General features: G+C 63.0%; 80 protein-coding genes and 1 tRNA gene. 41 read left to right on the top strand and 40 right to left on the bottom strand.

The genetic code is table 11. The features are described from left to right. Positions 1-187 precede the first annotated feature (187 nt). The 4 genes from WM94_RS03000 to ttgA form a co-directional block, all read right to left on the bottom strand. A complete protein-coding gene (locus tag WM94_RS03000) occupies positions 188-1,444 on the bottom strand; it encodes an OprD family porin (protein WP_061550400.1) in 1,257 nt (418 codons plus the stop codon). Positions 1,445-1,806: 362 nt separating this feature from the next. Then, the gene (locus WM94_RS02995) at positions 1,807-3,264 is read right to left on the bottom strand and encodes an AdeC/AdeK/OprM family multidrug efflux complex outer membrane factor (RefSeq protein WP_039613768.1); all 1,458 of its coding nucleotides are present in this window, start codon (positions 3,262-3,264) and stop codon (positions 1,807-1,809) included. Continuing rightward, positions 3,261-6,413, bottom strand: a complete 3,153-nt coding sequence (ttgB, locus tag WM94_RS02990) for a multidrug efflux RND transporter permease subunit TtgB (protein ID WP_061550399.1) — start codon at positions 6,411-6,413, stop codon at positions 3,261-3,263. The genes WM94_RS02995 and ttgB overlap by 4 nt, the downstream gene beginning before the upstream one ends. Before the next feature lie 3 nt (positions 6,414-6,416). Then, positions 6,417-7,571 (bottom strand): toluene efflux RND transporter periplasmic adaptor subunit TtgA, encoded by a 1,155-nt coding sequence (gene ttgA, locus WM94_RS02985; protein WP_013974035.1) that lies wholly within the window; start codon positions 7,569-7,571, stop codon positions 6,417-6,419. A 259-nt stretch (positions 7,572-7,830) separates the two neighbouring features. Between ttgA and ttgR the strand changes: the two genes are divergently transcribed. After that, positions 7,831-8,463 carry an efflux transport transcriptional regulator TtgR gene (gene ttgR, locus WM94_RS02980; protein WP_013974034.1) on the top strand — a complete coding sequence of 211 codons (633 nt, stop codon included), beginning with the start codon at positions 7,831-7,833 and terminating at the stop codon, positions 8,461-8,463. Positions 8,464-8,714: 251 nt separating this feature from the next. Here the strand turns inward: ttgR and WM94_RS02975 are convergent, their stop codons facing one another. Further along, positions 8,715-10,166, bottom strand: coding sequence for an MDR family MFS transporter (locus WM94_RS02975; protein WP_061550398.1), 1,452 nt, complete (start codon positions 10,164-10,166; stop codon positions 8,715-8,717). A gap of 452 nt (positions 10,167-10,618) precedes the next feature. Here WM94_RS02975 and WM94_RS02970 point away from each other — a divergent pair, with 452 nt between their 5' ends. Beyond that, positions 10,619-11,488: an oxaloacetate decarboxylase gene (locus tag WM94_RS02970; protein ID WP_003259571.1), complete on the top strand. Its 870-nt coding sequence runs from the start codon at positions 10,619-10,621 to the stop codon at positions 11,486-11,488. Between the two features lie 25 nt (positions 11,489-11,513). On the opposite strand, the gene WM94_RS02965 is transcribed toward WM94_RS02970, so the two are convergent. Next, entirely contained in the window at positions 11,514-12,419 is a 906-nt protein-coding gene (locus WM94_RS02965; RefSeq protein ID WP_061550397.1) for a LysR family transcriptional regulator, read from the bottom strand. A gap of 103 nt (positions 12,420-12,522) precedes the next feature. On the opposite strand from WM94_RS02965, the gene WM94_RS02960 reads away from it, so the two are divergent. Beyond that, positions 12,523-13,398 carry an MBL fold metallo-hydrolase gene (locus WM94_RS02960; RefSeq protein ID WP_061550396.1) on the top strand — a complete coding sequence of 292 codons (876 nt, stop codon included), beginning with the start codon at positions 12,523-12,525 and terminating at the stop codon, positions 13,396-13,398. Positions 13,399-13,425: 27 nt separating this feature from the next. Then, the gene (locus WM94_RS02955) at positions 13,426-14,040 is read left to right on the top strand and encodes an NAD(P)-dependent oxidoreductase (protein ID WP_061550395.1); all 615 of its coding nucleotides are present in this window, start codon (positions 13,426-13,428) and stop codon (positions 14,038-14,040) included. 98 nt (positions 14,041-14,138) lie between these two features. Here the strand turns inward: WM94_RS02955 and WM94_RS02950 are convergent, their stop codons facing one another. Beyond that, a complete protein-coding gene (locus WM94_RS02950; protein WP_061550394.1) occupies positions 14,139-15,014 on the bottom strand; it encodes a LysR substrate-binding domain-containing protein in 876 nt (291 codons plus the stop codon). Between the two features lie 114 nt (positions 15,015-15,128). On the opposite strand from WM94_RS02950, the gene WM94_RS02945 reads away from it, so the two are divergent. Beyond that, a complete protein-coding gene (locus WM94_RS02945) occupies positions 15,129-16,766 on the top strand; it encodes a 5-guanidino-2-oxopentanoate decarboxylase (protein WP_061550393.1) in 1,638 nt (545 codons plus the stop codon). 134 nt (positions 16,767-16,900) lie between these two features. On the opposite strand, the gene WM94_RS02940 is transcribed toward WM94_RS02945, so the two are convergent. Then, entirely contained in the window at positions 16,901-17,821 is a 921-nt protein-coding gene (locus tag WM94_RS02940; RefSeq protein WP_003258430.1) for an AraC family transcriptional regulator, read from the bottom strand. A 202-nt stretch (positions 17,822-18,023) separates the two neighbouring features. Here WM94_RS02940 and WM94_RS02935 point away from each other — a divergent pair, with 202 nt between their 5' ends. After that, positions 18,024-18,317 (top strand): putative quinol monooxygenase, encoded by a 294-nt coding sequence (locus WM94_RS02935; protein WP_003258431.1) that lies wholly within the window; start codon positions 18,024-18,026, stop codon positions 18,315-18,317. A 130-nt stretch (positions 18,318-18,447) separates the two neighbouring features. Then, positions 18,448-18,714, top strand: coding sequence for a hypothetical protein (locus WM94_RS02930; protein WP_003258432.1), 267 nt, complete (start codon positions 18,448-18,450; stop codon positions 18,712-18,714). Here WM94_RS02930 and WM94_RS02925 read toward each other — a convergent pair whose 3' ends face one another. Further along, a complete protein-coding gene (locus tag WM94_RS02925) occupies positions 18,715-19,320 on the bottom strand; it encodes a flavin reductase family protein (protein ID WP_013974025.1) in 606 nt (201 codons plus the stop codon). It abuts the gene before it with no gap. Between the two features lie 118 nt (positions 19,321-19,438). After that, entirely contained in the window at positions 19,439-19,804 is a 366-nt protein-coding gene (locus WM94_RS02920) for a hypothetical protein (protein WP_015271636.1), read from the bottom strand. A 344-nt stretch (positions 19,805-20,148) separates the two neighbouring features. Here WM94_RS02920 and WM94_RS02915 point away from each other — a divergent pair, with 344 nt between their 5' ends. After that, entirely contained in the window at positions 20,149-20,901 is a 753-nt protein-coding gene (locus WM94_RS02915; protein WP_025340470.1) for a membrane protein, read from the top strand. A 267-nt stretch (positions 20,902-21,168) separates the two neighbouring features. Here the strand turns inward: WM94_RS02915 and WM94_RS02910 are convergent, their stop codons facing one another. The 4 genes from WM94_RS02910 to bglX all read right to left on the bottom strand — a co-directional run bounded on the left by WM94_RS02910 (position 21,169) and on the right by bglX (position 28,230). Next, positions 21,169-22,488 (bottom strand): MFS transporter, encoded by a 1,320-nt coding sequence (locus tag WM94_RS02910; RefSeq protein ID WP_003258436.1) that lies wholly within the window; start codon positions 22,486-22,488, stop codon positions 21,169-21,171. 278 nt (positions 22,489-22,766) lie between these two features. After that, positions 22,767-24,101: a sigma-54 dependent transcriptional regulator gene (locus WM94_RS02905; RefSeq protein ID WP_061550392.1), complete on the bottom strand. Its 1,335-nt coding sequence runs from the start codon at positions 24,099-24,101 to the stop codon at positions 22,767-22,769. Continuing rightward, complete coding sequence (locus WM94_RS02900; RefSeq protein WP_024087686.1) at positions 24,095-25,852, bottom strand: ATP-binding protein; 1,758 nt, start codon at positions 25,850-25,852, stop codon at positions 24,095-24,097. The genes WM94_RS02905 and WM94_RS02900 overlap by 7 nt, the downstream gene beginning before the upstream one ends. 86 nt (positions 25,853-25,938) lie before the next feature. Continuing rightward, the gene (gene bglX / locus WM94_RS02895) at positions 25,939-28,230 is read right to left on the bottom strand and encodes a beta-glucosidase BglX (RefSeq protein WP_061550391.1); all 2,292 of its coding nucleotides are present in this window, start codon (positions 28,228-28,230) and stop codon (positions 25,939-25,941) included. Between the two features lie 186 nt (positions 28,231-28,416). On the opposite strand from bglX, the gene WM94_RS02890 reads away from it, so the two are divergent. Together WM94_RS02890 and WM94_RS02885 are read left to right on the top strand one after the other, a co-directional pair. Then, positions 28,417-29,034, top strand: coding sequence for a TPM domain-containing protein (locus WM94_RS02890; RefSeq protein ID WP_013974020.1), 618 nt, complete (start codon positions 28,417-28,419; stop codon positions 29,032-29,034). A 259-nt stretch (positions 29,035-29,293) separates the two neighbouring features. Beyond that, positions 29,294-30,517 carry an SAM-dependent methyltransferase gene (locus WM94_RS02885; protein ID WP_061550390.1) on the top strand — a complete coding sequence of 408 codons (1,224 nt, stop codon included), beginning with the start codon at positions 29,294-29,296 and terminating at the stop codon, positions 30,515-30,517. Between the two features lie 4 nt (positions 30,518-30,521). On the opposite strand, the gene WM94_RS02880 is transcribed toward WM94_RS02885, so the two are convergent. Next, on the bottom strand, positions 30,522-31,400 hold the full coding sequence (locus WM94_RS02880; protein ID WP_061550389.1) for a DNA-binding response regulator: 879 nt from the start codon (positions 31,398-31,400) through the stop codon (positions 30,522-30,524). Between the two features lie 448 nt (positions 31,401-31,848). Here WM94_RS02880 and WM94_RS28685 point away from each other — a divergent pair, with 448 nt between their 5' ends. The 14 genes from WM94_RS28685 to WM94_RS02815 all read left to right on the top strand — a co-directional run bounded on the left by WM94_RS28685 (position 31,849) and on the right by WM94_RS02815 (position 44,693). Then, the gene (locus WM94_RS28685; protein WP_082810463.1) at positions 31,849-32,043 is read left to right on the top strand and encodes a Flp family type IVb pilin; all 195 of its coding nucleotides are present in this window, start codon (positions 31,849-31,851) and stop codon (positions 32,041-32,043) included. Between the two features lie 63 nt (positions 32,044-32,106). Next, positions 32,107-32,625: a prepilin peptidase gene (locus tag WM94_RS02875; protein WP_061550388.1), complete on the top strand. Its 519-nt coding sequence runs from the start codon at positions 32,107-32,109 to the stop codon at positions 32,623-32,625. Between the two features lie 15 nt (positions 32,626-32,640). Then, positions 32,641-33,975, top strand: coding sequence for a hypothetical protein (locus tag WM94_RS02870; RefSeq protein WP_061550387.1), 1,335 nt, complete (start codon positions 32,641-32,643; stop codon positions 33,973-33,975). Positions 33,976-33,987: 12 nt separating this feature from the next. Then, positions 33,988-34,800 (top strand): Flp pilus assembly protein CpaB, encoded by an 813-nt coding sequence (cpaB, locus tag WM94_RS02865; RefSeq protein WP_061550386.1) that lies wholly within the window; start codon positions 33,988-33,990, stop codon positions 34,798-34,800. Positions 34,801-34,887: 87 nt separating this feature from the next. Further along, the gene (locus tag WM94_RS02860) at positions 34,888-36,375 is read left to right on the top strand and encodes a type II and III secretion system protein family protein (protein WP_061550385.1); all 1,488 of its coding nucleotides are present in this window, start codon (positions 34,888-34,890) and stop codon (positions 36,373-36,375) included. Between the two features lie 15 nt (positions 36,376-36,390). Further along, positions 36,391-36,672, top strand: a complete 282-nt coding sequence (locus WM94_RS02855) for a hypothetical protein (RefSeq protein ID WP_061550384.1) — start codon at positions 36,391-36,393, stop codon at positions 36,670-36,672. Between the two features lie 35 nt (positions 36,673-36,707). Then, positions 36,708-38,030: a TadE/TadG family type IV pilus assembly protein gene (locus WM94_RS02850; protein WP_082810461.1), complete on the top strand. Its 1,323-nt coding sequence runs from the start codon at positions 36,708-36,710 to the stop codon at positions 38,028-38,030. Between the two features lie 9 nt (positions 38,031-38,039). After that, positions 38,040-38,510: a TadE/TadG family type IV pilus assembly protein gene (locus WM94_RS02845; protein WP_039613750.1), complete on the top strand. Its 471-nt coding sequence runs from the start codon at positions 38,040-38,042 to the stop codon at positions 38,508-38,510. After that, entirely contained in the window at positions 38,510-39,013 is a 504-nt protein-coding gene (locus WM94_RS02840) for a TadE/TadG family type IV pilus assembly protein (protein ID WP_061550382.1), read from the top strand. The genes WM94_RS02845 and WM94_RS02840 overlap by 1 nt, the downstream gene beginning before the upstream one ends. Further along, complete coding sequence (locus WM94_RS02835) at positions 39,007-40,224, top strand: AAA family ATPase (RefSeq protein ID WP_061550381.1); 1,218 nt, start codon at positions 39,007-39,009, stop codon at positions 40,222-40,224. Before WM94_RS02840 ends, WM94_RS02835 begins: the two co-directional genes overlap by 7 nt. Before the next feature lie 3 nt (positions 40,225-40,227). Next, entirely contained in the window at positions 40,228-41,670 is a 1,443-nt protein-coding gene (locus tag WM94_RS02830) for a CpaF family protein (RefSeq protein ID WP_039613748.1), read from the top strand. Next, entirely contained in the window at positions 41,667-42,653 is a 987-nt protein-coding gene (locus WM94_RS02825) for a type II secretion system F family protein (RefSeq protein WP_039613747.1), read from the top strand. The genes WM94_RS02830 and WM94_RS02825 overlap by 4 nt, the downstream gene beginning before the upstream one ends. 26 nt (positions 42,654-42,679) lie before the next feature. Further along, positions 42,680-43,648: a type II secretion system F family protein gene (locus tag WM94_RS02820; protein WP_061550380.1), complete on the top strand. Its 969-nt coding sequence runs from the start codon at positions 42,680-42,682 to the stop codon at positions 43,646-43,648. Position 43,649: 1 nt separating this feature from the next. Beyond that, positions 43,650-44,693, top strand: a complete 1,044-nt coding sequence (locus tag WM94_RS02815) for a lipopolysaccharide assembly protein LapB (RefSeq protein ID WP_039613745.1) — start codon at positions 43,650-43,652, stop codon at positions 44,691-44,693. Positions 44,694-45,045: 352 nt separating this feature from the next. Here the strand turns inward: WM94_RS02815 and WM94_RS02810 are convergent, their stop codons facing one another. The 6 genes from WM94_RS02810 to WM94_RS02785 form a co-directional block, all read right to left on the bottom strand. Continuing rightward, a complete protein-coding gene (locus WM94_RS02810) occupies positions 45,046-46,056 on the bottom strand; it encodes a DUF4917 family protein (protein ID WP_015271614.1) in 1,011 nt (336 codons plus the stop codon). A 215-nt stretch (positions 46,057-46,271) separates the two neighbouring features. Beyond that, positions 46,272-47,978, bottom strand: a complete 1,707-nt coding sequence (locus WM94_RS02805) for a SulP family inorganic anion transporter (protein ID WP_061550379.1) — start codon at positions 47,976-47,978, stop codon at positions 46,272-46,274. Between the two features lie 166 nt (positions 47,979-48,144). Next, positions 48,145-48,218 (bottom strand) — tRNA-Gly (locus WM94_RS02800). 111 nt (positions 48,219-48,329) lie between these two features. Beyond that, positions 48,330-49,217 (bottom strand): (R)-3-hydroxydecanoyl-ACP:CoA transacylase, encoded by an 888-nt coding sequence (phaG, locus tag WM94_RS02795; RefSeq protein ID WP_061550378.1) that lies wholly within the window; start codon positions 49,215-49,217, stop codon positions 48,330-48,332. A 448-nt stretch (positions 49,218-49,665) separates the two neighbouring features. Further along, complete coding sequence (locus tag WM94_RS02790; protein ID WP_061550377.1) at positions 49,666-50,358, bottom strand: pseudouridine synthase; 693 nt, start codon at positions 50,356-50,358, stop codon at positions 49,666-49,668. 9 nt (positions 50,359-50,367) lie between these two features. Beyond that, positions 50,368-50,580 carry a cysteine-rich CWC family protein gene (locus WM94_RS02785; RefSeq protein WP_061550376.1) on the bottom strand — a complete coding sequence of 71 codons (213 nt, stop codon included), beginning with the start codon at positions 50,578-50,580 and terminating at the stop codon, positions 50,368-50,370. A gap of 143 nt (positions 50,581-50,723) precedes the next feature. Here WM94_RS02785 and WM94_RS02780 point away from each other — a divergent pair, with 143 nt between their 5' ends. Beyond that, positions 50,724-51,176, top strand: coding sequence for a hypothetical protein (locus tag WM94_RS02780; RefSeq protein ID WP_061550375.1), 453 nt, complete (start codon positions 50,724-50,726; stop codon positions 51,174-51,176). Positions 51,177-51,323: 147 nt separating this feature from the next. Here the strand turns inward: WM94_RS02780 and WM94_RS02775 are convergent, their stop codons facing one another. Then, positions 51,324-52,430 carry an enoyl-CoA hydratase/isomerase family protein gene (locus WM94_RS02775; protein WP_061550374.1) on the bottom strand — a complete coding sequence of 369 codons (1,107 nt, stop codon included), beginning with the start codon at positions 52,428-52,430 and terminating at the stop codon, positions 51,324-51,326. 126 nt (positions 52,431-52,556) lie between these two features. Between WM94_RS02775 and ung the strand changes: the two genes are divergently transcribed. Continuing rightward, positions 52,557-53,249, top strand: coding sequence for a uracil-DNA glycosylase (gene ung / locus WM94_RS02770; protein WP_024087682.1), 693 nt, complete (start codon positions 52,557-52,559; stop codon positions 53,247-53,249). Positions 53,250-53,369: 120 nt separating this feature from the next. On the opposite strand, the gene WM94_RS02765 is transcribed toward ung, so the two are convergent. From WM94_RS02765 to WM94_RS02745, 5 genes are all read right to left on the bottom strand, one after another. Then, positions 53,370-54,401: an AbrB family transcriptional regulator gene (locus tag WM94_RS02765; protein WP_023661344.1), complete on the bottom strand. Its 1,032-nt coding sequence runs from the start codon at positions 54,399-54,401 to the stop codon at positions 53,370-53,372. Beyond that, positions 54,394-55,908 carry a tripartite tricarboxylate transporter permease gene (locus WM94_RS02760; RefSeq protein WP_013974009.1) on the bottom strand — a complete coding sequence of 505 codons (1,515 nt, stop codon included), beginning with the start codon at positions 55,906-55,908 and terminating at the stop codon, positions 54,394-54,396. Before WM94_RS02760 ends, WM94_RS02765 begins: the two co-directional genes overlap by 8 nt. Before the next feature lie 3 nt (positions 55,909-55,911). Then, positions 55,912-56,370, bottom strand: coding sequence for a tripartite tricarboxylate transporter TctB family protein (locus tag WM94_RS02755; protein WP_015271606.1), 459 nt, complete (start codon positions 56,368-56,370; stop codon positions 55,912-55,914). Between the two features lie 137 nt (positions 56,371-56,507). Then, a complete protein-coding gene (locus WM94_RS02750) occupies positions 56,508-57,488 on the bottom strand; it encodes a tripartite tricarboxylate transporter substrate binding protein (protein ID WP_013974007.1) in 981 nt (326 codons plus the stop codon). A 46-nt stretch (positions 57,489-57,534) separates the two neighbouring features. Next, complete coding sequence (locus tag WM94_RS02745) at positions 57,535-58,824, bottom strand: OprD family porin (RefSeq protein WP_061550373.1); 1,290 nt, start codon at positions 58,822-58,824, stop codon at positions 57,535-57,537. Between the two features lie 200 nt (positions 58,825-59,024). Between WM94_RS02745 and WM94_RS02740 the strand changes: the two genes are divergently transcribed. Next, complete coding sequence (locus tag WM94_RS02740; protein ID WP_025340433.1) at positions 59,025-59,696, top strand: response regulator; 672 nt, start codon at positions 59,025-59,027, stop codon at positions 59,694-59,696. Beyond that, on the top strand, positions 59,689-61,068 hold the full coding sequence (locus WM94_RS02735; protein WP_025340432.1) for a sensor histidine kinase: 1,380 nt from the start codon (positions 59,689-59,691) through the stop codon (positions 61,066-61,068). The genes WM94_RS02740 and WM94_RS02735 overlap by 8 nt, the downstream gene beginning before the upstream one ends. Positions 61,069-61,195: 127 nt before the next feature. On the opposite strand, the gene WM94_RS02730 is transcribed toward WM94_RS02735, so the two are convergent. Then, a complete protein-coding gene (locus WM94_RS02730; RefSeq protein ID WP_015271603.1) occupies positions 61,196-62,002 on the bottom strand; it encodes an HDOD domain-containing protein in 807 nt (268 codons plus the stop codon). Between the two features lie 55 nt (positions 62,003-62,057). After that, a complete protein-coding gene (locus WM94_RS02725) occupies positions 62,058-62,999 on the bottom strand; it encodes a folate-binding protein YgfZ (RefSeq protein ID WP_061550372.1) in 942 nt (313 codons plus the stop codon). Positions 63,000-63,132: 133 nt separating this feature from the next. Between WM94_RS02725 and WM94_RS02720 the strand changes: the two genes are divergently transcribed. Then, positions 63,133-63,387 carry a succinate dehydrogenase assembly factor 2 gene (locus WM94_RS02720; protein ID WP_003252043.1) on the top strand — a complete coding sequence of 85 codons (255 nt, stop codon included), beginning with the start codon at positions 63,133-63,135 and terminating at the stop codon, positions 63,385-63,387. Continuing rightward, positions 63,371-63,835 carry a protein YgfX gene (locus WM94_RS02715; RefSeq protein ID WP_061550371.1) on the top strand — a complete coding sequence of 155 codons (465 nt, stop codon included), beginning with the start codon at positions 63,371-63,373 and terminating at the stop codon, positions 63,833-63,835. Before WM94_RS02720 ends, WM94_RS02715 begins: the two co-directional genes overlap by 17 nt. A gap of 291 nt (positions 63,836-64,126) precedes the next feature. Here the strand turns inward: WM94_RS02715 and nadB are convergent, their stop codons facing one another. Next, positions 64,127-65,731: an L-aspartate oxidase gene (gene nadB, locus WM94_RS02710; RefSeq protein WP_013974000.1), complete on the bottom strand. Its 1,605-nt coding sequence runs from the start codon at positions 65,729-65,731 to the stop codon at positions 64,127-64,129. 434 nt (positions 65,732-66,165) lie between these two features. Here nadB and rpoE point away from each other — a divergent pair, with 434 nt between their 5' ends. The 4 genes from rpoE to WM94_RS02690 all read left to right on the top strand — a co-directional run bounded on the left by rpoE (position 66,166) and on the right by WM94_RS02690 (position 69,967). Further along, positions 66,166-66,747, top strand: coding sequence for an RNA polymerase sigma factor RpoE (gene rpoE, locus WM94_RS02705; protein WP_003252049.1), 582 nt, complete (start codon positions 66,166-66,168; stop codon positions 66,745-66,747). Positions 66,748-66,778: 31 nt separating this feature from the next. Further along, positions 66,779-67,369, top strand: a complete 591-nt coding sequence (locus tag WM94_RS02700) for a sigma-E factor negative regulatory protein (RefSeq protein ID WP_015271600.1) — start codon at positions 66,779-66,781, stop codon at positions 67,367-67,369. Positions 67,370-67,381: 12 nt separating this feature from the next. Continuing rightward, the gene (locus WM94_RS02695; protein WP_024087678.1) at positions 67,382-68,344 is read left to right on the top strand and encodes a MucB/RseB C-terminal domain-containing protein; all 963 of its coding nucleotides are present in this window, start codon (positions 67,382-67,384) and stop codon (positions 68,342-68,344) included. Positions 68,345-68,566: 222 nt separating this feature from the next. Then, positions 68,567-69,967 carry a DegQ family serine endoprotease gene (locus WM94_RS02690; protein ID WP_370290353.1) on the top strand — a complete coding sequence of 467 codons (1,401 nt, stop codon included), beginning with the start codon at positions 68,567-68,569 and terminating at the stop codon, positions 69,965-69,967. A 78-nt stretch (positions 69,968-70,045) separates the two neighbouring features. Here the strand turns inward: WM94_RS02690 and WM94_RS02685 are convergent, their stop codons facing one another. Further along, the gene (locus WM94_RS02685; protein ID WP_156485944.1) at positions 70,046-71,239 is read right to left on the bottom strand and encodes a hypothetical protein; all 1,194 of its coding nucleotides are present in this window, start codon (positions 71,237-71,239) and stop codon (positions 70,046-70,048) included. A 202-nt stretch (positions 71,240-71,441) separates the two neighbouring features. Here WM94_RS02685 and lepA point away from each other — a divergent pair, with 202 nt between their 5' ends. The 6 genes from lepA to pdxJ all read left to right on the top strand — a co-directional run bounded on the left by lepA (position 71,442) and on the right by pdxJ (position 77,439). Further along, positions 71,442-73,241 (top strand): translation elongation factor 4, encoded by a 1,800-nt coding sequence (gene lepA, locus WM94_RS02680; protein ID WP_013973995.1) that lies wholly within the window; start codon positions 71,442-71,444, stop codon positions 73,239-73,241. A gap of 5 nt (positions 73,242-73,246) precedes the next feature. Beyond that, positions 73,247-74,101, top strand: coding sequence for a signal peptidase I (gene lepB, locus WM94_RS02675; protein ID WP_003258486.1), 855 nt, complete (start codon positions 73,247-73,249; stop codon positions 74,099-74,101). A 161-nt stretch (positions 74,102-74,262) separates the two neighbouring features. Continuing rightward, complete coding sequence (gene rnc, locus WM94_RS02670; protein WP_003258487.1) at positions 74,263-74,952, top strand: ribonuclease III; 690 nt, start codon at positions 74,263-74,265, stop codon at positions 74,950-74,952. Then, a complete protein-coding gene (gene era, locus WM94_RS02665) occupies positions 74,945-75,847 on the top strand; it encodes a GTPase Era (protein ID WP_015271595.1) in 903 nt (300 codons plus the stop codon). Before rnc ends, era begins: the two co-directional genes overlap by 8 nt. Positions 75,848-75,971: 124 nt before the next feature. Then, entirely contained in the window at positions 75,972-76,655 is a 684-nt protein-coding gene (gene recO / locus WM94_RS02660) for a DNA repair protein RecO (protein ID WP_013973993.1), read from the top strand. 61 nt (positions 76,656-76,716) lie between these two features. Beyond that, positions 76,717-77,439, top strand: coding sequence for a pyridoxine 5'-phosphate synthase (gene pdxJ, locus WM94_RS02655; protein WP_153670549.1), 723 nt, complete (start codon positions 76,717-76,719; stop codon positions 77,437-77,439). A gap of 127 nt (positions 77,440-77,566) precedes the next feature. Here pdxJ and WM94_RS02650 read toward each other — a convergent pair whose 3' ends face one another. Together WM94_RS02650 and WM94_RS02645 are read right to left on the bottom strand one after the other, a co-directional pair. Next, positions 77,567-78,949, bottom strand: a complete 1,383-nt coding sequence (locus tag WM94_RS02650) for a heavy metal sensor histidine kinase (protein WP_061550370.1) — start codon at positions 78,947-78,949, stop codon at positions 77,567-77,569. Next, positions 78,946-79,620: a heavy metal response regulator transcription factor gene (locus WM94_RS02645; RefSeq protein WP_003258489.1), complete on the bottom strand. Its 675-nt coding sequence runs from the start codon at positions 79,618-79,620 to the stop codon at positions 78,946-78,948. The genes WM94_RS02650 and WM94_RS02645 overlap by 4 nt, the downstream gene beginning before the upstream one ends. A gap of 261 nt (positions 79,621-79,881) precedes the next feature. Here WM94_RS02645 and WM94_RS02640 point away from each other — a divergent pair, with 261 nt between their 5' ends. After that, positions 79,882-80,085, top strand: coding sequence for a hypothetical protein (locus WM94_RS02640; protein WP_061550369.1), 204 nt, complete (start codon positions 79,882-79,884; stop codon positions 80,083-80,085). Positions 80,086-80,154: 69 nt separating this feature from the next. Here WM94_RS02640 and cmoB read toward each other — a convergent pair whose 3' ends face one another. From cmoB to WM94_RS02605, 7 genes are all read right to left on the bottom strand, one after another. Then, entirely contained in the window at positions 80,155-81,111 is a 957-nt protein-coding gene (gene cmoB, locus WM94_RS02635) for a tRNA 5-methoxyuridine(34)/uridine 5-oxyacetic acid(34) synthase CmoB (RefSeq protein WP_003258492.1), read from the bottom strand. Continuing rightward, complete coding sequence (cmoA, locus tag WM94_RS02630) at positions 81,108-81,851, bottom strand: carboxy-S-adenosyl-L-methionine synthase CmoA (RefSeq protein ID WP_013973988.1); 744 nt, start codon at positions 81,849-81,851, stop codon at positions 81,108-81,110. Before cmoA ends, cmoB begins: the two co-directional genes overlap by 4 nt. Positions 81,852-81,998: 147 nt before the next feature. Further along, positions 81,999-82,391, bottom strand: a complete 393-nt coding sequence (locus WM94_RS02625; protein WP_013973987.1) for a protease inhibitor I42 family protein — start codon at positions 82,389-82,391, stop codon at positions 81,999-82,001. A gap of 170 nt (positions 82,392-82,561) precedes the next feature. Beyond that, positions 82,562-84,982 (bottom strand): endopeptidase La, encoded by a 2,421-nt coding sequence (gene lon, locus WM94_RS02620; protein ID WP_061550368.1) that lies wholly within the window; start codon positions 84,980-84,982, stop codon positions 82,562-82,564. Positions 84,983-85,199: 217 nt separating this feature from the next. After that, entirely contained in the window at positions 85,200-87,611 is a 2,412-nt protein-coding gene (locus WM94_RS02615) for a glucose/quinate/shikimate family membrane-bound PQQ-dependent dehydrogenase (RefSeq protein WP_061550367.1), read from the bottom strand. A gap of 30 nt (positions 87,612-87,641) precedes the next feature. Beyond that, positions 87,642-88,976: a carbohydrate porin gene (locus WM94_RS02610; RefSeq protein WP_013973984.1), complete on the bottom strand. Its 1,335-nt coding sequence runs from the start codon at positions 88,974-88,976 to the stop codon at positions 87,642-87,644. 304 nt (positions 88,977-89,280) lie between these two features. Beyond that, positions 89,281-91,332, bottom strand: coding sequence for a TonB-dependent receptor (locus WM94_RS02605; RefSeq protein ID WP_061550366.1), 2,052 nt, complete (start codon positions 91,330-91,332; stop codon positions 89,281-89,283). Between the last annotated feature and the right edge of the window lie 48 nt (positions 91,333-91,380).

Here is a 91,380-nt window from a genome sequence, read left to right as displayed (position 1 = left end):
GCTGGCCCTAATAGGCCAGCCGCCTTTTCTTTTTCAAAATGTCAGCGCTGCCACAGATCTGAAGTCATGCGCCTCATGTTTGCTGCGCGACAGCGCAGCCCGGAAGGGCTGGGTGATCTCCCACAGGGACCGCACAGGTTTCAAGGCTGGTGTGGTCCTCGTGGGAGCGGGCGTGCCCGCGAAGAATTCAAAGCAGATTCAGCGGGTAACTCACGATCAACCGGTTCTCATCGAATGAGTTGGTGCTGAAGTCCCGGCGCATGGTGGAGTTGCGCCACTTCACCGACAGGTCCTTGAAGCTGCCCGACTGCACCACATAGGCCAACTCGGTTTCCCGCGCCCATTCCTTGCCATCGTCCACACCGCCTGCGGTCACGTTGTCACCCTTGATGTAGCGGTTCATCAAGGTCAGGCCTGGCACGCCGACGGTGGCGAAGTTGAAGTCATGGCGCACCTGCCAGGAGCGCTCCTTGGCGTTGTCGAAGCTGGAGTTGTAGCTGTCGTTTGCCAGGGTGCCGCCACTGGTGCCGTTCACCCGCATCCAGGCGTCGTCGCCGCTGACTTTCTGCAGGCCGACGTAGAAGGTGTGGCCCTGATAGCGTGCCGAGAGCATGGCCGAGGCGGTGCGGTTGTCCAGTTCGCCAGCGCGTTCGGCGCCGTCTTCCTTGCCGATGAAGTAGCCCAGGTTGGCGCCCAGGGTCCAGTCGCCCAGGGGTTGGCTGTGCACCAGGTTGAGGTACTGCTGGCGGTAGATATCCTTGAGCTGGGCATTCCACAGGCCGATCATGGTGCGCTTGTCGTTGAAGGTGTATTCGCCGCCGCCAAAGTTGAAACGGTCGGAGGTGAACGCTGCCTTGCCGTTCATCGACATGTCTTCCATGCTGGCGTCGTTGCGCGGGCTGTTGCCGCGGAACTGGCCGGCGTACAGGGTCAGGCCGGCGATTTCCTTCGAGGTCAGCTGGCCGCCGCGGAAGGTCTGCGGCAGCGAGCGGCCATCGTCCGAGCGCAGGATCGGCAGTACCGGCATCCACTCGCCCACTTTCAGCTCGGTTTCGGACAGCTTGGCTTTCAGTGCCACGCCCAGGCGGCCGAAGTCATCGGCGGGGCGGCCATCGTCGTGCACCGGTAGCAGGTGAGTATTGGTGGTGCCTTTGCCGCCATCGAGCTTGACCGAATACAGGCCCAGTACGTCCACGCCGAAACCGATGGTGCCTTGGGTAAAGCCGGAGCGGGCGTCGAGGATAAAGCTCTGCGTCCACTCTTCGGCCTTGGCCTGCGGGTGGGCCGGGTCGACGAAGTTGCGGTTGATGTAGAAGTTTCGCAGGTTGAGGGTGGCCTTGGCGTCCTCCAGGAAACCACCTTGGTCGGCGGCGAACACGGGGAGTGCGCAGGACATGGCCAACAGGCCGGGCAGCAGCTGACGTGCGGGTTGCAAAGTGCTCATCTGTCGTGGATCTCTTGTTTTTATGGGCGAGCCGGTACGCTGCAGGATGCGGCCTGCAGGTGCGGGTCTTTTGGGATGAACCGGGGCAACGTTGCGTGGGAGGATGTTGCGGGGTATGGCGGGGGTGAGGCAATTCGCCACAAGCGGAAGCGGGCGATAATCGAACGGAATGTTCTGGTTGGTTAATTGTTCTCCTGCACTGGCCTCTTCGCGGGTAAACCCGCTCCCACAGGTACTGCACAGCCTTCAGCATTGATGCAAAACATTGTGGGAGCGGGTTCACCCGCGAAGAGGCCTGCACAGACAACCGACAAACAAAAAGCCCACCGCTACAGGTGGGCTCTTTGCTATCACAGGGCTGATCAGCCTTTCGGTGCTTCCACCGCTGCCTGCTGGTTGTTGGCCTGCCCGGTCTGCTCGTACCAGCCACCGCCAAGCGCCTTGTACAGGTTGACCTCGCTGGTCAGCTGCGACAAGCGGTCACCGATCAGTGCCTGCTGGGCGCTGAACAGGTTGCGCTGGGCGTCGAGGAAGGTCAGGTTGCTGTCTATACCGATGCGATAGCGGCGCTCAGCCAGGCGGTAGTAGTCCTGGTTCGCCTGCACCAGGTCACGTTGCGCCTGCAGTTGCTCTTCGAAGGTCTTGCGCGCCGCCAGGCCATCGGAGACTTCCTGGAACGCGGTCTGGATGGTCTTTTCGTACTTGGCGACGTTGATGTCCTTCTGGATCTTCGAGTAGTCCAGGCTGGCCTTCAGGCTGCCGGCGTTGAAGATCGGCAGGTTGATCTGCGGCTGGAACAGCCAGGTGCCCTGGCCGCCCGAGAACAGGTGGCCCATGTCGGGGCTCAGGCTGCCGGCATTGGCGGTCAGGCTGATGCTCGGGAAGAACGCTGCGCGGGCCGCGCCAATGTTGGCATTGGCGGCCTTGAGCAGGTGCTCGGCTTCCTGGATGTCCGGGCGACGCTGGAGGATGTCCGACGGCAGGCCGGCCGGTACTTCGGCCAGTTGGTCGGCATTGAGCTCCAGCGGCTTGGCCAGGTCGGCGGGAATGCCGGTGCCCAGCAGCACGGTCAGGCTGTTGACGTCCTGGGCGACCAGGCGCTGGTACTGCGAGTACTTGACCCGGGCGCCTTCCACGGCGGTACGCGCCTGGCTGACGTCGAGTGCCGAGGCTACGCCGACTTCGTTGCTGCGACGGGTGAGGTTGTAGCTTTCCTCGTAGGTCTTCAGCGTTTCTTCGGTCAGCTTGAACAGCGCCTGGTCGGCCTGCCAGGTGTAGTAGGCGTTGGCCACGCTGGCCACCAGGCTGATCTGCGTGGAGCGACGCGCCTGCTCGCTGGACAGGTAGGTTTCCAGGGCCTGCTCGGTCAGGCTGCGCACGCGGCCGAACAGGTCCAGCTCATAGGCGCTGACGCCCAGGGTGGCCGAGTACTGGCTGGTGATGCCTGCCTCGCCCGTCTGCGACATGTTCGCCGGTACGCGCTGGCGGCTGCCGCTACCGTTGGCCGAAACCGCAGGGAACAGGTCGGCACGCTGGATGCGGTACTGCGCACGGTAGGCGTCGATGTTCAACGCTGCAACGCGCAGGTCGCGGTTGTTCACCAGCGCGGTCTGGATCAGCTGCTGCAGGGCCGGGTCGTGGAAGAACTGACGCCAGCCCTGTTCGGCGGCGGCAACCTCCGCCGACTGCGTCGGCGAGTAAGCCGGGCCTTGCGGCCACTGCGCAGCCACCGGCGATTCCGGGGTCTGGTAGTCAGGGATCAGCGAGCAGCCGCCAAGAATGAAAGCGGTTACTGCCAGGGACAACAAAGACTTGGTCATTGCCCAGCCTCATAACGTGGAGTTTCAGGGGTGGCGTCTTTTTCCGGCTCTTTGCTGCCGAACAGTGACGACACTGCGACGAAGAACAGTGGTACCCAGAAGATAGCCAGCACGGTCGCACTGATCATGCCGCCGATCACGCCAGTACCGATGGCATGCTGGCTGCCGGCGCCGGCGCCGCTGGCGATAGTCAACGGTACCACGCCGAGGATGAACGCCAGCGAGGTCATGATGATCGGGCGCAGACGCATGCGGCACGCCTCGATCGCCGCGTCGTACAGGCTGCGGCCTTGCTCGTGCAGTTCCTTGGCGAATTCGACGATCAGGATGGCGTTTTTCGCCGCCAGGCCGATGGTGGTCAACAGGCCGACCAGGAAGTACACGTCGTTGGACAACCCGCGCAGGCTGGTGGCGATCAGGGCACCGATGATACCCAGCGGTACTACCAGTACCACGGCGATCGGGATCGACCAGCTTTCGTACAGGGCTGCCAGGCACAGGAACACAAACAGTACCGAGAGGGCGAACAGTGCCGGCATCTGCGAACCGGAGAGTTTTTCCTCGTAGGACATGCCGGTCCAGGAGAAGCCGATGCCGCTTGGCAGTTCGCCAGCAATGCGCTCGACCTCGGCCATGGCTTCACCGGTACTGTAGCCCGGGGCCGGCGCACCGAGGATTTCCATTGCCTCGACGCCGTTGTAACGCGACAGCTTCGGCGAACCGTAGGTCCATTCGCCTTTGGCGAAGGAGGAGAACGGCACCATTTCGCCAGCGCCGTTGCGCACGTACCACTTCTGCAGGTCTTCCGGGCTCATCCGCGCGTTCGGCTCGCCCTGGATGTACACCTTCTTGACCCGGCCACGGTCGATGAAGTCGTTGACGTAGCTGGCACCCAGGGCAATCGACAGGGTGTTGTTGATGTCGGCGATGGTCACGCCCAGGGCGCTGGCACGCTCGTCATCGATGGTCAGCTGGTACTGCGGCTCGTCGTTCAGGCCGTTCGGGCGCACGGCGCTGAGGATCTTGCTCTGCGCGGCCTTGGCCAGGAACTGGTTGCGCGCTTCCATCAGCTTGGCATGGCCGACACCGCCGCGGTCCTGCAGGAACACGTCGAAGCCGGTGGCGTTACCCAGTTCGAGCACCGCAGGCGGGGCAAAGGCGAACACCATCGCATCGCGGAAGGTGAAGAAGTGTTGCTGGGCGCGCTGGGCAAGGGCGAACACGCTGTTTTCCTTGGAGCGTTCATCCCACGGCTTGAGCATGATGAATGCCATACCCGAGCTCTGGCCACGGCCGGCGAAGTTGAAGCCGTTGACGGTGAAAACCGAAGCCACGGTGTCGGCCTCTTCGCTGAGCAGGTACTCACGCATCTGGTCGACCACCACCTGGGTGCGCTCGGCACTGGAGCCGGCCGGGGTCTGTACCTGGGCGAACAATACGCCCTGGTCTTCTTCCGGCAGGAACGCGGTAGGGATGCGGGCGAACAGCCAGATCATGCCGACCACGATCAGCGCGTAGGCCAGCAGGAACGGTACCTTGTTGCGCAGGATGGTGCCCACGCTGCGCTCGTAGCCGGTTACGCTGCGGTCGAAGTTGCGGTTGAACCAACCAAAGAAGCCGCGCTTGGCCACATGGTGCTCGCCCTTCTTCAGCGGCTTGAGCATGGTGGCGCACAGGGCCGGGGTGAAGATGAGCGCCACCAGCACCGACAGGCCCATGGCCGAAACGATGGTGATGGAGAACTGCCGGTAGATCACACCCGTTGAGCCGCCGAAGAACGCCATGGGCAGCAGTACCGCCGACAGCACCAGGGCGATACCCACCAGGGCACCCTGGATCTGCTCCATCGAGCGCTTGGTCGCTTCCTTGGGCGGCAAGCCTTCCTCGGACATCACCCGCTCGACGTTCTCCACCACGACGATGGCGTCGTCCACCAGCAAGCCGATGGCCAGGACCATGGCGAACATGGTCAGGGTGTTGATGCTGAAGCCGGCAGCGGCAAGGATGCCGAAGGTACCCAGCAACACAACCGGTACGGTCATGGTGGTGATGATGGTGGCGCGGAAGTTCTGCAGGAACAGGTACATCACCAGGAACACCAGGACCACGGCTTCGATCAGGGTGTGGATAACGCCACTGATCGATTCGGTGACCACCGGGGTGGTGTCATACGGGAATACCGCTTTCACCCCAGGCGGGAAGAACGGTTCCAGGTCAGCGATGGTCTGGCGCAGGGCCTTGGCGGTGTCCAGGGCGTTGGCACCGGTAGCCAGTTTAACTGCCAGGCCGGAGGCCGGCTTGCCGTTGAACTGGGCGCTGACGGCATAGTTTTCACCACCGAGGCCAACCTGGGCGACATCACCCAGACGCACCTGCGAACCGTCGCTGTTGACCTTGAGCAGGATCTTTTCGAACTGCTCGGCAGTCTGCAGGCGGGTCTTGCCGATGATGGTGGCGTTCAGCTGGGTACCCGGCATGGCCGGCAGGCCGCCGAGCTGGCCGGAGGATACCTGCACGTTTTGCGCGGCCACGGCGGTCTTGACGTCGACCGGGGTCAGCTGGAACTTGTTCAGCTTGGCCGGATCGAGCCAGATACGCATGGCGTACTGCGCACCGAACACCTGGAAGTCACCCACACCCGCGGTACGCGAGATCGGGTCCTGCATGTTGGAGACGATGTAGTTGGCCAGGTCGTCCTTGGTCATGCTGCCGTCTTCGGACACCAGGCCGATCACCAGCAGGAAGTTCTTCACTGCCTTGGTGACGCGGATACCTTGCTGCTGCACTTCCTGCGGCAGCAGCGGGGTGGCCAGGTTCAGCTTGTTCTGCACCTGCACCTGCGCGGTGTCTGGGTTGGTGCCCTGCTCGAAGGTGGCAGTAATGGTCATGCTGCCGTCGGAGTTACTTTCCGACGACACATAACGCAGGTTGTCGATACCGTTGAGCTGCTGCTCGATCACCTGTACCACGGTGTCCTGCACGGTTTGCGCCGAGGCGCCCGGGTAGGTCACGGCGATGGCGATGGCCGGCGGCGCGATGCTGGGGTACTGGTTGATCGGCAGCTTCAGGATCGACAAGGCGCCGACCAGCATGATCACCAAGGCGATCACCCAGGCGAAGATCGGGCGATCGATAAAGAACTTCGACATGGTTTACTCCGCTTTGGCGTCTGCTTTCGCCGCGTTGGCCTGAACAGGGCTGGCCGGCTTCTTGACGTTGGTGGCTTCGCTGACCTTGACCTCGACGCCCGGGCGCACGTACTGCAGCCCTTCGGTGATCAGGCGGTCACCCGGGTTCAGGCCTTCCTCGATCAGCCAGTCGCTGCCCAAGGTACGGTTGGCCTTGAGCTGGCGCAGTTCGACCTTGTTCTCCTGGTTGACCACCAGCGCGGTCGGCGCGCCTTTCAGGTCGCGGGTCACGCCCTGTTGCGGGGCCAGGATGGCGTTGGCGTTGACCCCGGCCTTGAGCCGCGCATGCACGAACATGCCTGGCAGCAGGGTGTGATCGGGGTTGGGGAAGAGGGCGCGCAGGGTGACCGAGCCGGTGGTCTCGTCGACCGCGACTTCGGAGAACTCCAGGCGGCCTTCCTGCTTGAACAGGCTGCCGTCTTCCAGCACCAGCTGCACCGAGGCGGCGTTGTCGCCGGCTTTCTGCAGCTGGCCGCTTTCCAGGTCACGGCGCAGCTTGAGGAGTTCGGCGGTGGACTGGGTGACGTCGACGTAGATCGGGTCGAGTTGCTGGATGGTGGCCATGGCGTTGGCCTGGCCATTGCTCACCAGTGCACCTTCGGTGAACGAAGAACGGCCGATACGGCCGCTGATCGGTGCCAGGACCTTGGTGTAGCGCAGGTCGATCTGCGCGCTTTTGAGCGAAGCCTCGGCCTGCAATCGTTTGGCATTGGCGTCGTCGTATTCCTGCTTGGAGACAGCCTGTTCGTCGATCAGCTGCTTGTAGCGCTCGGCCAGCGAGCGGGTGGCCTGCAGGTTGGCCTGGGCATTGGCCAGGTTGGCTTCGTACACGGCAGGGTCGATCTGGTACAGCTGCTGGCCTTCCTTGACCTCACTGCCTTCCTTGAACAGGCGCTTGAGGATGATGCCGTTGACCTGCGGGCGCACTTCGGCGACGCGGTAGGCAGTAGTACGCCCCGGCAATTCCGAGGTCAGGGTGAAGGCTTGGGGCTGGATGGTCACGACGCCGACCTGAGGAGCCTGCGCCGCTGGCGCTGCTTCTTCTTTCTTACAGCCACTGAGCAGGGTTGCCAGGGCGACGGCGGAAACCAGAGCGGTAACGGCTGGCTTGAATTGCATGAGGATCCTCGGGTCGCTGGAGCTGGGAGACGCTCAAGAGTAATGGAAGAGTCTTGATCTGGAAAAATTGCTATCCGGTGGATAAATAGCTTGCTAAGGAATATACTTACATTCATGGTTGTTTGTAAATACCGCTGGGTTGTACTCGGGTACTGCCACAGCTCTTGATTAGCTCCCCCCGCGAGGCACCCTGCAGAGGTGCCCCCGGAGTGTTCCCCGCACGCGCCGCGCGTTCGGGGCAGATGAGGTTTGTACTGCCATGGTCCGTCGAACCAAAGAAGAAGCCCAGGAAACCCGCGCCCAGATCATCGAGGCGGCGGAAAAGGCCTTCTACAAGCGCGGGGTTGCGCGAACCACCCTGGCCGACATCGCCGAACTGGCGGGTGTGACGCGAGGAGCGATCTACTGGCACTTCAACAACAAGGCCGAGTTGGTGCAGGCGTTGCTCGACAGCCTGCATGAAACCCATGACCACCTGGCGCGGGCGAGCGAAAGCGAGGACGAAGTGGACCCGCTTGGCTGCATGCGCAAGCTGTTGCTGCAAGTGTTCAACGAGCTGGTGCTCGATGCCCGAACCAGGCGTATCAACGAAATCCTGCATCACAAGTGCGAGTTCACCGATGACATGTGTGAAATTCGCCAGCAGCGCCAGGCAGCTGTGCTGGATTGCCACAAGGGCATCACCCTGGCGTTGGCCAATGCCGTGCGCCGGGGCCAGTTGCCAGGCGAGCTTGATGTCGAGCGCGCGGCGGTGGCCATGTTCGCCTATGTCGATGGCCTGATCGGGCGCTGGCTGTTGCTGCCTGACAGTGTCGATTTGTTGAAGGATGTCGAAAAATGGGTCGACACCGGGCTGGATATGCTGCGCTTGAGCCCGGCTCTGCGCAAATGACACTTTGTTAAGGATTGTGAGGGAGTGTTACCCCTTTGTGTTAAGGGGGGATTAATGCTTTCGGAATGCTCAGCTGTGCAGGTTCTGCCGGCGCGCCGAGATCTCTGTGGGAGCGGGTTTACCCGCGAACACCGGCGAAGCCGGTGCCATTCACCGCGCTGCCTTCTTCGCGGGTGAACCCGCTCCCACAGGGATCGCACAAGATGCAGGTTTGCAGCAAGGCAGCAGCCCACACAACGGTGCGGCCGACTTCAGCGTCCGCGCAGTTGCCGGTCGGGCAATGCAAGCGCTGCAAACAGTCCCAGCACAGCTACCCCGGCACTCCCCATCAGCAAATGCTGGAACGTTTCCAGCAACCGCCCCTGTGTCACCAGGTCCACTTCTCCGGCCTTCAGGCTCCCCAGCAACGGATTACCCAGCGACTCGAACCCGCCCTGGTGCAGCAGCGCCAGCAGCAGGCTGGACATGCAGGCCACCCCCATGGCCCCACCTAGCGAGCGGAACAGGTTGGTGGTGCTGGTGGCCACGCCGATGTCCTTGCTGTCCACCGCGCTTTGCGTGCCTACCAGCGAGGTCGGGAATTGCAGCCCGCAAGCGATGCCGGTCAGCAGCATGAACAGTGCACTGAGCAAGACCGACTGCGGCGGGGTCAGTGCCATGGCGAAAATGGCCAGTGGCATCAGCAGTGCGCCGGCCAGGATCTGCGGCTTGTAGCGCCCGGTCAGGCTGGTCATGCGCCCGCCGGTGAAGGCACCCATGGGTAGCCCCATCACCAGCGGCAGGAGGTGCAGGGCAGCACTGTCGGCGCCGGCACCGGTGATGCCCTGGTAGCGCAACGGCATGAGCATGGTCAGGGAGATCGACTGGAAGCTTGCGAAGAAGATCACGCCCCAGCACAGCACCGCCACGCGATTGCCGAACAGGCCGAGCGGCAGCAGCGGCTCCGGGCAGCGGCGCTCATGGGCAATGAACAGCATCAAGCCCAGCGCGGCGCAGGCGAACAAGGCCAGCACGGCCGGGTCGACCCAGGCGTGGCCCTGGCCGACCAGGGTAATGCCCAGCAACAGGCTACCCAGGCCGAGAATCAGCAAAACGGCACCCAGGTAATCCACCTGCGCCTCGCGGCGCTGCACCGGCATGCCGCCGAGGGCGCGGCGGATCGCCCGCAGTGCAACCAGCCCCAGCGGCAGGTTGATCCAGAACACCCAGCGCCATGACAGGTATTCGGTCAACCAGCCGCCCAGCACCGGACCGGCGACACTGGCCACCGCGTACATGCTGCTGAAGTATCCCTGGTAGCGGCCGCGCTCTCGCGGGGGTACGAAGTCGCCGATGATCGCCTGGCTCACCGAGACCATGCCACCGGCACCAATGCCCTGCAGTACCCGGGCCAGCACCAGTTGCTGCATGTCCTGGGCCAGGGCGCAGGCGATCGAGGCCAGGGTGAACAGGCTGATGCCGGTGAGGATCATCCTGCGCCGCCCGTACAGGTCGCCCAGCTTGCCGTAGATCGGCACTGCGACGGTCATCGCCACCATGTAGCCGGAGATGACCCAGGCCAGCAGGCCGACATCGTTGAACTGCGCCGAGATCGCCGGCAGCGAGACGGCAACGATGGTCTGGTCCAGGGCGCCGAGGAAGATCGCCAGCATCAGGGCGGTGAGCACGTTGCGCAGGGTGGTGGGGGGCAGGGCGGCGGTCACGGGGATACCTTGTATGACGGTGGCGGCCTTCTTCGCGGGTAAACCCGCTCCCACAGGTCCGGTGTCGCTCCTGAGGACGGCGCGGTCCCTGTGGGAGCGGGTTTACCCGCGAAGAGGCCAGCATGAAGTCCCCGAATTGTAACCTGAGTTAGGTAGCTTCCTATCCACTATCTGCATCCCCTATGCAAGATCGGCATTGGCGCATTCATTCAGTGCTGCATGGCTGCGTGATATCGTTGGTATGCCACAGAGGCCGAAAATCGGGGCTTTGCACCAGCTTGGTGCAACATTATGCCGCAGGTTTTTGCGCCGCTGTCTCCCACACCTTTTATTCCTCTGCCTGCATGTCGAGCATGACCGCCCAGATGGCGACGGTTGGAACAGGCCAGGTAGACCCGATTACAGGGGTCGGTAGTTACCGTTCGAATTTCAACTTATTTTGCGGAGTGATCATGCCCAAGGCTTCCCATCAAGATCTGCGTTTTGCCTTCCGCGAGCTGCTCGCTTCAGGTTCCTGTTATCACACCGCATCGGTGTTCGACCCGATGTCGGCACGCATTGCCGCAGACCTGGGCTTCGAGGTCGGCATCCTCGGCGGCTCCGTCGCTTCGCTTCAGGTACTGGCTGCACCGGACTTCGCCCTGATCACCCTCAGCGAGTTCGTCGAGCAGGCCACCCGTATTGGTCGCGTGGCACAACTACCGGTGCTGGCTGACGCCGACCACGGCTATGGCAACGCGCTGAACGTCATGCGCACAGTCATCGAACTGGAGCGCGCCGGCGTGGCTGCGCTGACCATCGAGGACACCCTGCTACCTGCCCAGTTCGGGCGCAAGTCCACCGACCTGATCCCGGTTGAAGAGGGCGTCGGCAAGATCCGTGCGGCGCTGGAGGCGCGGGTCGATTCGTCGCTGTCGATCATTGCCCGGACCAACGCTGGCGTGCTCACCACCGAAGAAATCATCGTGCGTACCCAGAGCTACCAGAAGGCCGGAGCCGACGGCATCTGCATGGTGGGGGTGAAGGACTTCGAACAACTCGAGCAGATTGCCGAGCACCTGACGGTGCCACTGATGCTGGTGACCTACGGCAACCCGAACCTGCGTGACGACGAGCGCCTGGCACGCCTGGGCGTGCGCATCGTCGTCGATGGTCACGCGGCCTACTTTGCCGCCATCAAGGCCACCTACGATTGCCTGCGGCTGCAGCGCGGCCAGCAGAACAAGTCGGAAAACCTCAGCGCCACCGAACTCTCGCACACCTACACCCAGCCAGAGGACTACATCCGCTGGGCGAAGGAGTACATGAGCGTCGAGGAGTGACAGTGCCATTCCTGTAGGAGCGGCTTTACAAGTCCTGATCCCACTCCGGTTCGTCCTTGAACCGCTGCACCAGAAAATCCAGCATGCTGCGCAAGGTCGCCGGCATGTGCTTGCGTGAGGTGTACACCGCATTCAGGTTCAGCTCGCGTGGCCTGGCTTCGGGCAGCAGGCGCACCAGTTCACCCCGGCGCAGGGCCTGCGCGGCCTGGTAGGTCGGCAGCATGGCGATACCTGCGCCGGCCAGCGCCGCTTTCTGCAGTGTCATCGCCTCGTTGGCACTGATGTTCCCCGCCACTGGCACGGCGACTTGCTGGCCGGCTACCTCGAAATGCCACAGGCTGTGGCCGAAGTAGGCATGTGTCAGGCAGTTGTGCCGGCTCAGTTCCTCGACCCGTTGCGGCGTGCCGTGCTCGCGCAGGTAGGCCGGTGCCGCACACACTGCCGAGCGGCATACGCTCAGGCGCCGGGCGATCAGGTTGGGGTCCAGGTCATTGCTGGTGCGGATGGCCAGGTCGATGCGCTCGTCCACCAGGTTGACCGTGCGATCGAGCATCTGTAGTTCCACCTTCACCCCGGGGTAGCGCCGGACGTAGGCGGCCACTGCATCCACCAGCTGGGCCTGGCCGAACGAGGTGCTGACGCTGATGCGCAGCGCGCCCCTGGGCGCGTCATCCGGCTGCTGCACCGCGGCCTGCAGGTCGCCAGCCAGTTCCAGCAATTGCCGGCAGCGAGGCAGGGTTTCCTGGCCGGCGGCGGTGAGGCTGAGCTTGCGTGTGGTGCGCTGCATCAGCCGTGCGCCAACCCAGTCCTCCAGCTCTGCCAGGTAGCGCGATACCACCGGCCGCGACAGTTGCAGATGATCCGCCGCCGCCGACTGGCTACCCAGGTCGACGACGGTGACGAAAACGCGCATGGCGTTGAGACGGTCCATGATTTGCCCGGTTTCAGAAACAAACTATGTTCGAGCATCGCATTTTTTGTCACGGATTGGGCAACTAAGCTGTTGGGCATTGTTCATCTGACGGGCGTTTGCGATGTCTCTTTTCACTCCCTTGCGTGGCCTGCTGCTGGCCTGTGTGACCCTGGCCGGCCCGGCGCTGGCTGCCGACCCCTTGCGGCTGGAGGTTTACAACCCCGGGCATGAGGCGATCTTCCCGGTCAGTTCGGTGATCGTCAGCGGCGAGCACGACGCCATCCTCGTCGATGCCCAGTTCGGCAAGGCCCAGGCCGAGCAGCTGGTGCAGCGCCTGCGGGCAGGCGGCAAGCAGCTGACCACTATCTACATCAGCCATGGCGACCCGGACTACTACTTCGGCCTGGATACCCTGACCCAGGCCTTCCCGGACGCCAAGGTGCTGGCGTCGGCCGCCACGGTTGCGCATATCCGCCAGACCATGGATGCCAAGCTGGCCTACTGGGGCCCGCAGATGGGCAGGGACAAGCCAGCGCGACTGGTGCTGCCGCAGGTGCTCGAAGGCAACCGCCTGACGCTGGAAGGGCAGGCCCTCGAGGTGGTCGGCCTGGACGGCCCGCAACCTGACCGCAGTTTTGTGTGGATCCCGTCGATCAAGGCGGTGGTCGGTGGCGTGGTGGTGTCGGAGAACATTCATGTATGGATGGCCGACACGCAAACGGCCAAGTCCCACGCCGACTGGCTCGGCACCCTGGCGCACATCGAAGCGCTGGCGCCGCGCACGGTCATACCCGGGCATTACCTGGGGGACAGCAGCCGATCGCTGCAGGCCGTGCGTTTCACGGCGAACTACATTCGTGATTTCGATGCCGAGACCGCCCAGGCGAAAGACGCCGGTGCGTTGATCGCGGCGATGAAGCGACGTTACCCGAGCCTGGCCGATGAAAGCTCGCTGGAGCTGGGGGCCAAGGTCGCCAAGGGCGAGATGAAATGGTAGTTCCGTTCAACTGATGGAGAGTATCCCATGAGCAAGATTGCAATCATCGGTGCCACCGGCCGCGCTGGCAGCCAGTTGCTGGAGGAGGCCCTGCGCCGTGGCCACAGTGTGCTGGCCATCGCCCGCGACCCGTCGCGGTTGCAGGGGCGGGAGGGGGTGACCGTCAAGGCGCTGGATGCCAAGGACAGCGCAGCCCTGCAAGCGGCGGTCGCGGGTGTGGATGCGGTGCTGAGTGCGGCGCATTTCTCGACCATCGAGCCACACGCCATCATCGAGCCAGTCAAACGGGCCGGGGTCAGGCGCCTGCTGGTGGTGGGTGGGGCCGGTAGCCTTTTGCTGCCGTCTGGGCATCGGGTGATCGACAGCCCGGACTTCCCCGAGGCATACAAGGCCGAGGCCACTGCCGGAGTGCGTTTCCTGGAAGCGTTGCAACGGGAGCCGAACCTGGACTGGACCTTCCTGTCGCCGTCGGCGGAGTTCGTTGAAGGTGAGCGCAGCGGGCATTACAAGCTGGGCAAGGATCATCTGTTGATCGGCGCGGATGGCAAGAGCTGGATCACCTTTGCCGATTACGCGATTGCCATGCTCGACGAACTGGAAAAGCCGGCGCATTCGCGGCAGCGTTTTACTGTCGGCTATTGAGTCGCCTGCTTCGCGGGCACGCCCGCTCCCACAGGTAAAGCACAGGTCTTGGAATCTGTGCTGTACCTGTGGGAGCGGGCGTGCCCGCGAAGAGGCCCTCACTGGCTGGCCTGGTGTTCCAGCCAATCCAGCAACTCCCCCAACCCCGCCGGCAAGCTCTTGGCCTGGCTCACCAGGTAATACCCCTTGCCGGTCATCACCTTCAGCGCAAACGGCATGCACAACCGCCCCCCGCGCAAGTCATCGCCGATCAGCGACCAGTCGCCGATGGCCACGCCGGTGCCCTGCGAGGCCATGGCCATCGCCATGTCCAGCGTCTCGAAATGCTGCTTCGGACCTTGAATGGCCAGCGTTGCCCCGGCTGCCTGCAGCCACAGCTGCCAGTCATGCTCATTCCGCGAGGGGTGCAGCAGCATGTGTCGCGCCAGGTCCTCGACCTGCTGCAACGGCATCGGCCCCTCGCGCAGTGACGGCGCGCACACCGGCGTCAGTTGCTCATCGAACAGCTTGCGCACGCGCAGCCCGTGGTTCGGCGCATCGCCATACACCACCGCCGCATCGAAACCCTCGCGGCGAAAGTCCACTCCATGTTGCACCGTGGTGGTCAGCTCCACCGGTACATCCGGGCGTAGCGCCTGCCATTCCATCAGGCGTGGCAGCAGCCAGCGCATCACGCAGGTCGGTGCCTTGAGCTGTAACGTAGCGCTGCGCCCACCCACCTCGCGCACCCCTTGTTCAATCAGCGCAAATACCTGTTGCACCCTTGGCAGCCAGTCCTGGCCTTCACGGGTCAGGCTCAACCCACGGGCCTGGCGCTGGAACAAGGCATAGCCCAGATGCTCTTCGAGGGCCGCGATCTGCCGGCTGACGGCGCCCTGGGTGATATGCAACTGCTGCCCGGCACGGGTGAAATTGCAGTGCTGGGCGGTGACCAGGAAGGTATGCAGGGCGGGAAGGGGCGGGAGGCGTTTCATTGTGCTGAGCCATGATTGCAGAACATGGCTAGTATGTGTTTTTTTGCATTGTGGCGATAGCCGTCGCTGGGTCCAATAGGGGCATAACCCAACCAAGATTCACGGTGAAACCCAATGGCGACCTGCGGCGAAGTACTGGTAAAACTCCTTGAAGGCTATGGCGTTGATCATGTCTTCGGCATTCCTGGTGTACATACCGTGGAGCTCTACCGCGGCCTGGCCGGCTCGTCCATCCGCCATGTCACCCCGCGCCACGAGCAGGGGGCCGGGTTCATGGCCGACGGCTATGCGCGGACCCGCGGCAAACCGGGGGTGTGCTTCATCATCACCGGCCCGGGCATGACCAACATCACCACCGCCATGGGCCAGGCCTATGCCGACTCGATCCCGATGCTGGTGATTTCCAGCGTGCAATCCCGCGACCAGCTGGGCGGTGGCCGTGGCAAGCTGCATGAGTTGCCTAACCAGGCCGCGCTGGTGTCGGGTGTGGCGGCATTTTCCCACACCCTGATGAGTGCCGATGACCTGCCGCAGGTGCTGGCTCGGGCATTCGCCGTGTTCGAAGGCGCCCGACCGCGCCCGGTGCATATCGAGATCCCGCTCGACGTGCTGGTCGAACCGGCCGATCACCTGCTGCCGGGGCGCGTGGTGCGCAGTAGCCGGGCAGGGGCAGCGCCGCAGGCCGTGGCGCAGATGGCCGAGCGCCTGGCCAATGCACGGCGGCCATTGATCCTGGCCGGGGGCGGCGCATTGGCCGCGGGCGCCGCGCTGGCGCGCCTGGCCGAACAGCTGCAGGCGCCGGTGGCGCTTACCATCAATGCCAAGGGGCTGCTGCCGGCCAGCCACCCCCTGCAGATCGGCTCGACCCAGTCACTGCCAGCCACACGGGCGCTGGTGGCCGAGGCCGATGTGGTGCTGGCGATCGGCACCGAACTGGCCGAAACCGACTATGACGTGACCTTCAAAGGTGGTTTCGAGATCCCGGGCAGCCTGTTGCGCATCGACATCGACCCGGACCAGACCGTGCGCAATTACCTGCCGACGCTGTCGCTGGTGGCCGATGCCGAACTGGCCGCCGAGGCGCTGCTCGGTGCCTTGCAGGCGCTGCCGCAACCCGTGCGTGAAAGCACGTGGGGCGCGGCCCGGGTGGCCAAGCTGCGCCAGGCACTGGCGGCGGGTTGGGACCAGCCGACCCTGAGCCAGACGCGTTTGCTGAATGCAATTATCGAGCGCCTGCCCAATGCCATTCTGGTGGGCGATTCGACCCAACCGGTGTACACCGGCAACCTGACCCTGGACATGGACCAGCCACGCCGTTGGTTCAATGCCTCGACCGGCTACGGCACCTTGGGTTACGCATTGCCGGCGGCCATGGGCGCCTGGCTGGGCAGCGCGGAGCAGGTCGGTGAGCGTGCCCCTGCGGTGTGCCTGATTGGTGATGGCGGTTTGCAGTTCACCTTGCCGGAGCTGGCCAGCGCGGTGGAAGCGCAGGTACCGCTGATCGTGCTGCTGTGGAATAACCAGGGGTACGAGGAAATCAAGAAGTACATGGTCAACCGGGCCATCGAGCCAGTCGGGGTGGATATCCATACGCCGGACTTCATCGGTGTGGCGCGGGCCCTGGGCGCGGCGGCGGAGCAGGTGGCAGATGTGGCGCAGCTGCAGGTGGCGTTGGGGCAGGCAGTGGAGCGCAAGGGGCCGACCTTGATCCAGGTTGACCAGAATCAGTGGCAGGGGGCTGTGTTGGGTTGAGGTGAAGCTATTGTCTGTACCGGCCCTTTCGCGGGTGAACCCGCTCCCACAGGTACTGCACAGTTATCAATATCTGTGCAAAACCTGTGGGAGCGGGTTTACCCGCGAAGAGGCCGGCACAGGCAAAGCCAAACTCAGCCAGCAGTCGCCCGCAACCTCGCCACATCACGAATCGGCGGCGCGCCATACAGCCGGCTGTATTCACGGCTGAACTGTGACGGGCTTTCATACCCCACCCGGTAGGCCGCCACCGCTGCCTCGAGGCCGTCATTGAGCATCAATCGCCGCGCCTCCTGCAGGCGCAGTTGCTTCTGGTACTGCAACGGGCTCATCGACGTCACGGCCTTGAACCGGTGGTGCAAGGTCGAGGTGCTGAGGTTGACCTCCCGCGCCAGATCCTCGATGCGCAAAGGCCGCTGGTAGTTCTGGTTGAGCCAGGTGATGGCCTGACAAACCCGGTGGGTCTGGCTGTTGGCCAAGGCGATTTCGTACAACCGATAGCCCTGCGGCCCGCGCAGCAGGCGGTACAGAATCTCCCGGCGGAACAGCGGCGCCAGCATCGCGATGTCGCGAGGGGTGTCCAGCAGGCGTATCAGCCGCAGCAAGGCGTCGAGCAACGCGGCATCGGTTCTTTCCACATACAAGCCACGACCGGAAGGCCGGTTGGGCACCAGCATCGGTCCGCTTTCGGCGATCAGCTGGCTGATTTCGGCCGGGTCAAGGTCCATGCGCAGGCCAAGGCTCGGGTGCTCGGGGCTGGCGTCGAGCTTTACGCCGCTAAGCGGCAAGGTTACCGAGACCACCATGTAGTGCAGCGGGTCATAGGCGTACTGCTCGTCACCCAGGAACAGGCTTTTGCTGCCCTGGGCGAGGATGCACAGCGCAGGTTGCGCCAGCGTCGGTACCGAGCGCACGTTCTCGGTGTACCGCACCAGGTACAGGTCATCGATGGCCGATGCCGGGCCGTGAGGCTCCCCGGCGTGGCGGCGGATCAGCTCGGCCAGCTCCTGGCGTTGCAGTTCCAGGCTTGGGTCGATGGACGTGGCGATGGTCATGATGGCTTTCCTCTGCTGACCGACGCAGCATAGGTTTGGGCAATGGCGGGCGCTAGTCAAAAGCTGCACGCCGATTGCCTGATCCTGCCGCGCTGCAGGATCAGGCAATCGGCGAGCAGTAATGGCCTAACGTGTCGCGCGGGCGAGGCCCTAACCTTGGCAGCCTGGCTTTTTCGTCCGCCTGCTTCAAGGAGATTGTGCAATGACCCCGACACAACCGGTCACCCACCTTGCTTTCATCCGTGCCAGCAGCGGGCGCTCGGCGGAGCTGGGCGCGCGCCTGCGTGACCTGCTCGAGCCCTCGTTGCGAGCACCGGGCTGCCTGAGTTTTTCGGTGCAGCGTTCGCAGGCTGATGCCGATTTATGGTTGCTCAGTGGCAGCTGGCAAGACCAGCAGGCGATGAGTGGCTACTTTGCTTCGCCGACACTGGAAGTGTTTGGTGAGTTGGTGCAGGAACAGGTGGTCAGTAGCCTGGATCTGCATACCTTTGATTGAGGTGTTGCCTGTTCTGGCCTCATCGCCGGCAAGCCAGCTCCCACAGGTTTATCGCAGGTTTCGAGGGCGGTGCAGTACCTGTGGGAGCTGGCTTGCCGGCGATAGGGCCGGTACAGATGAATAGGGTAAGATGCTGCCCTTGATCAACCAGGTAGATAGCAACATGGCACGTAGAGAATTCCCGCATTTCGAAGCGGTTTCGGCGATGGTCCCGGTGGAAGGTGGCGGCTACAACGCGGCCATCGCGGTCAAGGCCCTGGGCATGGGTGGCGCGCCGCGCTTTCACAAGATTCTCGACGGCCAGGTGTTCCAGGGCGCCGTGGCCGCCGACGAAGCGGCCACGGCCGAGCTGCAACGCCTGCAGGGCGTCAGCGAAGAGGGTGAGCTGATCTGGTGATCAGGCCGGTGGGCGGGCCATCTTGAACAGGTTGCCCAGCTCGAAATAATCTGCCGGGCCACCACCACGCAGGATCGGCTCGGCGGCAGCGGTATCGTAGATGCCGTTCTTCAACAGGTGCTCGGCAATGTGCACCGCCACCACTTCACCCAGGATCAACCAGCTGGGCACCAGTTCCTGGTCGGCCCGCTTGAGCTGGACGATCTGGCTGACCTTGCACTCGAAAGCCACTGGGGTTTCGCCGACACGCGGCACATTGACGATGCTCGATGGCGTGGCGGTGAGGCCGCTCAATTCGAATTCGCTTACCTCGGCGGCAACCGGTGCGCAGCTCTGGTTCATCTGCTCGGCCAACGTGCGAGTGGCCAGGTTCCAGACGAACTCGCCGGTCTGCTCGATGTTGTTCAGGCTGTCTTTGCGCCCGACGCTGCAGAAACCGATGATTGGCGGAATGTAGTTGAAGGCGTTGAAGAAGCTGTAGGGCGCCAGGTTCAGGCGGCCTTCGCGGTCCTGTGAGGAGATCCAGCCGATAGGGCGGGGGCCGACGATGGCGTTGAACGGGTCGTGGGGAAGGCCGTGGCCTTTTGCGGGTTCGTAGTAATACATCTGTGCTGGGCTTGCTGGCCCTACCTCTTGGTGGACAAGGCGCCTAGTGTGCCAAGCCTGTGCCCGCCTGCAAATGATCAAGCCCGGCCGAAGCCGGGCTGGGTGCTCGCATCAGGGATCAGCTGATGCGGTGGGCGTTGGTGCGGTTGAAGCCGTCTTCGGCGAAGCGCTGGCCACCAGTGCGGTCGAAGCCGTCTTCGGCGAAGCGTTGACCACCAGTGCGGTCGAAGCCGTCTTCGGCGAAGCGTTGACCACCAGTGCGGTCGAAGCCGTCTTCGGCGAAGCGCTGGCCACCGGTGCGGTCGAAGCCATCTTCAGCGAAGCGCTGGCCGCCAGTACGGTCGAAACCATCTTCAGCGTAGGCAGCGGATTGGCTCTGGGTCGCTGCGAAGGTGTGGGCGTTGGTGCGGTTGAAGCCATCTTCGGCGAAAGCGCCAGCAGCGAAAACCGAGAGGGCCAGGGTAAGGATCAGTTTGTTTTTCATGGTCGTTGCTCCAGGGGTTTTTGAGGTTGTTTTGTTTCTATGGGTTTAATCCTACGCCGATTAATTTGATTAAAAAGCGCAAATAGTAGCGCTTGAAAATCGAATAGTTCGATATGTGTTGGCGTGCATCTTGTGGCTCGGGCAGCGGTTCTGGCTCAGGATGTGCCCGCCCATGCGCCGACGTTCTGCCAGCCATTTCAGCTTGAGGCGGTGGAATTAATGAGGCGTTAAGGATGAAAAATTTGTCATTGAAGGCTGCTGAACGCATTTTTCATACATCACCAACCGATTTTTCAAATGCTGCTCAGCACCATCGCCGCACCTCAAACCGGAGCGGCACAACAATGAACAAACTTCCGCAAATCACCTTGGCCTTCTGGGTCATGAAGATCTGCGCTACCACCCTTGGCGAAACGGCGGGGGATTTGCTGTCGATGACCCTGAACATCGGCTATGCCCTCAGTTCGTTGCTGCTTATCAGCGTGTTCCTGCTGACCTTGCTCGGCCAGCTGTACTCGCGCCGCTACCACCCGATGCTGTACTGGCTGGTGATCCTCTCCACCAGCACCGCCGGCACCACCATGTCCGACTTCATGGACCGCACCCTGGGCCTGGGCTACGCCGCGGGTTCGGCCATCCTCATCGGCATCCTGCTGCTGACCTTCCTGGTATGGCGCCTGAGCGGCAACCCGCTGGATGTCACCCGCATCAAGAACCGCACGGGCGAATTGTTCTACTGGGTGGCGATCCTGTTTTCCAACACCCTCGGCACGGCGCTGGGCGATTACCTGGCCGATGACTCGGGGCTCGGTTTTGCCGGTGGTGCACTGTTGATCGGCAGTGCCATCGCCTTGGTAGTGGTGGCCCGCTACTGGACACGCATCCCTGGCGTGGTGTTGTTCTGGGTCGCATTCGTGCTTACCCGCCCGTTCGGCGCCACCTTGGGCGATTTCCTCACCAAGCCCCACGAGAAGGGCGGTTTGGACTTCGGCACGGTCGGCTCTTCGGCGGTGCTGGGAGGGGTGTTGTTGGTACTGGTGCTGATGGCCACCTGGTACCAGCGCCGTGAGCCGCGTCAGGCGTTGGAGATGTCCTGAGCCTGCTTTCCGATACCAGTGAGCCGATTAATTGGGCTATTCGGCTCACATGTTGAGCCGAACAGGATTTCTAATCGGCTCATCAGAAGGCTTCGGAGGTATGGCTTGATGTTTGCGCTGTTGCTGAAATCGAGCGCCGTCCGCGCGGTGCGTCTCGCATGCGCTGGAGCCCTAAAACCGTACACCTGGATTGCATGACGCATTCGCATGTATGAAAAAAGGCGCCCCGATAACGGGGCGCCCTTCTTGATTACGGCAAGCTCACACTCACTCAGTGGTAATCCGCGAGTGCTGCTTGGTGTCCTTCATGGTTGCGTAAACCAGCAGCGAGCAGGCGATGCAGGCGGTCACGTACCAGTAGAAGCCACTCTCCATGCCGGCGCTCTTGAACCACAGGGCCACGTACTCGGCGGTGCCGCCGAAGATCGACACGGTCAGGGCGTACGGCAGGCCCACGCCCAAGGCGCGGATTTCGGTAGGGAACAGCTCGGCTTTGACCACGGCGTTGATCGAGGTGTAGCCGCTGACGATGATCAGCGCCGCCATGATCAGGAAGAACGCGCCCCACCAGGTCTGGATGGTGTGCAGGGTGCTGAGGATCGGTACGGTGAACAGGGTGCCGAGCACGCCGAAGGCGATCAGGATCGGGCGTCGACCGATTTTGTCGGACAGGCCGCCGATCACCGGCTGCAGGCACATGAACAGGAACAGCGTGGCGGCCGAGATGGTGGTCGAGTCGCTGATGCTCATGCCAACGGTGTTGACCAGGTACTTCTGCATGTAGGTGGTGTAGGTGTAGAAGGCCAGGGTGCCGCCCATGGTCAGCCCGACCACGGTCATCAGCTCCTTGGGGTGGCGCAGCAGGGTGCGCATCAGGCTTTCCTTGGCCTTTTCCTTCTTGGTGAAGGAGGCGGTTTCTTCCATGCCGCGACGCAGGTACAGCGCCACCACGGCGCACAGCGCACCGATCACGAACGGTACGCGCCAGCCCCAGGCATACAGCTGCTCGGTGGTCAGGGTCTGTTGCAGGACGATCAGTACCGCCAGGGCGATGAGCTGGCCGGAGATCAGGGTGACGTACTGGAAGCTGGAGAAGAAACCACGGCGGTCCTTGCTGGCCATCTCGCTGAGGTAGGTGGCCGAGGTGCCGTATTCACCACCCACCGACAGGCCCTGCATCAGGCGTGCAATGACCAGCAGGATGGGTGCGGCGACTCCGATGGTTTCGTAACCCGGGGTCAGGGCGATGACCAGCGAGCCTGCGCACATCAGTAGTACCGAGGCCATCAATGCGGCCTTGCGGCCTTTGCGGTCGGCGTACAGGCCCATCAACCAGCCACCGATCGGGCGCATGAGGAAGCCCACGGCGAAGATCGCGGCGGTATTGAGCAATTGTGCGGTGGAATCGCCGGCCGGGAAGAAGGCCTTGGCGAAGTACAGCGAGAATGCGGCGTAGACGTACCAGTCGTACCATTCGACCATGTTGCCGATGGACCCGCTGAAGATCGACTTCAGGCGGCTGGCGGTGGTTTTTTCTGTGGCAGGCGCGGTGGACGCCCCGGCTGGCAGGGAGGTGGCATTATCCATCAGGGATACCTTCTCGTTGTTTTTGTGGAGCGCGCCGTGGCGCAGCTTGCACAGGTGATTGCAGAAGGTGTGCCAAATGGGTGCATTGGGCTTCAAATGGGGGCGCTGTGCGCCCCTTCGCGGGCACGCCCGCTCCCACAGAAGCCGCGTTATTCCTGACGTGGCGCATTTCCTTGTGGGAGCGGGCGTGCCCGCGAAGGGCTGCAAAGCAGCCCCGGAAAATCAGATTAATGAGCGGTTTTTTGCTTGCTGATTGAGCGAGATAAGCGGATTTCCGCTCATTCCCGCCCGATGAAGTCCTCGCGCACCAACCCATGCCGCTGCATCTTTTCGTTCAGCGTGCGCCGCGGCAGCTGCAAGGCCTCCATCACCGCCTTGATTTCGCCCCCGTGCTGGCGCAGCGTCGCGCGCAGGCATTGCGCCTCGAACGCTTCCATCTGTTCGCTCAACGACTGCCCGGCAGGCGTCACCTCGATGTTCGGCGAGCCCAGCCCCAATGCATGCCGCTCCGCCGCGTTGGCCAGCTCACGCACGTTGCCCGGCCAGTCATGCGACAGCAGCTGCGCCAGTTGCGCGCCCGACAGTGGCGGGGCTGCGCGACCAAGCTTTTCGCCGGCGGCACGGGCAAAGTGCTCGAACAGCAGTGGAATGTCCTCACGCCGTTCACGCAACGGCGCCAGGCGCAACTCGGCCACGTTCAGGCGATAGGCAAGGTCTTCGCGGAAGCGCCCGGCGCGGGCTTCTTCGAGCAGGTCGGGCTTGGTCGCGGCAATGATGCGCAGGTCGACGCTGATGCTCTGGTTGGCCCCCAGGCGTTCCAGCTTCTGTTCCTGGATCACCCGCAGCAGCTTGGCCTGTTGGGCCAGTGGCATGCTTTCGATTTCGTCGAGGAACACCGTGCCACCGTTGGCGTACTCAAGCTTGCCGATGCGCTTGCCCTGGGCGCCGGTAAAGGCGCCGCTTTCATGGCCGAACAGCTCGGCCTCGAACAGCGACTCGGGGATGGCTGCACAATTGAGGGCGACGAACGGCTTGTCGGCGCGCGGGCCAAAATCGTGCAGGCAGCGGGCCACGCGCTCTTTGCCACTGCCGGTTTCGCCGCGGATCAGCACATTGACCGGCAGGCTGGCCAGGTCCAGCACTTGCCGACGCAGCTGTTGCAGGCCCTGGGACATACCCAGCAGTGTGCCTTCCAGGCGTGACTTGAGATCGGCCTGCTCGTGCAGCCGGCGGTTTTCCAAGACCAGCTGGCGCTTTTCCAGGGCCCTGCGCAGGCTGCCCAGCAGGTGCTGCGGGGTAAAGGGTTTTTCCAGGAAGTCGTAGGCCCCGCTGCGCATGGCTTCCACTGCCATGGGCACATCGCCGTGGCCGGTCAGCAGGATCACCGGCAAGTCGGGGTCGTCCGCCAGCAGGCGTTCGAGCAACTGCAGGCCATCCATGCCCGGCATGCGTACATCGCTGATGATCACCCCGGGAAAGTGCCGTGGCAGGTGTGCCAGGCATTCTTCGGCGCGGGCGAACAGTTGCACGCTGAAGCCCGACAGGCTCAGCCATTGCTCGACCGCGGTGCGGATACTGGCTTCATCATCGACGACGATCACTGAATTCAACATGCAGGCTCCAGGTCACGGGGCAGGGTAAGGCTAAGGCGCGCGCCGCCAGGCAGGTTTTCGGCCTGCAGCTTGCCGCCGGCCTCGTGGACGATGCCGTAGGAAATGGCTAGCCCCAGCCCAAGGCCTTCACCCACCGGCTTTGTGGTGAAGAATGGGTCGAAGACCTTGGCCAGGTTGGCCTCGGCAATGCCGCCACCCGAATCCAGCACGCTCAGGCGCCATAGCTCGCCGTCGGGCTCGATGCGGATCTCCAGGCGTTTGTAGCGCTTGTCGGCCATGGCGTCGAGGGCATTGCGCAGCAGGTTGATCAGCACCTGCTCCAGGCGAATGGCATCGCCGCGCACCCAGGCCGGGCGCGCCAGGTACAGGGCTACCTCCACTTCTTCGCTGCGAATACGCGCCTCCAGCAGGTGCAGTGCCTGGTCGACCACGGTGGCCAGGTCGAGGCGTTCGCGCAGGCCGACCGGGCTGTTGCGGGCGAAGGTTTTCAGGTGACTGGTGAGCGCGGCCATGCGCGTGAGCATCTGCTCCAGCGGCTCCAGTGCCTGGCGTGCTTCGTCATATCGGCCATGGTCGAGCAGCAGACGCAGGGTTTCCAGCTGCATGCGCTGGGTGGTCAGCGGCTGGTTGATTTCATGGGCCATGGCCGCCGACATCTGCCCAAGCGCCGCCAGCTTGGCCGATTGCACCAGCCCCTCCTGGGCGGTGCGCAGCTCACGGGTGCGTTCCTCGACCTGGCGCTTGAGCTCCTCCCGGCTACGCTGGCGCAGGCGGGCAAGGCGCAGGCGCTGGCTGACGAACAGCGCAGCGAACACCAGGCTCAGCCATACGGCGGCGGCGCCGAGGGCGGCATTGCGACCGTCGGCGGCCACCTGCGGCTTGCGCAGCAGATGCAAAGTCCAGTTTTCACTTTCCAGCGGCAGGCTTTCCCACAGGTACTCGGCGCTACCCTCCGGGCCTTGCACGCGGCTGAGGGTGCTGTTGGCGGCAAAGCGGGTCAGCACCTGGTGCTGCAGCGGCACCAGCGGTTGCTTGTCGTACTGACGGGTTTCGGCCAGTTCGGCACGGTCGGCACCATTGAGCGGCTGCAGCTCACGGTAGCGCCAACCGTCCTGGTTGGCGATGAAGGTGATGCCACGGGCATCGCTGACCAGCAGGATGTCGCTGCCCTGGCGCCACTCGCGCTCCAGTTCGGGGAACTCCAGCTTCACCACCATGGCGCCGAGGAAGCGGCCATGCTCGTCGTTCACCGCGCTGGCGAGGAAGTATCCCGGCACGCCACTGGTCACACCCACTGCGTAGAAGCGGCCACTGCCTTGGCTGCGGGTTTGCTTGAAGTAGGGGCGGAAACCGTAGTTGGAGCCCACATAGCTGCTAGGCAGCCGCCAGTTGCTGGCGGCGATGGCCAGGCCGGTGCGGTCGAGCAGTTCGAGGGTGGAGGAGTTGGCAGCGCCGTTGATGCGTTCGAGCTTGCGGTTCAGGGCGTCCTGCATCGGTTCGCTGACCGGGCCGCGCAGGGCGGCGATCAGTTCCGGGTCCAGCGCCAGCACGGCGGGCAGGGCGCGGTAGCGGTCGATCAGCGTGTGCAGGGCATTGGCATACAGGCCCAACTGCTGGCTGGCACGCTGGGCGTCGGCTTCCATGGCCTGGCGCTTGGCCTGGTGCATGGCCCAGCCGGCGCTGAGGGCGGTGCCCAGCACGATCAGCAGGGAGATCAGCCCCAGACGCAGGGCGCGAACGGAAAAGGGCATGGGGCGGATCCGGATGAATGGGATATCAGGGCCGGCCTCTTCGCGGGCAAGCCCGCGAAGAGGCCGGTACAGGCAAAACCAGTCAGTTACAGCAGTTCAAAGCTCTGCTGCTGTACCGCCTGGGAATCCAGCCCGACCTGTACATTGAATTCCCCCGGCTCGGCAACCCGCTGGAGTTGGCCATTGTAGAACTTCAGGTCTTCCTCGCTGATGCGGAAGCTCAACGTGCGCGACTCGCCAGGCTTGAGCATCAGCTTCTGGAAGTTCTTCAGTTCCTTCACCGGGCGGCTCATCGATGCCGATACATCCTGCAGGTACAGCTGCACCACGGTCTCGCCTGCCACCTTGCCGGTGTTCTTCACCGTCACCTTGGCTTCCAGCGTGTCGCCACGCTTGAGGTCCTTGTTCGACAGCTTCAGCCCCGACAGCTCGAAGCTGCTGTAGCTCAGGCCATAGCCGAACGGGTACAGCGGGCCATTGGGCTCTTCGAAGTACTGCGAGGTGTAGTTGCCCGGCTTGCCAGGTGTGAAGGGCCGGCCGATACGGGTGTGGTTGTAGTACATCGGGATCTGCCCGACCGAACGCGGGAAGGTGATGGCCAGCTTGCCGGACGGGTTGTAATCGCCGAACAGTACGTCGGCGATCGCGTTGCCGCCTTCGGTACCGGCGAACCAGGTTTCCAGAATGGCGTCGGCCTGCTCGCGTTCCCAGGCAATCGACAGTGGGCGGCCGTTCATCAGCACCAGCACCAGCGGCTTGCCGGTGGCCTTCAGGGCCTTGATCAGCTCCCGCTGGCTGGCCGGGATTTCCAGGGTGGTACGGCTCGACGACTCGTGGGACATGCCGCGGGATTCGCCGACCACTGCCACCACCACATCGGACTGCTTCGCCGCCTTCACCGCCTCGTCGATCAGCACCGCAGGCGGGCGCGGATCGTCGACGATTTCCGGAGCATCGAAGTTGAGGAAGTTCAGGTAATCGAACATCGCCTTGTCGCCGGTGACGTTGGAACCTTTGGCGTAGACCAGCTTGGCCTTGCCCTCCACGGCGCGGCGCAGGCCTTCGCGCACGGTCACCGAGTGCATCGGTTTGCCGTCGGCAGCCCAGCTGCCCATCATGTCGATCGGGGCATCGGCCAGCGGGCCGACCAGGGCGATGGTGCCGGCCTTTTTCAGCGGCAGGGTCTGGTTGTGGTTTTCCAGCAGTACCAGGCTGCGGCGCGCCACGTCACGCGCGGCATCGCGGTGCAGGCGGTCGTTGCCGTAGTAGTCCTTCAGGTCGGTTTCGGCCTTGCCGATGCGTACGTACGGGTCCTTGAACAGGCCCATGTCGTACTTGGCGCCCAGCACTTCGCGCACTGCCTGGTCCAGTTCGGCCTGGGTCACTTCGCCAGACTTCAGCAGGCCTGGCAGCTCTTCGCCGTACAGGGTGTCGTTCATGCTCATGTCGATGCCGGCCTTGATCGCCAGCTTGGCGGCTTCGCGCCCGTCGCGGGCGACGCCATGGCGGATCAGTTCCTGGATGGCACCGTGGTCGCTGATGGTCACGCCCTTGAAGCCCCACTCCTTGCGCAGCAGGTCGTTCATCAGCCAGGTATTGGAGGTGGCCGGCACGCCGTTGATCGAGTTCAGCGCCACCATCACCCCGCCGGCACCAGCGTCGAGCGCGGCGCGGTAGGGTGGCAGGTAGTCGTTGTACATTTTCGGCAGGCTCATATCGACCGTGTTGTAGTCGCGCCCGCCTTCCACCGCGCCATACAGGGCGAAGTGCTTGACGATGGCCATGATGCTATCGGGGTTGGCCGGGCTGCTGCCCTGGAACGAGCGGACCATCACCTGGCCGATCTTCGAGGTCAGGTAGGTGTCCTCGCCGAAGCCTTCACTGGTGCGGCCCCAGCGCGGGTCGCGGGCGATGTCGACCATCGGTGCGAAGGTCATGTCCAGGGCGTCGGCCGCGGCTTCGATGGCGGCGGTGCGGCCGACCTTGGCGACGGCGTCCATGTCCCAGGTCGCGGCCATGCCCAGGCCGATCGGGAAAATGGTGCGTTCGCCGTGGACGGTGTCGTAGGCGAAGAACATCGGAATCTTCAGCCGGCTACGCATCGCCGCGTCCTGCATGGGGCGGTTCTCGGGGGCCGTGCGTGAGTTGAAGGTACCGCCGATGCGCCCGGCGGCAATTTCCTCGCGGATCTTATCCTTGGGCATTTCCGGCCCGATACTGATCAGGCGCAGTTGGCCGATCTTCTCGGCTTCGGTCATCTGGCTGATCAGATGGTCGATGAACGCCTGCTTGTCCTGCAGGGGCGGGGCGGAGGGGGCGGCGAGTGCCGCCTGACTGGCAAGGCCCATGGCCAGGCCCAGCAAAGACAGTTTCATCATCAATTCCGTTGTGAGGCCTGTGCCGTATCCACGGTGATACGCGCGCGGCCGAAGTTTTCAGGCGGCTATTGTTGTACGATTTGCAGGCATTTCTTCCAGCGGCGGATTATGCCTGAATATGTCGCCTGCGGATGAAGCCCCGAATGCCGGGACAACAACTATAAGAACGCTCAAGAGACCGATGGCATGACCCCCCTCGACGAATACCATCAGCGCCAGATCGCCGAAGCCATTGCCCGTGCCGAACGGCGCACCGATGCCGAACTGGTGACGGTGCTGGCCCGCCGGGCCGATGACTACGCCTACTGGCCGTTGTTCTGGGCCGCCGTGCTGGCGCTGGCCGTGCCGGCCCTGTTGCACTGGCTGCTGGGTTGGCCCGGAGTGCGTGGCTTGCTGGTGGCCAATGTGCTGCTGTTCGTAGGCTTGTGCCTGCTGCTGCGCAGCCCGCGCCTGGCCGGCTGGCTGATCCCCCGGGCCCTGCGCCGCTGGCGTGCTTCGCGCCTGGCCCGCCAGCAGTTTCGCGAACAGAACCTGCAGCGCACTGCTGGTGCCACGGGCGTACTGATCTTCGTCAGCGAGGCAGAGCGGCATGTGGAGATCCTGGTCGACCGCGGTATCGAGCGCCATCTGGATGCCACCGCCCGCGCGGCCATCGTCGCCCGCCTTGCCGAACAGGTACGCCAGGGCCGCACCTTGCAGGGGTTTGTGGAGTGCATAGAAGCGTGCGGCGAACTGCTCAGCGAACATGTGCCGCCTACCCATGCACGTAACGAGTTGCCCAACCGGTTGGTGATTCTCGATTGAGCCGAACCCCGATGGCTTGACGCGCCCCCCTGTAGGAGCGGCTTTAGCCGCGAACACCGGCGCAGCCGGGGCCATGCACCGCGTTGGATTCTTCGCGGCTAAAGCCGCTCCCACAGGATACGCGTACCGCTTGCGAATTCGGTTCCCTACGCGACAGCGCAGCCCAAAGGACTGGGCGATCTCCCACAGGAAGTTAGCCACCCTGTAGAATGCGTGCATTGCGCCATGCGCTCCCCGCTACCCGAGGCACCGTTTTTCCATGTCCGCCAGTTCTTCTGCCCCATCCGCGCCGGATGCGCGCACCCAGTTTCTCGACCTGCTGAACGCCGCCCTGCATGGCAATACCCTGGTCAAACTGGTATTGGCGCGCCATGTCGGTGCCGACCAGACCCTGCAACGGATCATTGCCAAGCCGCTGCAGGTCAAGGGCCAGCCGTGCCTGTCGCTGGTCTATCGCCACCAGACCCGCGACATCACCCGCAATCTGGCGCTGGAGCAGGCACAGGCGCTGGTCGCCGAGCTGCTACCGGACAGCTTCCGCAACGCGCACTTGTTCGATGCCGACGGTGAAGTGCAGTTGACCTTCAGCAAGAAGGGCAAGCCTATGCTCCAGCGCCACGGCGCACAGGCGCCACGCGAAGCTGCCAGTAGCAGCGGCCATGACCGCGAGAAGAAGCGCTATCTGGAGCTTTCACGGCCGTTCCTGCGTGACCTCGGCGTGACTGACGCACAAGGCGCGCTGATCCCGTCGATGTCGCGCAAGTGGAAGCAGATCAACAAGTTCATCGAAGTCTTCGACCACGCCCTGGCCAGTGCACCGGTGCCGGCGGAGCAGGCGCTACGGGTGGCCGACTTCGGCTCAGGCAAGGGCTACCTGACCTTTGCCATGCACGACTACCTGCGCAATAGCCTGGGCCGCGAAGCACAGGTAACGGGCGTCGAGCTGCGCCAGGACATGGTCGACCTGTGCAACGCCGCCGCCTTGCGTCTGGAGCACCCGGGCCTGGAGTTCCAGTGTGGTGACGTGCGTAGCGTGGTGCCCGAGGCCATCGAAGTGATGATTGCCCTGCATGCCTGCGACATCGCCACCGACTACGCCATCCACACCGGCATCCGCTGCAACGCCGCGATCATCATGTGCTCGCCGTGCTGCCACAAGCAGATCCGCCCGCAACTGCACAGCCCGGGGTTGTTGCAACCGATGCTGCAGTACGGCCTGCACATGGGCCAGCAGGCCGAAATGCTGACCGACAGCCTGCGCGCGCTGTACCTCGAAGCCTGCGGGTATGAGACCAAGGTGTTCGAGTTCATTTCGCTGGAGCACACCAACAAGAACAAGATGATTCTTGCGGTGAAGCGGCGCCAGGCAGGGGACAACGGCGCGTTGCTGGAGAAGATCGGGCAGCTCAAGGCGTTCTATGGGGTGAAGGAGCATTGCCTGGAGACGCTGTTGCGTGCGGATGGGTTGCTGCCTGGCGTGTGATTCTTCAGCGGCTCTTGTGAAATGCCGCACTCGGTAACACGTTATCCATCAGTGGCGCATCTGGACCTTTCAGAGCCTCGGTTTCGCTGACCGGCGCTCCGAGCTGGCGGGCATGTCGGTATTCGCTGGGTGTGCAGTTGCTGACCTGCTTGAAGGCACGGGCGAAGTCGGATGGGTCCTTGAAGCCGGCCTCATAGCCGATGCTGGTAATCGGCATCTGGCTGTTGACGAGCAGGTCCATGGCCAGGTTCATGCGCTTGCTCAGGATGTAATCCAGAAACCCAACGCCGTTGACTTCCTTGAACAGGCGGCTGAAGCGGGCCGTGGTCATGCCGCAGCGCTGTGCGATGTCCTTTTGGTCGATGCATTCGCGAAAATGCTGGTCGATATATGGCATGACCTTGCTGAGCGCCTGGTGCTTGTGGTGTTCGCCGGTCAGGCGAATGCTGTCCGGCAAAGAGGGAAGGTGGTCGATGCGCTGCGCATTGCCTGAGGTCTTGCTGGCGCGGCGTATGTCGCAAAGCTGCTTGAGGACATCGATGTAGCGACTTTTCTCACCGCTTGTCAGCGGCAATACCAGATACTCCCAGACCCGCGAACGCATGGCCCAGACAGCCAGCTCTTCGGAGTGCTGCACGGTGAACATGGTGATCGGTATGGACGGTGAGTTGCGTTTCACTTCCAGCAGCAGGTTGAGGTTGAGGGTGTCGGGGCGATCGAAATGCATGCAGATCATGTCTGCCTGCTGGCGTTCGGAATGCGCCACGGCCTTCGCCAGTTTGCAATCGCAGACATGACTGAACTGTGCCATCAGCGCTTCGGTGGAATGATCGCGTGTCAGATCGAACCACAACAGCAGCGGCTTTGTGCCCGGGTTAGACATCGTGACTTAACCTTATGCTGGGGAGTTTCCCTACGAGCAGCAGTATTGCCAAAACACTATTAACTCGCCGAGCAATTTGGTTATTACCTTAGATCTTTTTTGATTAAGGCGATCTAAGTACTTCGTAAACCCTGATGTTAGACAGGTTCCGTTTTTCGTCACCTTCTGATGTATGACGACCGTTTGTCGGCTTTGGACTAACGTGCCGGAACTTTTTCCTGAGTCGGCTGCAAATGCGTACGAAAGTGCTTCTCATATTCGGGATTCCTGCCTGTTTTTCTGGTGGCCGCGTCCTCTTTTTGATGCTGGCTAATGGCCGCAAAAAAGTCCTAGCGATTCGCAAAAATCTCCTAACCACTGGTGTCACCCTCTGACTAGGATTCGCAACAGGTAGTGCAAAACACCACTGCCTGGGAAGAAAAATAATGTCCTTAGCGAGGTGAGCGAAATGACACTGCAAACTATCAAGACTTCGGTAATGAAGTTCGTCAAAGACGAAGATGGCCTGACCATTGTGGAATATGCGGTGGCTGGTGGATTGATTGCCCTTGCCGTAGTTACTGCTTTTACTAATTTGGGTACAGCTGTTGGTAACAGAATCACCGCTTTGATAAATGCAATAAACGGCACAACGGCGCCTTGAGCAGGGTCAGCAGGGTCGAGGATTTGGGCTAACTAATAATCCAGCCCGCACGAGGATGCAGCAATGTCCACAGAATATCTGTTCGCCATTGTCGTGCTGCTAGGGCTGCTGGGGATCGCGGTGGTGGGAGACCTTCGTCGCCACCGCATTCCCAACACCTTGATATTACTGGGGGTGGGTTTGGGGTTGGTGGGCCAGGTTTACTCCGCAGGACTCGCCGGGTTGGGGGATGGCGTGCTGAGTATGCTTATTGGTTTCGCGATATTTTTGCCGATGTACGCGCTGGGGGGGATGGCTGCTGGAGACGTCAAGTTGATGGCCATGGTCGGTGCCTTTCTTACACCGTACGACGTACTTTCGGCAGCACTCTTTAGCCTGATAGCCGGTGGTGTGTTTGGGATCCTGATAGTGCTCATACGCGGCCAGTTGCAACAGACGTTACAACGCTACTGGTTGATGTTGAGTGCGCGGGCCTACTTGGCGCCGGCGACGGATGAAGTTGCAGCCAAGCCTTTCCCTTATTCAGTCGCGATCCTGTCTGGAACCCTTGTCAGCCTGTTTGGGCTACCGCTAGGCCAATAGCCTTGGAGGCTAACCATGTACGCACTAAGAGACAATGGTGTCTGCACCTGTGACAAGGACGCAGTGCAGAGCCTGGCACCTCAGCCACGTACAGTACGTGAGACTGGCCTGGCGGAAAGCTTTCTCGGTGATTTGCTGTGCAAGCACCTGCACGATGCCGGTACGCTGGACCTGTCGCGTTTGGTCGAGCGCCTGGCACTGACCGGTGCGGTGGTAGAAGAAGTGCTGGCCTTTCTGCGCAAGGATGGTCGCGTTGAAGTGCTGGGCCAGGTCGGTGTGCAAACGGGGGGGCAGGTGCTGCGATACGGCTTGACCGAGCGCGGCCGCGGTACCGCCCGGGATGCACTGGCGCGCAGCGGCTACATTGGCGCGGCACCCTTCCCGGTAAGTGCCTACCGTGACCTGCTCAAGCTGCAGACCATTCACCATGGCCGCATCAGTACGCAGGACATGCACGCGGCGTTCGCTGGCGTAGTGCTCTCGGAGAGCATGCTCGATCAACTGGGCGTAGCGTTGAACTCCGGGCGCGCCATCATGATTTACGGCCCCGCAGGCACCGGCAAGACCTACGTCAGCAGCCGGTTGATTCGACTGTTCGCCGAGTCCATCTGGGTACCCCATGCCATCGAGATCAACGAGTCGGTCATCGAGGTGTATGACCCCCAGGTGCATCAACGCCTGGAGGAGGAGAGTCAACCCACCAGCCTGTTGCTGAACGAAGGCATCGATCGCCGGCTGGTGCGCTGCAAACGCCCGGTTGTGATCACTGGCGGTGAGTTGGGCATGGAGCAACTGGACGTCCGCTTCGATCCCAGTACCCGTCAATATCAGGCCTCCCTGCAACTCAAGGCCAGCAACGGACTGTTCATCATCGACGACATGGGGCGCCAGCGCATGGCCCCGGCCGAACTGCTCAACCGCTGGATCGTGCCGATGGAAGAGAAGCGCGACTTCCTCAACCTGGGTGGCGGGCGCCATTGCGAACTGCCGTTCGATCTGGTGCTGGTGTTCTCCACCAACCTGAATCCCCTGGAGCTGGCCGACGAAGCCTTCTTGCGGCGCATCGGCTACAAGCTGCAGTTCAGCTACCTGAAGGTCGATGAATACGAACGTATCTGGCGCCAGGAGTGCGAGCGCCTGGGCCTGGCTTACGACCCGTCGCTGTTGCGCCATGCGCTACAGGCGCTGTACGAGGCCGAAGGCGTGCCGCTGGTGCCCTGCCACCCGCGCGACCTGCTGAGCATGGCGCTCGACCGCCAGCGTTACCTGGGGGGCGAGGGGGCGCTGTCGCCGCAGGAGCTGGATTGGGCCTGGCGTAGCTACTTCGTCCAGATCGACTTCCTTGGATAAGGAGATGCAGACATGAGTGCCCGTACGCTGATCCTCATTGCCGTTTCCCTGACCCTGGGGCTCGGTGCCGCCTTGATGGCCAACAACTGGCTTGATGGCCGGCTCAACGCGGCCCCGGATGACAAGATGAAGAACGTAGTGGTGGCCACAGTGGAAATCCCGTTCGGGCAGATGATCGAGGCCCAGCAGGTCGCCATTGTGCGCATGCCCAAGGATGCGGTGCCTGACGATGCCTTCGACAGCAATGAAAAGGTGATTGGCAAGATCGCCACCTTCGCCCTGCTGCGCGGCGACGTGCTGCGCAGCGCACGTGTGGCTGAGCACCTGGGTGGCAGTACCCTGGCCTCGTTGATCGCCCCCGACAAACGAGCCATTTCAGTGCGTGTGGATGACGTGGTCGGGGTGGGTGGGTTCCTGTTGCCGGGCAATCGGGTTGATGTACTGGCGACCAAGCGCAGCGACGGTAGCAGTAATGACTCAGAGTCCAGGACCATTCTCCAGGACTTGCGCGTGCTGGCAGTGGACCAGACGGCGGGGACGGACAAGACACAACCTGTAGTGGTGCGTGCCGTGACCCTGGAAATGTCGGCCAAAGAGGCCGAGGTACTGGTCAAGGCGCAATCGGAAGGGAAATTGCAACTGGCCCTGCGTAACCCGCTGGATGCTCAGAAGCAACCGCAAGCCGTTGCCGCTGCCGCACCGGTCCAGGCTGCGCCGCCAGTAGCCAAACCCCAACCAAAACCGGTGGCAAAGGGTAACGGTGGAGTAGGCGCGGTCACCATTATCCGGGGGACTGAAGTTGAAGTAGCGAAAGCAAGGTTTTAAGGCGGCAGGCGTCCGAATGGCTAACGTTCGGCAGGAACAAGAATACCTCGCAAGGAGTTGTGCATGAATACTTTGCAGAGACTAGGGATGTACCTGTTGTGCGGGCTGGGTACGCAACTGCTGTTCGTCGGTGTGACGCAGGCTGCAGAACCGGGATCGGGATACAGCGCCATGTCGGCGGCCAGCACCAATATGGTCCAGGTGCCCATCTACAAGTCGCGGACGATCAGCGCTCGTACGCCGGTGAGGAAAATCTCGGTCGGCAACCCGGATATCGCCGATATCCTGATCACCAGCCCGACCCAGCTCTACCTGCTCGGCCGTTCCCTCGGCACTACCAACGTATTGCTGTGGGACAGCAACAACCGCTTGATCGAGACCATGGATGTGGAGGTCGTGCATGACCTCACCGGGCTCAAGACCAAACTGCACCAGCTGCTGCCCGAGGAGAACATCGAGGTGTTCAGCGCACAAGGCGCGTTGGTACTGCGTGGTCAGGTGCGCAGCGCCGCGGCCATGGACACAGCGATGAAAGTGGCCAAGACCTATGCCGCGCAGACCTCGAGTGTGGTGCAAGGCAAGGGTGAAGCCGCCGAGGCGGCACCAGCCCAGTCGCTGGAGGTGATCAACCTGCTCAGCGTCGGTGGCAGCCAGCAGGTGATGCTGGAAGTGAAAGTGGCCGAGATGCAGCGCAGCCTGATCAAGAACCTCAACGTGCGCTTCAATGCCCTTGGCTCATCCGGCAACTGGAGTGGTGGCGGGTTCAACAATGGTCAAGGCCTGGGCCTGACTCCAGGCGGAGGTTCGATCCTTTCGCCAGGTTCGCTGATTGGTGGTGGCAAAGGCTTGTTCGCACAGTTCCTGTCCGACGATTTCCTCTTCAACGTGGTGCTGGAGGCGTCCAAGGACAATGGTTCGGCCAAGGTGCTGGCCGAGCCCACCCTCACCACGCTGACCGGCCAGCAGGCGGAGTTCATTTCCGGTGGCGAGTTCCCGGTGCCGATCACCGAGGATGATGGCATCACCATCGAATACAAGGAATTCGGTGTCGGCGTGAAGTTCCTGCCGGTGGTGCTCGACTCCGGGCGTATCAACCTCAACCTGAATGTCTCGGTGAGCGAGCTTTCCAACGCTAACTCGCTGGTACTCGACACGGGTCTCAGCAGCATCCTGGGCGATGGAGTTTCCCAGGTTATTCCGTCGCTGACCAAGCGCAGCGCAGAGTCCACGGTCGAACTGGGCAACGGCCAGACCATTGCCATCGCCGGCTTGATCAGCGAAAACACTCGCGATTTCGTCAGCCGTTTCCCGGGTCTGGGGGACTTGCCGATACTCGGGCACCTGTTCCGCAGCCAATCGTTCATCAACGGTGAAACCGAACTGGTGATCCTGGTGACGCCGCACCTCGCCAAGCCTGTGGATGCCAAGGCGGTGCGCCTGCCCACCGAGAAGTTCGTCGAGCCCAGTGACCTGGACTTCTACCTGCTCGGCAAGACCAAGGGCAGTGAGCCGGGGCGCGCGGTGCCCGTCAGCCTCGGTGTCAGCGGTGGCAACTTTGGCCATGACCTGAATTGATCGGAGAGAACCAGCATGAGAAGCATGATCGTGTGTTGCGCGCTGCTGTCGGGGTTGTCGGGTTGCATGTCGTACGACGAAGGGCGCGTTGGCCCGCTGGGCTACAGCGTCTACCAGACCACCTACCAGCAGATTGCCGACAAGCAGGTAGCCGCGAACCCAGGCACTGAAGTGCCGGCCGCTGGCTCTGACGGGCCTTTGCTGGAGAAGGTGATCAATAGCTACCGGGGGACGACTGGTGATGCGCAGCAGATCGGTCAGCCGATCCAGATTCAAGTCTCCGACTCAACTCGCTGATTGAGGGCGTGACAATGACTCCTCGAGCCCAACGGATGTTCACCGCGCCGCCAGGCCAACAGCGGGGGGCAGTGACTGTCATTATCGTGATCGCCCTGTTGGCAATTCTGATGATGGCCGCGTTGGTGCTCGATGGTGGTCACATGCTGTTGAACAAGACCCGACTGCAGAATGCCGTGGACGCCGCCGCCCTTGGTGGTGCCAAGACCCTGAGCCAGGTAATGGGCACTGCCAGTGCCGCCAGCACCGCGCGTGATGCCGCGCTCTTTACCCTGAACGAAAATGCCAAGGCCGCTGGCAACAACGAACTGTTGACCGCAATCGGCGGCAACCTTGGCGGGTTCGCTGTGGTGGAGCTCGCAGACAACGTCTATGGGCCTTTCTCCTACCCGGGGCCGACCAATGCCACCTATGTACGGGTCTCGGTAGCGAACTATTCACTGGCTGGTTTTTTCTGGAGTTTTGCCCAGTCACTCGGTACCGGCACATTGGGAGCCAAGCAAGTGACGGCAATTGCCACCGCCGGACCGAGTCCGACCAGCCCCTGTGATCTTGCACCACTGCTGGTCTGTGGCAACCCGGCTCAATACAACCCGGATACAGGCATGTTCTGGGGGTATCGCTTTGGTGACCTGGAGGTCTTGAAATCGGCTGCCAAGAACAGCGACCCGATTGGCCCGGGCAACTTCCAGCTGCTCGATTTCGGCGCTGGTGGCAAGACCGTTGGCGACCTGATGGCCGGCGGCGGTTCGGTTTGCCGCAATGTCGGTGACAACGTGGACACCAAGCCTGGCAACACGGTTGGCCCGTCCGTCAAAGGTCTGAATACCCGATTCGGCGAGTACTCCGGGTCGTTGAAGAGTTCGGATTATCCACCCGACCTGGTGACGACCTACAGCAACCCAGTGATGAAGTACAACGACAAGACCACGCCTCACCAGGTGGAGCAGCAGGGGCACGTCGTCACTTCGAGCAATGGCAACCTGTCTGCTGGCGGTACACCGCTGTTCGACTACAACGACTATGCCGCGCAGACCGCCGCATGTGTCGCCGGCGGGGGGGCGGGGTGCCAGTCGAACGGGGTTTTCGAGCGGCGCATGTTGAAGATCGTGGTGGGGGACTGCTCCGGCAAGAACTCGGGAGCCTCGTCGATTCCGGTCATCGGTTTCGGTTGTTTCTTCGTGGTGCAGCCGGCCGACAACTCGGGTGGGGATTCGCAGATATTCGGCCAGTTCGTCAAGCAATGTGAAGGCGACGGTGTGCCCGGGCCTACGCCGCAGGACGATTCCGGCCCGCAGATCATCCAGCTGTACAAAACCTTTATCAGTGGCAGTGGCACACCGAGCACCGACTCCTAGGAGCGCGTCATGGAACTCTATCGGCTCAAGCGTGCGCAGCGTCAGCAAGGGGTGGCAATCGTCGAATTCACCATCACCCTGCCGCTGTTGCTCCTGACCTTGCTGGCCTTCGGCGAATTCGGCCGAATGCTTTACCAGTACAACAGCCTGCTGCAGGGCAGCCGTGATGCCGCGCGCTTCGTCGCCAGCCAGGCCTGGAACTCGACCCTTGGCAAGGTCGAGGTTAGCGCCGACCTCGAGTGCATGACCAAGAAAGTGGCAGTGTACGGTGCACCTTCCGCACCGCCCTGCAGCCTGACCGGGATGCCGGCCAATACCACCGTGCAGGTTGCCAAGGTGGCGGGTACCAACGACCACGTGCAGGTGACCATCAGCGCGGTCTTTTCCCCGCTGATCGCCAACGGCATTCCGGCCTTTATCGGCAACGGCACCGCGTTGAACTTCCCGTTGGTCGCTACCACCGTGATGAGGGCACTGTGATGAAGCGCAGAAGCATGCAGGGCGTTTACGTGGTGGAGTTCGCCATTGTCAGTGCGTTGATGTTCACGCTGCTGTTCGGGGTGCTGGAAATAGGCCGGCTGTACTACACCGTGAACGTCTTGAATGAGTCCGTGCGGCGTGGCGCACGCCTGGCTGCGGTGTGCAATATCAGCGATCCAGTGGTGCTGCGCAGGGCCATATTCAACAGTGCGGGCGACAGTGGTGCCAGCACCCTGCTGGCCGGCCTGGACACCTCGGACCTGACCCTGCGTTACCTGGACAAGAACGGTGCACAGGTCGCCAACCCCGGTGATCTGATAAGTGCCACCGGGTTTGCCGCCGTCCGCTATGTGCAGCTGACGCTGCAGAACTTTCAATTCAGCCTGTTTATTCCAGGTTTTGGGGTGCCCATTACCCTGCCAGTATTCAAGGCGACCTTACCTCGAGAGAGCCTCGGGCGTCATACCGAGGCGGATGTCGTACCGGAGATCACGCCATGCTGAATCTTAGGGAATCTTCCGTATCCGCTACCTCCATCAAACCCGGGATGCGTCTGTTGATCAGCAGCTCCGACGCCTTGGCCTTGCGCCAGCTGCAAGAAATCTGTCAGCGCATCGCCGGTCTGGAGGTGAATGTTCGTCAGGTGAGCAATGGGCATTGCGACCCGCTTTATGGGTTGGATCGGATGCCCGATTTCCTGCTGCTGCGCGTTGGCCAGCTGTGGCGTGAGGAACTGGCGGCCCTGTTGCAACGCCCGGCCCATGAGCGCCCGCCGCTGTTGGTGTGTGGCCTGCTGGATGATCGGGAAGGCATGCGCCTGGCGATGCAGGCCGGTGCGCGCGATTTTCTGCCGGAGCCTATCGTTGCCACGGAGCTCATCGCTGCCTTGAACCGTATGGTCATGGAAACCCAGACCAACAGCACGGCAACAGGCAAACTGGTTGCGGTGATGAATGCCAAGGGTGGCTCCGGCGGCACGGTGCTGGCCTGTAACCTGGCGCATCAGCTCAGCCTCAAGGGCAACGCGCTGCTGCTTGACCTGGACCTGCAGTTTGGCAGCGTGTCGCATCATCTGGATGTGGCGCAGTCGCACAGCCAGCTGGACGTGTTGCAGCAGATAAAAGAAATGGATGGTGTTGCACTGCGCGGTTTCTGCAGCCATTTCAGCCCGTCCTTGCATGTGCTTGGCAGCCGCGCCAATGAGCTGTGCCTGCCGCAGGATGTCCAGGCCGAACAGCTCGATGCGCTGCTGCAGCTGGCGCGGGCCAACTATGACTGGGTTGTGGCGGACTTGCCGCGGCAGATCGATCACATCACCGCCTCGGTGCTGGAGCAGGCCGACCGGGTGTACGTCGTGATGCAGCAGAGCGTCAACCACCTGCGCGACGCCAGTTCCCTGGCGCGCATTCTGCGCGATGACCTGGGCGTACGCGGCAATCAGCTGGAGGTGGTGGTCAACCGCTACGACAAGGCGGCGCCGGTCAGCCTCAAGGATATCGGCGAGGCGCTGCGTTGCACCAATATCGTGAAACTGCCGAATGACTTCAGCGTTATCAATCAGAGCCAGAACACAGGTGTGCCATTAGGCCTGCAAGCACCTCGCTCGGCGATCACCCAAGCGCTGCGTGGGCTGGCCGAGGAATTGGTGGGCAAGCAGGTGGCCACAGACAGCGGACTGTTCAAACGCGCCTTCAAACGTGTTTTTCGGGGGTGAACCATGCTTAGCGATTTCCGTAACCGTTTGCGCAAACAGGCAGTCACCCCCGAGGCATCGACGCCGTCGAAGCAGGGTGGCGGCGCTAAGGACCCGGCAGAGGCGCTGATGGCGTGGGAACATTCGGCACCGGATGTTCTGTTTGAAACGAAAAGCCAGGTCACATCGGTGGAAGCCGAGTGGCGGGAAAAAACCTATGCGCAACTGCTCAAGGTCATGGACCTGTCCTTGCTCGACTCGCTCGAGCAGGCCGAGGCCGTGCGGCAGATCCGCGATATCTGCCAGCGTCTGCTTGACGAGCATTCGGCGCCGGTGAGCTCTGCCAGCCGCCAGTTGATCATCAAGCAGATCACTGACGAAGTGCTTGGCCTTGGCCCGCTGGAGCCGCTGCTGGCCGACCATACGGTGTCCGACATTCTGGTCAACGGCCATGACTCGGTGTACGTCGAACGGTTCGGCAAGTTGCAGCGAACCGATGTGCGTTTTCGCGATGATCAGCACCTGCTGAACATCATCGACCGCATCGTCTCCAGCCTGGGCCGGCGTATCGACGAGTCTTCGCCGTTGGTAGATGCGCGGCTCAAGGATGGTTCACGGGTCAATGCGATCATCCCGCCGCTGGCCATCGACGGGCCAAGTATCTCGATACGCCGCTTTGCGGTGGACCTGCTCAACGTCGACAGCCTGATCCAGGCGGGCGCCCTGACCCCGGCCATCGCGTTGCTGCTCAAGGCGATCGTGCGGGGGCGGCTGAACGTGCTGATCTCCGGCGGCACCGGCTGCGGCAAGACCACCATGCTCAATGTGCTGTCCAGTTTCATTCCCCACAACGAGCGCATCGTCACCATCGAGGACTCGGCCGAGCTGCAACTGCAGCAGCCGCATGTGGTGCGACTGGAAACAAGGCCTGCGAACATAGAGGGGCGTGGCGAGGTGGGCCAGCGTGAGCTGGTGCGCAACAGCCTGCGGATGCGCCCAGACCGTATCGTGATCGGTGAGGTGCGTGGCGCCGAGGCGCTGGACATGCTGACGGCGATGAACACCGGGCACGATGGCTCACTGACTACCATCCACGCCAACACCGCGCGCGATGCGTTGGGCCGGGTCGAGAACATGGTCTTGATGTCTGGCGCTACATTCCCGATCAAGGCCATGCGCCAGCAGATCGCCTCGGCCATCGATGTGGTGATCCAGCTGGAGCGGCAGGAAGACGGCAAGCGGCGGTTGGTCAGTGTGCAGGAGATCAACGGCATGGAGGGTGAAATCATCACCATGACCGAGATCTTCTCTTTTGTTCGCAGTGGTGTGGGCGAGCAGGGCCAGGTGCTTGGTGACTTTCGGCCAAGTGGCATGGTCCCGGCCTTTCGCGATGCCTTGGCCAAGCGCGGGATCGAGTTGCCTTTGTCGATGTTCAGGCCTGAATGGATGGAGGCTCGTCAATCATGAGCCAGATACCTGGTGAATACATCCTGATATTTCTTGGCATGGTGTTCGTTGCCGTGTTTCTTCTCAGCCAAGGCCTGGTGGTCCCGGTGTTCGGCGAGGCGGGCAAGGTACGCAAGCGTATCCGCAGCCGACTTGTGCTCCTGGAGCGGGCAAGCCATCTGCCGAACATGCAGACCGTGCTGCGGCAGAAATACCTGACGCGCTTGTCGCCGCTGGAGGCGCGGCTCGAGCAATTGCCCTTCATGGCGACGCTGACGCAACTGATCGAGCAGGCCGGCCATGAGTACCGGGCCTATCGGGTACTGCTGCTGGGGTTGGCTCTGGCAGCGGCTGCCGGGATGCTGGCCTGGATGTTCTTCCCTTACTGGTGGCTGGCGCTGGCGGCAGCGTTCGTGGCGTTCTGGCTGCCACTGCTGAAAATCTCACATGACCGTGGCAGGCGTTTCGCCAAGTTCGAGGAGGGCTTGCCCGATGCGCTGGAAGCCATGTGCCGGGCGTTGCGCGCCGGGCACCCCTTCAATGAAACCCTGCGTTTGGTGGCAGATGAACACAAGGGACCGGTGGCGCATGAATTCGGTCTGACTTTCGCCGATATCAACTACGGTAATGATGTACGCAGGGCCATGCTTGGCCTTCTGGAGCGGATGCCAAGCATGACGGTGATGATGCTGGTCACCTCGATCCTCATTCACCGTGAGACTGGCGGCAACCTGACGGAAGTACTGGAACGGCTGAGCAATTTGATACGCGGGCGTTTCCGGTTTCAGCGCAAGATCAAGACAATGTCGGCCGAAGGGCGAATGTCGGCTTGGGTGTTGGTGGCCATACCCTTCCTGTTGGCGGCAGCGATCATTATTACCAGCCCGGACTATCTGACGTTGCTGATCAAGGATCCCACTGGGCAAATGTTGGTCATGGGGGCTTTTGGCTCCATGTTGGTGGGGATTTTCTGGATTCGTAAAATCATTCGTATCCAGATCTAGGCAGTTCTCGCACGGGGGCGTCGGTCATGGACTATTTGCTCGGTTTGTTGAGTGGGGTGACGGACAGTGAGGCATTGGCACGCCTGCTGATCGTTGGTGCGATCGGGATGAGCACGGTCATTGCGGTTATTACCGTGACGTTGCTGGTGCTGGGGCTGCAGAGCCCACTGCAACGCCGTCTTGCATTGATCAAGCGTGACCACTCCAGCGCCGCGGCCGGTCGGGAGCCGCCAGGAAGCCTGCAGCTTCTACTGGAGCGTGTAGGTCGGCGCGTTACCCCGTCTACGGAGGGGCAAGTGTCAGCCACCCGAGCCCTGTTGACCCATGCTGGATACGGCTCGGCTTCAGCGGTACAGGTGTACTGGGCGGTGCGTTTGCTGCTGCCGTTGATGCTGATGGGTATCTCGTTGTTGATACTGCCGCTGGTTCCCAATCTTTCCCCGCTCAAGATCATGGGACTGGTAGCCATGGGCGCTGCCGTCGGATGGCTGCTGCCGGCTGTGTACATCGACAAGCGCAAGAATGCTCGGCAGGGCCGGTTGCGCGCGGCCTTTCCCGATGCCCTGGACCTGATGGTGGTTTGCGTAGAGTCGGGTCTGGCGTTACCCCAGGCTATCGAACGAGTGGCCGAAGAAATGGCGGTCAGCCAAGCCGAACTGGCCGAGGAGCTGGCGTTGGTCAATGCGCAGATCCGCGCCGGCATTTCCAGTACCGAAGCGCTCAGGCAACTGGCAGATCGCACTGGCCTGGAAGACATTCAGGGCCTGGTCAGCCTGTTGGCCCAAAGCATCCGCTTCGGCACCAGTGTAGCGGCTACCTTGCGCATCTATGCCGAGGAGTTTCGTGACCGGCGCATGCAGGCCGCAGAAGAAATGGGCGCGAAAATCGGAACGAAGCTGGTTTTTCCGCTAATTTTCTGTTTGTGGCCAAGCTTTTTTCTGGTTGCCATCGGCCCGGTGATCATCGGGATACTTAGAACGTTCGGGAATCCATGACATGAACAGGATCAGTTTGCTGTTGACCATGATAGCCGTGCTTTCGGGGTGCCAGAGCACGGGGCCTGACCTGAATGGGGTGCGTTCTGTCTACTCCGGTGGCAATTCGGTGCTCTATCAGGTGCAGTCGCAGAGCAACTCGCCCGACCAGGCAATGCAGATGGCCGCGATGGCTTACCAGGCCGGTGACCTGGACCAGGCACTGTACCAGTACCTGCGCGTCCTTGAGCTGGAGCCCGAACGTTATGAAGCCCTGGTCTGGGTTGGCCGTATTCACCGCGAGCGCGGCAATAACCAGCTTGCCGAGATGGCCTTCACCGAGGTACTGGGCAAGGCACCTGATAACCCCGATGCCCTGACGGAAATGGGCCTGCTGAACCTGTCCATGCGTAAACATGAGCAGGCCAAGGCAATGCTGTTGAAAGCAGTTGCCGTGGATCAGAAACGCTTCGTCAAGGACCCGGCCAACAGCCAGACAGGGGCGGCTGCGCTCAGGGTCGACGGCAAGTCACCGCTCAAGGCCTATAACGGGCTGGGGGTGTTGGCGGATCTGGCCGACAACTTCGCCGAGGCGCAAACCTACTACCGCCTGGCCGAACTCATCGATCCACGTTCGGCGTTGGTGCAGAACAGCCTGGGGTATTCCTACTACATGGCCGGGCAATGGTCTGAAGCTGAACTCAGGTACAAGCGTGGGGTGAGCTACGACGGCACCTACAAGCCGCTGTGGCGCAACTATGGACTGCTGCTGGCTCGCATGGGGCGCTATGAGGAGGCTGTGTCTGCCTTCGAACAGGTCGAAAAGCGTGCCGAGGCCAGCAATGATGTCGGCTATGTCTGCCTGGTGGAAGGCAAGCTGGATGTGGCCGAGCAGTTTTTCCGCAGCGCGATCGAGTTGTCGCCGGGGCACTACCCCGTCGCCTGGGAAAACCTGAACAGGGTCCAGCAGATTCGGCAAATCCGCCAGCTGGGCGGCGATGTCGCGATGCCCGAGCCGGTTGCAGTTGGCCCGGCCGTGCAGGTGACAACCGCGTCGGCGCCTTGATGGGGTTCCGCGGGCAAGCGCTGATGCCTGTCAGATAGCGTAAACGGGGCTGCTACGCAGCCCATCGCCGGCAAGCCGGCTCCCACGGGTACCGCGCAGAATTCAGGCGTTTCGCGATCCCTGTGGGAGATTGCCCAGCCCTTTTGGGCTGCGCTGTCGCGCAGAGAACATATTTCGCTCGTCTGACGCGTCCTTTGTAGGAGCAGCCTTGTGCTGCGAAGAGGCCGGTACAAGCAACAGACAGGCTTTGTCAGTACCGGCCTCTTCGCAGCACAAGGCTGCTCCTACAGAACCTCGCAGAACCAATGAGTCATGTGTTGTTCTATGGGAGCTGGCTTGCCGGCGGTCCACTTCACCTGTGGGTGAGCGGTGCTTCAATAGCCAACGCTGCTGGCCCCAACGGATGCGTACTGGCATCAAAGAAGTGCAGCACTGTCCCCGGCATATCCCCGAACCTGTCGACAAAATGCTGCTTCTGGTTGATCACCGATGCCTCGCTCAATGGCCGTATGGCAATCGACAGATGCTTCGGCCGGGCCTGTCGGATGGCTTCGAGCAGATGCTGGTCACTGCTGTCCAGGTGCAGCCCGAACAGGCATAGCCCCTGGCTTTCCCGCGCCAGTTGCCCCAGGCACCAGCCCAGGTAGTCAGAGTTGCGGATGGCGCGCAGCTTCTCGTCGCTGCGGTCTTCGTTGACGAACAGCGGCACTTCGCCCGGGATGTTCACGGCAAAACCATCGAGCAGTTCGGCGCTGTCGGCGCTGCGTTGGCGGGTGGTGCCGTCGGGCAGCTTGAGCAGGTGCAGGCCGCCATGCAGGTGCAGTACCCGCGTACCTTCGCCGTTGGTGCGGCGCACGTCGAAGAAGCCTTGCTCGTCGAACAGTTCGGCGAAACCCTGCGGGGCGTGTTGCACGGCCCACGGTAGCAGCAGGTCGTAGTTGCTGGTGTAGACGCTGCGGTAGCCGCGCAGGGCCTGGTTGAGGGTTGCCAGGGTCGTGGCCGGCATGAGTGGCCACGGCAGGTGCACTGTGCGTACGGCGTGGATCAGCGCTTCCTTGATCGAGTAGTAGCGGTTCAGCGGCGCGGTGGAGTTGATGGCCAGCGCGGCGTTGGTGCGCACGGTGGTGTTGAGGGCGCTGAGCACCGGCTCGAACAGTTCCGTACCCAGTGACTTGAACAGTGCCTGGTCGCTGACGGCCAGGCCTTTCTTGCGCCCGGCACGTTGCGCTTCCTCGAACAGCGAGAAGTAGCCGAACGGCTTCCACAGCACGCGGCTGGCGCCGTTGCCCAGCAGCAGGGCGTCGCAAGGGTGGCGGGCGGCGAGTTCCGGCCAGGGGGTGAGGGTGGCGTCTAGTGCGGGCATGCTGGGGTCCGTTGGGTGGAGCGGGAACGGGGGCGACTTTAGCATGTCATGCAAAGTGTGCGAGGGTTGGTGTCCAGGCAACTGCTTTGTGCAGCCTGTACTGGCCCAATCGCCGGCAAGACAGCTCCCACGGTTCGCCACAGGCCTTGAGAGCAGTGCAGTACTTGTCGGAGCCGGCTTGCTGGCGATATGGCCAGTAGCAACGACGCAATGCTTCAACCTTGTTCAGCCCGTTGCTCAACGCGACTCCTGTTACGCCAAACCCGATAGGCGCGAATGCCCGCCCGCACCGAGCCGAACAGCAGTTTGTCTTCCATCTCCCGGGCCATCCCCGAACGCACCAGCATGCGCAGGAATGTGCCGCGGGCGCGGGCGATGGCGAAGAAGATGCCCTGCGCGGCCAGGGTGTCGCGCACTTCGCGCAGGGCGGCGATGCCGCTGACGTCGATGCTGGTTACCGCTTCGGCATCGAACAGCACTGCCTTGGGCTGGTCCTGGCTCTGCACCGCTTCGAGCAGGCGCATCTTGAAGTAGTCGGCGTTGAAGAACAGGATCGCGTCGTCGAAGCGGTACACCACCAAGCCTGGCACGGTGCGGGCATCCTTGTGTTTGCGGATGTCCACCTGGCCTTCGGTGCCCGGCAGCCAGCCCAGCACTGCGTCGGTGGGCTGATAGATGCTGTACAGCAGGCGCAGGATCGCCAGGGTCACGGCAAACACGATGCCGGGCAGCACGCCCAGGCTCAGCACACCGACCGTGGTCAGCAGGCACAGCCAGAACTCGAAGCGGCTCAGGCGGCGGATATGCTTCAGCGACTTGATGTCGATCAGCCCCCAGCCTGCCATCAGCAGCACGGCACCCAGCGCGGCCTGCGGGATCCACGCCATCGGTGCGGTGAAGAACAACAGGATCAGGGCGATGACCAGTGCTGCGATGATGCCCACCAGTTGGCTCTTGCCACCGACCATGTCGTTGACCGCAGTGCGCGAGTCTGCACCACTGATGGCAAAGCCCTGGGAAACCCCGGCAGCCAGGTTGCTTACGCCCAGGGCGACGAATTCGTGGTTGGCGTTGATCGCGTAGCCGTGCCGGGCGGCAAAGCTGCGTGCGGTGAGCATGGCGCTGCAGAAGCTGACGGTGGCGATACCCAGGGCGTCGCGCAGCAGGCTTTTCATTTCTGCCAGGTTACTGTGTGGCCAGGCCAGCTGCGGGATGCCGGCAGGTACCGGGCCGAGAATGGCGACGCCAAAGCGGTCAAGGCCGAGCAGGCCGACCAGCAGCATGAACAGCGCCACTACAGTTAGCGCCGCAGGCAGGTGGGGGTAGCGTCGTGGCAACCAGATCAGCAGGCCCAGTGCGGCGATGCCGATGAGCAGCGTCACCCAGTGGATTTCGCCCAGGCGCTGGAAGAAGTTGATCAGGCTGAGGATGAAACCGTCGCCCTCGATCTTGAACCCTACCACCTTGGACAACTGCCCGGCGATCAGGCTCAGGCCGATACCGTTGAGATAACCGATCAGGATCGGCCGCGAGAAGAAGCTGGCGATGAACCCGGCCCGGGCCACCCCAGCCGCGATCAGCATTACCCCGACCAGCAAGGTGACGATCACCGACAGCTCGGCAATCCGGTGCGGCTCGCCCATGGCCAACGGCGCCACGGCGCCGGCGATCATCGCGCAGGTAGCGGCGTCTGGGCCGACCATCAGCTGGCGCGAGCTTCCGATCAGGGCATAGACCATCATCGGCAGCACACAGGCATACAGGCCGTACTGCGGCGGCAGGCCGACGATCTGCGCGTAGGCGATGGCAATGGGAATCTGGATCGCCGCCACCGAGAGGCCGGCCTGCAGGTCGGCGTGGAACCACTCGCGGCGGTAGTGCAGCAGGTTGGCGAGGCCCGGTAGCCAGCGGGAGAGAAACATGCGTCGTCCTTTCGAAATGCTTCACGAATCCATCCACGCATTGAAGCGGATCGGCAGGCAAATGGCCATGGGGCAGGTCAAAGGGAGGGGGGGAGAAACGAAAAAAGGAGCCTGGGCTCCTTTTGACAGCGATGACGTTGCTGGAACGCCATGCGGGAATGCGATGTGGAGCGGGTAGAGGGAATCGAACCCTCAACTAAAGCTTGGGAAGCTTTCGTTTTACCACTAAACTATACCCGCGTTTGCGCAGCACTTTTTACCAGAACCCTCAACGAATTAGAAGCCCAAGTTATTAAAAAGCTTGTCGGCGCCCCATGGTTTGCGGGTTTGAGCCACAGGACGCCGAGTTGCTCAGATGGCCAATGCATGCTGCCCCTGTTTTACGGGCTGGTAACGTTGACGAGCTTCACGCATGGTTGGCTTCAGGAACCCCAGCATGACGCTGCGGGTGTCCTCGCAAGCGGTCTTGTTTTCCATGTCCAGGAAGTGGCCTGCATCGCGGATCACGCTGAAGTGGCTACGGCCCACGTGCTTGCTGAACTGCCGCGCATCCTCGACCGTGGTGTACTCGTCGCGGTCACCATTGATGAAAAGTACCGGGATGTCGATATTGCGTGCACCATCCAGCGCCCGCCCCAGGTCATGTTGCAGCACCTCGTTGATGTGGAAGTGCATCTGCGCATACTCGTGGCTGTCCAGGCTGCTGACATGGCGGTAGTTGAAGCGCTTGAACAGTGACGGCAGGTGCTTGCCGATGGTGTCGTTGATCAGGTTGCCGACCTGATAACGGTCGCAGGCGGCCAGGTACTGGCAACCACGGTCCAGGTAGTCGCGCATCGGTTCGTTGATCACCGGTGAGAACGAACTCACCACTGCCTTCTTCACGCCCCGCGGCTGGTGCGCCAGCGCCAGCAGCGTACTTGCGCCACCCCACGAGAACGACATCACGTGGTCTGCCTGGAAGTGCTCGATCAGCTCGAGGAGAATATGCGCTTCGGTCTCCTTGCTGATAAAGCGTTCCTGGCGATTGTGCGGCTTGGATTTGCCAGCGTATGGCTGGTCGAACAGTACAACGTTGAACTGCGGGTGCAGGTTACGTACCGTCTGGGCGAACGAGGCCGTGGTGGCAAGCGAGCCATTGATCAGGATGATCGTATTCTCGGCCGCATCCGCGCGATAGAACTCCGTGTAAACCCGATACTGACCTTGGATATCAAGTACAGCGATTTCTGGCCTCATGTCATCGACTCCTGGCGCAAAAAGGGTATTCGCGTCACCTAGGGTGCACGTTCTTTATGACAGGTAGGCATTTGCCTGAAGAGAAACCGGGGGGCCCTGTGTCGATCCTTGGCACGTGCGTCGACGGTATTGTTTTTGGCGGGCAATTCGCCGTGCCCCAAGGCATCGAGGCCTTGGGTGGCCGGCAAAAAGTGTCTTCGACTGCGGTCGTGACTTGGTAGTCACATGCAGACTGACGATTTGGATTCAAGCAGTGGGTCGGGAATCCCGCAAGTGCCGTTCGGGGGAAAATGTGACTTTTGTCGCTGAGCGGTCGTATGACGACCCTGATCTGTCTGGTCCGGCCTCTTCGCGGGCTCGCCCGCTCCCACAGGGATCACACCAACCCGGAGGCCTGTGGTGTACCTGTGGGAGCGGGCGTGCCCGCGAAGAGGCCGGTACAGGCTGATTAGACCGTCGCTATTTCATCCGCCGTCAGCTCACGAAACGCCCCAGGCGCCAACCCCGGGTCCAGCCGGATCGCCCCCATGCTCTCCCGATGCAACCCCACCACCTTGTTGTCGAAATGGCCGAACATGCGCTTCACCTGGTGATAGCGCCCTTCGATGATCGACAGCCGTGCCTGGCGCGGCCCGAGGATGTCCAGCTGGGCGGGCAAGGTGGTGAGGTCTTCGAAGGCGAAGTAGAAGCCCTCGAGGAACTTGGCCACATAGTGCTCGCCAATTTCGTCCTCGGTTTGCACCAGGTAATGCTTGGGCAGCTTGGTCGCGGGCTGGGTAAGCCGGCGTGACCATTGGCCATCGTTGGTCAGGATCATCAAGCCCGTAGTGTTGAAGTCCAGCCGCCCGGCAATGTGCAGGTCCTCACGCAAACCGGCTGGCAGCAGGTCGAGCACGGTGCGGTGTTGCGGGTCCTGGGTGGCGCTGACGCAGCCTGCGGGCTTGTGCAACATCAGGTAGCGTGCCGGGCGGCCAGCCTGCAGCAGCTGGTCGTCCAGCTCCACGCGGCTGAATTCGCGCACTTCGGCCAGTGGGTCGCTGACCACTTGGCCATCCACCCGCACACGGCGTTGCGCCAGCATCAGACGGACTTGCTGGCGGTTGTGGCTGGGCAGGTTGGCGAGGAAACGGTCGAGGCGCATGGCAAACGGTCAGTCGGAAGCGGGGGAGCGAAGCTGTTCTTCGACGGCGGCGCAGCGCGGGCACAGGCAGGCTTTGTCGCGCAGCTCGGCGGGCAGGGCCTTGAGCACGGCAGGTTCGATGGTCACGCTGTAACACCAGCAGGCCTCGGTGGCTCGGCGCGGATCGGCCAAGCTGCACTGGTTGAGGGCGCCACAAGCGGGGCAGTGCTGGTTGTCGGGCATGGCTGCCATTCACCTGTATCAAATTGTTGCAGAAATGGCACTGCACCTTGGCGGCACTGTCTTATTCAGTGTCGATGATCGCATTTCGCATCGACGCTCGCCAGCGCCGCTGTTCGGGCACTCCAGCGGTCCAGGAGGCCGCCATGTCCTATCGAATCCTGTTGATCGCCCTGCTGGGGCTGATGACTTCCGCCTGCGTTCCGTACTACGAGAGCGGGGGCTATTACCGATCGGACCACTACTACTCCGACCGTTATGTGTCACCGGATTATTACCGCTATGACCGCTATTACGTAGCGCCGCAGCCCCGTTATTACTATCAGCCTGCGCCACGCTACTACTACCGCTCGGCGCCCGCGCCTCACTACCGGTCTCATCCGCAGCCGGGGATGAAGCAATGGTATGGCAACCCACGCAACGACTATGGCAACCGCCAGCGGTATGACTATGGGCGCGACCGGGATCGTCATGATTATCGCGATGGCAGCCAGCGCTATCAGCAGAAGAACCGTTGGCACTCCAACGGGCGGGGGGATGGTGACCGGCGCGGGGACGGGCGGCGTGGGCACGGGCAAGGGGGGAACTGGCAGCGGTAGGTGAATTGAAAACCGGGGGCGCGTTGCGCCCCTTTCGCGACGCAAGGCCGCTCCCACAGGTACGGCGCAGCATTGGAAACCATCGCTGTACCTGTGGGAGCGGCCTTGTGTCGCGATGGGCTGCAATGCAGCCCCAACTTCTCGAAGCTACCCGAGATCCGCCAGCGGATGCCGCCCCTCCCACACCTTGGCAAAATGCGCCTCCACCACCGCCGCCGGCACTTGCGCCACATCGGGCCAGTGCCAGTGCGGCTGGTTGTCCTTGTCCAGCAGACGCGCACGCACGCCTTCGCTGAATTCCGGGTGGCGGCAGCAGTTCAGGCTCATGTTGTATTCCATCTGGAATACCTGCGCCAACGACAGGTGCCGTGCCCGACGGATCTGTTCCCACACCAGGTGTGCGGTCAGCGGGCAACCTTCATGCAACCGTTGGCCGGCATCTGCCAGCAGCGGGTCGTCGTGGTGCTTGAGCCCCTCCAGCGCACGCCAGGCGGCAGCTGCGTCGGCCACGTCGAGCAATTGATCGATCACCTGTCGCCTTGGTAGCCACTGGGCCTCGGGCAACTCGGCGCAGACGCGGTGCTGTTCGGCCTTGAGCAGGCTGTTCAGTTGCAGGGCGGTCTGTTCCTGCCAGTTCAGTTGCAGCAGTTCCTCGATCAGTGCCTCTTGCTGGTACTCGCCCAGAAATCGGTCGGCCAGACCCAGGTCCAGGGCGTCGTGGGCATTGATCGGTGCACCCGTCAGGCCGAGGAACAACCCCAGCTTGCCCGGCAGGCGGGCAAGGAACCAGCTGGCGCCCACATCCGGATACAGGCCGATGCTGATTTCCGGCATGGCCAGCCGACTGCTGGGGGTGACAATACGCACATTGGCGCCCTGCAGCAGGCCCATGCCACCACCCAGCACATGCCCGTGCCCCCAGCACAGCAACGGCTTGGGATAGGTGTGCAGGGCAAAGTCCAGGCGGTATTCGGCGGCGAAGAAGGTGGCGGCCAGCGGGGGTACGCTACCAGGGTGGTCGCGGCAGGCTTGTACCAGCGCACGCACATCACCGCCGGCACAGAAGGCCTTGGCACCGTTGCCGCGCAGCAGCACGCAGACGATTCCCGGGTCGCGGGCCCAGGCGTGCAACTGTTCGCCCAATACCTCGATCATCGGCAGGCTCAGCGCATTGAGCGCCTTGGGCGCATCCAGGGTGGCGATGCCGATGCGGGCGCCATCGGCGCCGGTGAGTACCTCGCAATGAATGGCCATGGACTACCTCGCGCAAGTCATCGCCCAAGTATGGCTTGCCTGGCCGAACATGCCGGTCGTCGGTCGGATCGTTTGACAAGCGGGAAGGGCTTACCTAGTGTCGCGCCATTGTTTATGGAAGGCCCCATGACTGACGACGATCGCATCAAACTCGAACCCAGCTGGAAGGCCGCCTTGCGCGCGGAATTCGACCAGCCCTACATGCATCAGTTGCGCGAGTTCCTGCGCAGCGAGTACGCCGCCGGCAAAGAGATCTACCCGCCAGGGCCGTTGATCTTCAACGCGCTCAACTCGACGCCGCTGGACCAGGTGAAGGTGGTCATCCTTGGCCAGGACCCTTACCACGGGCCGGGCCAGGCGCATGGCCTGTGCTTCTCGGTGCAGCCGGGCGTGGCCACGCCACCGTCGCTGGTCAACATCTACAAGGAGCTGCAGCGCGACCTGAACATCCCGATTGCCAGTCATGGCTACCTGCAGAGCTGGGCCGAGCAGGGTGTGCTGTTGCTCAACACGACCATGACCGTGGAGCGCGCCAATGCCGCGTCGCATGCCAAGAAGGGCTGGGAGTTCTTTACCGACCGGGTCATCCAGGTGGTTAGCGAGCAGTGCCCGAACGTGGTGTTCCTGCTGTGGGGCTCGCATGCGCAAAGCAAGCAGAAGCTGATCGACGGGACCAAGCACCTGGTGCTGAAATCGGTGCATCCATCACCGTTGTCGGCTTACCGTGGGTTCCTGGGGTGTGGGCATTTCAGCCGGGCCAACAGTTTCCTCGAGCAACGCGGGCTGGCGCCGATCAACTGGGCATTGCCACCCTTGTAAAGGCCTGAAATGTCGCGTTGCCTTCTTCGCGGGTGAACCCGCTCCCACAGGTTCTGCACTACCCTCAGGGCTTGTGTGGTCCCTGTGGGAGCGGGTTTACCCGCGAAGAGGCCGTCACAGTCATTCCGGGGTTGCGTTCCACACCCGGAACAACGGCTCTGCGAGAAACAGCACAAACAACAAGCGCATCACCTGCAGCGCCGTCACCAGCGGCACCGACAGCTGCAGGGTCTCCGCCGTCAGGCTCATCTCGGCAATTCCGCCCGGCATCATCCCCAATGTCAGCGAACGCAGATCCAGCGCGGTCATCATGCTCAGCACCCATGCGGCACTGCCGGCAATCGCCATGCACAACGCCGTGGCCACCAGGGTGCGGCCCAGGAACGACGGTGCGCGGCGGAAGAACGCGCGGTTGAAGTGGCAGGCCAGGCCGCTGCCGATCAACCACTGGCCGATCTGGCTGGCGCCATTGGGCAGGGTTATCTGCAGGTCGCCCGCCAGGCTCACGGTGGCTGCGACCAACAATGGCCCGAACAACCACGGGTTGGGCTGGCGCAAGCGCTGCCACAGCAGGGCGACGGCAACGCCCAGCGGTGCAATCAGCGCCAGCCAGCCCCAGCTCACACTGCCGGTGTGATTCAGCGGTACCCCGTCACCCAGCAGGAACTTGAACAGCGCCGGCACGCACAGTACCACCGCCAGTACGCGCAGGCTTTGCGCCGCCGCCACCTGGCTGAGCACTGCGCCATTGCGGGCGCCAAGGTTGACCATCTCCCCCGAACCACCCGGCATGCTGGCGAAGAACGCCGTGGCACGGTCTTCACCGGTGCGCCGCAGCAGCCATACGCTGATCACGCTGGACAAGGTGGTGAACAGCGCGCCGAAGAAGATCAGTGCGAAATGGCTGGCCACCTGCTCGATCACCGCCGGGGTGAAGTGCAGGCCAATGCCGATGCCGATGATGCATTGCCCGCATTTGCGGCCATTGGGGATTTCCGGGAGCTGCCAGGGTGTCAGGCAGCGCACCAGGATGATCGCCAGCAACGAGCCGACCATCCATGGCAAAGGCCAGCCGACCTTGCTGGCGGCAAAACCGCCAGCAAGGCCGACCAGCCCGGTCGCGACAAACAACGGCAACGAGCGATCAGGCATCGGCCATCGCCCGGCGCTGCAGGCTGCGTTTGCGCCAGATGCGCAGCAGCGGCAGGGTCAGCATGCAAATGGTCAGTACCCATACCGACATGCTGATCGGGCTCGACCAGAGGATGCCCAGTTCGCCGTTGGAGATAGACAGCGCCCGGCGCAGGTTCTGCTCCATCAGCCCACCGAGGATGAAACCGAGCAGGATCGGCGACAGCGGGAAGTCCAGCTTGCGCAGGATATAGCCCATGATGCCGATACCGACCATCAGGAACAGGTCGAAGGTAGTGGCATGCACGGCGTAAACGCCGATTGCGGTGATGATGGCGATCACCGGTACCAGCGCCCAGTTTGGCACGGCGAGGATGCGGGTGAAGATGCGGATCATCGGGATGTTGAGGATCACCAGCATGATGTTGGCGACGAACAGCGAGGCGATCAGGCCCCAGACGATGTCTGGCTGCTGTTCGAACAACAGCGGGCCCGGGGTGATGTTGTACAAGGTCAGCGCGCCGATCATCACCGCGGTGGTGCCCGAGCCAGGTACGCCCAAGGTCAGCATCGGTACCAGGGCGCCACAGCAGGAGGCGCCGATGGCGGTTTCCGGTGCGGCCAGGCCGCGGGCGTCGCCCTTGCCGAACTTGCCCTTGTCGCCCGCCAGGCGTTTTTCGGTCATGTAGGCCACGGCGCTCGCCAGTGTTGCACCGGCACCAGGCAGCACACCCATGATGAAGCCAAGCAGGCCGCAGCGGATGTTGACCACGAACACCGAGGCCGCTTCCTTGAAGTTGAACAGCATGCGGCCGGTGGCTTTGACTGCCTGGTGGCCATGGTGGGTCTTTTCCAGCAGCAGGAGGATTTCGCTGATGGAGAACAGGCCCAGCACCAGTACCACGAACTGGATGCCGTCGGCCAGGTGCACGCTGTCGCCGGTGAAGCGGTACACGCCACTGTTGGCATCGATGCCGACTGCCGACAGGAACAGGCCGATCAATGCGGCAATGAAGGTTTTCAGCGGCTTGTCGCCGGCCATGCCGCCGAGCGCGACGATGGCAAACACCATCAGCACGAAGTACTCCGCCGGGCCGAAGGCGATTGCCCATTTCGCCAGCAGCGGTGCGAACAGCACCATGCCGCAGGTGGCGATCAGCGCACCGATGAACGAACTCCAGGCCGACAGCGACAGCGCTACGCCAGCCAGACCATTGCGGGCCATCGGGTAGCCATCGAGAGTGGTCATCACGGTCGAGGCTTCGCCGGGGATGTTCAGCAGGATCGAACTGATACGTCCGCCGTACTCGCAGCCCAGGTACACCGCTGCCAGCAGGATCAGCGCCGATTCCGGCGGCAGGCCGAGGGCGAAGGCGATGGGGATCAGCAAGGCCACGCCGTTGATCGGGCCCAGGCCCGGCAGCAGGCCGACCACGGTACCGATCAGCGTGCCGGTGAGGGCGGTGACCAGGTTGTAGGGGGACAGGGCGACGCCGAAGCCCTGGCCCAGGTAGCTCAAGGTATCCATGTGTCAGTTCTCCAGTACGCTCAGCAGGCCAAGGGGCAGGGGCACGTCCATCACGCGGTCGAACAGCCAGTAGAGAAACAGGCTCATGCCCGCCACCACGATGGCGCTGTGCAGCCAGCGGCCGCCGTACAGGCGGGCCATGGGCACGCCGACCAGGATGGCGCTGAGGATGAAGCCCAGGGCTTCGAAGGTGCTGGCGAACACGATCAGCAGGCCGACGCAGGCGGCGATCTTGATCAGGGTCTCGCGGTCCAGTTCCGGTTCGTCGTCCTTGCGCACGATGGGGGTGGGGCGGAACACCAGGTACAGCAGGCCCAGGCCGAGCAGGCCGAGCGTCAACAGCGGATAGGCGCGCGGGCCCACCGGTTCATAGGAAAACGCCGCCTGGTAAGGCCAGGCCATCACGGCCAGGGCGGCGCACACCGCCAGCAGGGCCAGGGCGAAGATGCGTTGCAGGATCATCAGAGAGTCCTCATTGAGCACGGGCCCTGTGGGAGCGGGCATGCCCGCGAACACCGGCAACGCCGGTGCCAGGCACCGCGGTGTCTTCTTCGCGGGCGCGCCCGCTCCCACAGGGTCGGTGAAAGGGCGTTGGCGTGTTACTGGATCAGGCCAAACTCCCTGGCCAGTGTCTTGTAGTCAGCCACTTGCTTCTTCACATAGCCGTCCAGCTCTGCACCGGTCATGGCGAACGGGAACAGTTCGCGCTGGTCACGCAACTTGGCGAAGTCTTCCGAAGCCAGCATCTTGTCGAATGACTGCTTCCACCAGGCGTATTCTTCGTCGCTCACCTTTGGCCCCAGGTAGAAGCCGCGTACCACTGGCCAGACGATGTCGTAACCCTGTTCCTTGGCGGTGGGGATGTCTTTCATCTCGGGCTCGTCCAGGCGCTTTTCCGAGAACACCGCGAGGATGCGCATGTTGCCGCTCTGAATGTGCGGCATGGAGTCGGAGATGTCGGTCGAGCCTACCTGGATATGCCCGCCCAGCAACGCCGTGGCGATCTCGCCGCCACCTTCCAGGGCGACGTAGCGCAGGTCACGCGGGTTGATGCCGGCGGCCTTGGCAATCAGGGCGGTCTGCATCCAGTCCTGGCTGCCGACGGTACCGCCGGAGCCGATCACCACCTTGCTCGGGTCTTTCTTCAACGCTGCGACCAGGTCGTCGAGGGTCTTGTAGGGCGAGTCGCTTTTCACTGCGATGGCGCCGTAGCTGGTGCCGACGGCGGCCAGCCATTTCACCGCGTTCTCGTCGAAGCGGCCGAACTTGCCCTGGGCCAGGTTCAGCAGCGAACCGCTGGACCAGGCCACCAGGGTGCCGGCATCGGCCGGGCGCTGGGCGACCACGGCGTTGTAGGCCACCGCACCAACACCGCCGGGCATGTAGGTGACGCGCATCGGCTTGGTGAGGATTTTTTCCTGCACCAGGGCGCTCTGCACCAGTTTGCAGGTCAGGTCGAAGCCGCCGCCGGGCGAGGCGGGGGCAATGCATTCGGGGCGTTTCGGTTCGGCAGCGAGGGCGTTGCCGGCCAACAGCAGGCAGCCGGTAGCGAGGACGAGGCGGCGCAGTGAGTAGGTCATCGTCTTTCTCCGTGAGCGTTGTTGTTATCAAGTTATCGCTATGGGGTTACCACAGCGCCACGCTGTAGCTCACCAGCAGCCGCACCTCGTCCGCGTCGCGGGCGAAGTTGGAGCGGAAGGTGGCGTTGCGCAGGCGCACGGCGACGTTCTTCAACGGGCCGCTTTGTACCACGTACTTCATTTCGGTATCGCGTTCCCACTCCTTGCCCTCGCCACCGGCGGCGCGGCTGACGTTGTCGCCGCTGATGTAGCGGGTCATGAAGGTCAGGCCGGGCACGCCGACCGCGGCGAAGTTGTAGTCGTAGCGCGCCTGCCAGGAGCGCTCGTCGGCGCCTGCGAAGTCGTTGATCTGGACGAAGTTGACCAGGTACGGGTCGGCGCCATCGACGTACGGGAAGGCGCTGTCGCCTGACAATTGCTGCCAGGCGGCGCTGATCTTGTGCCCGCCCAGGGCGTAGCTGAGCATGCCATTGACGGTGGTGTTGTCGATGTTGCCGGCCTTGGCGGCGCCGGCGTCGTCACTCACGGCCAGGCGCAGGTCGGCGCCGAAGGTGCCCGGGCCCCATGGCTGGGTGGCGACCATGCCGATGAAGTGCTGGCGGTAGATATCGTCGAGCTGGGCAAAGTGGTAGCTGCCGGTGATGCGATCGGTGAACTGGTAGTCGAGGCCGGCCAGGTCCAGGTTGTCGGCGCTGAACGAGCCACCGAAGCGGCCGTTCTTGTTGTTCAGGGCCAGGTCTTCCCAGTTGGTGTCGTTGCGGTCCTTGGCCTTGTCCAGTCGGCCTCCGGTGAAGGTCAGGCCCTTGACCTCCTTCGAGGTGAGCAGGCCGCCTTCGAAGGTTTGCGGCAGGATGCGCCCATCGTTGGGCTGCAGGGTCGGCAGTTCGGGGATCAGCGTGCCGATCTTCAGTTCGGTCTGCGACACCTTCACCTTGCCGGTCAGGCCGAGCTTGGAGTACTCGTCGGCGGCCTTGCCGTCATCGTGGGTCGGCAGCAGGCCGGTGTCGGTGCGGTCGGGGCTGGAGTCGAGCTTGATGCCGAGCATGCCCAGCGCATCCAGGCCGAAACCCACGGTGCCATCGGTGTAGCCAGACTCGAAGTTGAGCATGAAGCCCTGGGCCCACTCGTCGCGCTTGGATTGCTGCGCACTGGTGCCGTCGCGGAAATCGCGGTTGAAGTACATGTTGCGGGTTTCGAAGGTGGCCGTGCTGTCTTCGAAGAAGGCGGCCTGACTCATCGGCGCGACACCGGCAAGCGCAAGGGCGCTGACGATGGCGGAGGGGCGTGCGGCAAAGGAACGGGTAGGCGCGAACGCCTGCGGCTGCGATGACAGCATCACTGATGGCTCCGTTTATTGTTCTTATTCGTTGCACCTTGCTGGTGCTTTTTTTCGGCGCGTAGGGCGACCGTGGTGCGATGCTAGGTAACCAACCTTTCGCTAACCTTTCAGCGTGAAAGGTTTGTCGACAGGGCTTCACAGGCCTGCCGACAGCGGTACACTCCGCGCCACCGTCCCACCCGAGCAGGGAGAATCCGATGCGTGTGCTGCTGGTCGAAGACCACCTGCAACTGGCTGAAAGCGTGGCCCAGGCCTTGAAAAGCCATGGCCTGACCGTGGATGTGTTGCATGACGGCGTGGCCGCCGACCTGGCCCTGGCCAGCGAGGAGTACGCCGTGGCCGTGCTGGATGTCGGCTTGCCGCGCATGGACGGCTTCGAGGTGCTGGCGCGCCTGCGCGGCCGTGGCAAGACCCTGCCGGTGCTGATGCTGACCGCGCGTAGCGACGTCAAGGACCGGGTCCACGGCCTGAACCTGGGCGCCGACGACTACCTGGCCAAGCCGTTCGAGCTGACCGAGCTGGAAGCACGGGTCAAGGCCCTGTTGCGGCGCAGCGTGCTCGGTGGCGAGCGCCAGCAACGCTGCGGGCCGCTGGTGTACGACCTGGACACCCGGCGCTTCGCCCTGGGTGGCGAAAACCTGACCCTGACCTCGCGCGAACAGAGCGTACTGGAAGCGCTGATCGCCCGACCGGGCCGGGTGATGAGCAAGGAGCAACTGGCCGCCCAGGTGTTCGGCCTGGACGAAGAGGCCAGCCCCGACGCCATCGAAATCTACATCCACCGCCTGCGCAAGAAGCTCGACGGCCACCCGGTGGCCATCGTCACCTTCCGTGGCCTGGGCTATCTGCTCGAGCACCGCGATGCGTGACAACGGCAGCCTGCGCGGGCGCTTGCTCGGCAACCTGGCCTTGCTGCTGGTGGTGCTGATGCTGGCCAGCGGCCTGAGCGCCTACTGGAACGGCCGCGAGGCCGCCGATACTGCCTACGACCGGACCCTGCTGGCCTCGGCAAGGACCATTGCCGCAGGCCTGTCCCAGCGTGACGGTTCGCTGAGCGCGGATGTGCCCTACGTGGCCCTGGACACCTTCGCCTACGACAGTGCCGGGCGCATCTACTATCAGGTGCTGGACATCCAGCAGCGGCTGATTTCCGGCTACGAGAACCTGCCAGCGCCGCCGCCGGGCACGCCGCGTACCGACGACTATCCGGCGCTGGCGCGGTTCTACAACGCCACCTACCTGGGCCAGGACGTGCGCGTGGTCAGCCTGCTGAAGCCGGTGAGCGAGCCGAACATGAACGGCATGGCGGAAATCCGTGTGGCCGAGACCGAGGAAGCGCGGGTGCGCATGGCCCGTGGCCTGATGGCCGATACTCTGCTGCGTCTGGGGATGCTGGCGCTGGGCGCGCTGGTGATGGTGTGGTTTGCCGTGAGTGCCGCGTTGCGGCCGCTGGAGCGCCTGCGCACGGCGGTGGAAGAGCGCCAGCCGGACGACCTGAGGGCCTTGCCGGTGGTGCAGGTGCAGCGTGAGCTGGGCCCACTGGTGCGGGCTTTGAACCATTTCACCGAGCGTTTGCGCGGCCAGTTCGAGCGCCAGGCGCAGTTCATCGCGGACGCTGCCCACGAGTTGCGCACGCCACTGGCCGCGCTGAAGGCACGTGTCGAACTGGGCCTGCGTTCGGCCGAGCCGCAGGAGTGGCGGCAGACACTGGAGTCCGCGGCCCAGGGCACTGACCGCCTGACCCATCTGGCCAACCAGCTGCTGTCGCTGGCGCGGGTCGAGAACGGTGCGCGCGCGATTGCAGAAGGCGGCGCGCAGCGCCTGGACCTGAGCCAGTTGGCTCGTGAGCTGGGCATGGCCATGGCACCGCTGGCGCACAAGCGCGGGGTGGCGCTGGCCCTGGAGGCCGAGGCGCCGGTGTGGCTGAAGGGGGAGCCGACGCTGCTCAACGAACTGTTGAGCAACCTGGTGGACAATGCCTTGGCGCATACGCCGGCTGGCGGCAACGTGATCTTGCGAGTGCTGGCGCCGGCGGTACTGGAGGTGGAGGATGACGGACCGGGGATTCCCGAGGCCGAGCGTGAGCGGGTATTCGAGCGCTTCTACCGGCGCAGTGCGCAGGGCAGTGGGCTTGGCTTGGCGATTGTCGGCGAGATCTGCCGGGCGCACCTGGCACAGGTGAGCCTGCATGACGGTGCGAAGGGCGGGTTGCGGGTGCGGGTGAGTTTTATCGCGGATTGATGTGTTGCCTGTACCGGCCCTTTCGCGGGTGAACCCGCTCCCACAGGTACAGCGCAGCCTTCAGCAGCGGCGCGGTCCCTGTAGGAGCGGGTTTACCCGCGAAGAGGGCCGAACAGGCTGACACCGGTCAGCGCAACATGCTCCGCGCCTCGATCAGCTCACCCACTTCAAGCTCGGTGCCGTACGGCAGGCCCAGGTGGCGGTATGCCGGCAGTGCCGCCAGCGGTCGGTGACGGCCTCGCTGGCTGATGCAGCGGGCGATCTGCACGATGTCGATGTAGTCGATCTTGTCAGTCTGCCGGTCCAGGTCCTGCACCTGGCTCGGCAGGTTGACCAGTTGCTCCGGAAACTCCCAGGCCTTGAGGATCTTGTCGCCGAGCACTGGCTGGATCTGTTCGATCACGTAGTGTAGGCACACCGGGTCGGACAGCAGTTCGTTGTGCTCTTCGGCGTAGATCAATACCGGCAGCGCGCCAATCTGGTTGACCAGCCCGCCAAGGGTGGCCTGGTCGGGTTTGAGTTGTGTAAAGCGCCGGCAGATTTCGTAGCTGATGCCCGCCACATCCAGGCTGTTGGCCCAGATATCACGTAACTTCTGCTCCACCGCCGGCGCCCGTGCGTGGAAAATCTGCTCGATCACCAGGCCAATGGCCAGGTTGCAGCTGTAGTTGATGCCCAGCCGCGTGATGGCAGTGTGCAGGTCGGTGACCTCGACCGCCGCGCGCAGCAGTGGGCTGTTGACGACTTTGATCAGGCGCGCTGAAAGGGCCGCATCGCGACCGATCACCTTGCTCAGGGCCGCTACGCTGATCTCGCTGTCTTCCGCCGCCTCGCGGATGCTCAAGGCAACCTCGGGCAGGGTCGGCAGGACCAGGTCATCCTTTTCGATGGCATCGAGCAACTGTGCTTGAACCATCTCGGCCAGCTTGTTCATGGGCGTGTCTACCGCAGTGGTGGTGCGGCCCCGCCATGTAGGCGGGGCAGGCTGGTCAGCGCTGGATTTCCCGGTCGCGGTCCAGTTCGTAGGGCAGGGTCAACACCTGCAGGCGTGGGCCTTCGAGGCTGCCCAGGTGCAGGTTGTCGTCTTCCACCGCTTCGGCGCTGAGCACCGCGAGCAGTTCGCAGCCTGTGCCGTTGCTGGCAGCAATGACCACTTCACCGACCGACGAACCATGGGTAGGCGAGAAGATCTCGACGCCCGGGGCCGGAATGGCCTGCTGGTCCAGTGCCAGGCGGTACTGGCGGCGCTTGAGCTTGCCCAGGTACTGCATGCGGGCAACGATTTCCTGACCGGTGTAGCAGCCTTTCTTGAAGCTGACGCCGTCGACGGCCTGCAGGTTGATCATCTGCGGGATGAACAGCTCGCGGGTCGGCCCCATGACCTGGCCGATACCGGCGCGAATCTGCCCCAGCAGCCAGTCGTCCAGGCTGCCTTCGGGCAGCGCGGCGGCCAGCGTCTGGCGAACGCGGTCGGCGTTGTCTATCGGTACCCACAGTTCCACGCGGTCGGCGGACACGGCGATGGCGATCAACCCGTCGTGGCGCACGGTGCTACCGGCTGCCGCAGGCACATCGAGCCCCAGGGCCTGCAGCGCCGCATCGCCGCCTTGCAGGCCGAAGCGTGCCCAGGCAGCGCTTTCATCGGTCAGCGTGGCCTTGGAGAACACGGCGTACTTCTTGAGGTCGGCCAGCTGGGCGTCGAGCAGCTCGCTGGCCATGGCCAGCAGGTAGCCGTTGCCTTCGGGCAGGATGCGGAAACTCGACTGCATGCGCCCCTTGACCATGCAGCGGGCGCCGAGGCTGGCGTGTTCCGGGCTGAGGTAGTTGATGTTGCAGGTCAGCTGGCCTTGCAGGAACTTGCCTGCATCGGAGCCGCGGACGGCGAGGATGCCCTCGTGGGACAGGGGGCAGAAGAAAGCGGAATCGGCCATGGGTCATCGCGGTGGCTAAAGACTGGCGGCCATCATAGAACGCCGGTAACAAAATAGGTAGTTGACTAGACCAACGCCCGGTGTCGCTTCGCTCGCCTGGCTGTATACTGGCGGGCCATTCGAGGAGGGCCCCATGGTCGAACAAACTGAACTCAACCGGCTTTTCTGGCACAGCCGCCGCGGCATGCTGGAACTGGACGTACTGCTGGTGCCTTTCACCCAGGAAGTCTACCCCACGCTCAACGAAACCGACCGCGAACTCTACGTGCGTCTGTTGAGCTGCGAGGATCAGGACATGTTCGGCTGGTTCATGGAGCGCACCGAGTCCGAAGACCCGGAGCTGCAGCGCATGGTCCGCATCATCCTGGACCGTGTCCAGCCCAAGTGAGTGCTTCGAGTGCTGCTGGCAAGGCTCGCGCCTGCTGCTGGCGGCCTACCTGGGTTGCCAGGTACTGGCGTGGTTCGCCGTATGGGCGAGCCCGCTGCCTGGGTGGTCGGCCCTTGCTGTTGTCGCCGCCTGTATTGCCCACGCTGGCTGGGCCATTCCCCGACGTATTCTGCTGACGCATGAGCATGCCGTTGTCGGCCTGCGCCGTGATGTGCGCGGCTGGCAGGTGTTCAGCCGTGCCCGTGGCTGGCAGCCGGTGCGCTTGTGCCGGGACAGCGTGGCGTTGCCGGCGCTGGTGGTGTTGCGCTTTGTGCGGGCGGGGCGCTGGTTGGGGGAGAGCCAATGCGTGCCACGGGATGCGCTGGGGGCTGATGAGCACAGGCGCTTGCGGGTGCGGTTGAAATTCAGCCGGCGCAGGTGGGCAGGGGTGGGGGCGAGTCAGGGCTGACAGGTGTTCGTCGTGGCAGCTTCAGCGCCTGCGAGATCGAGCGCCGCCCGCGCGGCGCTTCGCAGCACAAGGCTGCTCCTACCGTTTGTTTCGGGCCAGTTATTCCTGTGAGCGCGGCACGCGGCCCCTGGCGTACGCCTCGATATCGTGTCGGGCAAACAAGGCGGTCGCGTGCGCAGGCACAGGCGTTACTGGCCCGAAACAGATGTAGGAGCAGCCTTGTGCTGCGAAGCGCCGCGCGGGCGGCGCTCGATCTCGCAGGCGCTGAAATTGCCGCGCCAGGGGCCGGACTTAGATCGGACTAAGGATGGTGTCCTTGGCCTCGTCCAGCATCCCCGGGTAATCCAGGGTGTAATGCAGTCCGCGGCTTTCCTTGCGCTGCATGGCCGACAGGATCATCAACTCGGCCACCTGCGCCAGGTTGCGCAATTCGATCAGGTCGCGGCTGACTTTGTAGTTGCTGTAGAACTCGTCGATTTCGTCCAGCAGCAGGCGAATGCGGTGCTGCGCTCGCTGAAGGCGCTTGCTGGTTCGCACGATGCCGACGTAGTCCCACATGAAGCGCCGCAGTTCGTCCCAGTTGTGCGCAATGATCACGTCCTCGTCCGAATCGGTTACCTGGCTGGCGTCCCAGCCGGGCAGGGCCTTGGGCATGGTCACCTCATCCAGGTGCGCCTGGATGTCGGCGGCGGCGGCACGGCCATAGACGAAGCATTCCAGCAGCGAGTTGCTGGCCATGCGGTTGGCGCCGTGCAGGCCGGTGAAGCTGGTTTCGCCAATGGCATACAGGCCCGGCACGTCGGTGTGGCCGCGGTCGTCGACCATCACCCCTCCGCAGGTGTAGTGCGCCGCTGGCACCACCGGGATCGGCTGACGGGTGATGTCGATGCCGAAGGCCAGGCAGCGCTCGTACACGGTGGGGAAGTGGCTCTTGATGAAGTCGACCGGCTTGTGGGTGATATCCAGGTATACGCAGTCCACGCCCAGGCGCTTCATCTCGTGGTCGATGGCGCGGGCCACGATGTCGCGCGGCGCCAGTTCTTCGCGCGGGTCGAAGCGTGGCATGAAGCGTTCGCCATTGGGCAGGCGCAGCAGGGCACCTTCGCCACGCAGGGCTTCGGTGATCAGGAAGCTCTTGGCCTGTGGATGGTACAGGCAAGTCGGGTGAAACTGGTTGAACTCCAGGTTCGCCACCCGGCAGCCAGCCCGCCAAGCCATGGCGATGCCGTCGCCGCAGGCACCGTCGGGATTGCTGGTATACAGGTACACCTTGGCCGCACCACCAGTGGCCAGCACGGTGAAGCGCGCACCGAAGGTGTCCACCTCGCCGGTGTTGCGGTCGAGCACGTAGGCACCCAGGCAGCGCTCGCCGGGCAGGCCGAGGCGGCGTTCGGTGATCAGGTCGACCGCCACGCGCTGCTCCAGCAACTGGATATTCGGGCGTTTGCGGGCCTGCTCCAGCAGCGTGGTGAAGATTGCTGCGCCGGTGGCGTCGGCGGCGTGGATGATGCGCCGGTGGCTATGCCCGCCTTCGCGGGTCAGGTGGAACTCGAAGCCGCCGTCGTCGACGCTGTAGTGCTCGTCGCGGGTAAAGGGCACGCCTTGCTCGATCAGCCACTCGATGGCCTCGCGGCTGTGCTCGACGGTAAAGCGCACGGCGTCTTCATGGCAAAGGCCGCCGCCGGCATTGAGGGTGTCCTCGACATGCGACTGCACGGTATCGGTATTGTCCAGCACCGCCGCGACACCGCCCTGGGCCCAGAAGGTCGAGCCGTTGGCCAGGTCGCCCTTGCTGAGTACGGCGACTCGAAGGTGGCTGGGGAGGTTCAGTGCCAGGCTGAGACCGGCGGCACCGCTGCCGATCACCAGGACATCATGTTGGAATTGTTGGCTCATGTCGGGACACTAGTATTCTTTGGAAGGGGCGCGGCACAATAGTCACGCGCCGATGGCATTGTGAAACTATCGTAAAAGCTGGCCGGGTTGCCTTTATAGCAGCCCCGGGTGGCCAATTTCCATGCCACTTGCCTGGTCGCGACAACCTTTGTGGGAACTTTCCGACATGGCCGGAAATCCTATGAAGGCTGCCCACGCGCCACAACTTGCCGCGGCGACGCAGGGCGGCAGGCCTGTCCGGGCTGTCCCTGCGTACTCGAAACCTGATTATCGACGTAGCCGGCCGTGACCGTGCCGCGTCTTTCGTGCAAGCCGACCAAGGGCTGCAGGAAACTTGCTTGGAGGGGAGAACTTTTGCGCAAAGCCCGAGTCTATGGTTGCAAGCCTGAACGATGGCTGATGCAACGCTCCTTCGAGTTCACTGAGGAGTGTTCATGCTAACCCAGGAAGAGGATCAGCAGCTTGTCGAGCGCGTTCAGCGTGGTGACAGGCGAGCGTTCGATCTGTTGGTGCTGAAGTATCAGCACAAGATTCTCGGGTTGATCGTGCGGTTCGTTCACGACACCCACGAGGCCCAGGATGTAGCACAGGAAGCCTTCATCAAGGCCTACCGTGCGCTTGGCAACTTCCGCGGAGACAGTGCGTTCTATACGTGGCTGTACCGCATCGCCATCAACACGGCGAAGAACTACCTGGTGTCCCGTGGAAGACGGCCGCCAGACAGTGATGTGAGCTCCGAGGATGCGGAGTTTTACGACGGCGATCATGGTCTCAAGGATCTCGAGTCCCCAGAGCGCTCGTTGTTGCGGGATGAAATCGAAGGCACTGTCCATCGCACCATCCAGCAACTGCCTGAAGACCTGCGCACGGCGCTGACCCTGCGCGAGTTCGACGGGCTGAGTTACGAAGACATTGCCAGTGTCATGCAATGTCCGGTGGGTACCGTGCGCTCTCGAATCTTCCGCGCTCGGGAGGCAATAGACAAAGCCCTGCAACCTTTGCTGCAGGAAACCTGAGACAGCGGCGACAGCCAAGAGAGGAACCGCCATGAGTCGTGAAGCTTTGCAGGAATCGCTGTCCGCGGTGATGGATAACGAAGCGGACGAGCTTGAACTGCGTCGTGTGTTGAACGCCGTAGACGATGCTGAAACCCGTGCCACCTGGTCGCGTTACCAGGTAGCCCGCGCAGCCATGCACAAGGAGCTGCTGCTGCCTAACCTGGATATCGCCTCGGCGGTGTCTGCAGCGCTGGCTGACGAAGCCGTGCCGGCCAAGGTCAAGAAAGGGCCATGGCGCAGCATTGGCCGCCTTGCGGTAGCTGCCTCGGTCACCGTAGCCGTGCTGGCCGGTGTGCGCATGTACAACCAGGACGAGATCACTGGCGCCGAGCTTGCTGCCCAGCAACCTGCCCAGCAAGGCCTGAGTGTGCCACAAGCACAAGGCCCTGCCGTTTTGGCAGGCTATAGTGAGAGCAGTGAGCAACCGACCGGGCCGATGGCCAACGGCGTGCTGCAGAACCAGGCCGGCTGGGACCAGCGTCTGCCAGGCTACCTGCGCCAGCATGCCCAGGAATCTGCGCTCAAGGGCACTGAAACCGCATTGCCGTATGCCCGCGCCGCCAGCCTGGAAAACCGTTAAGTAAGGAGGATCATGCGCGCGCTACCTCTCCTGTCGCTGCTGATTGGCAGCTGCGTGACGGTGCCAGCATTGGCGGCCAATTCTTCGCCCGAGGCGAGCGAGTGGCTGAGCAAGCTGGCACAGGCCGAGCAAAAGCAGAGCTACCAAGGCTCTTTTGTCTACGAACGGAACGGCAGTTTCTCTTCCCACGAGATCTGGCACAGGGTCGACGACGGCAAGGTCAGCGAGCGGCTGTTGCAGCTCGATGGTGCCGCTCAGGAGATCGTGCGCGTGGATGGCAAGGTGGAGTGCGTCAGCGGGGCCTTGGTCAGTGGAGTGACGACGCCCCCGAACACTACGCAGCGTGTACTTGATCCGCTGAAACTGATGGGCTGGTATGACTTGAGCGTGGCGGGCAAGTCACGGGTCGCCGGGCGCGATGCCGTGATCGTGACGCTCACCCCGCGCGACCAGCACCGCTATGCCTTCGAATTGCACCTGGACCGCACTACTGGCCTGCCGCTGCGCTCGTTGATGATCAACGACAAGGGGCAGTTGCTGGAGCGCTTCCAGATGACCCGTCTCGATACTGACGCACCCAGCGATGATGACCTGCGCGCCAGTGCTGCATGCAAGCCGGTGCAGCATGTGGCTGCTGCCGCCAACGACACGGTCGCCGGCTGGCGTTCGGACTGGCTGCCGCCCGGCTTCGAGCTGGTCAACAGCTCGGTACGCCGCGACCCCAAGAATGACAGCACGGTCAGCAGCCTGATGTATGACGATGGCCTGGCGCGCTTCTCGGTGTTCCTCGAGCCGGTAAAGGATGAGGGCGGGACCGACATGCGCACCCAGCTTGGCCCGACCTCGGCGGTCTCGCGTCGGCTGAACACGCCCAAAGGCAAGGTCATGGTCACTGTGGTCGGCGAGATTCCGCTGGGTACCGCAGAGCGTGTGGCGCTGTCGATGCGCCCCCAGGATGGCCAGGCGCGCCAGTGATGACGTGCATTTGCGGGCATGGCGTGCAGGCCATGCCAAGGCGTGCGGACATGCCGCTGAAATGAAATTAAAGCATTGTCATTTGCAATCCATCGGCAAATTTTCTATAGGTCAGGCTTCTAGGAGCCTGGCCTTTCCTGTTTTGTGCAGGGGCCTTTCTAAACTACCGCTCGTTGTGACGGGAGCCGTATGTCAATACCACGCTTGAAATCCTACCTATCGATGTTCGCCGCCGTGCTGATGCTCGGCCAGGTGCTCAGCGCCCAGGCCGAGGAAGCCCTGCCGGACTTCACGACCCTGGTCGAGCAGGCCTCGCCAGCCGTGGTCAACATCAGTACCAAGCAGAAACTGCCGGACCGCCGCATGGCCGCCGGGCAGATGCCCGATCTGGAAGGCCTGCCGCCGATGTTCCGCGAGTTCTTCGAGCGCAACATGCCGCAGCAGCCGCGCTCACCGCGTGGCGACCGCCAGCGCGAGGCCCAGTCGCTGGGTTCGGGCTTCATCATTTCCAGTGATGGCTACGTACTGACCAACAACCACGTGGTAGCCGATGCCGACGAGATCATCGTCCGCCTGTCGGACCGCAGCGAGCTGCAGGCCAAACTGGTCGGCACCGACCCGCGCACCGACGTGGCCCTGCTCAAGGTCGAGGGCAAGAACCTGCCGACCGTCAAGCTGGGTGATTCCGAGAAGCTCAAGGTGGGCGAGTGGGTGCTGGCCATCGGTTCGCCGTTCGGCTTCGACCATTCGGTGACCAAAGGTATCGTCAGTGCCAAAGGCCGTACCCTGCCCAATGACACCTACGTACCGTTCATCCAGACGGACGTGGCCATCAACCCCGGCAACTCCGGCGGCCCGCTGTTCAACATGAATGGCGAAGTAGTGGGTATCAACTCGCAGATATTCACCCGTTCCGGTGGTTTCATGGGCCTGTCGTTCGCCATCCCGATCGATGTGGCGATCGATGTCTCCAATCAGCTGAAGAAAGACGGCAAGGTCAGCCGCGGCTGGCTGGGCGTGGTGATCCAGGAGGTCAACAAGGACCTGGCTGAATCGTTCGGCCTGGACAAGCCGGCCGGTGCCCTGGTGGCCCAGGTGCTGGAAAACGGCCCTGCAGCCAAGGGCGGCCTGCAGGTGGGTGACGTGATCCTGAGCATGAACGGCCAGCCGATCATCATGTCGGCCGACCTGCCGCATCTGGTCGGCAGCCTCAAGGATGGCGAAAAGGCCAAGCTGGAGATCATCCGCAACGGCAAGCGCCAGAACCTCGACATCAGCGTTGGCGCACTGCCCGACGAAGATGCCGACATCGGTACCGGCGCCGAAGGCAGTGCCGAGCGTAGCAGCAACCGCCTGGGCGTCTCGGTTGCCGACCTGACCGCCGAACAGAAGAAAGCCCTCGAACTCAAGGGTGGTGTGGTCATCAAGGAAGTTCAGGATGGCCCGGCCGCGATGATCGGCCTGCGCCCGGGTGATGTGATCAGTCACCTGAACAACCAGGCTATCGGTTCGGCCAAGGAATTCACCGAAATCGCCAAGGAACTGCCGAAGAACCGTTCGGTGTCGATGCGTGTGCTGCGTCAGGGCCGTGCCAGCTTCATTACCTTCAAGCTGGCTGAATAAGCTGTAGTTGCCTTCGCAGGCATTGTCCGGCTTGACAAGCCCGGTGCGTGAGCGCCGGGCTTTGTCATTCAGGGGGGCTCAGTTGAAAATGGACATCAACGTGCCGAGGTATCCAGCAACTGCGGTTGAGTTGAAACCGATCACAGTGCGCTGCCCGTTGTCCAGGCAAGTCATGGCATCGGGAATGCCGACAAGATCATTGATCGGTCGGAAGGATGTATCAATGGAGCCATCCGCAAGATAGCGACGGTTTTCCAGGCTCCTGCCCAGGCCGAACGCAAACAGCCGATGTTGCCCATCGATGGCCACTGCACGCCAATCTGTAAAACCTGAGTCGTCCAGGATCGGTGCACCGCCGTTAAATGTCGGGTCCTTCGCGCCACTGGCATCGAACTGCCAGAGCAGTGCTTGTGATGAATTGTCTCCGTTTGTCGCTTTACCGGCGACCAGCAGCTGTCCTTCCGGCCTGGCTAGCAGCGCGTTGAGTTCGGTAGCGAAACCCTCAGCCCGGAAATACACTGTGCCGCCTTCACCGAAGGCTGAATCCAGCTCGCCGTCGTGACGGTAGCGAGCGAGAAAGCTTTCTGCGGGCTGCCCCTGCTGCGAGCGGGTTCCGCTGACCACGAACCCGTCAGGCAACTGAACGATTCCGGCGACAGCAATTTGGCCTGCGTTCGGTAGAATATCGATGAATTCCTGAAGCCCTGCTGCTGGCTGGCCGGAGTGTTCCCGCAGGTACACCCTGGCCATCGTGGCACGCGCGCCTTGAGCCTTTTGGAGGTTCAGGGAAACCATGAGGTATGGCCCATCGCTTGTAAGGCGACCGCTACCAATCACCATGCCCATATCCGGCGGCACGCTCAGGAGCTGGTGTTCACCTCCTCGGCCATCGCGGTCGTAACAGGTGAGCCTGGGCTTTGCCAGCAGGTTCGAGGTAGGGGCACTCCATCCCAGCACTGTGAAGCGTTGGTCAGCCAGTACCGTTAGCGCTTCAGTCGATGCATGTTCGTCAATCACGTAACGGCCAACGATCACGCCGCCCTGTGCAAAGTCGTTGTCAACTGAACCGTTTGCGGTAAAGCGGGTCAGGGCAAAATGACGCCCCCCGGAGGAGTCAAAGGCAAGCGCGCTGACAAGCAGGCTGCTCCCTTGTAGCGCCATGCCAGTCAGGTTTCGGCCTATTGAAGCGCCATGGAACGAAGGGAGCTCGGCCCTGCCATTCATTCCAAATGCAGGGTCGTAATCCCCCGGTGTCATGTGTTGTTCGGGCATGCTGGTCACCTTGGTCGAGAGATTGGCAAGGATGGTCGACTCCCGATGCGATGAGTACTGGCAGAAATGTCAGGTAGCACCTCTGTCAGGCAACCATGTTCACCAACGGCTGGATGGCGTGGCGGCCTGCTGCGGCTTAAGGTACAATTCCCGGCTATTTTTCGGCGGGCGTCCGGCTCGCAGCCTTTTCGAGTGTTGACCCGTGAGTGATTTGAGTCATATCCGCAATTTCTCCATCATCGCCCACATCGACCATGGCAAGTCGACGCTGGCCGACCGTTTCATCCAGATGTGCGGTGGCCTGTCGGCACGCGAGATGGAAGCCCAGGTGCTCGATTCCATGGACCTGGAGCGTGAGCGCGGTATCACCATCAAGGCCCACAGCGTCACGCTCAACTACAAGGCGCAGGACGGCAAGGTCTACCAGCTGAACTTCATCGATACTCCTGGCCACGTCGACTTCACCTACGAAGTCTCGCGTTCGCTGGCGGCCTGTGAGGGCGCACTGCTGGTGGTGGATGCCGGCCAGGGCGTCGAGGCCCAGTCCGTGGCCAACTGCTATACCGCCATCGAGCAGGGCCTTGAGGTCATGCCGGTACTGAACAAGATGGACCTGCCCCAGGCCGATCCGGATCGCGTCAAGGACGAGATCGAGAAGATCATCGGCATCGACGCCACCGACGCCGTGGCCTGCAGTGCCAAGAGCGGCATGGGCGTGGACGAGGTGCTCGAGCGCCTGGTGCAGACCATTCCCGCGCCGGAAGGCGATATCGAGGCGCCGCTGCAGGCGCTGATCATCGACTCCTGGTTCGACAACTACCTGGGCGTGGTCTCGTTGGTGCGCGTGCGCCACGGCCGCGTCAAGAAAGGCGACAAGATCCTGGTGAAGTCCACCGGCAAGGTGCACCTGGTCGACAGCGTGGGCGTGTTTACCCCGAAGCACACCCAGACCGCCGACCTGAAGGCCGGCGAAGTGGGCTTCATCATCGCCAGCATCAAGGACATCCACGGTGCCCCGGTCGGTGACACCCTGACCCTGTCCGCGACCCCTGAGGTCGAAGTGCTGCCAGGCTTCAAGAAGATTCAGCCGCAGGTCTACGCCGGCCTGTTCCCGGTCAGCTCCGACGACTTCGAGGACTTCCGCGATGCGCTGCAGAAGCTGACCCTGAACGACTCGTCGCTGCAATACATGCCGGAAAGCTCCGACGCCCTGGGCTTCGGCTTCCGTTGCGGCTTCCTCGGCATGCTGCACATGGAGATCATCCAGGAGCGCCTGGAGCGCGAATACGACCTGGACCTGATCACCACCGCGCCAAGCGTGATCTATGAGCTGGAACTGAAAACCGGCGAGACCATCACCGTCGACAACCCGTCGAAGCTGCCGGACGTCTCGGCGGTCGCCGATTTCCGCGAGCCGATCGTCACCGCCACCATCCTGGTGCCGCAGGAGCACCTGGGCAACGTCATCACCCTGTGCATCGAGAAGCGTGGCGTGCAGCGCGACATGCAGTTCCTCGGTAGCCAGGTGCAGGTGCGCTACGACCTGCCGATGAACGAAGTGGTGCTGGACTTCTTCGACCGCCTCAAGTCCACCAGCCGCGGCTATGCTTCGCTGGACTATCATTTCGATCGCTACCAGTCGGCCAATCTGGTCAAGCTGGACGTACTGATCAACGGCGACAAGGTCGATGCCCTGGCATTGATCGTGCACCGCGACAACGCGGCCTACAAGGGCCGTGCGTTGACCGAAAAGATGAAGGAACTGATCCCTCGGCAGATGTTCGACGTGGCGATCCAGGCAGCTATCGGCGGCCAGATCATTGCGCGGACAACCGTCAAGGCGCTCAGAAAGAACGTACTGGCCAAGTGCTACGGTGGCGACGTCAGCCGTAAGAAGAAGCTGCTGGAGAAGCAGAAGGCCGGTAAGAAACGCATGAAACAGGTGGGTAACGTGGAAATTCCACAGGAAGCCTTCCTCGCCGTGCTCAGGTTGGATAGCTAGGTCCTATGTCGCTAAATTTCCCGCTGTTGCTAGTCATCGCCGTCTTCGTCTGCGGCCTGCTGGGCTTGATCGACCTGCTGTTCCTGGCCCCGCGCCGGCGTGCGGCAATCGCCAACTACCAGGGCAGCGTCAGCCAGCCCGAGATGGCGGTGGTCGAGCGCCTGGGCAAGGAGCCGTTGCTGGTCGAGTACGGCAAGTCGTTCTTCCCGGTGCTGTTCATCGTGCTGGTGCTGCGTTCGTTCCTGGTCGAGCCGTTCCAGATCCCTTCGGGGTCGATGAAACCGACCCTGGAAGTGGGCGACTTCATCCTGGTGAACAAGTTCTCGTACGGCATTCGCCTGCCGGTGATCGACAAGAAGGTCATCGAGGTGGGTGACCCGCAACGCGGTGATGTGATGGTGTTCCGCTACCCTAGCGACCCGAACGTCAACTACATCAAGCGTGTGGTCGGCCTGCCGGGCGACCAGGTGCGCTACACCAGCGACAAGCGGTTGTTCGTCAACGGCCAGCCGATTGCCGAACAACTGGTGGGCACCGAGCCGGGCACCTTGGGCAGCGCCGAGCTGTACAAGGAAAAGCTCGGCGAGGCCGAACACCTGATTCGCAAGGAAATGAGCCGTTATCGCATGCCGCCGGACCAGCAATGGACCGTGCCGGCAGGCCATTACTTCATGATGGGCGACAACCGCGACAACTCCAACGACAGCCGTTACTGGGATGACCCGAACATCCCGAAGGAACTGCACGGCATGGTTCCCGACCGGAACATCGTCGGCAAGGCCTTCGCGGTGTGGATGAGCTGGCCAGAGCCCAAGCTCAGCCACCTGCCCAACCTGTCGCGGGTCGGTCTGATCCATTGATACCCATCGGCGCTGGCCTGCAGGCAGCGCCGAATGCATTTCTGACATAGGCTGTGTTCTCAGGGATCGGGAGATTCGTCGCACATCGCGGCGGGCCACAGCCAAACAGTCTTTCAGGATGTTGATTTGAACAACGCGTTGAACAACGAACGGGTGGCTGCATGAGTGCTCCCCTTGCCCGTCTGGAGCGAAAGCTCGGTTATACCTTCAAGAACCAGGACCAGATGCTCCTGGCACTGACCCATCGCAGCTACGCCGGGCGCAACAATGAGCGCCTGGAGTTTCTCGGTGACGCCATTCTCAACTTCGTCGCCGGCGAAGCGCTGTTCGAGCGCTTCCCGCAGGCCCGCGAAGGCCAGCTGTCGCGCCTGCGCGCGCGCCTGGTCAAGGGTGAGACCCTGGCCCGCCTGGCCCGTGGTTTCGACCTGGGCGATCACCTGCGCCTGGGCTCGGGTGAGCTCAAGAGCGGTGGTTTCCGCCGCGAGTCGATCCTGGCCGACGCCCTGGAGGCGCTGATTGGCGCCATCTACCTGGACGCCGACATGGAAACGGCCCGGGAGCGCGTGCTGGCCTGGCTGGCCGATGAATTCGAAGGCCTGACCCTGGTTGATACCAACAAGGACCCGAAAACCCGCCTGCAGGAGTTCCTGCAGTCGCGCAGCTGTGAGCTGCCGCGTTACGAAGTGGTGGATATCCAGGGCGAACCGCACTGCCGGACCTTCTTCGTCGAATGCGAAGTGGTGCTGCTGAACAACAAGAGCCGTGGCCAGGGCGTTAGCCGGCGTATCGCCGAGCAAGTCGCTGCCGCGTCTGCACTGATCGCCCTGGGCGTGGAGAATGGCAATGACTGATAGCAACCCGACCCGCTGCGGCTACGTGGCCATTGTCGGCCGCCCGAACGTGGGCAAGTCGACCCTGCTCAACCACATCCTCGGCCAGAAGCTGGCGATCACCTCGCGCAAGCCGCAGACCACCCGCCACAACATGCTCGGCATCAAGACCGAGGGTGACGTGCAGGCGATCTACGTCGATACCCCCGGTATGCACAAGGCCAATGACAAGGCCTTGAACCGCTACATGAACCGCAATGCCTCGGCGGCCCTGAAGGACGTCGACGTGGTGATCTTCGTGGTCGACCGCACCAAATGGACCGACGAGGACCAACTGGTGCTGGAGCGCGTGCAGTACGTGACGGGCCCACTGATCATCGCGGTCAACAAGACCGACCGCATGGAAGAGAAGGCCGAACTGATCCCGCACCTGCAATGGCTCCAGGAGCAGTTGCCGAACGCCGAAGTGATGCCTATCTCCGCGCAGCAGGGGCACAACCTGCAGGCGCTGGAAGCACAGATCGCCAAGCACCTGCCCGAGAACGAGCACTTCTTCCCCGAAGATCAGATCACCGACCGCAGCAGCCGCTTCCTGGCCGCCGAACTGGTGCGCGAAAAGATCATGCGCCAGCTGGGTGCGGAATTGCCGTACCAGATCACCGTGGAAATTGAAGAATTCAAGCAGCAGGGCCACGTGCTGCACATCCACGCGCTGATCCTGGTCGAGCGCGATGGCCAGAAGAAGATCATCATTGGCGACAAGGGCGAGCGTATCAAGCGCATCGGCTCCGAGGCGCGCAAGGACATGGAGGTGCTGTTCGACTCCAAGGTCATGCTCAACCTGTGGGTCAAGGTGAAAGGCGGCTGGTCCGATGACGAGCGCGCCCTGCGCTCGCTGGGCTACGGCGACCTGTAAATTCGCCTGACGGCTCAGGTTACTCTGTGGGAGCGGGTTTACCCGCGAATGCGTCAGTGGGTTCACCATCGCATTCGCGGGTAAACCCGCTCCCACAGTTGTCTGGGGCATTTAGAGAACGTTTATGGAACAACCTGTCGGCCAGCCAGCCTACGTGCTGCACAGCCGCGCCTACAAGGAAACCAGCGCGCTGGTGGACTTCTTCACCCCGCAGGGCCGCATGCGTGCCGTGCTGCGCCGTGCGCGTGGCAAGGGTGGCAGCCTGGTGCGGCCGTTCGTGCCGCTGGAACTGGAGCTGCGCGGGCGTGGCGAGCTGAAGAATGTCGGGCGCATGGACAGCGCTGGCATCGCCGCCTGGCTGCATGGCGATGCCCTGTTCAGCGGGTTGTACCTCAACGAACTGCTCATGCGCCTGCTCCCCGCCGAAGCGCCTTTCCCGGCGCTGTTCGAGCACTACACCCTGACCTTGCAGGCCTTGGCCGCCGGTCGCCCGCTGGAGCCGCTGCTGCGCTCCTTCGAATGGCGGCTGCTGGACGAACTCGGTTACGCGTTTTCGTTGCACCACGACGTCAATGACCAGCCGATCGCGGGTGAAGGCCTGTACCGCTTGCGTGTGGATGCCGGCCTGGAGCGGGTCGAGCTGGTGCAACCCGGGCTGTTCCGCGGCACCGAACTGCTGGCCCTGGCCGAAGCCGACTGGGATGCCCCAGGTGCCTTGCTCGCTGCCAAGCGCCTGATGCGCCAGGCACTGGCGGTTCATCTGGGGGCAAAACCGCTGGTCAGCCGCGAACTGTTTCGCAAGCGCTGATCACGACGTATGCTGTGGGGCTCAATCTTCAGGAGAGCCTTTCGTGACTCACAGCAACCGCATGCTTCTCGGCGTAAACATCGACCACGTGGCGACCCTGCGCCAGGCCCGGGGCACGCGTTACCCCGATCCGGTCAAGGCTGCCCTGGATGCCGAGGAAGCGGGCGCCGATGGCATCACCGTGCATCTGCGTGAAGACCGCCGGCACATCCAGGAGCGAGATGTGGTGCTGCTGAAGGACGTGCTGCAGACGCGCATGAACTTCGAGATGGGCGTCACCGAAGAGATGATGGCCTTTGCCGAGAAGATCCGCCCGGCGCACATCTGCCTGGTACCCGAAACCCGTCAGGAACTGACCACCGAAGGCGGCCTTGACGTGGCGGGCCAGGAGGCACGAATCAAGGCTGCGGTTGAGCGGCTGTCGCGTACCGGTGCCGAAGTGTCGCTGTTCATCGATGCCGACGAGCGGCAGATCGAGGCGTCGCGTCGCGTTGGTGCGCCTGCCATCGAACTGCACACCGGGCGTTACGCCGATGCCGAAACCCCGACCGAAGTGGCCGAGGAGCTCAAGCGTATCGTCGATGGCGTGGCGTTTGGCGTGGGGCAGGGGTTGATCGTCAATGCTGGCCACGGGCTGCACTACCACAACGTGGAGGCGGTGGCGGCGATCAAGGGCATCAATGAGCTGAACATCGGTCATGCGCTGGTGGCGCATGCGCTGTTCGTTGGCTTCAAGGCCGCTGTGGCCGAGATGAAGGCGCTGATCGTGGCGGCTTCGCGCTAATCGTTGGTCGCCTGTACCGGCCTCTTCGCGGGCTTGCCCGCTCCCACAAGTACCCCACAGGCCTTGAGGCTTGTGCAATCCCTGTGGGAGCGGGTTTACCCGCGAAGAGGCCGGCACAAGCGATGTATTACTCGGCAGGAAACACAAGGGTAAACCGGGTAGGCCCCAAGGGCCTGCTGCTGACCTCGACCCGCCCGCCATGCAACTGCATGATCGATTTCACGATCGCCAGCCCCAACCCGGTCCCTCCCTCCAGCCGCGAGCGCCCCGAGCCTACCCGGTAAAATCGCTCGAACAAGCGCGACTGGTGCTCTTCAGCAATACCAGGCCCCTGGTTTTCCACCGAAAGCCGAACTTCGCTGCCCACGCGCTCGATGCGCAGTTCCACAGGCTTGTCATCGGGGCAGTGCCGAATGGCATTGCTCAACAGGTTCGACAGTGCCCGCTGAAACATCAGCCGATCACCCTGCGCCGTCCCCCAGCCTTGCACACGCAACTCAACCCCTTTCAGCTCGGCACTGAAGGCAAACAGCTCGACAACCCGCGCCGTCTCGTCGGCCAATGCCATGGGCTTGAGCGCGACCTGGGCCTGGGGTTGGCTGACCTGGGCGAGAAACAGCATGTCATTGATGATGCGGTTGAGCCGGGTCAGTTCTTCGATGCTGTCTTCCAGCACTTCGCGGTAATTCGCGTTGTCCCGTTCGCGGGCCAGCGTCACTTGCGCCTTGCCCATCAGGTTGCTCAACGGTGTGCGCAGTTCATGGGCCAGATCATCGGAAAACTGCGACAGCTGGCTGACGCCCTGATCGAGGCGGTCGAGCATCACGTTGATGCTGCTGGCCAGCTCTGCCAGTTCCAGCGGCAGGCCGGTAGCGGGAAGGCGATGTTGCAGGTCCTGGGCCGACACCCGCCCGGCGATGCGCCGGAAGTGCCGCAGTGGCCTCAGGCCGCGCTGCATCAGCCACCAGGCACCGGCCCCGATCAGCAACAGCAGCAACGGCAGCGCGAGCAAGGTGGAGTGCAGATAGGCCTGCAGCAGGGCGTTGTCGTCGGCGCGGTTGAGCGACATCATCACCTTGACCGGGGTGTCGTCGCGCAGGCGCATCAGCCGGGTCACGGTGAGTATCTGGTTGCCATTGCTGTCGCGCCACGCATGAAAGGCCAGACGGGCATCGGTGCGCAGATCGCCTACCTGTGATTCCAGCGCTGGCCCCAGGCTGAGCAGGTGCGGATGGCGGCCTTCGAGGGCCAGCACGCTGAGGCTGAGGTTGTCATGCCCCATCACCAGGTCGAGCAAGGGATGGGCGCGGCTGCCCAGGTCTTCGCTACGCAGGTCGACGCGCAGATTGTGCTCGACCTGCAGCATCTTGCGAGCCAGGTCCTTGCGTGCGCGGCTGTCCAGTTCGTGATCGAGGGCGAACACGGCCAGGCAGGCCAGCAGCAGCACCAGTGCGGCGCCCATCAGCGTCACGCTCAGGCCCAGGCGCAGTGACAGGCTGGCGTTTTTCAAAAGCGTGCCTCGAGCACGTAGCCGACGCCACGCAGGGTATGGATCAGCTTGTTGTCGAACGGGTCGTCGATCTTTGCCCGCAGGCGCCGGATCGAAACCTCGACCACATTGGTGTCGCAGTCGAAGTTCATGTCCCACACCAGCGAGATGATCTGGGTGCGCGACAGCACCTCGCCGGTCTGACGCATCAGCAGGTGCAGCAGGGCGAATTCCTTGGCGGTCAGGTCGATACGCTGCCCGGCGCGGTAGGCGCGGTGGCGGCCGGGGTCCAGCTCCAGATCGGCGACGCGCAGGGTGCTGGGCTGCAATTGCTGGTCGTTGCGGCGCAGCAGGCTGCGGATGCGGGCCAGCAGCTCCGGGAACTCGAAGGGCTTGAGCAGGTAATCGTCGGCACCCAGGTCCAGGCCCTTGACCCGGTCGGCCAGGCGGCCATGGGCGGTCAGCATCATGATGCGCGTGGCCGATTCGGCGCGCAGCCGCTGCAGCACGGTCCAGCCATCGAGCTCGGGCAGGTTGACGTCGAGGATGACCAGGTCGTAGGGCTGCTGGCGGGCCAGGTGCAGGCCATCGGTGCCGGTGTGGGCGCAGTCGACCACGTAGCCGTTCTCGCGCAGGCCCTGCTGCAGGTAGTCGGCGGTGCGCAGTTCGTCCTCGATGATCAGTAGACGCATGGGTGGGCTCGGTGTGATGAAAGGGGGGCGATTCTCGACCCTGTAGTGGCATCAGGGTCAAGGAGCGGGATGTTACGGCATGAGTAAGGGCGCGCGGCGCAGATAACGGATTTGTAATGCTGCTGTTATCTGGCTGTCTGTTCGGCCCTATCGCCGGCAAAACAAGGCCACATTGCAAGACTGTAATCCCCGCCTCACCTTGCCGTTAGCTAGCCCTCGCTAGGATGGCCGCATCTGATCGGTTATCACGAGGCAACCACGATGAACCTGACCAAATACCTGCTGTTGGCCACCCTTGCCCTGGGCAGCGCCAGTGTTCACGCCGAGGGCGGTGCGGAACGTTCGAAACAATTCTGGCAAGCGTTCCGCGAAGACCAGCAGCGCCTGTACGGCGACAAGCAACAGGCCGTCGCAGAGCGTGAGCGCAAGGCACAGGAGAAGGCCCGCGAGTTGGCCAAGGATTGAGGTAACAACACCTGCGCCGCGACAGCTCCTCGGCGCAGGTATATTCAGGCGCCCAACCGGGCGCCTTTTTCATTTGCGTGCCAGCAGGGTGGCGCGGCGTGGAGCCGGCAGGCCTTCGATGGTCTTGCTGTGGTCGTTCGGGTCAAGGAAGTCGCCCAACGACTGGTAGCGCATCCACTCGGTGCTGCGCTGTTCCTCGACGCTGGTCACGCTCACGTCGACGCATCGCACATCGCTGAAACCGGCGCGGCGCAACCAGCGCTCCAAGGCCGGTACCGACGGCAGGTACCAGACGTTGCGCATCTGTGCATAGCGGTCCTCAGGTACCAGCACCTGGTTTTCGTCACCCTCGATCACCAGGGTTTCCAGTACCAGTTCCCCGCCTTTTACCAGGCAGTCCTTCAGCGCCAGCAGGTGCTCGATGGGCGAGCGGCGGTGATAGAACACCCCCATGGAAAACACCGTGTCGAAACCTTCGAGGTTGGCCGGCAGGTCTTCCAGGGCGAACGGCAGGTGCCAGGCGGGCAGCTCTGGCAGGTATTGCTGGACGGCCTGGAACTGGCAGAAGAACAGCCAGTTGGGATCGACGCCAATCACCATGTCGGCACCGGCACCGAGCATGCGCCACTGGTAGTAGCCGTTGCCGCAGCCCACGTCGAGCACGCGCTTGCCCTTGAGGTCCAGGTGCGGGCCAACCCGCGACCATTTCCAGTCCGAACGCCATTCGGTGTCCACATGCACGCCGAACAGGTCGAAGGGGCCTTTGCGCCAAGGCGACAGGCCCATCAGTGCCTGATGCATCTGCGCGCGGGTCGCGTCGTCGCAATCGCAGTCCAGGCGCAGCCCGTTGACCAGGTCGACTTCGCTCGGCTGCAGGGTGGGCAGGGCTTCCAGCGCACCGCGCCAGCGGTCGAGGTCACCGTGGCCCTTCTCCAGCTTGGCTTCCAGTTGCGCTTGCAGGCCTTGCGACCAGGAAGCCAGGGGCGTGCCCGCCAGGCGGCGGACGAGGGGGGACAGATCGATCATGGCAGGGCAATCAACGAGGCGAAGTTAAGGCATTGGAACCAGGGCACCACCTTCGAGAAACCGGCTGCACGCAGGCGCGCCTGGTGGGCTTCGAGGGTGTCGGGTTTCATCACGTTCTCGATGGCGCTGCGCTTCTGGGCAATTTCCAGTTCGCTGTAGCCATTGGCACGTTTGAAGTCCAGGTGCAGTTCATTGAGCAGGTCTTGCTGTTCCGCATCGGCGAAGCGCAGTTTTTCCGAGAGGATCAGCGCACCACCGGGCAAAAGCGCCTGGCGGATGCGGCCAAGCAGTTCCAGACGCTGGTCGGGGGCGACGAATTGCAGGGTGAAGTTCATCGCCACCACCGAGGCGGGCTCGAATGGCAGGGCCAGGATGTCGGCTTCCAGCACCTGCACTGGCAGCAGTTCCTGGAACATCGAGTCCTGGGCAGTGAGGTACTGGCGGCAACGCTCGACCATCGCCGCGGAGTTGTCCACGGCAATCACCCGGCAGCCATCACTGCGCACATGGCGGCGCAGCGACTGGGTAACGGCACCCAACGAGGCACCGAGGTCGTACAACGCGGTGTGCGGCTGGGCGAAGCGCGCGGCCAGCACGCCGAGGTTCTCGACGATGGTCGGGTAGCCTGGCACCGAGCGCTTGATCATGTCCGGGAACACGCGCACCACATCCTCGTTGAAGACGAAGTCGGGCACTTGCTCCAGGGGCTGGGCGAAAAGGCGGTCGGGTTGTTTGCTCACGGGAGGGCTCGATACAGGGTGAAACGGAGGCGCATTTTAGCCAAAGGCCGCGATTCTTGCCATGGCAGCGCTTCAGGGGCGGGGCGCCGAGGGGCCTCTGCCCCTAACAAGTGGCCGTTCAGGTTGCCCGGGACGGAGCTGCGGCCTTTAGCGGACGATGATCTTGCAGTCGAAGGTTTGTACGGGCGCAATATCTGCGGCCCACGGCTGCTGGTACACAAGCACCAACTGGCCATCGCCGGTTCCACTGGCCTGGTAGCGCCAGGTGGAGACACCGGCATTGCCGACCAGGTCTTCCTCCTCGGGAGCGCTGTACACCTCCGGGCCAAGGCTGCGCAGTACATTGGCGGCGGGGTTTTCGACGCGCCAGCGATAGCCGGTGGATGGGTTGCTGGGCAGGGTCAGTGTCAGCACCTGGCCAACCTGCAGGCGTGTCGGGCATTCGCTTTCTGCGTCCAGTTCGACGGGTTGCGTAGGCTGTTGAGCGCAGGCGGAAATCAGGGCGAAGCTCAGGGGAACGAGCAGACGAGGGGCGGTCATGTTGGCTCCGGAGGCTGGCGATGGCCTGAGGATAACCGATGATCGAGGAGATTTGTGTTGCCTGTGCCGGCCCTTTCGCGGGTAAACCCGCTCCCACAGTGATCTCACTGGGCTCAAGCCCTACGCTATCCCTGTGGGAGCGGGTTTACCCGCGAAGAGGCCAGTGCTGGCTAGAACAGCACTTTGGCTACATCGGCAAAGCGCTTGGCGAAATGCACGGTCAGGCCTTCGCGCAGGTAGTCCGGCAGTTCTTCATAGTCCCCGCGGTTAGGCTCCGGCAAGATCAGCTCGAAGATCTTCTGCCGTCGTGCTGCAATCACCTTCTCGCGCACACCGCCAATCGGCAGTACCTGCCCGGTCAGGGTCAGCTCGCCAGTCATGGCCACCCCTTTCTTCGGCGCCTGGTCACGGGCCAGCGACAGCAGGGCGCTGGCCATGGTGATACCGGCACTCGGGCCGTCCTTGGGCGTGGCGCCTTCGGGCACGTGCAGGTGAATGAACGCTTCGTTGAAGAAACCAGGGTCACCACCAAACTGCTTGAGGTTGGAGCTGACGTAGCTATAGGCGATTTCGGCCGACTCTTTCATCACCTCACCCAGCTTGCCGGTCAGCTTGAAGCCGCGGTTGAGGCTGTGGATGCGGGTGGCTTCGATCGGCAGCGTCGCGCCGCCCATGCTGGTCCAGGCCAGGCCGGTGATCACACCTTTGCCGGCCAGCACCTGCTCGCTGCGGAACACGGGCATGCCGAGCGCAGCTTCCAGGTCCTTGGTGCCAATCTTCAGCTTGGCTTCGGGGTTGTCCAGCAACTTGACCACTGCCTTGCGCACCAGCTTGCCCAGTTGTTTCTCCAATTGGCGTACCCCGGCTTCGCGGGCATAGCCTTCGATCACCGCGCGCAGGGCGCTGTCGCTGATGCCGAGGCTGGTCTTGGCCACGCCAGCCTTTTCCAGCTGTTTGGGCCACAGGTGGCGCTTGGCGATGGCCAGTTTCTCTTCGGTGATATAGCCGGACAGGCGGATCACTTCCATGCGGTCGAGCAACGGCCCGGGGATCGAATCCAGGGTGTTGGCGGTGCACACGAACAGCACCTTGGACAGGTCCAGGCGCAGGTCGAGGTAGTGGTCGAGGAAGTCGACGTTCTGCTCCGGGTCCAGGGTTTCCAGCAGCGCTGAAGCCGGGTCGCCCTGATAGCTCTGGCCCATCTTGTCGATCTCGTCGAGCATGATCACCGGGTTCATCACTTCGACGTCCTTCAGGGCCTGCACCAGCTTGCCGGGCTGGGCGCCGATGTAGGTGCGGCGATGGCCCTTGATCTCGGCCTCGTCACGCATGCCGCCGACACTGAAGCGGTAGAACGGCCGGCCGAGCGATTCGGCGATGGATTTGCCGATGCTGGTCTTGCCTACCCCGGGCGGGCCCACCAGCAGCACGATCGAGCCGCTGATCTCGCCTTTCCAGGCGCCCACGGCAAGGAACTCGAGAATGCGCTCCTTGATGTCATCGAGGCCGGCGTGGTGCTGGTCGAGGACCTTGCGCGCGTGGTTGAGGTCGAGCTTGTCCTTGCCGTACACACCCCAGGGCAGGGCGGTTGCCCAGTCCAGGTAGTTGCGGGTGACGGCGTATTCGGGCGAGCCGGTTTCGAGGATGGCCAGCTTGCCCATCTCTTCGTCGATGCGCTTGCGTGCCTGGTCCGGCAGGGTCTTGCCTTCGAGGCGCTGCTCGAACTGCTCCAGGTCGGCGCTGCGATCGTCCTTGGTCAGGCCCAGTTCCTGCTGGATGACCTTGAGCTGTTCCTTGAGGAAGAACTCGCGCTGGTGCTCGCCGATCTGCCGGTTGACTTCGGCCGAGATCTCGTTCTGCAGGCGCGCCACCTCGACTTCCTTGCGCAGCATCGGCAGGACCTTTTCCATGCGCTTGAGCATGGGGACGCAGTCGAGCACTTCCTGCAACTGGTTGCCGGTGGCCGAGGTGAGGGCGGCGGCGAAGTCGGTGAGCGGCGAGGGGTCGTTGGGGCTGAAGCGGTTGAGGTAGTTTTTCAGCTCTTCGCTGTACAGCGGGTTGAGTGGCAGCAGTTCCTTGATCGCGTTGATCAGCGCCATGCCATAGGCCTTGACCTCGTCGGTCGGCTCGGCGGGCTGGCGCGGGTATTCGACCTCTACAAGGTACGGCGGGCGGTGGTGCTTGAGCCAGGTACGGATGCGTACCCGGGTGAGGCCCTGGGCGACGAACTGCAGCTTGCCGTTTTCGCGGCTGGCGTGGTGCACCTTTACCAGCGTGCCGTACTGCGGCAGCGCCGAGGTATCGAAGTGGCGGTGGTCTTCTGGCGGGGTATCCATGAAGAACAGGGCCAGGCTGTGGTCTGGCGACTTGGCTACCAAGTCCAGGGTTTCTGCCCAAGGGTCTTCATTGACGATGACCGGCAGCACTTGGGCCGGGAAGAACGGACGGTTGTGGATCGGGATCACGTAGACCTTGTCCGGCAGCTGCTGGCCGGGCAGGGCGAGGGCGTGGCCGGTTTCGGCCTGGGGTGTGGTGTGTTCGACTTCGCTGTGTTCGTCGGGATGTTCCGGGAAATCCTGCTGGTCGCTCATGGGGCACCTGCGTGAATGACTATGGTGCTTAGATGGGGCGCGGGGGGATGGGTTTCAATGGTAGTTGAAGGGTGCAGAGAGGAGTGATGCCTGTACCGGCCTTTTCGCGGGTAAACCCGCTCCCACAGGTACGGCGCCGAACTTGGGGGCAGCGCCGTACCTGTGGGAGCGGGTTTACCCGCGAATGCGGCAGCAGGTTCACTGCCGCATCTCTGGGTTACTCAGCCAGTTTGTAAGCGATGATGTAGTCGCCCATTCTGGTGCCCAGCGAGCCATGCCCGCCGGCAGTCACCAGCACGTACTGCTTGCCATCCTTGCCGCTGTAGGTCATCGGCGTGGCCTGGCCACCCGCGGGCAGGCGGGCTTTCCACAGTTCCTTGCCGTTGTTCACGTCATAGGCGCGCAGGTACTGGTCCAGGGTACCGCTGAGGAAGCCGACGCCACCAGCGGTGACGATCGAACCGCCCATGCTCGGCACGCCAACCGGCAGGCCGATCGGCACCGGGGTGCTGTCGCGGGTGGTGCCGTTCTTGTGCTTCCACACTACCTTGTTGGTGAACAGGTCGATGGCGGCGACATAGCCCCAGGCCGGGGCCTGGCACGGTACGCCCAGTGGCGACATGAACGGGTGCATGGTCACCGCGTACGGCGCACCGGTGTTCGGCTGCACGCCGCTGGTCTCGCTTTCGCGCTTGCTGCCCTCGGCCACCTGCTCACGCGGGATCATCTTCGACACGAAGGCCATGTAGTTGGGCGAGGTGAACAGCAGTTGGCGCACCGGGTCGACCGACACGCTACCCCAGTTGAACACACCGACGTTGCCCGGGTAGATCAGCGAGCCTTGCTCGGACGGCGGGGTGTACTGGCCTTCGTAACGCAGCTCGCGGAACTGGATGCGGCACAGCATCTGGTCGAACGGCGTGGCGCCCCACATGGCCTGTTCGGTCAGTTCAGGGCCGAGCAGGTTGAGGTCGGAGCGGGCCTGGGTCGGCGAGGTGTGGTCGCCTTTCACCGCACCTTGCGGGGTGGGGATCTCGCGGATCGGCACGATTGGCGTACCGTCGCGGCGGTCGAGCACGTACAGGCTGCCTTGCTTGGTCGGCACGATGATTGCCGGCTTCACGCCATCGTCGGTCTTCAGGTGGACCAGGGTCGGCTGGCTGCCGACGTCCATGTCCCACAGGTCGTGGTGGGTGAACTGATAGTTCCAGCGAGCCTTGCCGGTGGCCAGGTCGAGTGCGACCACGCCGGCGCTGTACTTCTCGGCGCCCGGGGTGCGGTCGGCGCCCCACTGGTCCGGGGTCTGGTTGCCCAGTGGCAGGTAGATCATGCCGAGGTCTTCATCGACGCTGGCGATCGACCACATGTTGGCCGAGTTGCGGCTGTACATCTTGCCGGGGGCCAGTGGCTGGGTGTCGTCCGGGTTGTTGCTGTCCCAGTTCCACACCAGGTGACCATCGTGTACATCGTAGGCGCGGATCACGCCGGATGGCTCGTTGGTCGACTCGTTGTCGGTGACGTGGCCACCGATGATCACCAGGTCACGGGTGATTGCGGCTGGCGAGGTGGAGTAGTAGCCGCCAGCGGTGAACGGGCCGATGCCGGTGGTGAGGTCGATCACGCCCTGGTTGGCGAAGCCTTCGCAGACCTTGCCGTTGTCGGCATTGATGGCGATCAGGCGGGCGTCCGCAGTCGGCAGGTAGAGGCGGCGAGGGCAGGCCTGGGCCACGGCTTGGCCGGCGTCGGTAATTTTCGGTGCCGGGCTGCCGTCGCGGCTGACGTAACGGTTTTCGTCATAGTACGAAACGCCACGGCAGGTCATGTGGGCAAAGCCTTTGAAGGTGCCGACGGGGCTCTTGACCTGTGGATCAAAGCGCCAGATTTCCGCGCCGGTGTCCGGGTCCAGGGCCAGCAAGCGGCTATGCGCGGTGCAGGCATAGAGCATGCCGTTGACCTTCAGTGGGGTGTTCTGGTTGGTCAGCTCCACAGGGTCGTTTTCGGTCGGCAGGTCACCGGTGCGGATGCGCCAGGCCTCTTCCAGGCGGTAGGCGTTCTGCGGGGTAATCTGGCGCAGTGGCGAATAGCGGTCGCCATGCTCGGTGCGGCCGTAGGCCTGCCATTCACCGTCGGGCATGGCCGGGGCGGCGCTGGCCATTTCGCTGCTATCGCGGCCCAGTTCGCCAAACACTTCACCGGGGTGGGTGAACTGGCTGCCCAGGGCACAAGCGCCAGATGCTACCACTGCAACACCGAGCAGCGCAGTGTTGGCCTTGCTGGCCGGGCCGACCAGCGGACGACGCGCCCAAGGCAGCAGCAGGACCACGCCGATGGCAAACCAGATGGCCAGGCGTGGCACCAGTTGCCACCAGTCCAGGCCCACTTCGAACAGGGCCCATGCGGTGCTGCCCAGCAGTACCAGGCCGTACAGGCCCAGGGCGATGCGGCGTTGCGCCAGCAGCAGGATACCCGACAGGGCAAAGCCGATTCCGGCGATCAGGTAGTACAGCGATCCGCCCAGCTGGCTCAGCTTGATGCCGCCAGCCAGCAGGGCCAAGCCCATCAGCAACAGCAGCGCGCCGATCAGGCGCGGTAGCCAGCGGCTTCCATTGTTGGCACCTTCAGTGCTCATCGTAGGTTCTCCGTCAGGTCAAGAAAGGGGTTAGAAACTGCTCTGGATCTTCAGGCCGCCGATCAGGGCGCCATCGACTTGCGACACCCCGCCCGGGTGGCGGATGTACTGCAGGTTGGGGCGTACCGTGAGCCAGTCGGCCAAGTGGATGCCGTAATACAGCTCGGCGCTGTACTCGGTGTCCTGTACCGGCAGGAAACCGGGGTTGTCATAGTCGTCGATGCCGGCGGCCTGGTTGACCAGACGCGCGTTCTTGCGATAGGCAGGGTTGACGTGCACGCGGGCGAGGGCGAAACCGATGTCGTCCTTGGCGCGGGCGTCGAATGGCCCTTTGTATACCAGTCCTGCCTGAACATAGTTGTCGATGGCATTGGTCTTCTTGTCGTGCACCGTGGCGTTGGCGAACAGGCTCAGGCCACGCGACTGGTCGGACGCCAGCGAAGTCACCTGCTGCTGGGCGCCGAGCCACAAGCCGTGCTTGCTCGAACTGCTGCGGTAGGCGGCGCCGCTGAGGGCTGCCGGCTGGCCATTGCTGTCCTTGAGAACATCCTGTGCCTTGGCATTACTGTAGTAGTAGCCGGCGCGATATTCCCCTTTCAGGCCATTGACCTGTGGGCTCCATACCAGTTCGATCGGCATTACCGCGCCTTGGGTGCCGCTGCCGCTGAGCTTGAAGCCGTTGCCCGACTCCAGGTTGGAGGGGTTCTGCTCGTACACGCCGACCTGGGCGTAGAGCGCATCGCTGAGGTTGTAGCGGACGCGCAGGGCCCACTGGCTGACCGGCCAGTTGTACCAGATGCCACCTACCCAGTTGCCTACCTGCGAGCCGCAGAAGGCCAGGTTCTGGAAGTCGCAGGGGAAGCTGTTGAAGTCTTCGCCTTCGCCGAAACGGCCGAATTTCACATCCAGTGCGCCATCGAAGTACTTCTGCTTGATCCACATCTGCGTCAGCCGCCAGGTTTCGCCACGGCCCCAGACCTCCTGGGCCGAGGTGAAGCCGCCGACACGCGGGTCGTTGATACGGTCGTTGCTGATGTTGTCGCCGTGGCGCTCGGTAATGGTCAGCTGGAATTCGGTGTCGTTCCAGCCGAGGATCTTCTCCAGGTCCAGGTGGCTGCCGAAGGTGAACTGGTCGCTGTAGCGCGCGGTGCGGTCGTGATCGTAGCCACCGTGCAGGTTGCTGCCCATCTCGCCGGTGTAGCCAAGGGTGAAGTCGTAGCCTTTTTCCAGCAGTTCGCTGCGGGTGCCACCCCAGTCGCCAAGCATCCATGGCGAATCGCTGGCGAACATCTCGCTGGCGCTGCTGGGAGCCGCCAGGGCGCTGAGGGCAAGGCCGATGTAACAGGTTTTGGGCAGTTGGAGCATGAGATAGCGCTATCTTTTGATTATTGAATAAACGGCAGGCGCATCGAAGGGCGGGCCCCTCAATGAATATGGCGACAAGATGGTTTCGATGAAGCGATTCAGCTTGCGGCGGGGAGGATATAGGGGAAGTTGTAAGAAAAAAAGACAAATTGTCGCAGTGGATTGTTGTTGATATGGCAACAGTCCAGAGCTTGCGAGCTCTTTTGTGGGAGCGGGCGCGCCCGCGAACACCGGCGGAGCCGGTGCCATCCACCGCGTCGGTTTCTTCGCGGGCATGCCCGCTCCCACAGATACTGATTTGCAATCAGAAGGTGGTACGCAGACCCACTTCCACACTACGCCCCGGCGCCGGGGCGATGTCGCGCAGGATCGAACTGGCATAGCGCACGGTCTGGTCCGTCAGGTTTTCGCCGCGCACAAACGCCAGCCACTGGCTCTGGCCAACTTCGAAGCGGTAACCAACGCTGGCCCCTAGCGTGGTATAGCCATCAGTGCTGGTTTCGTTGGCCGGTTTGCGATGCTGAGACGCAGCGTGTTGCACGTCGACCCGCGCCTGCCAGTGGTCCAGCTCCCAGACCAGGCCGCTGTTCAGGCGCAGCGGGGCGATGCGGGGCAGCGGCTCGCCACTGTCCAGGTTCTTGGCCCGGGTGTAGTCACCAGACACTTCCAACGCGAAGCTGCCGTAACGGTTCTCGGCCAGCTGCCAGCGATCCTGGGCCTCGATGCCATAGAATCGCGCCCGCACGCCCTGATACTGGTACTCCGGGAAACCGCCGTGGTCATGATCGTGATCATGGTCGTGGTCATCCTCATCATGATCGTGGTCATGCCCCTCGCGGATGTTGCCGGTGCTGATCAGGCCGATGTAGTTGCGGAAGTGGCTGTAGAACACCCCGACACTGCCCTTGTGGGTGCCGTTGTCGAAACGCAGGGCCAGGTCGGCGGAAACGGCTTTTTCCTTGTTCAGGGTGGCATCGCCGACTTCAAAGGCTCCGGTGGCCACGTGGGCACCATTGGCATACAGCTCGTAGAAGGTCGGGGCGCGCTCGGTGTAGCCGAGGTTGGCGGCCAGCGACCAGACCGGGTCGAGCTGGTACACCGCCCCGGAAGACAGACTGAAGGCGTTGAAACTGCTGGCGCTGTCGGCGTCGGCGAAGTTCTCGTTGCCTTTGGCATCCGGATCGACCCGGGTGTGCTCCATGCGTGCACCCAGGCTCAGGTTGAGGCGCTCGGTGGCTTGCCACTGCTCCAGCATGAACAGCGCCAGGCTGTCGGTGTCGGTGTGCGGGACGAAGGCTTCCTCGCCCAACGCGGAGAATTCGTTGCGGCTGACCTGGGCACCAATCACGCCTTCTACCGGCCCGAGCGGTTGGTGGCGAGCTTCGATACGTGCTTCATAGCCCTTGTTCCTGAAGGTGGTGTGGACCTCGCCTTCTTCGATTTCACGATGCTCGTAGTCGGTGTAGCCAGCATCGACCTTGATCGAAGTGAGCGGGCCGTCCAGGTCGCGCAGCTCGGAGGCGAAGGCGTAATGGTCCTGCTTCATGTCCAGGCGCACACCTGGCTCGGCCACCGAGCCATAGTTACTTTCGTAGCGGCTGTACGACAGGCCGGCGTAACCGTGGTCCCAATGGTAGGCGCCACCCACGGCGCCACCGTCCTGGCGGCCGTCGCTGTTTTCCAGGCGGTGCTTGCTGCCGGGTTCGTCGGCATCGCGCACCTTGGAACTGCGCACGTAACCGGGGATGCGCAGGTCGTTGAACTGGCGGCTGTTGGCATCCAGGTGCAGGGCGAAGGCACCGTTGCCGGCCTCCAGCTTGCCAGCGCTGCTGCGGGTGGTATCGGCGCCGCCGTAGCGCAGTTCACCGGCACCGTGGATGCCCTCGATGGGGGCATCCGGGATGCGGTTGTCGAAGGTATTGACCACGCCGCCGATGGCGTTGCCGCCGTAGAGCAGGGCGGCCGGGCCACGGACGATCTCGACACGGTCGACGGTCACCGGGTCCAGCGGCACGGCGTGGTCGTAGGACAGTGATGAAGCGTCGAGGGCGCCGACGCCATTGCGCAGGATGCGAATGCGGTCGCCATCCAGGCCACGAATTACCGGGCGACTGGCGCCAGGGCCGAACCAGGTGGAGGCGACTCCGGGCTGCTTGTTCAGGGTTTCACCGAGGCTGCCGTGCTGCTGTTGCAGCAGGTTGTCGCCTTCGAGCACGGTGCTGGGGGCGGCCAGCTGGCTGTTACCCAAAGGGTTGGCGGTGATGACCTGGGGTTCGAGCTCAACCGCTTGGCTGGGTGGTGCGGCAAGCCAGAGCGCGACGGCGAGGGGAGAGAGGCGAAGCGGTGTGTACAGCATGGGGATGGGGCGTTCCTTGGCAGATGCTTTTGTATTGTTACAATATAA

Origin of the sequence: Pseudomonas sp. ABFPK (assembly GCF_001586765.1) — a bacterium.
In the GTDB taxonomy this organism is placed as follows: Bacteria; Pseudomonadota; Gammaproteobacteria; order Pseudomonadales; family Pseudomonadaceae; genus Aquipseudomonas; species Aquipseudomonas asiatica.
Note: the sequence above shows the minus strand (reverse complement) of the source record. Positions and strands in the feature narration are given on the sequence as shown.

What these genes read in the sequence shown, in the direction of transcription:
- WM94_RS03000 (WP_061550400.1), bottom strand. Translation starts at nt 1,444, where the DNA reads ATGAGCACTTTGCAACCCGCACGTCAGCTGCTGCCCGGCCTGTTGGCC.
- WM94_RS02995 (WP_039613768.1), bottom strand. Translation starts at nt 3,264, where the DNA reads ATGACCAAGTCTTTGTTGTCCCTGGCAGTAACCGCTTTCATTCTTGGC.
- ttgB (WP_061550399.1), bottom strand. Translation starts at nt 6,413, where the DNA reads ATGTCGAAGTTCTTTATCGATCGCCCGATCTTCGCCTGGGTGATCGCC.
- ttgA (WP_013974035.1), bottom strand. Translation starts at nt 7,571, where the DNA reads ATGCAATTCAAGCCAGCCGTTACCGCTCTGGTTTCCGCCGTCGCCCTG.
- ttgR (WP_013974034.1), top strand. Translation starts at nt 7,831, where the DNA reads ATGGTCCGTCGAACCAAAGAAGAAGCCCAGGAAACCCGCGCCCAGATC.
- WM94_RS02970 (WP_003259571.1), top strand. Translation starts at nt 10,619, where the DNA reads ATGCCCAAGGCTTCCCATCAAGATCTGCGTTTTGCCTTCCGCGAGCTG.
- WM94_RS02965 (WP_061550397.1), bottom strand. Translation starts at nt 12,419, where the DNA reads ATGGACCGTCTCAACGCCATGCGCGTTTTCGTCACCGTCGTCGACCTG.
- WM94_RS02960 (WP_061550396.1), top strand. Translation starts at nt 12,523, where the DNA reads ATGTCTCTTTTCACTCCCTTGCGTGGCCTGCTGCTGGCCTGTGTGACC.
- WM94_RS02955 (WP_061550395.1), top strand. Translation starts at nt 13,426, where the DNA reads ATGAGCAAGATTGCAATCATCGGTGCCACCGGCCGCGCTGGCAGCCAG.
- WM94_RS02950 (WP_061550394.1), bottom strand. Translation starts at nt 15,014, where the DNA reads ATGAAACGCCTCCCGCCCCTTCCCGCCCTGCATACCTTCCTGGTCACC.
- WM94_RS02945 (WP_061550393.1), top strand. Translation starts at nt 15,129, where the DNA reads ATGGCGACCTGCGGCGAAGTACTGGTAAAACTCCTTGAAGGCTATGGC.
- WM94_RS02940 (WP_003258430.1), bottom strand. Translation starts at nt 17,821, where the DNA reads ATGACCATCGCCACGTCCATCGACCCAAGCCTGGAACTGCAACGCCAG.
- WM94_RS02935 (WP_003258431.1), top strand. Translation starts at nt 18,024, where the DNA reads ATGACCCCGACACAACCGGTCACCCACCTTGCTTTCATCCGTGCCAGC.
- WM94_RS02930 (WP_003258432.1), top strand. Translation starts at nt 18,448, where the DNA reads ATGCTGCCCTTGATCAACCAGGTAGATAGCAACATGGCACGTAGAGAA.
- WM94_RS02925 (WP_013974025.1), bottom strand. Translation starts at nt 19,320, where the DNA reads ATGTATTACTACGAACCCGCAAAAGGCCACGGCCTTCCCCACGACCCG.
- WM94_RS02920 (WP_015271636.1), bottom strand. Translation starts at nt 19,804, where the DNA reads ATGAAAAACAAACTGATCCTTACCCTGGCCCTCTCGGTTTTCGCTGCT.
- WM94_RS02915 (WP_025340470.1), top strand. Translation starts at nt 20,149, where the DNA reads ATGAACAAACTTCCGCAAATCACCTTGGCCTTCTGGGTCATGAAGATC.
- WM94_RS02910 (WP_003258436.1), bottom strand. Translation starts at nt 22,488, where the DNA reads ATGGATAATGCCACCTCCCTGCCAGCCGGGGCGTCCACCGCGCCTGCC.
- WM94_RS02905 (WP_061550392.1), bottom strand. Translation starts at nt 24,101, where the DNA reads ATGTTGAATTCAGTGATCGTCGTCGATGATGAAGCCAGTATCCGCACC.
- WM94_RS02900 (WP_024087686.1), bottom strand. Translation starts at nt 25,852, where the DNA reads ATGCCCTTTTCCGTTCGCGCCCTGCGTCTGGGGCTGATCTCCCTGCTG.
- bglX (WP_061550391.1), bottom strand. Translation starts at nt 28,230, where the DNA reads ATGATGAAACTGTCTTTGCTGGGCCTGGCCATGGGCCTTGCCAGTCAG.
- WM94_RS02890 (WP_013974020.1), top strand. Translation starts at nt 28,417, where the DNA reads ATGACCCCCCTCGACGAATACCATCAGCGCCAGATCGCCGAAGCCATT.
- WM94_RS02885 (WP_061550390.1), top strand. Translation starts at nt 29,294, where the DNA reads ATGTCCGCCAGTTCTTCTGCCCCATCCGCGCCGGATGCGCGCACCCAG.
- WM94_RS02880 (WP_061550389.1), bottom strand. Translation starts at nt 31,400, where the DNA reads ATGTCTAACCCGGGCACAAAGCCGCTGCTGTTGTGGTTCGATCTGACA.
- WM94_RS28685 (WP_082810463.1), top strand. Translation starts at nt 31,849, where the DNA reads ATGACACTGCAAACTATCAAGACTTCGGTAATGAAGTTCGTCAAAGAC.
- WM94_RS02875 (WP_061550388.1), top strand. Translation starts at nt 32,107, where the DNA reads ATGTCCACAGAATATCTGTTCGCCATTGTCGTGCTGCTAGGGCTGCTG.
- WM94_RS02870 (WP_061550387.1), top strand. Translation starts at nt 32,641, where the DNA reads ATGTACGCACTAAGAGACAATGGTGTCTGCACCTGTGACAAGGACGCA.
- cpaB (WP_061550386.1), top strand. Translation starts at nt 33,988, where the DNA reads ATGAGTGCCCGTACGCTGATCCTCATTGCCGTTTCCCTGACCCTGGGG.
- WM94_RS02860 (WP_061550385.1), top strand. Translation starts at nt 34,888, where the DNA reads ATGTACCTGTTGTGCGGGCTGGGTACGCAACTGCTGTTCGTCGGTGTG.
- WM94_RS02855 (WP_061550384.1), top strand. Translation starts at nt 36,391, where the DNA reads ATGAGAAGCATGATCGTGTGTTGCGCGCTGCTGTCGGGGTTGTCGGGT.
- WM94_RS02850 (WP_082810461.1), top strand. Translation starts at nt 36,708, where the DNA reads ATGTTCACCGCGCCGCCAGGCCAACAGCGGGGGGCAGTGACTGTCATT.
- WM94_RS02845 (WP_039613750.1), top strand. Translation starts at nt 38,040, where the DNA reads ATGGAACTCTATCGGCTCAAGCGTGCGCAGCGTCAGCAAGGGGTGGCA.
- WM94_RS02840 (WP_061550382.1), top strand. Translation starts at nt 38,510, where the DNA reads ATGAAGCGCAGAAGCATGCAGGGCGTTTACGTGGTGGAGTTCGCCATT.
- WM94_RS02835 (WP_061550381.1), top strand. Translation starts at nt 39,007, where the DNA reads ATGCTGAATCTTAGGGAATCTTCCGTATCCGCTACCTCCATCAAACCC.
- WM94_RS02830 (WP_039613748.1), top strand. Translation starts at nt 40,228, where the DNA reads ATGCTTAGCGATTTCCGTAACCGTTTGCGCAAACAGGCAGTCACCCCC.
- WM94_RS02825 (WP_039613747.1), top strand. Translation starts at nt 41,667, where the DNA reads ATGAGCCAGATACCTGGTGAATACATCCTGATATTTCTTGGCATGGTG.
- WM94_RS02820 (WP_061550380.1), top strand. Translation starts at nt 42,680, where the DNA reads ATGGACTATTTGCTCGGTTTGTTGAGTGGGGTGACGGACAGTGAGGCA.
- WM94_RS02815 (WP_039613745.1), top strand. Translation starts at nt 43,650, where the DNA reads ATGAACAGGATCAGTTTGCTGTTGACCATGATAGCCGTGCTTTCGGGG.
- WM94_RS02810 (WP_015271614.1), bottom strand. Translation starts at nt 46,056, where the DNA reads ATGCCCGCACTAGACGCCACCCTCACCCCCTGGCCGGAACTCGCCGCC.
- WM94_RS02805 (WP_061550379.1), bottom strand. Translation starts at nt 47,978, where the DNA reads ATGTTTCTCTCCCGCTGGCTACCGGGCCTCGCCAACCTGCTGCACTAC.
- phaG (WP_061550378.1), bottom strand. Translation starts at nt 49,217, where the DNA reads ATGAGGCCAGAAATCGCTGTACTTGATATCCAAGGTCAGTATCGGGTT.
- WM94_RS02790 (WP_061550377.1), bottom strand. Translation starts at nt 50,358, where the DNA reads ATGCGCCTCGACCGTTTCCTCGCCAACCTGCCCAGCCACAACCGCCAG.
- WM94_RS02785 (WP_061550376.1), bottom strand. Translation starts at nt 50,580, where the DNA reads ATGCCCGACAACCAGCACTGCCCCGCTTGTGGCGCCCTCAACCAGTGC.
- WM94_RS02780 (WP_061550375.1), top strand. Translation starts at nt 50,724, where the DNA reads ATGTCCTATCGAATCCTGTTGATCGCCCTGCTGGGGCTGATGACTTCC.
- WM94_RS02775 (WP_061550374.1), bottom strand. Translation starts at nt 52,430, where the DNA reads ATGGCCATTCATTGCGAGGTACTCACCGGCGCCGATGGCGCCCGCATC.
- ung (WP_024087682.1), top strand. Translation starts at nt 52,557, where the DNA reads ATGACTGACGACGATCGCATCAAACTCGAACCCAGCTGGAAGGCCGCC.
- WM94_RS02765 (WP_023661344.1), bottom strand. Translation starts at nt 54,401, where the DNA reads ATGCCTGATCGCTCGTTGCCGTTGTTTGTCGCGACCGGGCTGGTCGGC.
- WM94_RS02760 (WP_013974009.1), bottom strand. Translation starts at nt 55,908, where the DNA reads ATGGATACCTTGAGCTACCTGGGCCAGGGCTTCGGCGTCGCCCTGTCC.
- WM94_RS02755 (WP_015271606.1), bottom strand. Translation starts at nt 56,370, where the DNA reads ATGATCCTGCAACGCATCTTCGCCCTGGCCCTGCTGGCGGTGTGCGCC.
- WM94_RS02750 (WP_013974007.1), bottom strand. Translation starts at nt 57,488, where the DNA reads ATGACCTACTCACTGCGCCGCCTCGTCCTCGCTACCGGCTGCCTGCTG.
- WM94_RS02745 (WP_061550373.1), bottom strand. Translation starts at nt 58,824, where the DNA reads ATGCTGTCATCGCAGCCGCAGGCGTTCGCGCCTACCCGTTCCTTTGCC.
- WM94_RS02740 (WP_025340433.1), top strand. Translation starts at nt 59,025, where the DNA reads ATGCGTGTGCTGCTGGTCGAAGACCACCTGCAACTGGCTGAAAGCGTG.
- WM94_RS02735 (WP_025340432.1), top strand. Translation starts at nt 59,689, where the DNA reads ATGCGTGACAACGGCAGCCTGCGCGGGCGCTTGCTCGGCAACCTGGCC.
- WM94_RS02730 (WP_015271603.1), bottom strand. Translation starts at nt 62,002, where the DNA reads ATGAACAAGCTGGCCGAGATGGTTCAAGCACAGTTGCTCGATGCCATC.
- WM94_RS02725 (WP_061550372.1), bottom strand. Translation starts at nt 62,999, where the DNA reads ATGGCCGATTCCGCTTTCTTCTGCCCCCTGTCCCACGAGGGCATCCTC.
- WM94_RS02720 (WP_003252043.1), top strand. Translation starts at nt 63,133, where the DNA reads ATGGTCGAACAAACTGAACTCAACCGGCTTTTCTGGCACAGCCGCCGC.
- nadB (WP_013974000.1), bottom strand. Translation starts at nt 65,731, where the DNA reads ATGAGCCAACAATTCCAACATGATGTCCTGGTGATCGGCAGCGGTGCC.
- rpoE (WP_003252049.1), top strand. Translation starts at nt 66,166, where the DNA reads ATGCTAACCCAGGAAGAGGATCAGCAGCTTGTCGAGCGCGTTCAGCGT.
- WM94_RS02700 (WP_015271600.1), top strand. Translation starts at nt 66,779, where the DNA reads ATGAGTCGTGAAGCTTTGCAGGAATCGCTGTCCGCGGTGATGGATAAC.
- WM94_RS02695 (WP_024087678.1), top strand. Translation starts at nt 67,382, where the DNA reads ATGCGCGCGCTACCTCTCCTGTCGCTGCTGATTGGCAGCTGCGTGACG.
- WM94_RS02690 (WP_370290353.1), top strand. Translation starts at nt 68,567, where the DNA reads ATGTTCGCCGCCGTGCTGATGCTCGGCCAGGTGCTCAGCGCCCAGGCC.
- WM94_RS02685 (WP_156485944.1), bottom strand. Translation starts at nt 71,239, where the DNA reads ATGCCCGAACAACACATGACACCGGGGGATTACGACCCTGCATTTGGA.
- lepB (WP_003258486.1), top strand. Translation starts at nt 73,247, where the DNA reads ATGTCGCTAAATTTCCCGCTGTTGCTAGTCATCGCCGTCTTCGTCTGC.
- rnc (WP_003258487.1), top strand. Translation starts at nt 74,263, where the DNA reads ATGAGTGCTCCCCTTGCCCGTCTGGAGCGAAAGCTCGGTTATACCTTC.
- era (WP_015271595.1), top strand. Translation starts at nt 74,945, where the DNA reads ATGACTGATAGCAACCCGACCCGCTGCGGCTACGTGGCCATTGTCGGC.
- recO (WP_013973993.1), top strand. Translation starts at nt 75,972, where the DNA reads ATGGAACAACCTGTCGGCCAGCCAGCCTACGTGCTGCACAGCCGCGCC.
- pdxJ (WP_153670549.1), top strand. Translation starts at nt 76,717, where the DNA reads ATGCTTCTCGGCGTAAACATCGACCACGTGGCGACCCTGCGCCAGGCC.
- WM94_RS02645 (WP_003258489.1), bottom strand. Translation starts at nt 79,620, where the DNA reads ATGCGTCTACTGATCATCGAGGACGAACTGCGCACCGCCGACTACCTG.
- WM94_RS02640 (WP_061550369.1), top strand. Translation starts at nt 79,882, where the DNA reads ATGAACCTGACCAAATACCTGCTGTTGGCCACCCTTGCCCTGGGCAGC.
- cmoB (WP_003258492.1), bottom strand. Translation starts at nt 81,111, where the DNA reads ATGATCGATCTGTCCCCCCTCGTCCGCCGCCTGGCGGGCACGCCCCTG.
- WM94_RS02625 (WP_013973987.1), bottom strand. Translation starts at nt 82,391, where the DNA reads ATGACCGCCCCTCGTCTGCTCGTTCCCCTGAGCTTCGCCCTGATTTCC.
- lon (WP_061550368.1), bottom strand. Translation starts at nt 84,982, where the DNA reads ATGAGCGACCAGCAGGATTTCCCGGAACATCCCGACGAACACAGCGAA.
- WM94_RS02615 (WP_061550367.1), bottom strand. Translation starts at nt 87,611, where the DNA reads ATGAGCACTGAAGGTGCCAACAATGGAAGCCGCTGGCTACCGCGCCTG.
- WM94_RS02610 (WP_013973984.1), bottom strand. Translation starts at nt 88,976, where the DNA reads ATGCTCCAACTGCCCAAAACCTGTTACATCGGCCTTGCCCTCAGCGCC.
- WM94_RS02605 (WP_061550366.1), bottom strand. Translation starts at nt 91,332, where the DNA reads ATGCTGTACACACCGCTTCGCCTCTCTCCCCTCGCCGTCGCGCTCTGG.